Annotated in this window: 94 protein-coding genes and 3 pseudogenes (2 of these 97 only partly in view); 53 read left to right on the top strand and 44 right to left on the bottom strand. The window is 70.8% G+C overall.

Translation table 11 applies throughout. From position 1 onward, the window contains the following. From ACTWPT_RS07640 to ACTWPT_RS07615, 6 genes and pseudogenes are all read left to right on the top strand, one after another. Positions 1-153, top strand: the 3' portion of a protein-coding gene (locus ACTWPT_RS07640) for an alpha/beta fold hydrolase (RefSeq protein WP_443176534.1). It extends 558 nt beyond the left edge of the window; only the last 153 of its 711 coding nucleotides appear in the window; its start codon lies off the left edge, out of view; the stop codon is at positions 151-153. Then, positions 138-236: pseudogene (locus ACTWPT_RS07635) on the top strand (VOC family protein); the annotation flags it as partial. The gene ACTWPT_RS07640 and the pseudogene ACTWPT_RS07635, both read left to right, overlap by 16 nt. A 46-nt stretch (positions 237-282) precedes the next feature. Then, positions 283-981 (top strand): hypothetical protein, encoded by a 699-nt coding sequence (locus ACTWPT_RS07630; RefSeq protein ID WP_443176533.1) that lies wholly within the window; start codon positions 283-285, stop codon positions 979-981. Positions 982-1322: 341 nt separating this feature from the next. Next, positions 1323-1682 carry a hypothetical protein gene (locus ACTWPT_RS07625; protein ID WP_443176532.1) on the top strand — a complete coding sequence of 120 codons (360 nt, stop codon included), beginning with the start codon at positions 1323-1325 and terminating at the stop codon, positions 1680-1682. Next, on the top strand, positions 1670-2011 hold the full coding sequence (locus tag ACTWPT_RS07620; protein ID WP_443176531.1) for a hypothetical protein: 342 nt from the start codon (positions 1670-1672) through the stop codon (positions 2009-2011). The genes ACTWPT_RS07625 and ACTWPT_RS07620 overlap by 13 nt, the downstream gene beginning before the upstream one ends. A gap of 80 nt (positions 2012-2091) precedes the next feature. Next, positions 2092-2697: a cadmium resistance transporter gene (locus ACTWPT_RS07615; protein ID WP_443176530.1), complete on the top strand. Its 606-nt coding sequence runs from the start codon at positions 2092-2094 to the stop codon at positions 2695-2697. Between the two features lie 27 nt (positions 2698-2724). Here the strand turns inward: ACTWPT_RS07615 and ACTWPT_RS07610 are convergent, their stop codons facing one another. After that, positions 2725-3153 carry a MarR family winged helix-turn-helix transcriptional regulator gene (locus ACTWPT_RS07610; RefSeq protein WP_443176529.1) on the bottom strand — a complete coding sequence of 143 codons (429 nt, stop codon included), beginning with the start codon at positions 3151-3153 and terminating at the stop codon, positions 2725-2727. 55 nt (positions 3154-3208) lie between these two features. On the opposite strand from ACTWPT_RS07610, the gene ACTWPT_RS07605 reads away from it, so the two are divergent. Next, complete coding sequence (locus ACTWPT_RS07605) at positions 3209-3541, top strand: antibiotic biosynthesis monooxygenase family protein (RefSeq protein WP_443176528.1); 333 nt, start codon at positions 3209-3211, stop codon at positions 3539-3541. A gap of 271 nt (positions 3542-3812) precedes the next feature. Here ACTWPT_RS07605 and ACTWPT_RS07600 read toward each other — a convergent pair whose 3' ends face one another. Further along, positions 3813-4358 carry a GNAT family N-acetyltransferase gene (locus ACTWPT_RS07600; RefSeq protein ID WP_443176527.1) on the bottom strand — a complete coding sequence of 182 codons (546 nt, stop codon included), beginning with the start codon at positions 4356-4358 and terminating at the stop codon, positions 3813-3815. 121 nt (positions 4359-4479) lie between these two features. Between ACTWPT_RS07600 and ACTWPT_RS07595 the strand changes: the two genes are divergently transcribed. The 4 genes from ACTWPT_RS07595 (at position 4480) to ACTWPT_RS07580 (ending at position 8189) form a co-directional block, all read left to right on the top strand. Beyond that, positions 4480-6099, top strand: coding sequence for a hypothetical protein (locus ACTWPT_RS07595; RefSeq protein ID WP_443176526.1), 1620 nt, complete (start codon positions 4480-4482; stop codon positions 6097-6099). Positions 6100-6372: 273 nt separating this feature from the next. After that, positions 6373-7599 (top strand): hypothetical protein, encoded by a 1227-nt coding sequence (locus tag ACTWPT_RS07590; RefSeq protein ID WP_443176525.1) that lies wholly within the window; start codon positions 6373-6375, stop codon positions 7597-7599. A gap of 8 nt (positions 7600-7607) precedes the next feature. Next, positions 7608-7832 (top strand): hypothetical protein, encoded by a 225-nt coding sequence (locus tag ACTWPT_RS07585; RefSeq protein WP_443176524.1) that lies wholly within the window; start codon positions 7608-7610, stop codon positions 7830-7832. A 171-nt stretch (positions 7833-8003) separates the two neighbouring features. Continuing rightward, positions 8004-8189 carry a hypothetical protein gene (locus ACTWPT_RS07580; protein ID WP_443176523.1) on the top strand — a complete coding sequence of 62 codons (186 nt, stop codon included), beginning with the start codon at positions 8004-8006 and terminating at the stop codon, positions 8187-8189. On the opposite strand, the gene ACTWPT_RS07575 is transcribed toward ACTWPT_RS07580, so the two are convergent. Beyond that, the gene (locus ACTWPT_RS07575; RefSeq protein ID WP_443176522.1) at positions 8177-8836 is read right to left on the bottom strand and encodes a DUF998 domain-containing protein; all 660 of its coding nucleotides are present in this window, start codon (positions 8834-8836) and stop codon (positions 8177-8179) included. The two genes, ACTWPT_RS07580 and ACTWPT_RS07575, sit on opposite strands and share 13 nt — an antisense overlap. A 136-nt stretch (positions 8837-8972) precedes the next feature. Between ACTWPT_RS07575 and ACTWPT_RS07570 the strand changes: the two genes are divergently transcribed. Then, on the top strand, positions 8973-9497 hold the full coding sequence (locus ACTWPT_RS07570; RefSeq protein ID WP_443176521.1) for an RNA polymerase sigma factor: 525 nt from the start codon (positions 8973-8975) through the stop codon (positions 9495-9497). After that, positions 9494-9979 carry a hypothetical protein gene (locus ACTWPT_RS07565; protein WP_443176520.1) on the top strand — a complete coding sequence of 162 codons (486 nt, stop codon included), beginning with the start codon at positions 9494-9496 and terminating at the stop codon, positions 9977-9979. The genes ACTWPT_RS07570 and ACTWPT_RS07565 overlap by 4 nt, the downstream gene beginning before the upstream one ends. A gap of 189 nt (positions 9980-10168) precedes the next feature. On the opposite strand, the gene ACTWPT_RS07560 is transcribed toward ACTWPT_RS07565, so the two are convergent. Together ACTWPT_RS07560 and ACTWPT_RS07555 are read right to left on the bottom strand one after the other, a co-directional pair. Next, positions 10169-11935, bottom strand: coding sequence for an ABC transporter ATP-binding protein (locus tag ACTWPT_RS07560; RefSeq protein WP_443176519.1), 1767 nt, complete (start codon positions 11933-11935; stop codon positions 10169-10171). After that, the gene (locus tag ACTWPT_RS07555) at positions 11932-13614 is read right to left on the bottom strand and encodes an ABC transporter ATP-binding protein (RefSeq protein ID WP_443176518.1); all 1683 of its coding nucleotides are present in this window, start codon (positions 13612-13614) and stop codon (positions 11932-11934) included. Before ACTWPT_RS07555 ends, ACTWPT_RS07560 begins: the two co-directional genes overlap by 4 nt. 167 nt (positions 13615-13781) lie before the next feature. Here ACTWPT_RS07555 and ACTWPT_RS07550 point away from each other — a divergent pair, with 167 nt between their 5' ends. Beyond that, positions 13782-16589, top strand: a complete 2808-nt coding sequence (locus ACTWPT_RS07550) for a SpoIIE family protein phosphatase (RefSeq protein ID WP_443176517.1) — start codon at positions 13782-13784, stop codon at positions 16587-16589. A 488-nt stretch (positions 16590-17077) separates the two neighbouring features. Here ACTWPT_RS07550 and ACTWPT_RS07545 read toward each other — a convergent pair whose 3' ends face one another. After that, positions 17078-18100 carry a BtrH N-terminal domain-containing protein gene (locus tag ACTWPT_RS07545; RefSeq protein WP_443176516.1) on the bottom strand — a complete coding sequence of 341 codons (1023 nt, stop codon included), beginning with the start codon at positions 18098-18100 and terminating at the stop codon, positions 17078-17080. Positions 18101-18508: 408 nt separating this feature from the next. Here ACTWPT_RS07545 and ACTWPT_RS07540 point away from each other — a divergent pair, with 408 nt between their 5' ends. Continuing rightward, positions 18509-20680 (top strand): DUF6055 domain-containing protein, encoded by a 2172-nt coding sequence (locus ACTWPT_RS07540; protein ID WP_443176515.1) that lies wholly within the window; start codon positions 18509-18511, stop codon positions 20678-20680. Here ACTWPT_RS07540 and ACTWPT_RS07535 read toward each other — a convergent pair. From ACTWPT_RS07535 to ACTWPT_RS07510, 6 genes are all read right to left on the bottom strand, one after another. Next, positions 20677-20802 (bottom strand): hypothetical protein, encoded by a 126-nt coding sequence (locus tag ACTWPT_RS07535; protein WP_443176514.1) that lies wholly within the window; start codon positions 20800-20802, stop codon positions 20677-20679. The genes ACTWPT_RS07540 and ACTWPT_RS07535 overlap by 4 nt on opposite strands. A 183-nt stretch (positions 20803-20985) precedes the next feature. Beyond that, positions 20986-21738, bottom strand: a complete 753-nt coding sequence (locus ACTWPT_RS07530; protein ID WP_443176513.1) for a hypothetical protein — start codon at positions 21736-21738, stop codon at positions 20986-20988. Between the two features lie 448 nt (positions 21739-22186). Beyond that, positions 22187-22975, bottom strand: a complete 789-nt coding sequence (locus ACTWPT_RS07525) for a hypothetical protein (protein ID WP_443176512.1) — start codon at positions 22973-22975, stop codon at positions 22187-22189. A gap of 84 nt (positions 22976-23059) precedes the next feature. Continuing rightward, a complete protein-coding gene (locus ACTWPT_RS07520; protein ID WP_443176511.1) occupies positions 23060-23500 on the bottom strand; it encodes an anthrone oxygenase family protein in 441 nt (146 codons plus the stop codon). 85 nt (positions 23501-23585) lie between these two features. After that, a complete protein-coding gene (locus ACTWPT_RS07515) occupies positions 23586-24074 on the bottom strand; it encodes a PPOX class F420-dependent oxidoreductase (RefSeq protein ID WP_443176510.1) in 489 nt (162 codons plus the stop codon). Between the two features lie 135 nt (positions 24075-24209). Continuing rightward, entirely contained in the window at positions 24210-25325 is a 1116-nt protein-coding gene (locus tag ACTWPT_RS07510; RefSeq protein WP_443176509.1) for a hypothetical protein, read from the bottom strand. Between the two features lie 378 nt (positions 25326-25703). On the opposite strand from ACTWPT_RS07510, the gene ACTWPT_RS07505 reads away from it, so the two are divergent. The 3 genes from ACTWPT_RS07505 to ACTWPT_RS07495 all read left to right on the top strand — a co-directional run bounded on the left by ACTWPT_RS07505 (position 25704) and on the right by ACTWPT_RS07495 (position 26823). Next, entirely contained in the window at positions 25704-26258 is a 555-nt protein-coding gene (locus tag ACTWPT_RS07505; protein WP_443176508.1) for a YceI family protein, read from the top strand. Between the two features lie 148 nt (positions 26259-26406). Next, positions 26407-26547: a hypothetical protein gene (locus tag ACTWPT_RS07500; RefSeq protein ID WP_443176507.1), complete on the top strand. Its 141-nt coding sequence runs from the start codon at positions 26407-26409 to the stop codon at positions 26545-26547. 84 nt (positions 26548-26631) lie between these two features. Continuing rightward, complete coding sequence (locus ACTWPT_RS07495; protein ID WP_443176506.1) at positions 26632-26823, top strand: hypothetical protein; 192 nt, start codon at positions 26632-26634, stop codon at positions 26821-26823. A 30-nt stretch (positions 26824-26853) separates the two neighbouring features. Here ACTWPT_RS07495 and ACTWPT_RS07490 read toward each other — a convergent pair whose 3' ends face one another. After that, entirely contained in the window at positions 26854-27579 is a 726-nt protein-coding gene (locus ACTWPT_RS07490) for a phytanoyl-CoA dioxygenase family protein (RefSeq protein ID WP_443176505.1), read from the bottom strand. A gap of 120 nt (positions 27580-27699) precedes the next feature. Beyond that, positions 27700-27930, bottom strand: coding sequence for a hypothetical protein (locus tag ACTWPT_RS07485; protein ID WP_443176504.1), 231 nt, complete (start codon positions 27928-27930; stop codon positions 27700-27702). Between ACTWPT_RS07485 and ACTWPT_RS07480 the strand changes: the two genes are divergently transcribed. The 3 genes from ACTWPT_RS07480 to ACTWPT_RS07470 all read left to right on the top strand — a co-directional run bounded on the left by ACTWPT_RS07480 (position 27916) and on the right by ACTWPT_RS07470 (position 32116). After that, positions 27916-28083 carry a hypothetical protein gene (locus ACTWPT_RS07480; RefSeq protein ID WP_443176503.1) on the top strand — a complete coding sequence of 56 codons (168 nt, stop codon included), beginning with the start codon at positions 27916-27918 and terminating at the stop codon, positions 28081-28083. The two genes, ACTWPT_RS07485 and ACTWPT_RS07480, sit on opposite strands and share 15 nt — an antisense overlap. 45 nt (positions 28084-28128) lie before the next feature. Then, complete coding sequence (locus tag ACTWPT_RS07475) at positions 28129-29403, top strand: hypothetical protein (RefSeq protein WP_443176502.1); 1275 nt, start codon at positions 28129-28131, stop codon at positions 29401-29403. A 109-nt stretch (positions 29404-29512) separates the two neighbouring features. Next, complete coding sequence (locus ACTWPT_RS07470) at positions 29513-32116, top strand: caspase family protein (RefSeq protein ID WP_443176501.1); 2604 nt, start codon at positions 29513-29515, stop codon at positions 32114-32116. 40 nt (positions 32117-32156) lie between these two features. Here ACTWPT_RS07470 and ACTWPT_RS07465 read toward each other — a convergent pair whose 3' ends face one another. After that, complete coding sequence (locus ACTWPT_RS07465; RefSeq protein WP_443176500.1) at positions 32157-33395, bottom strand: MFS transporter; 1239 nt, start codon at positions 33393-33395, stop codon at positions 32157-32159. Between the two features lie 247 nt (positions 33396-33642). Between ACTWPT_RS07465 and ACTWPT_RS07460 the strand changes: the two genes are divergently transcribed. From ACTWPT_RS07460 to ACTWPT_RS07435, 6 genes are all read left to right on the top strand, one after another. After that, entirely contained in the window at positions 33643-36138 is a 2496-nt protein-coding gene (locus tag ACTWPT_RS07460; RefSeq protein WP_443176499.1) for a polysaccharide lyase family 8 super-sandwich domain-containing protein, read from the top strand. 90 nt (positions 36139-36228) lie between these two features. Continuing rightward, positions 36229-37548, top strand: a complete 1320-nt coding sequence (locus ACTWPT_RS07455; RefSeq protein ID WP_443176498.1) for a serine/threonine protein kinase — start codon at positions 36229-36231, stop codon at positions 37546-37548. 158 nt (positions 37549-37706) lie between these two features. Then, complete coding sequence (locus ACTWPT_RS07450; protein WP_443176497.1) at positions 37707-38528, top strand: SDR family NAD(P)-dependent oxidoreductase; 822 nt, start codon at positions 37707-37709, stop codon at positions 38526-38528. 166 nt (positions 38529-38694) lie between these two features. Beyond that, on the top strand, positions 38695-39759 hold the full coding sequence (locus ACTWPT_RS07445) for a hypothetical protein (protein ID WP_443176496.1): 1065 nt from the start codon (positions 38695-38697) through the stop codon (positions 39757-39759). 95 nt (positions 39760-39854) lie between these two features. Further along, entirely contained in the window at positions 39855-40160 is a 306-nt protein-coding gene (locus tag ACTWPT_RS07440; protein WP_443176495.1) for a hypothetical protein, read from the top strand. Between the two features lie 174 nt (positions 40161-40334). After that, complete coding sequence (locus tag ACTWPT_RS07435; protein ID WP_443176494.1) at positions 40335-40745, top strand: VOC family protein; 411 nt, start codon at positions 40335-40337, stop codon at positions 40743-40745. 85 nt (positions 40746-40830) lie between these two features. On the opposite strand, the gene ACTWPT_RS07430 is transcribed toward ACTWPT_RS07435, so the two are convergent. After that, complete coding sequence (locus ACTWPT_RS07430) at positions 40831-41337, bottom strand: carboxymuconolactone decarboxylase family protein (RefSeq protein ID WP_443176493.1); 507 nt, start codon at positions 41335-41337, stop codon at positions 40831-40833. A gap of 91 nt (positions 41338-41428) precedes the next feature. Continuing rightward, positions 41429-41830 carry a hypothetical protein gene (locus ACTWPT_RS07425; RefSeq protein ID WP_443176492.1) on the bottom strand — a complete coding sequence of 134 codons (402 nt, stop codon included), beginning with the start codon at positions 41828-41830 and terminating at the stop codon, positions 41429-41431. A gap of 174 nt (positions 41831-42004) precedes the next feature. On the opposite strand from ACTWPT_RS07425, the gene sigJ reads away from it, so the two are divergent. From sigJ to ACTWPT_RS07400, 5 genes are all read left to right on the top strand, one after another. Continuing rightward, on the top strand, positions 42005-42949 hold the full coding sequence (gene sigJ, locus ACTWPT_RS07420) for an RNA polymerase sigma factor SigJ (protein WP_443176491.1): 945 nt from the start codon (positions 42005-42007) through the stop codon (positions 42947-42949). Between the two features lie 179 nt (positions 42950-43128). Further along, positions 43129-44247 (top strand): GDSL-type esterase/lipase family protein, encoded by a 1119-nt coding sequence (locus ACTWPT_RS07415; RefSeq protein ID WP_443176490.1) that lies wholly within the window; start codon positions 43129-43131, stop codon positions 44245-44247. 99 nt (positions 44248-44346) lie between these two features. After that, a complete protein-coding gene (locus ACTWPT_RS07410) occupies positions 44347-45165 on the top strand; it encodes a phosphotransferase family protein (RefSeq protein ID WP_443176489.1) in 819 nt (272 codons plus the stop codon). A gap of 209 nt (positions 45166-45374) precedes the next feature. Then, positions 45375-46556 carry an alpha/beta hydrolase family protein gene (locus tag ACTWPT_RS07405; protein ID WP_443176488.1) on the top strand — a complete coding sequence of 394 codons (1182 nt, stop codon included), beginning with the start codon at positions 45375-45377 and terminating at the stop codon, positions 46554-46556. A gap of 141 nt (positions 46557-46697) precedes the next feature. Beyond that, the gene (locus tag ACTWPT_RS07400) at positions 46698-47147 is read left to right on the top strand and encodes a group II truncated hemoglobin (protein WP_443176487.1); all 450 of its coding nucleotides are present in this window, start codon (positions 46698-46700) and stop codon (positions 47145-47147) included. Positions 47148-47167: 20 nt separating this feature from the next. On the opposite strand, the gene ACTWPT_RS07395 is transcribed toward ACTWPT_RS07400, so the two are convergent. After that, positions 47168-47845 (bottom strand): zf-HC2 domain-containing protein, encoded by a 678-nt coding sequence (locus tag ACTWPT_RS07395; protein WP_443176486.1) that lies wholly within the window; start codon positions 47843-47845, stop codon positions 47168-47170. Then, the gene (locus ACTWPT_RS07390; RefSeq protein ID WP_443176485.1) at positions 47838-48341 is read right to left on the bottom strand and encodes an RNA polymerase sigma factor; all 504 of its coding nucleotides are present in this window, start codon (positions 48339-48341) and stop codon (positions 47838-47840) included. The genes ACTWPT_RS07395 and ACTWPT_RS07390 overlap by 8 nt, the downstream gene beginning before the upstream one ends. Before the next feature lie 114 nt (positions 48342-48455). On the opposite strand from ACTWPT_RS07390, the gene ACTWPT_RS07385 reads away from it, so the two are divergent. Both ACTWPT_RS07385 and ACTWPT_RS07380 read left to right on the top strand, forming a co-directional pair. Next, positions 48456-48860 (top strand): Ig-like domain-containing protein, encoded by a 405-nt coding sequence (locus ACTWPT_RS07385; RefSeq protein ID WP_443176484.1) that lies wholly within the window; start codon positions 48456-48458, stop codon positions 48858-48860. After that, entirely contained in the window at positions 48850-49683 is an 834-nt protein-coding gene (locus ACTWPT_RS07380) for a cytochrome b/b6 domain-containing protein (protein ID WP_443176483.1), read from the top strand. Before ACTWPT_RS07385 ends, ACTWPT_RS07380 begins: the two co-directional genes overlap by 11 nt. A 9-nt stretch (positions 49684-49692) precedes the next feature. Here ACTWPT_RS07380 and ACTWPT_RS07375 read toward each other — a convergent pair whose 3' ends face one another. After that, positions 49693-50382 carry a multicopper oxidase domain-containing protein gene (locus ACTWPT_RS07375; RefSeq protein WP_443176482.1) on the bottom strand — a complete coding sequence of 230 codons (690 nt, stop codon included), beginning with the start codon at positions 50380-50382 and terminating at the stop codon, positions 49693-49695. Continuing rightward, positions 50379-50954, bottom strand: a complete 576-nt coding sequence (locus ACTWPT_RS07370; RefSeq protein WP_443176481.1) for a hypothetical protein — start codon at positions 50952-50954, stop codon at positions 50379-50381. The genes ACTWPT_RS07375 and ACTWPT_RS07370 overlap by 4 nt, the downstream gene beginning before the upstream one ends. Positions 50955-51163: 209 nt before the next feature. On the opposite strand from ACTWPT_RS07370, the gene rpmG reads away from it, so the two are divergent. Together rpmG and ACTWPT_RS07360 are read left to right on the top strand one after the other, a co-directional pair. Further along, positions 51164-51328, top strand: coding sequence for a 50S ribosomal protein L33 (rpmG, locus tag ACTWPT_RS07365; protein ID WP_443176480.1), 165 nt, complete (start codon positions 51164-51166; stop codon positions 51326-51328). 160 nt (positions 51329-51488) lie between these two features. Beyond that, positions 51489-54440, top strand: coding sequence for a BTAD domain-containing putative transcriptional regulator (locus tag ACTWPT_RS07360; RefSeq protein WP_443176479.1), 2952 nt, complete (start codon positions 51489-51491; stop codon positions 54438-54440). 16 nt (positions 54441-54456) lie between these two features. Here the strand turns inward: ACTWPT_RS07360 and ACTWPT_RS07355 are convergent, their stop codons facing one another. Together ACTWPT_RS07355 and ACTWPT_RS07350 are read right to left on the bottom strand one after the other, a co-directional pair. Next, positions 54457-55386, bottom strand: a complete 930-nt coding sequence (locus ACTWPT_RS07355; RefSeq protein WP_443176478.1) for a hypothetical protein — start codon at positions 55384-55386, stop codon at positions 54457-54459. A gap of 46 nt (positions 55387-55432) precedes the next feature. Then, positions 55433-56473 carry a helix-turn-helix domain-containing protein gene (locus ACTWPT_RS07350; RefSeq protein WP_443176477.1) on the bottom strand — a complete coding sequence of 347 codons (1041 nt, stop codon included), beginning with the start codon at positions 56471-56473 and terminating at the stop codon, positions 55433-55435. 70 nt (positions 56474-56543) lie between these two features. Between ACTWPT_RS07350 and ACTWPT_RS07345 the strand changes: the two genes are divergently transcribed. Beyond that, positions 56544-57557: a saccharopine dehydrogenase family protein gene (locus ACTWPT_RS07345; protein ID WP_443176476.1), complete on the top strand. Its 1014-nt coding sequence runs from the start codon at positions 56544-56546 to the stop codon at positions 57555-57557. Positions 57558-57760: 203 nt separating this feature from the next. Here ACTWPT_RS07345 and ACTWPT_RS07340 read toward each other — a convergent pair whose 3' ends face one another. Beyond that, positions 57761-59050, bottom strand: a complete 1290-nt coding sequence (locus tag ACTWPT_RS07340) for an MFS transporter (RefSeq protein WP_443176475.1) — start codon at positions 59048-59050, stop codon at positions 57761-57763. Positions 59051-59182: 132 nt separating this feature from the next. Further along, on the bottom strand, positions 59183-60097 hold the full coding sequence (locus tag ACTWPT_RS07335; protein WP_443176474.1) for a hypothetical protein: 915 nt from the start codon (positions 60095-60097) through the stop codon (positions 59183-59185). A 367-nt stretch (positions 60098-60464) separates the two neighbouring features. Here ACTWPT_RS07335 and ACTWPT_RS07330 point away from each other — a divergent pair, with 367 nt between their 5' ends. Beyond that, the gene (locus tag ACTWPT_RS07330; protein ID WP_443176473.1) at positions 60465-60809 is read left to right on the top strand and encodes a dihydrofolate reductase family protein; all 345 of its coding nucleotides are present in this window, start codon (positions 60465-60467) and stop codon (positions 60807-60809) included. 155 nt (positions 60810-60964) lie between these two features. Here ACTWPT_RS07330 and rbsD read toward each other — a convergent pair whose 3' ends face one another. From rbsD to ACTWPT_RS07275, 11 genes are all read right to left on the bottom strand, one after another. Further along, positions 60965-61354 carry a D-ribose pyranase gene (gene rbsD / locus ACTWPT_RS07325; protein ID WP_443176472.1) on the bottom strand — a complete coding sequence of 130 codons (390 nt, stop codon included), beginning with the start codon at positions 61352-61354 and terminating at the stop codon, positions 60965-60967. Then, positions 61351-62271 (bottom strand): ribokinase, encoded by a 921-nt coding sequence (locus ACTWPT_RS07320; protein WP_443176471.1) that lies wholly within the window; start codon positions 62269-62271, stop codon positions 61351-61353. Before ACTWPT_RS07320 ends, rbsD begins: the two co-directional genes overlap by 4 nt. Continuing rightward, positions 62268-63221 carry a D-ribose ABC transporter substrate-binding protein gene (locus ACTWPT_RS07315; RefSeq protein ID WP_443176470.1) on the bottom strand — a complete coding sequence of 318 codons (954 nt, stop codon included), beginning with the start codon at positions 63219-63221 and terminating at the stop codon, positions 62268-62270. The genes ACTWPT_RS07320 and ACTWPT_RS07315 overlap by 4 nt, the downstream gene beginning before the upstream one ends. A 40-nt stretch (positions 63222-63261) precedes the next feature. Further along, complete coding sequence (locus ACTWPT_RS07310; RefSeq protein WP_443176469.1) at positions 63262-64230, bottom strand: ABC transporter permease; 969 nt, start codon at positions 64228-64230, stop codon at positions 63262-63264. Next, positions 64214-65722, bottom strand: a complete 1509-nt coding sequence (locus tag ACTWPT_RS07305; protein ID WP_443176468.1) for a sugar ABC transporter ATP-binding protein — start codon at positions 65720-65722, stop codon at positions 64214-64216. The genes ACTWPT_RS07310 and ACTWPT_RS07305 overlap by 17 nt, the downstream gene beginning before the upstream one ends. After that, positions 65719-66735 (bottom strand): LacI family DNA-binding transcriptional regulator, encoded by a 1017-nt coding sequence (locus tag ACTWPT_RS07300; protein WP_443176467.1) that lies wholly within the window; start codon positions 66733-66735, stop codon positions 65719-65721. Before ACTWPT_RS07300 ends, ACTWPT_RS07305 begins: the two co-directional genes overlap by 4 nt. Before the next feature lie 597 nt (positions 66736-67332). Then, the gene (locus ACTWPT_RS07295; RefSeq protein WP_443176466.1) at positions 67333-68460 is read right to left on the bottom strand and encodes a winged helix DNA-binding domain-containing protein; all 1128 of its coding nucleotides are present in this window, start codon (positions 68458-68460) and stop codon (positions 67333-67335) included. A 34-nt stretch (positions 68461-68494) separates the two neighbouring features. After that, positions 68495-68887, bottom strand: a complete 393-nt coding sequence (locus ACTWPT_RS07290) for a RidA family protein (protein ID WP_443176465.1) — start codon at positions 68885-68887, stop codon at positions 68495-68497. Next, positions 68884-69465 (bottom strand): CGNR zinc finger domain-containing protein, encoded by a 582-nt coding sequence (locus tag ACTWPT_RS07285; RefSeq protein WP_443176464.1) that lies wholly within the window; start codon positions 69463-69465, stop codon positions 68884-68886. Before ACTWPT_RS07285 ends, ACTWPT_RS07290 begins: the two co-directional genes overlap by 4 nt. A 343-nt stretch (positions 69466-69808) precedes the next feature. Then, positions 69809-70714 carry an RDD family protein gene (locus ACTWPT_RS07280; RefSeq protein ID WP_443176463.1) on the bottom strand — a complete coding sequence of 302 codons (906 nt, stop codon included), beginning with the start codon at positions 70712-70714 and terminating at the stop codon, positions 69809-69811. 470 nt (positions 70715-71184) lie between these two features. Continuing rightward, positions 71185-72174, bottom strand: coding sequence for a vWA domain-containing protein (locus ACTWPT_RS07275; RefSeq protein ID WP_443176462.1), 990 nt, complete (start codon positions 72172-72174; stop codon positions 71185-71187). Between the two features lie 357 nt (positions 72175-72531). Here ACTWPT_RS07275 and ACTWPT_RS07270 point away from each other — a divergent pair, with 357 nt between their 5' ends. Next, complete coding sequence (locus tag ACTWPT_RS07270; protein ID WP_443176461.1) at positions 72532-73788, top strand: MFS transporter; 1257 nt, start codon at positions 72532-72534, stop codon at positions 73786-73788. A 316-nt stretch (positions 73789-74104) separates the two neighbouring features. On the opposite strand, the gene ACTWPT_RS07265 is transcribed toward ACTWPT_RS07270, so the two are convergent. After that, a complete protein-coding gene (locus tag ACTWPT_RS07265) occupies positions 74105-75106 on the bottom strand; it encodes a class I SAM-dependent methyltransferase (RefSeq protein ID WP_443176460.1) in 1002 nt (333 codons plus the stop codon). Positions 75107-75235: 129 nt separating this feature from the next. On the opposite strand from ACTWPT_RS07265, the gene ACTWPT_RS07260 reads away from it, so the two are divergent. The 3 genes and pseudogenes from ACTWPT_RS07260 (at position 75236) to ACTWPT_RS07250 (ending at position 79324) form a co-directional block, all read left to right on the top strand. Continuing rightward, positions 75236-76051: a HalD/BesD family halogenase gene (locus ACTWPT_RS07260; RefSeq protein WP_443176459.1), complete on the top strand. Its 816-nt coding sequence runs from the start codon at positions 75236-75238 to the stop codon at positions 76049-76051. A 144-nt stretch (positions 76052-76195) separates the two neighbouring features. Next, positions 76196-76453 (top strand): annotated as a pseudogene (locus ACTWPT_RS07255) (AfsR/SARP family transcriptional regulator); the annotation flags it as partial. 24 nt (positions 76454-76477) lie between these two features. Beyond that, positions 76478-79324 (top strand): BTAD domain-containing putative transcriptional regulator, encoded by a 2847-nt coding sequence (locus tag ACTWPT_RS07250; protein WP_443176660.1) that lies wholly within the window; start codon positions 76478-76480, stop codon positions 79322-79324. On the opposite strand, the gene ACTWPT_RS07245 is transcribed toward ACTWPT_RS07250, so the two are convergent. Beyond that, positions 79314-80756, bottom strand: coding sequence for a cation:proton antiporter (locus tag ACTWPT_RS07245; RefSeq protein WP_443176458.1), 1443 nt, complete (start codon positions 80754-80756; stop codon positions 79314-79316). The genes ACTWPT_RS07250 and ACTWPT_RS07245 overlap by 11 nt on opposite strands. Positions 80757-80788: 32 nt before the next feature. Then, positions 80789-80953, bottom strand: coding sequence for a hypothetical protein (locus ACTWPT_RS07240; protein ID WP_443176457.1), 165 nt, complete (start codon positions 80951-80953; stop codon positions 80789-80791). Between the two features lie 141 nt (positions 80954-81094). On the opposite strand from ACTWPT_RS07240, the gene ACTWPT_RS07235 reads away from it, so the two are divergent. Genes ACTWPT_RS07235 through ACTWPT_RS07190 form a run of 10 tightly spaced genes read left to right on the top strand, consistent with a single transcriptional unit; the run spans position 81095 to position 107561 of the window. Continuing rightward, positions 81095-82135 (top strand): ornithine cyclodeaminase family protein, encoded by a 1041-nt coding sequence (locus ACTWPT_RS07235; protein ID WP_443176456.1) that lies wholly within the window; start codon positions 81095-81097, stop codon positions 82133-82135. A gap of 38 nt (positions 82136-82173) precedes the next feature. Next, positions 82174-82404 carry an MbtH family protein gene (locus tag ACTWPT_RS07230; RefSeq protein WP_443176455.1) on the top strand — a complete coding sequence of 77 codons (231 nt, stop codon included), beginning with the start codon at positions 82174-82176 and terminating at the stop codon, positions 82402-82404. A gap of 13 nt (positions 82405-82417) precedes the next feature. Further along, positions 82418-83350, top strand: coding sequence for an ornithine carbamoyltransferase (locus ACTWPT_RS07225; RefSeq protein WP_443176454.1), 933 nt, complete (start codon positions 82418-82420; stop codon positions 83348-83350). Further along, complete coding sequence (locus ACTWPT_RS07220) at positions 83347-84639, top strand: MFS transporter (RefSeq protein ID WP_443176453.1); 1293 nt, start codon at positions 83347-83349, stop codon at positions 84637-84639. The genes ACTWPT_RS07225 and ACTWPT_RS07220 overlap by 4 nt, the downstream gene beginning before the upstream one ends. Before the next feature lie 5 nt (positions 84640-84644). Beyond that, a complete protein-coding gene (locus ACTWPT_RS07215; protein ID WP_443176452.1) occupies positions 84645-96176 on the top strand; it encodes an amino acid adenylation domain-containing protein in 11532 nt (3843 codons plus the stop codon). Then, complete coding sequence (locus tag ACTWPT_RS07210) at positions 96173-103639, top strand: amino acid adenylation domain-containing protein (RefSeq protein ID WP_443176451.1); 7467 nt, start codon at positions 96173-96175, stop codon at positions 103637-103639. Before ACTWPT_RS07215 ends, ACTWPT_RS07210 begins: the two co-directional genes overlap by 4 nt. After that, positions 103636-104706, top strand: coding sequence for a pyridoxal-phosphate dependent enzyme (locus ACTWPT_RS07205; protein WP_443176450.1), 1071 nt, complete (start codon positions 103636-103638; stop codon positions 104704-104706). Before ACTWPT_RS07210 ends, ACTWPT_RS07205 begins: the two co-directional genes overlap by 4 nt. Next, positions 104703-105509 carry a 4'-phosphopantetheinyl transferase family protein gene (locus tag ACTWPT_RS07200; RefSeq protein WP_443176449.1) on the top strand — a complete coding sequence of 269 codons (807 nt, stop codon included), beginning with the start codon at positions 104703-104705 and terminating at the stop codon, positions 105507-105509. Before ACTWPT_RS07205 ends, ACTWPT_RS07200 begins: the two co-directional genes overlap by 4 nt. Further along, positions 105506-107041: a tryptophan halogenase family protein gene (locus ACTWPT_RS07195; RefSeq protein WP_443176448.1), complete on the top strand. Its 1536-nt coding sequence runs from the start codon at positions 105506-105508 to the stop codon at positions 107039-107041. Before ACTWPT_RS07200 ends, ACTWPT_RS07195 begins: the two co-directional genes overlap by 4 nt. Before the next feature lie 13 nt (positions 107042-107054). Further along, complete coding sequence (locus tag ACTWPT_RS07190) at positions 107055-107561, top strand: flavin reductase family protein (protein WP_443176447.1); 507 nt, start codon at positions 107055-107057, stop codon at positions 107559-107561. Between the two features lie 41 nt (positions 107562-107602). Here ACTWPT_RS07190 and ACTWPT_RS07185 read toward each other — a convergent pair whose 3' ends face one another. The 5 genes and pseudogenes from ACTWPT_RS07185 to ACTWPT_RS07165 all read right to left on the bottom strand — a co-directional run bounded on the left by ACTWPT_RS07185 (position 107603) and on the right by ACTWPT_RS07165 (position 112462). Then, positions 107603-108142 (bottom strand): DUF1990 family protein, encoded by a 540-nt coding sequence (locus tag ACTWPT_RS07185; protein WP_443176446.1) that lies wholly within the window; start codon positions 108140-108142, stop codon positions 107603-107605. A gap of 14 nt (positions 108143-108156) precedes the next feature. Continuing rightward, positions 108157-108303, bottom strand: a pseudogene (locus tag ACTWPT_RS07180) (Tn3 family transposase); the annotation flags it as partial. A gap of 4 nt (positions 108304-108307) precedes the next feature. Continuing rightward, positions 108308-109381, bottom strand: coding sequence for a saccharopine dehydrogenase NADP-binding domain-containing protein (locus ACTWPT_RS07175; protein WP_443176445.1), 1074 nt, complete (start codon positions 109379-109381; stop codon positions 108308-108310). Beyond that, positions 109378-111321: a condensation domain-containing protein gene (locus tag ACTWPT_RS07170; RefSeq protein WP_443176444.1), complete on the bottom strand. Its 1944-nt coding sequence runs from the start codon at positions 111319-111321 to the stop codon at positions 109378-109380. The genes ACTWPT_RS07175 and ACTWPT_RS07170 overlap by 4 nt, the downstream gene beginning before the upstream one ends. Before the next feature lie 22 nt (positions 111322-111343). Continuing rightward, on the bottom strand, positions 111344-112462 hold the full coding sequence (locus ACTWPT_RS07165) for a class I SAM-dependent methyltransferase (protein ID WP_443176443.1): 1119 nt from the start codon (positions 112460-112462) through the stop codon (positions 111344-111346). 115 nt (positions 112463-112577) lie between these two features. Here ACTWPT_RS07165 and ACTWPT_RS07160 point away from each other — a divergent pair, with 115 nt between their 5' ends. Further along, positions 112578-115343 carry the 5' portion of a non-ribosomal peptide synthetase gene (locus ACTWPT_RS07160; protein ID WP_443176442.1) on the top strand. Its footprint extends 1215 nt past the window's final position, so only the first 2766 of its 3981 coding nucleotides appear in the window; it begins with the start codon at positions 112578-112580; the stop codon falls past the right edge of the window.

Genomic DNA, 115343 nt, shown 5'->3' with positions numbered 1-115343 from the left:
CACGCCAGGCGGATCGCCGCCGCCGTCCCCGGCGCGGAGCTGCGCCTGGTGCCCGACGCCGGCCACCTGTGGAACCTCGAGCACCCGGGGCTGTTCTCCCGCACCCTCACGGACTTCGCTGCCGGTCTCCGTTGCCGCTGCATATCGACGTGAACCCCACCGATCGTGACCAGGATGAAGAGCTCGAGCGCCTGCTGGCTGTCGGCGCCAAGCCCGCCGACGTCCCCTTGACGGGTTCGTCCTTTACGGGGATATGGCCGAGTGGTGGGTTAGATTAACCCTGTGGGCGGGAGAGCCGGGCGTGCGGAGTGGGAAGCAGTTGCCGCCGAGCTTCGTGCCCATCGGCGAAAGGGCCTGGGCCAGCTGCTCACCGAGGACACCGTGCGGTTCGCCTCGGCGCGGGCGTTAGTGGATGCGGGCGTTGATCCGGCCGCGCTTCGTGTTGAATCGCCGCATCCCGTGCTCAAGGGCTCGCGCATCGACCTGGTGGCCGATGGTCACCCGCCTGTGCTCGTCGAGTTCAAGTTCCCACGAGAGCCGAACGAACAGAACGCGGCATGGACGATGGCGTTGGGGGAGGTGCTCAAGGACTTCTACCGGCTCGCCGCGTTCCCAGGGGCGGCGGAGCGCCTCTTCGTGTACGTGGAGACGGCACGGCTGCGCCGTTACATGGCCGGTGCCGCGCAGCGGTACGGCATGGCCATCGACACTGAGCAGGTCGTCCTGTGCCCTGCCGATGCGGCGCGGCTGCCGACGACAGCGGCTCAGATCATCGGTGCCGAGCTGGTTGCCCACCACGTCCAAGCGCGGCGAGCCTCCCTTCTCGATGTGGATGACGGTTTGAGGTTGGCGGTGTATGTGGTGGACCCGCTGGGCGTGCCACCTGATCCGGCCGTTGGACGCCTTGCCGCCGATGACACTCCTGAAGATTCGGCGTCCGTCGCCGTGCAACCGATGGTGAGGCGTCGCCGCGGGTGGTGAAGGAGGCGGGCAGCGTACCCGTGCGGTTCCCGACCGCGGCGGCGGCGGTGCCGGCGATGACGAGGTTCACGGCGCGGCCGATCAATTCCGTCCGGGGCCGCCTTGCGCATATAGGGCAAGCGCATCCGGCGCATCAGCTTGTCCAGCTCCTCGGTCGCGCTTGCCCAGTCCTCGGCCTCGGCTGGCGCAAAGTCCTGTCACTCTGACGAGAGCACGTCGAGAAGTACGCGTGGCAAGATCGGGATGACGTGGCGCCCGTTGGAGGAGATCGACAATGTCGATGGACCCAGGCGCCACCTTCAACGATCGCGCCGGCGTGAAAACGTTCCGCCAGGAGGAGGATGACAGTGGCACGAGTACTAGTGGTTGGTCTCGATCCCGCCAAGATCGAGGGCTGGGACCCGGAGCCGGTCCAGGCGGCGATGGCACGCGGTCAGGCCGGTTTCGACGATCACGATATCGAGGCCGACTGGTGCCTGGTGGCACTCGACGAGAACCCCGAAGGAACGATCGTGGAGGCGCTGACCCGCAAAGACTACGTCTGCGTGGTGATCGGGGGCGGCATCCGCAAGCACGAGCCGTTGCTCGAACTCTTCGAGAAGGTGGTCAACCTGGTCCGGCAGCACGCGCCCGACGCAGCCATCGCCTTCAACAGCAGCCCCGAGGACTGCGCCGACGCAGCTCTGCGGTGGCTGCGCTAGACCAGCAGGTCAGGTGCCTTGGCCAGGGCTTCTTCCTCCAGCAGGATGTCGAGCTGGGCGACACCCACGGCATCGAGATCATCGGCCGGGAACGGAAGCTGATGGCCGAGCCCAGTACCGACATCAAGTCTCGCTACTACGGTGACGACGGCAGCACCCTCGACTACACCTATGAACTCGAGGGCGACACCCTCACTATCTGGGCGGGTGAACGGGGGTCCCCCGCCTACTACCAGGGCACCTTCAGCCCCGACGGCCGCAGCCTCATCGGAGCCTGGGTCTACCCGGGCGGGGGCGGCTACGACTCCAACGCCGAACGCGTCGAATAGGACTGTTACGGGCGGCACCCTCGGCCATCGTGGTGGGCAGGGCGGGAAGGCGCTTCGTCGGTCGGGTAAGTTCGCGGGCCGTGGGCGGGATTTCAGGAACCATCGGGGCGGCGGCCGGAATGTTCGCCGGTACCAACATCGACGACATCATCGTGCTGACGGTGCTGTTCCTGTCCTGGCGGGCGAGCGCAAGACCGCGGCCGTGGCAGATCTGGGCCGGGCAGTACGCCGGGATCGCAGTTCTGGTGCTGGTGTCGGTCGTTGCGGCACTCGGGTTGGCGATCGTTCCCGACGACTGGGTCGGCCTCCTGGGGGTGGTCCCCTTCGCGCTCGGCGTCAAGGTGCTGGTCTCAGCCTTGCGGGCTCGCGGCGACGGCGGGGATGCCTCTCCGGTGGTCGCGTCCGGGATGGCGTCGGTCGCCGGGGTGACGATCGCCAACGGCGCCGACAACATCTCGGTCTACACCCCGGTGTTCCGCGCCATCGGCACTGGACCCACCCTGGTCACCATCGCCGTGTTCGCCATCGGCGTCGCGGTATGGTGCGTGGCCGCCTCGTGGCTCGGCTCCCACAAGAAGATCATCGACGTGATCGAACGGTACGGCCACTGGCTCGTGCCCGCCGTCTTCATGACCATCGGCAGCCTCATCGTCATTGAGTCCGGGGTCCTCACCAAGATCTTCTGATCCTGCGCCGCCTGGTGTGTGCAGGTGTCACGTCAGGTTTCGGGTGCAGGCGGTGAGGAGGGAGGCCAGCTTGTGTACGTCGCTGGGGGGAAGCCCGGTGATCATGCGTTCCTCTACGTCGAGCACGATGGTGTCGGCTTGATCGAGGAGGGTCTGGCCGGCCTCGGTGAGGGTGATCGGTAGGGCGCGGCCTGTGGTCGGTCGGGCGGCGACGGAGGCTAGCCCGGCCGCGGTGAGTCCGCTGAGCACGTCCCGTAGCGACTGGCGGGTGACGAAGGTACGGCGGGCGAGTTCGGCGGCCGGGGCCCCGGGAGCGTCGGCCAGCGCCCGCAGCACCGCGTATTGGGACATGGAGAGGCCCAGCTCCCGCAGGCGTTCCTCGCAGGAGCGGCGGAAGGCTTGGTCTGCCTGCTTGATCAGGTAACCGATGCGCCGGCTCACGCCCTCTTGACTCATGACAGGAACCTTACACATAATCGACTGTGTAAGGAACCTGACATATGGAGCAGCCATGACCGCCACGACCACCATCACCGCCGGCGCCCCGATCGCTACGCTGATCAACGTTTTCACCGTCCAGGCCGACCGCCAGCAGCGGCTGGTCGATCTGCTGGTGCGCGCCACCGAGGAGGTGATGCAGCATCAGCCCGGATTCATCGCCGCCAACATCCACGCCAGCACCGACGGCACCCGCGTGGTCAACTACGCGCAGTGGCAGTCCGCGGACGCTTTCCATGCCATGCTCGACAACCCCGCCGCCCAGGTGCACATGCGCCAGGCTTCCGCCATCGTCGACCAGGTCGACCCCCACCTGCACACCGTCGAATCAGTGCACCACCGCTGACCGGCTGCCCGGCTCCGGGCCTGAGCGCGTCACCAAGCGGCCTGAGCGCGTCACTAGGAGCAGACCGCCGTCACTCCGCTCACGTCATGGGCGCCTCGTGGCGCCCGATCAACGTGATCGGCCCTGACGGCACCGCCCCGCACTGGTCGGTCGAGCCGGCGGGCTGAGACCGTTCGTGTCGAGCCGGACCGGCGGCGTGCACCTAACGTCCACTCAGATTCCGCTGTGGTCGGCCGTACGCTGGCCGCCTTGGGCCGTCTTGGCCGCGACGTCAGGTACGTGAGGCGGTGATGGCGGTCCACTCGGCGCGGGTCATGGCGTACATGCGGGCGGGCCGGCCGTACCGGTCGGTGACCTCGTCGGTGTGGCTCATGCCGAGCTTTTCCATGATCCGTCCGGACCGTACGTTGTCGCTGTTGAAGGTGGCGATCAGGGACGACGCACGCGCCTGTGTGAAGGCCTCGTCACGCACCGCCGTCGCGGCCTCGGTCGCGATGCCGCGGCCCCAGGCGTGCGGCTCTATCCACCAGCCGATCTCCAGCACTGGCGCGGCGAGCCCGGGGGCCTGCCCGTCGGAGAGGGAGACCAGGCCGAGGAACGCGCCGCCGGCTCGCTCGGTGATGGCTCGCAATCCGTACTCGCGATGCTTCAACTGCTCGATGGCGAGGTCGTGGCGCTGGAGAGCGTAGTCTCGGCTCCACAGGCCGCTGCCGATGAACTTCATGACCCGCTCGTCACTGGACAGCCGGACGAGGTCCTCCTTGAACCGTTGCTCCCAGGGGAGCAGCGCCAGGCGGGGAGTGAGCAGCTCTCGCACAGTGCCGGAGCCTACCGGTTCGTGTGGACGGCTCCCGGTCCGCATGGCTCCGGGTTGATGACATCGTCGATCGACGCAAACATACCGCGGACATACCGCGTGTCCCTAGGGTCAGCTGTTCATGAAGGCCGACGGCGACCGGTGGTCGCGCAGGGATGTGCTCCGGCTCGGCAGCGCCGGGGCGATGGCGGCGGTGGGCATGGGGGCGCTGGCTCCCGACGAAGCCATGGCGGCCGAGACAGGCGCCGGATGGCACTCCCGACTGGTCTATCCGGGCTCTGACGGCAGGCTCGTCTATCGGGTCGACAGCGCGGGCAACCGCATACCCGACTTCAGCTGGGCGGGCTACCGCAACGGGGAGGTGGCGCTGCCGAACGTTGACGTGGTGCTGGAGATCGGGCCGGTCAGCGGTGACAACACGACGCATATCCAGCAGGCCCTGGACAAGGTGGCGTCGCGCCCGCTCAACGAGGCTGGCTTTCGCGGCGCGCTGCGGCTCAAGCCGGGGACCTACCCGGTGTCGGGGACGCTGCATCTGAGGCACAGCGGTGTTGTGCTGCGCGGCTCAGGGAAATGGGGCGATCCTGCCGTGGACACCGTGATCATCGGGACTGGCTCCGGTTCTGTGGAGACAGTCATCAAGGTGGGCGGGGGCGTCGCCAACTGGAACAGTCAGAAGCCGGGCACCAGGACCGACATCGTGACGGGTCTGGTGCGCGTCGGCAGCCGCAGTTTTCAAGTGGCCGACGCGTCCAACCTCAGGGTGGGCGACAATTTGATCATTACCCACCCGCACACCGCGGCGTGGGGTGCGGCCATCGATGGCGGCGGTACCCTCAAGGGCGGCCAGGGCGAACCGTGGCCCGTGGGCTCGCGGCCGATCATCTACAGCCGTTACATCCAGGCGATCGACGGCAACATGATCAGGGTCTGCGCACCGGTGTTCAACCACCTCGACCGTGCGTTGAGCCAGTCGTACGCGCACGTGTGGACCCAGGCGGGCCTGATCAGAAACGTGGGTGTGGAGAACCTTCGCGTCACCATGGGGTCGCCACCCGCGGAGGACGAGAACCACCAGATGTCCTGCGTGATCCTCGACGGCGTGGAGGACGCCTGGGTCAAGGACTGCCAGTTGCTGCAGTTCAGTTACTCCGGGGTGCTTTGCAGGCGGGCCACACGCGTCACCGTCCAGTCGGTACGGGCAAGTCACCCGCGATCGAAACTGGTGGGAGAGCGCAGGTACAACTTCCAGGCCGCGCTGCTGTCCCAGCAGGTGCTCTTCCGTGATCTGTGGTCGGAGCAGGCACGCCACGCGTTCGTGTCCAACGGCGCCACCACGACCTCCGGATGCGTGTGGGCGGACGGCTACAACAAGAACGGGTACACAGAAAGCGGCGGCCACCAACGCTGGACCCACGGGCTGCTGTTCGACAACATCAAGGAGATCGACACCCTCAGTGACAAGGCGTGGGTGCTGAACCTGCACAACAGGGGCCACATCTCCAATCACGGTTGGTCGTCGGCGCACAGTGTCCTGTGGAACTGCACGGTCGACAGTGGCCGACGCGCCTGCGTCCAGCGTCCCCCCACCGCGCAGAACTACGCCATCGGCACCAAGGGCGGTGCTTCCGGCGTGAACTGGTGGTCCAACATCCCCACCGGCCACATCGAGGGAACCAATAGCACGGGTCTACAGCCCGCCAGCCTGTACGCCGCCCAATTAGCGGACCGCCTCGGTTAGTGCCTCAGCGCCAACGGTGTAGTGGTGAATTCGCCGCAGAAGGACGAGTTCTTCGTGAGCACCGCCGTGTGCGGCCCGATCCCGGCGCCATGAGGTCCTGGTCGAGGTCCTCTTCGGCGACCGCATTCTCGAATTCACCTACCGAGGTACGACCACCGGCGGCGGCATCATCGGTAGCCCCGGCTGCCTGGCCCCAGCCTTCGAGTCCTCCGTCGCGCAGTCAGCCGTCGTGCGGCTGGCCAAGACCTTCGTCTCCGACCTCAAGTAGCTGTGATGCGAACTCCCCTCATCCTCCTGCTCGCGACCACACTGGCCGCCTGCACCGTCACTCCCCCGGCGGCGGCCCCCACCCCCACCGCGGCGACCGTCAGCCCGACCCCCACTCCCGTCATCCCCGACCAGCTTCGCCCCATCACCGGGGCCCAGGTCTGCGCGGCCGTCCCCAAGACACTCCGGGTGTCCCTGGTCTCCGGCGACACGCTCAGCGACGAGATCGACTGGAGCAACAATGTCGCGAGCGCCACCCAGGTCTGGGGGAATTGCGAATGGTACTCTGGCGCCTCTCGCTCGCTGCGCGTAACCGTCCAGGCCTACGGCACTGTCACCCAGACCGCGACCGACCACGCCAAGCAGGAGTTCGACAAGAGCAAGGCGGAGGACGCGAAACTGGCCGAGAAGCCGGACGTCCTCGGCTGGACATACACCACTCCCGTGGCAGCGGATCACGGCGACGCCGCGTACAGCCTGACGGGGACCACGATCGGCCAGTCCGACCGGTCCGGCTCTCGCTACGTCCATATGCACATCCGGCAGGGGCCCTGGCTGATCTCGATCAGATACCGAGGCGAAGAGCGCAACGACAAATTACCCTCCGAAGCCGAGCTTCGCCGCGGCGCGAACCAGGTCGCCGAGGTCTTCACCGCGGAAATGGCCAAGGATCCCAGCACCGTTGTCCCCAGTGACAGCGGCTTGTGCGGGGCCATCTCCGCCGCCGACGTCACCTCGGCCTTCTTCCCCTCCGTCGCGGAAGTGGGTAGCAGCGGCGACGCTGACGACACCACCTGCACCTGGCAAATCCGCGACAGGGTCTGGCAGACAGCCGAGGTCGTGCAGACAGTCGGCTACTGCGGCCTCGGAGTCATCCAACTTGAGGACATGGCCCCTCGCTGCGGAGATCTGCGCATCTACGTCGACAACCTCGGAGACCGCGACCACCGGAATCGTAAGACCCTGTTCGACAACGAGGCCGAAGCCTACGCCAAGAGCGCGCCCGTCAAGCACCTCACCGGCCTCGGGGACCGAGCGTTCGCCGTCGCCGACCGAGTCCACGTCCTGGCTGGCGAGTACCTCATCCAGTTCACCTACGACGGCACGAACACCGGCGGCGGCATCCGCGACGCCCCCGGCTATAAGGAGCCGGACCTCGACGAGGCCGCCCTCCGTAAGTCCCTCATCCGGATTGCCACGATCTTCGTGTCCGGCTTGTCCGCCCACGAATGAGGTATCCGATGCCACGCCCACAGCTCTTCGCCCCACTCGCCGAGCGGACCCATCGCGGTGTTGAGCGTGTGGCCGAAGTCGGTGAGCAAGTGCTCCATCGCCCATGCTGCATCATCGACAACGCGGGTGGCTTCCACGGGTGGGTGGCTGTGGAGGCGTCGCTCAACCAGACGTCACCGAGCCAGGGCACCTCGGCCGATGGCATCGGGGTCTTCGAGCTCAGCGAGTTCTGACCTTCATCGGTTTGGGCGCGGGCCTGCTGACATCGCATGAGGTGTGACTGTCGGCCGGCAGCGGTTTTGTGACACAGGTGGCCGGATGCTGAAACGGCGTGACAGGGCGGGGCGTGGCGAGCCGCGGTCGCCGTCTATCTGATCGCGCTCGTCACGCCGTTCATCCAGGTGATGGCGAGCTACCCGCTTCATGTGGTGAGGTGCGGTGGGCTGCCCGTTGTCGCGACGGACTTCGCCGCGGCGATGAGCTATCAAGTCCCTGGCGGCTCCAACTACTCGGTGACGCCGCTGGATGGGTCGTTCTTCTGTACGGAGGCGGAGGCCACGGCTGCCGGCTACCACCGCTACGACTTCTGACTGCCCGCGGTTTCCCGGCGCAGCCGTACCGCCAGGAGTGAAGCCCACCCCCAGCCAACCAAGGCCAGGAGGCGAAGCAGGAGGCTCAGGGGTTGTGGGTTCTCGCCGCGCTCTGACAGCACGCCGGAAAGCACATAGATCGTGAGCAGCGCCACCCCGGTGACGGCGCAGGAGACCGCCCATCGCCGCTCGCCCAGTGCGGCGAACCGCCGGGTGAACACGAAGCAGGCCGCGATCAGCGAGATCAACACGATGAAGAAGCCGGCGCCGTGCAGCACGTGGCTCACGCTGACGTCGGTGGGCACTCCGGTCGGCGCCCCCTGTGGATAGCCCCAGCCGGGGGAGGTGCGGAAGAGCCCCGCGGTGATCAGGCCGGTTCCGAAGGCGCCGATCAGCAGCGGTCCCCACGTCCTGCCGCGGCCGGGATGTAGCACGCGCCGCATCCCGACTGCGGACGCGACATACAGCAGTCCGGTGATGACGAAATTGGCGATCTGGATCCATCCCAGGTCGCCCAGGCTCAGCAGGCTGAGCGGCTGCCGCCGGGGGTCGAAGCCGGGACGCGTGTAGTCCTGGATCAGAACCAGAACGATGAACAGCGGGCCGGCGACAGCACCGCATGCCAGTAAGGCTCTCGTCAGTCGCATCCTCCACCTACCTCCTTAGCATCGCTAAGGCCATGGTGTCTTAGCACTGCTAAGCTGTCAATCGACGGCCCAGGCGCCGGACACCGTGAACCTCATCGGCTTCTCGCCCGACTGTGCAGGGTGACGGGAGGACGAGATGACCGATGAGCTGCTGGTGGTACGCGCCCAACTGGGTGAGCGGGCGGCGGTGGCCGAGCTGGTGGCACGCTGGCGGGCGCCGTTGTGGACGTACGTACGGCGCATGCTGGATGCCGAGCGGGCCGACGACGTGACCCAGGAGGTCTGGCTGGCCGTGGTCCGTGGGCTGCCCCGGCTGCGGGAGCCCGGCCGGTTCGCGCCCTGGCTGTTCACGATCGCCCGCCGATCGGTGACCGACCGCCTGCGCAGCGAGTACACCAGGGAAGAGGAAGGGCTCGCGCAGGGCGACGTGGCCGTCGACGACCCGGTCGAGGCCCTGGTGGAACGCGCCGAGCTGGTGAGCGCCCTGTCGGCGCTGCCGGTGCTGGAGCGGGAGATCCTCGTCCTGTTCTACCTGGAGGACCTGTCGGTGGAGGACTGCGCGCAGATCTGCCGGGTCCCCGTCGGCACGGTCAAGTCCCGGCTCAACCGAGCCCGTCGGTTCTTGCGTGAGCATCTGGAGGAGAAGGGGTATCGGCCATGACCGAGGAAGAGCCGCGCCTGTCGGCGGAAGAGATGATCGAGCGGCTGGAGCCGTCGCTGTCGCTGCGGAGACGGATTCGGGCGGTGGCGGCGCTGGTGGCCGGGCTGGCCGGCACGGTGTTCGTGTCGGCGCTGTGGTGGAGCGAGCCTGGGCCGCTGCCTGGCCGTACCCATCTGGCGTTCGCGCTGTTCACCGTCTTCTGCCTGGCGTGGGCCGGCTACGGGGGGTGGCTGCTGACGCGGCGGGTGCCGCTGTTCGCCACCGACCGGGTGATCGCGGGCTGGATCGGCCTGGTGGCCTCCACCGTCACGACCGCGGTCCTGGCCGTTGTCGCCGAGCAGCGGGGCGCCGGGCTGGAGCTTGCGCTGGGGGTCGGGGGGCTGTTCGTTGCGGTGGCGCTGGTGCTGGTCGTACGGGCCCATGCCCGGCGCGCTGCGCTGCTGCGCCGCCTGCGCGAACTGACTGGCCAAGAGGAGGCGTGAACGGGCGGCCTACGCCACACCAAGTGGCAAGGCGCAAGCGTCGGCCTTCTTCGAGCGTGGGGCCAAGGGCTACTCTCCTACGGCCGCGGGGGCGCTCGAGGGCATGGAGTTGCACGCGAGCGCCTGGCCGAACCCGGACCTCTTACGCTCCACCACGCGTAGCGACCAAGGATCGCCGGCCTCGATTCGTCAGAAGTAATGAGAAGAACCCGCCCGGTCCCCCTGCCATGACCGCCACAGCGCCGCGTACGTCCCCTCGGCCGCCACCAGCTCCTCATGCCCGCCGAGCTCCACCACCCGCCCCTCCTCCATGACGGCAACCCGATCCGCATCACGAGCCGTCTGCAGCCGATGCGCGATGGCGATCACCGTCCGCCCTTCCAGAACGGCGGCCATCGCCCGCTCCGTGTGCCGCGCCGTCCGCGGATCCAGCAGCGCCGTCGCCTCGTCCAGCACCAACGTGTGCGGATCGGCCAGCACCACCCGCGCGAGGGCCAGCTGCTGAGCCTGGGCCCCGTCCACCCGGTACCCCGTGGCCCCCACCTCCGTGTCGAGTCCGTCCGGCAACGCGTCGACCCACTCCAACGCCCCTACGGCGGCGAGCGCCGCCCGCAGGTCGTCGTCGCCGGCCGAGGGAGCCGCGATCAGCAGGTTGTCGCGTAGCGTGCCGAGGAACACATGGTGCTCCTGGCTGACGAGGACGATCCGCCGCCGCAGTTCCGCGGGGTCCACGTCACTGATCGGGACGCGGCCCACTGTCACCGACCCGGTCCGCGGCTGGTCGATGCCCGCAAGCAGCCGGCCCAGCGTCGTCTTCCCGGCGCCCGACGCCCCGACGATCGCGAGCCGCTCCCCGGGCCGCACCACCAGGTCGACCCCGTGCAGCACATCACCGCCGCCGCCTTCGTAGGCGTACCGCACCCCCGCCACCTCGATCAGGTCGCCGTCAGGCTCCCGGCGATCTCCTGAAGAGGCCGCCGACGGCACGAGTACGAGCCCTTCGACCCGGGCGAAGGAGGCGCCGCTGCTCTGTAGTTGCTCGATCCGCAGCAGGACGGTGTCCAGCGGCTGGTAGAGCTGCCGCAGGTACAGCGCCGCGGCGACCACCGCGCCCAGGCTCATCAGCCCCTGCTCGTGCAGCACCGCCCCGACCAGCAGCACGCCCACCACGGGGATGCTGTACGAGACGTCCACGATCGGAAAGAGCACGCTACGCAGGAACAACGTCCGCAGCCGGGTGCGCCGGCACGTGGCGATCGCGTCCTGGCAGACTGCGATCCGCCGCTCCTGCAGCCCAAGCGCCTCCACCGTGCGAGCCCCCACGGCGGTGGCCGCCAGCTGCTCGGCGAGCGCCGAGTTGGCCTCCCCTTCAGCCAGGTACGCGGTCAGCGCCCGCCGCAGATACCACCGGACCGCGAACCAGATTCCCAGCAGCCCCACCACCCCGACCACGCCGAGCAGCGGGTCGAGCACGAAGACCGCCCCCATGATGAACAACGCCTGCACCCCGGCGATCAGCACGTCGGGTCCGGCGTCGCGCACGGTCGTGCCGACCATCGCGACGTCGGTGGTGCCGCGGGTGGTCAGGTCGCCCGTGCCGGCCCGCTCGATCACCGAGGCCGGTACGGCGAGCGCCCGGTCGGCGACCTCCTCCCGAACGCGCGCTAGCGTCCGCTCCCCGAACCGATGCCCGACATAGCTGGCATATCGCGCGAGAAGGAGCTGGACCAGCGCGAAGACCAGGATCCCGAACGCCAGCCGATCCACCGCACCGACCGCACCACCGGCCTTGACCACATCGATGATGCGGCCCAGCAACCACGGCCCGACCAGCCCCGCCCCGGCGGCCAGCGCATTGAGGGCGATCATGGCGGCGAAGGCCCGGCCGTCCCGCCGGATCAGCCGCAGCATGGCGCGGCGTACCTGGGACGGCTCGGCCACCGGCAGGGCCCTCATGAGGCCGCCATCCCGCGCGACACCAGGAGCCGGTAGCCAGGCTGCTCGGCCAGGAGGTCCTGATGGCTGCCGGTCGCCGCGACGACCCCGTCCTCCAGGTAGTAGACGGTGTCCGCCTGGTCGAGCACGAGCGGCGACGTGCTGGTGACGACCGTGGTACGCCCCGAGCGCGCGGCACGCAGCCGGCCCGCGATCGCCGCCTCCGTGTGCGCGTCCACCGCCGAGGTGGGCTCGACGGCCAGCAGGGTTTCCGGATCGGCCAGCAGCGCCCGCGCCAGGCGTACCCGCTGCCGCTGGCCGCCCGACAGGTTGCGGGCCTGCGGATCGATGGCCGAGTCGAGTCCGTCCGGCAGCCCACGCACGATGTCCTGGGCCACGGCCGCGTGCAGGGCCCGCTCGATGGCCTCGTCGTCCGGATCGCCCCTGCCGGAGACGACGTCGCGCAGCGTGCCGGCGAACAGGTCCGCCTCGTTGTCGGCGACCAGGATCCGCTCGCGTACCCGTGTCAGATCGATCTCGTCGAGGCGGATCCCGTCCCACGTCGCGGCCGCCTCGGCGAACCGGCCGAGGCGGTCGACCACCGCCGCCGATTCCGCCGGCCGGGAGCTGACGAGCGCGGTCAGCTTTCCTGGCGCGATCTCGACTCCGGACTCCGGATCGCGCAGCGTCGCCGCTCCCGATGGCGCGCCGACGTCCCCACGGGGCACCGGCGTCAGGGAGAGGAACTGGACGACGCGGCGGGCGGCGACGAGTCCGCGGCTGAGATCGAACCCGCCCTCGATGAAGAACGAGACCGGCACCACCAGCACGGCCGTGTACCCGTAGACCGCCACCAGCTCGCCCACCGTGAGGTCGCCCTGGGCGGTCATCCGCGCCGCCAGCCACGTCACGGCCCCGATGAACAGGGTGGGCAGTCCGACGCCGAGTGCCTGGATCCAGCTCGTCACCGCCCCGACCCGATAGCCCTCCACCTGGAGTTCCTGGGAGCCGCGCCGGTAGCGCTCGGCGTACAAGTCCTTGCCGCCGAGGCCGTTGAGCACGCGCAGCCCTCCGGCGATGTCCACGAAGCGGGCGGCGAGCGCGCTCTGCCGCGTCCGGTACGTCGTCTCGGCCGTGCGGAGCCGCCCCAGCAGCGGCCCGGCCAGCACCACGAGCAGCGGTACGCCGGCCAGCACCACCACGGCGAGCAGCGGCGAGACGGTCAGCAGGAGCACGGCCACGACGATGTACGCCAGGACGGCGCCGACACCCGGGCCGGTGATGGTCAGCGTCTGGGCGATCACGGTGACGTCGGCGAACCCGATCGTGACGACTTCACCTGCCGTGACCTTACGCGACAGAGCGGCGCCGAGGCGGGTCGCCTGTAAGACCACGGCCTCGACGGTGGTGAAGGCGGCGTGCATGCGCACCCTGGTCATCGTGCGGTGCCGCATGATGCCGAGCCAGGCGTTCACCACCCCCACGCCTAACAGCGCGGCCGCCCACCCCGCCAGCGTGGGCCAGCGCCCGGGCGTCAGCCCGTCGTCGATGGCGCGTGACAGCAGATATGGCGGCAACGTCAGCCCCACCATCCACGTGCTCCCCAGCACTGCCCCGGCGACGGCCCGGCCACGCTGGATGCGGACCAGCCACCACAGATACCGTCCTGCGCTACGAAAGTCCGGTTTGCCCGCTTCCATGATCCGCAGTCTAGTGATCGGCCCTCCGGCTCTCGCGGACAGGGTGGTGTCCCCACCTGGTGATTGACAACTGTTCGCTACTATGAGAAAGGGGCTGATGTTTCGCACGTGTCATCATCGGCGCGAGCACCGCAATCCATCTGTCACGACGCACAGGGGGCGAAGGGATGGCGATAGACGACGCCTTCGCCGCCGTGTCGGAAGAGGAACGGCTGCGGATTCTCGCCGCCGCGTGCGCCGGCCTCAGCGACATGGAAGTCCTGCAGTACGCGCTGGACCAAGCGGTCGCCGACCTGCACGCGCTGAGCGGCATGGTGCATTGGCGCGGTTCCACGAGCAGCCAGGAACTGCGCCTGATGGTCGCCTCCGGGCTGCCTCCGACGGACCTGTCGACGCGTGGGGACATCCGCTACGCGATCTCCCGCGCGCTGGACGACAGGGTGCTGACGTTCACACCCGTCACGCTCGTTACCGGCGGAGCCCACACCGTGATGCTGACGGCGGTCCCGCTGGGCGGCACCTCCGACAGCTCGCTCGGCGTCCTGTCCGTGCTGACCGATGGGCCGGTCCAACCGCCGAGCGAGCGGAGGGCGTTCCTCCAAGCGCTGGCCTCCTGGGTGGCCGCCCGATGCGGCACCCCTGAGCCGGGCACAGGCTCGGCCCGCATGCGGCAGGCCGGCCCCCTCGAGCAGTCGATGCTGGCGGTCAAGGTCGGATCCTGGGAGTGGGACATCCGAACGGGCGAGCTGCACTGGGACGACCCCGCGCTGAGGGTGATGGGCATCGACCGCGGCACCACACCGCACACCATCGACTCGTGGGCGAACCTCGTGGACCCGCAGGACCTGCCCAGGGTGCTGGCCGCGATTGAGGAGGCCGTTCGCAGCAAGAGCCTGTACGAGATCGGCTACCGCGCCCGCCGGCCCGGCGGCACCACCGGCTGGATGCACTCGCGCGGCCGCCTGATCCTGGACGACGACGGCGAGCCGGTGCGCATGATCGGCACGATCTGGGACGCGTCCGAGAACCATCTCGCCCAGGAGTCGGCCGCCCGCGCGCTGCAGTACATGAGCGACGCCTTCCTCATGGTGGACGGCGAATGGCGGATCCTCTTCGCCAATCTCGACGCCGAACGCCTCCTGGGATCCACCGACCTGCACGGCCAGGGGTTGTGGCACCTGCCCGCAGGCGACCTGCCCGACCTCCGGGCCCGCTGCCTGCAAGCCGCCGCCGACCGCATGCCCGCCAGCTTCGACATGCAGTGGCCGACCGACCAGCGGTGGTACCACGTACGGCTGGTGCCGGTGCCGGACGGCCTGACGCTCTACTTCGCCGACGTCACCGAGAAGCGCATCCGCGACGCGGAACGTGCGGCCGCCGAGCGCGCCACCGCCGAGCGGGCCGCCTGGACTCAGGAGCTGACCCGTACGCTCGGCGAGGCAGTGAGCGCCCAAGACGTGGTGCGGGTCATCACCGAGCGGGTCCTGCCGTCCTTCGCCGCCACAGGACTGCTGATCGTCACGGTGGAGCACGATCGCCTGCACATCGTCGGATCCGTCGGCCATCCTCCCGGCTTTCTCCGCCGGATCGAGCAGCACACGTTCGCCGACCCTTCCGTCCTCACCGACGTGCTCCAGACCGGTGTGCCGGCCTTCATCGAAAGTCGTGACCAGTGTATGGAGACCGACCTTCTCGAGGCCGACTCGGGCATGAATGCCTGGGCGCTGCTCCCGCTCCTGGTTCCCGGGCACCCCGGCGGCTGCTGCGTGATCTCCTTCGAGCGCCCGCACCGGTTCACCGGCGAGGAGCCCACGCTGCTCACCGCGCTGAGCGGGCTGATCGCCCAGGCCCTGGCCAGGGCCCGCATGTACGACGTGGAGCATGCGCGCGCCGAGGAACTGCAGCGTCTGCTTGTCCCACACGACCTGCCGTCGCTGCCCGGCATCACGGTGGCGGTCCGCTACCTGGCGGCCGGCGGCCCGGAGATCGGCGGAGCCTGGTACGACGTCATCCCCCTGTCCGCGGAGCGGGTGGCCCTCGTCATCGGCGACGTCAAAGGGCACGGCGTGCCCCAAGCCGCCACCATCGGACGCCTGCGTACGGCCGCGCGTACCCTCGCGGGCCTCGAGCTGCCGCCAGACGATCTCCTCGCCCACCTCAACGACCTCGCTAAAGAGCTCGGCGACCCTCTCCACGTCACCTGCCTGTACGCCGTGTACGACCCCACCAGCGGCGACTGCGCCCTGGTCAGCGCCGGGCATCCACCGCCCGCCGTCGTCCACCCCGACGGCACCGTCGAGGTCCTGGACATCTCGCCCGACCCGCGGCTCGGCACCGCGGAGCCGCCCTTCCGCACGGTCGAGCTGCGCCTGCCCAAGGGCGCGCTCTTCGTGCTCTACACCGACGATCTGATCGAGTCCACGACCCGGAACATGGGCGACGGCATGGCCCAGCTCACCAGGCTCCTGACCGGTGCCCTTCCTCGGTCCCGCAGCGACCTGGATCGCCTGTGCGACGCCGTCATCCGCGGCCTGCGGCCCGTACGGCAACCGGCCAGCGACGGCGCCGCCCTGCTCATCGCCTGCACCGACCGGCTGGCACCCGAGGACGTCGGCTCCTGGTCCTTGCCCGAGAATCCGATCGCGGCCGGCCAGGCCCGCGAGCATGTGCGGGAGCAACTCGCCGGCTGGCACCTGGACGACCTGGTGCCGACCACCGAACTGGTGGCCAGCGAACTGGTCGCCAACGTCATCCGCCACGCCAAGGGACCGATCCGGCTCCGCCTGCTCCGCAGCCGCACCCTCGTGTGCGAGGTCTCCGACGGCAGCCAGACCACACCCAGGATCCGCCGTGCCGCCGAGACCGACGAAGGCGGTCGTGGGCTGCAACTCGTCGCCGCCGTCTCCCAGCGCTGGGGGACCCGCTTCACCGCCGACGGCAAATGCATCTGGGCCGAACAGGCCCTGCCTGCCTAGCTTGGCTCAGAGGGCGATGGACCGAGGTCGCGGACGGCCGTGGCGAAGTCTCGGATCAGGCTGGTCTCGGTGGCGGTGCGCCAGATGAGCGCCCAGTGGGCCAGGGGAGCGTCGCGGATGGCACGTAGATGTGGTCGGGCCGGGCGTAGTAGCGGATGGAGTGGGCGAAACATGGTGAGACGGCCTCGCCGTTCGCGATGAGGGAATCATTTCGGCGGAGGTGGCGACGATGGGTCCGACCTGGATCAGGCGTCCGCGGGGCGCGGACGGTGCGGTCGAGGCCGGGCGGCCGAACGCGGACTGCCCGCCGGAACTGCAGGCGGTGGCAGGCAGGGCGAGGACGGCGAGCACGACGAGTAACGGACGGATGGTCATGACAGGTCTCCGGGGGTGTGATTGCCCCGAAGTACGCGGTCGCCGTTTGCCCGGGTTCAGCCCTCGGTCTGAGCGATAACGAGAAGGTTGGCTACGCGGGCCGGCGAACGTAGTCAGACCTGCCGCAACGCCTCCACGCCGCTCTCCTCGAGGCGTACCGCCTCCGTTACCACCTCGGCCAGCTCGGTGAACGGCTGTCCGTCGGCGGCGGCCGAGGCCACCCGCGACCACTGCTCGCCTGCCTCCCGGTAGACGGCTGCGGCCTCGGCGTGCCCGGTCTCGGCCAGGAAGTCGGCGTAGAGCGGCCGGGTGGCGCCGGGCGTGGTGTACTCGACCTCCAGGCAGTCCCGCAGCCGGTCGAGCGCCGGGCCGGGATTGTCCCCGAACCGGCGGGTCCAGCCCTGCTTGCCGGTGGTGTCGGCGAGCTGCGCGGCCAGCTTGCGCATGCCCGACAGCCCGAAGTTGACGTCGAAGTTGTTGCCCAGGACGGGACCGGTCAGCTTGGCGGCGGTGTCCCTGATCGCGCCGGCCACGTCGGGCTCCCCGCTCGCCTGCCCCGTGATCTCGATGAGCTGGTGCTTGGACTTCTTGATCTCCGACCAGGCCGCCATGAAGTCGGCCAGCGGCAGCTCGCCCGGCTCGTCGTCGTGCACGTGCACGGTGTCGCCGATGATGCCGGTCACCGCGACGTCGACCGGGTCGGGGAACGGCAGGTCCGGCCGCCAGGGCAGCTGGAACCGGCCGACCTGGCAGATCGGCTGCCGCCCGGCGTCGAGCGCGGCGCGCAGGTGGCGTTCGGCGACCTTGGGGGAGCCGGTCTGGCGGCTCTCGTACGGGATGCCGGCCCGATCCAGGGCGCGCGAGATCATCGGCTCGGGGTGCGCCTGGGCCACGATCGTGAGCATCGGGGCGTAGCCGGCGTACTCGAAGACGAAGTACATGAACCCGATGCCGCCGCCGAGCCCCAGCAGCATGGCCTCGGAGTAGCCGCCGCCCAGCACACGCCACAGCAGCGCCGACTCGTGGTGGTGACGCTCGGCGCGGGCGGTGACGTGGCGGTGGGCGGTGGTGTAGGACTCGCCGGTCTTGGCCATGCGCTCGCGTACGCGGCGCTTGAGGTGCTTGTGATCGGTCATGATCGCTCCCGAGGCGGTCCCGCGCGAAGGACCCACGCTCCGGCTGCGCGACCCGCCGTCCGAGGAGAACCGACACGATCGAAGGTCTCGCCCCGAGGACATCGATCCCCTCTGCCTTCGCAGCGCCGCGCGGCGTGGGCACGCGGTCAGAAGGTCAGGCGCAGGACGGCGCCGCCTTCACGTTACCGTACGGGCGGGCCCGCCGGTCGTGTGTAACTTTCACTCCCCTTCGGCCGCCCTGCACAGCTCGCGCAGCTGATCATTGACGGGCGGCACGTCCGGCCTTGACAGCCTCTGTCGGCGTCCCGACACTCGGAGCCGCTTCGATATGTGACATACCGCAGGGGTCGACGCCCGAATGTTAGCGCTAACCATGGCCTGGCCTTCCACAGTTCCGGAGGTTCTGCAGTGAGACGATTGCGGGCGGCGATGGTCGCCCTTGTCATGCTCCTCAGCACGTTATTCCTCGCCCCGCCGCCGGCGTCGGCGACCGGCGCGCTGCTGGCCAAGACGGTCTACATCCCGTCCCGCTGGCAGAGCACGGGCGAGGTGCCCTGGGTGCCGGAGCGCACGAAGGAGTCGGCCAACTTCATCCTCCTGTGGGGTGACCGGTCGGGCACCGACCCACGGAACGCGCCCACGCAGTACCGCTTCGACCCCGACAACATCCTCAGCCAGCTGGAGAGCCTCTACACCTTCTACGTGAACACCATGAAGTTCACGCCGGAGACCGGCCTCCTGGCCCAGCACAAGATCATCGTCATCATCACGAGGACCTGGTCGAACGCCCCCCTCGACGCGTGGGCGACAGGCGGCTCAACCGACGGCAGGGTCGGCGTCATCAACATCGCCCCCGGAGCCGCCCAGCCCGGATCCTGGGGCCTGGCCCACGAGCTGGCCCACGTGTTCCAGAACTACACCTTCCTCGGCCGGTCCGGTTACGGGTTCACGCACCCGAGCGCCGGCACGTTCTGGGAAGCGAGCGCCGAGTTCATGGCGATGCAGGTCTACCCGAAGACGGCCGCGGGCGACCTCACGAGATTCATCCGCACGGAGAACCTCGCCTACAGCAGCAGCCGTCACCACTACGGCGCATGGATGCTCGCGCAGTACATCAAGGACCGCGACGGCCTCGCCATGTTCAACCGCATGTGGAACGAGGCCAGGAACACCGAGCACCCGCTGGAGACCTACCGCCGTATCGCCGGCATCGACCAGGCCGAGCTCAACCGGCGCCTCGGCGAGTACGCCCAGCGCAACGTGACCTGGGACTACTCCAACCGGGCGGACTTCATGCCGTTCATCAACAGCCTCTATCCGTTCGTCACCGCCTACAACGGCGTGGCGGTGGAGGCGGTCAACGCGTCGGCCGGGCACTTCCGCATCTCCGACGCCATCGCGCCCTCCGACTACGGCTACAACAAGATCCGCCTCGTGCCGAGCAGCGACGGCGCGCTCATCCGGATGCGCTTCCGCGGCCACGTCAACTCCACCGCGCAGTCGGGCTGGTCGTACGGGTTCGTCGCGGTCAGGAACGGCGTCCCGCGCTACGGGCCCGTCCACAGCTCTTCCAACGGCGAGGTGACCTTCCAGACCCAGCCGGGTGAGCGGGACGTCTACCTCGTGGTGCTCGGCGCCCCGGGGACCGTGCACAAGTACGCCTTCCTCGACGGCTACCCGAAGAACTACCGCTACCCGTACCAGTTCCGCCTGCAGGGCGCCACGCCGTGGGGCTTCGAGCCGGGCCACGTGAAGCCGCCCGCGCCGGGCAACGGCCACTGGCACTCCAACGGCGGCGGCTGGGTGGACAACCGGGCCATCGTGGCCTCCACCGCCTACGTCGGCCCCCGAGCCGCCGTGTACGGCAACAGCACGGTCAGCGGCAACGCCCGCATCGAGGACCTGGCGTGGGTGAACAGCGGCGCCACCGTCGGCGGCAGCGCCGTGGTCAAGAACAGCGCCCTGGTCCAGGGTGGGGCCAACCTCAGCGGCAGCGTGGTCATCGGCGGTGACGCCGAGCCCGCCACGGCCTGCGGCTCTGGGACGTACCTGATGTTCAACCCGGACCGCCGCTGCGACGGCGGCGCCGGCGAGACGGACGTGAACCCGCCGCACCCGATCTTCAGCGACAACGACCTGGCCTTCGGCACCGGGGGCGGCGACCCCACGCCCACGCCGGTCAACCTGGCTGCGAACGCCACGCCCTCGGCCTCGTACACCTCGCCCTGGGAGACCGTCGCGGCGATCAACGACGGCGCCGTGCCCAGCCCGCGCTGGGGCACCTGGCCCGAGACGGGGACCCAATGGGCCGAGCTGACCTGGTCGTCAACGCAGACGATCAAGTCGGCGGAGGTCTACTTCTTCGACGATGGGGGAGGGGTGCGGGTCCCCGCCTCGTGGAAGCTGCAGTACTGGAACGGCAGCACGTACGTGGACGTGGCCAACCCGAGCGGATACCCGATCGCGGCCGGGACCTACAACCCGGTCACGTTCAGCGCGGTCAGCACCACCCGCCTCCGGGTGGTGCTGCAGAGCGGCCAGGCTTCGGTCGGGCTGCTGGAAGTACGCGCGTTCGGCTAGGCGAACCGGAGGCCCGCAGGGCTCATGATCGCGGTGGCGAGGCTCTGGACGAAACGCATGATCAGAGCTTCGAGGAGCATCAGGGCGGCCTTGGCGAGCAGCGAGGCCAGGAACTCGGACAACTCTCTACCTCACGGGGAGTGTGAAACTTCTACTTAAGGCATATTTCGGTAGAAAGGTGTCCATACGGGTATGATCAATATATCTATTCGGTGAACACTGGATGACCATCGCGCGCCCGGGCCGTGCAGGACTGATCGCGGCGCGGGCGCGTCACATGCACGCGCGGCCGTGTGCGTGGCTCGTTACCCCTTGCCGGCGGTGGCGCTCGAAGCCGACGCGGTCTTGCTCGCGGCTGTCTTGCGCCCACCGGTGGTGCCGGCCTTGCTCCCGCCGGTCGTGGTCGTCTTGCGCCCACCAGTCGTGGCGGTCTTGCGGGTGGTGCTTGGCTTCTGCTCGCCGGTGGTGGCGGTCTTGCGGGTGGTGCTTGGCTTCTGCTCGCCGGTGGTGGCGGTCTTGCGGGTGGTGCTTGGCTTCTGCTCGCCGGTGGTGGCGGTCTTGCGGGTGGTGCTCGGCTTCCGCTCGCCGGTGGTGGCGGTCTTGCCGCCGCCCGTGGTGGCCGCCTTGCCCCGTGAGGGTGTCGTCCCTCGCGTCGAGGCGGTGGCCCGCGTGCTCGGCGCCGGCTGGGCGGCCGGTGTCTGACGCGGCCGGGCGGACGGCTGCTGGCCCCGCCGCCGCTGCGCGATGATCGTTCCGGCCCCGATGGCGGCCGCGACAGGCCACTCGACGATCCCGAAGGCCGCCAGCGCGCCGAGCGCGCCGTAGTAGGCGATCTTCTCGGGCGCCGGAAGGAACGTGCGGGCGATGTCGACGTAGTGGCCGAGCTCCTGCCTGCTGACGCGTGGCATCGGCATGTGCGGCATCGCCATGCGTGGCATCTCGACGTGCGGCATCCGGAGTTCCGGCGGGCGGACCTCGACGCTGAGCATCGGCAGGTCCAGCGTGAGCAGCTGGGGCGCCTTACCGTTGGCGCGTGCTCGCGTCTGGGTGGCGTTCATAATCCCTCCTGCACGATGTAGACCTTCCTGTCCTCCTATCCGCCGACTGTCCCCTTATTCGGGATTAGAGAGATTTGGTGGTTTCTGTACCTTGGGAGCGATGCGCGTACCAGCGGTGTGCTCCTGGACATCGCTCTCTCGAATTGAATGAATCTCGCAGCATCACGTCGCCGTGATCCCGGGCGACGGTATCGGCCTCGAGGTGACCCCGGCGGCCCTGGAGGTGGCGCAGGCGGTGGGCCGGCGTCACGGCTTCGGCTTCCGCTTCACCGAATACGACTGGTCATGCGAACGTACGAACCGCGGCTTCACGGCATCGTGCACACGATGCCCTTCTGGGACGAGTTGGTCAGGGAACGCGCGGCCGACCATCCGGACGTGCACTGGGACCAGGAGCACATCGACGCGCTCTGCGCCGGCACCGCCCGCGATGAGCGCCGCCCGCGCCTCAGCCGCGGGAGCTCAGTGACCAGCCGTTGGCGACCGGAGAGAAGGCCACGTTGTGAATCGGCCAGCCGTCCGCGGCGAACTTCTTCATCTGACGGAAGCACTCGTCGTCGATGTTGCGGGCGTAGAACGCGTTCCCGGCGACGACCGCCCATCCGCCCGTGTAGGGGAAGGCGACCCGCGTGATGCGGCGTCCGCCCCGCGACATGGTACGCATCCGCTGGTAGCACTCTTCGTCGATGTTGCGGGCGTAGAAGCCGTTCGTGGCGACCACGACCCAGCGGTTGCCGCCCCCGGGCGGGAAGGCGACGTGCACGACCTGCTGGCCGGCCTTGTAGTACGCGAGCATCCGCTGGTAGCACTCGTCGGGGATGTTGCGCGCGAAGAACGTCTTGTCACCGGTGATCACCCAGCGGTTGCCCCCTTCGGGCGGGAACGCGACACAGTGGATCTTGTTTCCGGCGGCGAGCAGCTGCTTGAGCTTGGCGAAGCACTCGTCTGGGATGTTCCGCGCGAAATAGCCGCCATTCTGCGTCGTGATGACCCAGCCGTTGGACGGGGTGAACGAGAACGAGGTGATGCCACGGGCGGCGGCCATGCCCATCCGCCTGTGGGCCTCATCCGGGATGCGGCGGTTGAAGTAGCGGCTGGCCGCGGCCGCCTCCGCCGTACCGGTGAGTCCCAAGGTGGCCAGGCCCGCGGCGCCGGTCAGGGCGAAAAACCCTCTCCGGCCCAGCGGGCCGGCTGCGGAGGTACCAGATCCTGGTGAGGTAGCGAACAGTGCGCGCAAGGTGTCTCCCTGTAGTAGATCAGATACGGGAGCTAGTTTGGCCGAATCTGCGCGAGAAATCTAAGATTTTGGCTGATTTGGACGCTAAAGGCCGTTTGTCAGGCCGATACCGACCAGGACGAGACTGACGAAGGACGCCACGGCTCGCAGCTTGTTCCAGGCCGTCCACCTGCGCGAGTAGTCCTTCCACGCCATCGTGCCGGCGTCGAGCGCGTTGTTCATCGGCACGTTGATCGCCATCGTGATCAGGAACGAGCCGACGAAGTTCACCGCGGCCCCCGCGAAGAACCACAGAGCGGCCGGAGCGCCCGCGAGGAGCCCGGCCGCCAGCGCCGCGAGCGGTGCGCCGAGGAAGGGGATGTAGAGCCACGGGTTGAGGATCTTCCGATTGATGCTCCGCATCGCCTCCTCGCCCTGGGCGGGTGCGATGGCGTTAAGGCCTGGTATCACGGACATGGAGAAGGTGTAGAAGAGGCCGGCGATGGCGGCGTGTAAGACGAGGGTGACCAGAGCGAGTATCAACATGCTCACATGGTGACGCCCATTGGGTGAGACGGTCCATGCCCAGCCCACTCACCCGCATAAGCAGGCGTCTACCAGGATCGTGGTCTCAGCCCCTGTCCCCGTCTCCGTCCCCGGACACCAAACGCGCCGGGAAGCCGCCGGTCGCGATCGGACCCCAGCGGTCGATGTGGATGCGGATCAGCGACTTGTCCTGGCGCCGCATGGCGTCGCGGTATTCATCCCAATCCGGGTGCTCACCGGCGATACAGCGGTAGTACTCGACGAGCGCGTCAAGTGCCTCCGGCATGTCGAGCACCTCCGCGTGCCCGTCCACCTGGACGTACGGGCCGTTCCAGTCATCGGACAACACGCAGATCGACACCCGGTCGTCCCGGCGGGCGTTGCGTGCCTTGGCACGGTCGGGATACGTGGAGACCACGATCCGGCCGCCGTCGTCGACTCCGCAGGAGACCGGCGACAGCTGCGGCCGCCCGTCCGTACGGGTGGTCGACAGCAGGCCATGGTGCCTGAGACGGAGGAACTCGAGCAGTTCGGGCAGTTCGACGCGGCGCGCGGTCGCGATGTTGGGAGCCATCTGGTGTGCCTCTCGGTCATATCAGGTCAGCTCACGACCTTATCGAGCGAGACGCCGCTCACCTGCCGTGGCCGCGCTGCCGTGGCGGCCCTGCCGTCGCCGGTGCTGTCGCGGCCGCCTGAGCATCCCGGAGCGCTAGAGCAGATGGTCGCGGCGAGCCGCCGCCGCCTGCCGGACGTCGGCGAGGAACGCCTGGGTGTGGCGATGTTGTGCCGGATCGCCGTCCGGCTCTCGACCGCTGAAGGCGTCCGCATATTGCGTGTACAGCACCCAGCAACTGTGGATTCCCGACAGGAGGCTTTCGAGGAGGTCGAGGGCCGGGCGGGTGGGATTGATTGGACTGATCGGCAGATAGACCGAGTCGAGGCTGAGGTGGAGTTCGGGATGGTTCTGGTGGGCCCTGGCGATGAGGTCTTCGGCTGCGGAAATGCGCTGCTTGGCCTCGGCCACGCCACGGAAGTGGCCCTCTGCGACATGCAGGGCGCTGCGGATCATCGGCATGACCACTTGCCAGGGCGAGGAGCCTGCGTTCATCGCTCCGACGATTTCGACGAGGCTGTCCTGGGCGAGGGCTTTGATGCGGTCGACCTCGGTGATGATCTGTGCCGGGTGGAGGCGGGTCTGGCCGGCGGTGGTGATGGCGGCGGCGTGGAGCCAGTGAGCGGCGGCGATGGCGGCGGCTGTGGGCTCGATCTGCGTGAACAGCTCCTCGGCGCCGAAGGGATGCCGGTGGAGGATGATGTCGGCCTGGGCGACCTGGAGCGGTGAGGCGTCCTCGCGGCTGAGGACGACGGCCTGCTGGGCCCGTGCCCGCAGGTTGCCCAGTTCGGCCTGTTCGATGGCGGTCAGCTCGGCGGTGACCTCGGTGATGATGCGTGCCGTTGTACAGGGCGCGTTGAGCGCGTGCAGGCCGCGGCCGACGCGATGGGCGATCTCTTCGACCCGGGTGGACGGGGGGATGCCGTTGACAGGCCGATGGTGCCTGGCCAGAGCTGGTACGACGGCGGTGAAGGCATCACGTTCTTGCTGGCGGTGCCAGCCGATGCTGTTGGGCCCATGCTGGTCGGCGGCACTGGCCGGGTGGGTGTAGCAGCGCCAGCAGGCCTGCGACAGCTCGGTCAGGCAGGTGGCCAGGCGGAGCGAGTCCGGTCCTGGGGGGAGCTCGGCCACGGTGGTGGCGACGTCGCCGATGCCGGTGCTCCAAGAGGCGATGAGCGCGTTGCGGCCTTGGTCGACGGCGTACCGGGTCACGCGGGCTCCTTATGTAAAGAGACGGGGGAGCGTGATGCCCATGCTCAGGATGCTTGATCCGCCGTGATTCCGGAGGGTGTTTTAAGGTCTTGCGAGTCGCTGATCTGCGGGTTTGTCGGGAAATGCACCAAAACTTTTTGCCAGAAGAGCGACGTGAGTCGATCGCGTGCGCCCGTAGCCACGAGCATGTTCCCGGACACGGGGGCCGCTTGCGCCAACGTGGACTCTCGTTCGGTGGCCGTGTCCGATTGGAGCACGACGGGCTGCGAGGCGAGGCGTTCGCAGAATCAGGTGGCCGGGCACCACCGGACGACTTCTCTGAGGGTCCGCCGCCACCCGCCGGCGACCTCTCCGATCCGTGGTGGTTAGCCTGGAAAGGTGAGCATTACCGCTGGTAGCTACACGTTGGGACCCGACTCTGGCCGGCTCCTCGTCAAGACGACCCGTACCGGGCTGGGCGCGAAGGCCGGCCATGACCTCACTCTCGAGGTCACCCGCTGGCGCGGCGACGCCACGATCGACACCACCGCCCCGGCCCACTCGTCATTGGCCGTCGAGGTCGACGCCGAATCGATCGAAGTCCGCGAAGGAACCGGCGGCGTCAAGCCGCTGACGAGGTCCGATCGCGGCGACATCGAGAGAACCATCCGGGAGAAGATCCTGCACACCGATCGCCACCCGACGATCACGTTCCGGATGACCCGGGTCGAGGGGACCGAGGAGTCGTTCCGCCTCGAGGGCGACCTCACCCTCGTCGGTGTCGCACGGCCCGTGATGGTGCAGGGGTCGGTGACCGAGGGGCGCGTACACGGCTCGGCGGTCATCGAGCAGTCCCGATGGGGGATCAAGCCGTACTCGGCGTTTTTCGGCGCACTCAAACTCAGCGACGACGTCCAGGTGGAGTTCGACCTCGGCCTCGTAGCGAAGCAGTGACCGAGGGTCTTCCCGAGGTCGCGCCGCTCATCGGCCCGCCATCCGCAGGGGCGGCCTCACCTTTCTCCAAGAGCCCTAGGGTGACGGTACGCTGGACCCACCCCCTGTGAACTGCGCAAACGCTTGCTGATCCCCGAAGGAAGCCCCCGTGAGCGATCACGTCCACGTCCGCGTCAACAACGGCTTGGCCGTCACCGAAGACGGAGAGCTCGTCGAGGAGTACGCCTGCCGGTGCGGCGCCACCTGGACACGCGTCCATCGGGTCGACGAGGGCCGTTCGGAACACTGAACGCACACCGGAGACGGGCAGGCCTACTTCTGCCATCTCGAGACCTGTCGAACGACCGCATCCACTTCCGACCACCGCCGGTTGATGGGTGCCAACCGGCGCTCGGTGGACGCGCTCAACGCGCGGCTGCAGCACGGCTGGGTGGTCAACCAGGGAATCTCGGGCAACCGGCTGCTGGTGGACGAGGTCGGCGAGCATGCCCTGGCGCGCCTGGAGCGGCACGCGGGGGCCCGCGCCATGGCGGAGGCGGTGGACCTCGCCGAGTTGGTGCTGTGACGCCGGGCTCGGTGCTTTACGTGCCGGCGATCACGCCAGTACGGCGCGCGCCAGGGCGTTGCCTTCCCCCGGCGCCACCGGCGCGGTCAGGAACACCGGCCCCTGGGCCATGAAACGCGGCCGCGTCCCGCGGTGCTCGTCGGCCGCGTGCACGGTCAGCGGGTGCACGAGGTAGATGTCACCCGGCTGCCCGGTCGCGTACGCGATCGGCCGGTCCTTCGAGGCCGCATCCAGCAGCGGGCCGGCCTCGAACGGGTCGAGCGCCCGCTCGCCCAGCGCCCGCTCGGCGTCACGATGTGAGCCCACCCTGATGCGGGTCGGCGCGTCGTCGTCGCCCACGTCCGACAGCAATGTGAGCAACAACATCGTCTCCGGCCGCCCCGACACGGCCCATGAGCCGTCGGGCCTGGCCACGGAGGCGTCGATGTGCCAGCCTCGATCGTCGACCGGCGCCACGCCGGGGAAGCGGATCGGCATGTTGCCCAGGGACCCACGCGGCACCCACCCGCCGGGTCCGGCCACTTCATCCAGCGCCTGATGGAGCCGCGGGCTGCGCACGAGCTCCCCGAAGGGGCCCTGGCCGGTCAGGTCGGCAGCCCACACCACGGGCTGCAGCCAGCCGGACGGTTGGTCGGGCGACAGGCCGATCTGCTGCCACACCAGCGCCCTGGCAGCGTCCCCGACCTCGCGCGGCACGGCCGCCTCCAGCTTGGCGAACCCTTCGGCAACAAACCGGTCGATGTCCACGATGCTCATACGAGCCACCGTAGCGACGCGGTCCACCGGTTTTCCGTGCGCCGAGAGAAACCTCATCCCCGTGGAACTAGGTCCGCCCGGCGTGGGAAAAAAACCAGATTAGTTTGGCGATCGATTGAACTAACCTGGCCCCCGAAAGATCAGTGCCGTTCCTGAGCTGCGGGGAGCCGTGGAGCCCGACACGTTCGACATTCCCGACCCCAGCTCGGCCGCGATCCTCTCCTGCTCATCCTGGACGAACCCACCTCGGCCCTCGACCCGCAGGCCGAGCACGAGCTCTTCGAGAACTTCACCGCCCAGGCCCGCGCGGCGGCCGCCGCGCACGGAGCGGTGACCGTGCTCGTATCGCACCGCTTCTCCACCGTGCACATGGCCGACCACATCGTCGTCATCGACGACGGGCGTATCGTCGAGCAGGGCAGCCACACCGACCTGCTGACCGCAGGCGGATCCTATGCCCGGCTCTACACCGCCCAGGCCAACGCGTACGCGCGACGGACTTGATGTGCCTCCTGCGCATCGGAGCGGGGTGATGACAGGATGCCTCGCATGCGGTGGAATGCGAGGTTTTCCGGCCGGGCGGTCTCAGGGCTGGCGGTCTTAGGCCTGGCGGCGGCCCTCCTGGCGGCCGGATGCTCGCCCGTGACCGGCTCCGGCGCAGCGGACCCGGCGCCGAGGCCGCAGGCGAAAGCGTCCCCCGGCTCGGGGAAGACCTCGCCGGGACGCCGCTGCCACCTCGATCCGAACTCCACCCTGCCGCCCACCCCGCCGCCGCTTCCATCCGGGGATGGGGCGCGCCTCGTGCACTACAACACCTACCCCTACAGGGACCGCTTCCTTGGCGCGGCCGCGCTGCGCGACGGCACGGTCTACGCCGTCGGGGACCGCCAATTCCCCAGGCAGGACAATCCTTGCGGCCCGATCCGCCAGCTGTCGTACGCGCTGCAGTGGGACGGCGTGCGCTGGCAGGAGCTGCCGGAACTCGATCAGGTGGTGGAACCGCAGGAGGTCGCAGCCTCCGGCGACGGGGGCCTATGGGTGTTCGGCCACTGCCCCGCGACCGTGGCGAGCAGCGACCCCGACGGCTGCGCGGCCCGCTGGGACGGCACGTCGTGGATGCTGTCCGTGCTCGACAGTGCCCAAGTGAAGGGGGCCGCGGTGTTCGGGCGTGACGATGTCTGGGCGGCCACGTACGACGCGCTGCATCACTGGAACGGTGAGCGCTGGCAGGCCCAGCGCTCACCCTTCGGCGTCCGCGCCCTGGAGGGGACCGCGTCGGGCCAGATGTGGATCGCGGGAGCCAAGGACGGGCGGGTGACCCTGGCCCGAGGGAGCGATCGCCGCTGGAGCCTGCTCCCTCACCCGCCGATCCCTCGCCTGTACGGGGCCAAGCAGGGGGAGACGATGGTGCTCGACCTCGCGGTGGGCGAGCAGGGCGAGGTGTGGGTGCTGGGCTCGATGTACTGGGTCTGCGGGGAAGAGGAGACCATGTGCACCCGGCCGGTGCTGATGAGGTGGGGTGGCGGCCGGTGGCTGGTCAACGTCATGCCCGAACGCTTCACCGTCGGCGGGAGCATCGTCTCCGACGGCGCGGGTGGCATCTGGACCACCGTCTCCCGCGGCCTGGGCCGCTTCACCGGCGGGAAGTGGAAGACGTACCCGATCACCAAGGGGCCGGTCGGTGGCGGGACTCGCCAGGCGTCCCGGGTCGGCGTCGGTGTGGGCGGTCGGCGAGGACCACACCGAGGCCGAGGAGATGCCGTTCACCAACGGCATGATCTGGCGCCTGGACGCGGAACCGGAGTAGCCGGGAGGGGACGGTAAGCGACTGCGGGTAGCGGCAAGGTGATCGTTGGCGATACCGGTACAGGGGTTTGAGCCCCTGGCCGCCAGGTGCCGTCCTCGCGGTGTCCTACCTTTCCGGAGGCAGCTCATGATGAGCGAGACGGTGCGGCTGCAGCTACGAGTGATCGACCTCGCCGCGGATCCCCAGGAGCTGGACGAGGCCACCGCCAGACTCAGGGACGAGCTGCTCGACCTGGACGTGGTCGTGAGCGGCGCCGAGGCGGGGGAGGCCCCTGAAGGCACCAGGGCGGTTCTGTCGTTCACGCTCGGCGGCCTGGTGATCGCTTTTGCCGGCACGGAGCTGCTGGCCGCGATCGTGAACGCCGTGACCGCCTGGCTCAATCGCCATCAGCACCGTTCGGTCAAACTGGACATCGACGGCGACGCACTCGAGCTGACCGGCATTCGGTCCGAGGAACAACGCCGGCTCACCGACGTATGGTTACGCCGCCGCAGGCAACAGGACTCACCCGCGCAGGTGGGGCGCCGTCTCGCGCTGATCGTGGCCGGCGACGAGTACCGCGATCCGGGGCTGCGGCGGTTGCGGGCGCCCGCACTGGACGCCGAGGCCCTCGCCAGGGTGCTGGGCGACGAGGCCATCGGCGGCTTCGACGTACGCACGATGCTCAACGAGCCCACCGCCGTCGTCAACGAGGCCGTGGAGGAGTTCTTCGCCGACCGCCACCCCGACGACCTGCTGCTGCTGCACTTCTCCGGCCACGGGGTCAAGAACGACAACGGCGAACTGTACTTCGCCACGCCCAGCACCAAGCTCAACAGGCTCGGCGCCACTGCGGTGTCCGCGGAGTTCGTCAACCGGCAGATGGGGCGCAGCCGCTGCCGGCGCATCGTCCTGCTGCTCGACTGCTGCTACGCGGGCGCCTTCGCGCGTGGCGCGCTGCCAAGGGCCGGGACGGACGTCCACGTCGAGGATCAGTTCGGTGGCCGCGGGCGGGTCGTCATCACGGCCTCCAACGCCCTGCAGTACGCCTTCGACGGGACCGACCTCGCCGACGCTCAGGAGTCGACCTCGCCTTCGGTGTTCACCAGAGCGCTGGTGGAAGGGCTCGAGACCGGCGAGGCCGACCAGGACCAGGACGGCTATGTAGGCATCCACGAGTTGTACGACTTCGTCTACGACAAGGTACGGGCCGTCACGCCCAACCAGACGCCGGGCAAGTGGACGTTCGATGTGCAGGGTGACCTGATCATCGCGCGGCGCGGCCGGCCTGTGGATCGGCCCGCGTCGCTGCCGGCGGAACTTCAGGAGGCCATCGACCACCCGATCGCCAAGATCAGGGAGGGTGCGATCGGCGAGCTGGAGCGGTTACGGGACAGCCGCCACGCCGGGCTCGCGCTCGCGGCGCGGCTGGCACTCGAGGAGCTGGCCCACGACGACAGCCGGTCCGTCTCGGCAGCAGCGGCACGCGCCCTCGGCCTCCCTGCCGCGCCGCCCACGCCACCCTCCTCGGCGCCGTCCTCGCCACCCTCCTCCGCGCCGTCCTCGAAGGCGGCATCCTCTCGCGCCCCATCCCCCGAGGTCCGTGCCTCGACGGCCGCGACCCTTTCCGCGCCGGACCTCTCGTCCGCCGTCGCGCCCGAGGATGTCGACCATGCAACCGCTGCGGACGGCGACCGTCGCACGTCCGCCGACGTCGGCCGCGCCGCACCCGCGGATGTCGGCCGGGCCGCGCCCTCGGACGTCAGCAGCGCCGCACCCGCGGATGTCGGCCGCGCCGCACCCGCGGACGTCAGCAGCACCGCACCGGCGGACGTCGGCCGCGCCGGGTCGGCGGACAGGGCCTCTGGCACGTCGAGCAGGCCTGCGTGGCTGGTCCTCACATTGCGTGGGTTGGCGCTGCTGTCAGGACTGTTGCTGATATTCGGCCCGGGTTACGCCTTCGAGTTGCTCCACAGGTTCGGCAGAGCGCCGGTCGCTGACTACATCCTCTGGCTGTGGTTCCTGATCGCAGCGGCATTCGGAGTCGGCCTGCTGCCGGAAGGCCGTTGGCGCGCCGTGAGCCTCGGCGTGTCCGCCGGTCTGGTTGCGCTGCACCTCGGCGTGTTCGCTCACGACGGGGGCATCAGCACGGCCGGCATGGTCTTGCTCGGGATGATCCTCCTGGTCGTGTTCACGGAGACGGTCTTGGCCCAATCCGGCCGAGGCTGGTCGAAAGCCGCCGGAGCCGTCGGCGGGGCGGTCGTGCTCGCCATGATCTTCGTCAACGAGCAGTTCACCCACGACCTGGGGGACGATCCCGGTGAGGAAACCCCTTGGCTGGTGGTGTTCTCGGCCGTCGTCGTCCTGCTCGGGTTCTTCGTGACGCGCGTGGTTCAGCGCTGGCGAGCGGGCGAGGCGCGGCCGCCGATGGTACTGGGCGCGGCGGCCACGATCCTGGTCGTTGCGGACGTGTGCGGCGTCTACCTGTGGGAGGGCGGCTCGAGCTACCCGCAGATTCCTGTTTACGTGCCCGCCCTCCTGATGCTGCTGTTCATGACCGCACAGGCGCTCCAGGAAAGGCCGCAGCCGGAGCTGCTGGCGGCGGTCCAGCTCACCGTCATAGCGGGACTGGGGCACAACCTGGCAATGGTCAATACCTCGCCGGTGTTCGTGGCGATGCTTCTCGTCGCCGCGGCGTGCTCCGGAACAGCGGTCTACCTGTCTGGCAGACGGGCGCGGTCAACGCTCTGAGAGCCGCTGTTTCAGGCCGCTCGGCGGACCTGACCGGAGGTCATGCGCGCTCAGGGTGGCGCTGTCGGACGGGCGTGACGAGCGCGACCAGAGCCAGCACCAGGCAGGACGCTCCGGCGAAGACGAAAACCGCCGTCGCGCCGTAGCGCGCGGCGGCCCAGCCGAGGGCGCCCGCGCCCACCGGCCCGAGTGAGAAGTGGATCGTCCAGAAGGCCGACGTCACCCGGCCCAGCAGGTGAGCGGGTGTCACCTGCTGCCGCAGCGACATGGAGCAGATGCCCGCCAGACTGACGCACGCCAGATAGAGGGCCATGATGGCGGCCACACCCCACACCGAGCCGGCGAGCCCGAGGCCGAGAATGGCCAGCCCCGACACGACCTGCGCCCCGATCCACAGCGGCCCGAACCCGAGGATCCGCCGCATCCGGGCCACCAGCATCGAGCCGACCATCGTGCCCGCCGCCCCGACTCCCAGCACCACGCCGACCACGGAATCCGCCTGGCCGAGGTCGTGCTTCAGCCGGTAGATCACGATGTCCGTCAACCCGAGCGTCATGAAGATGAAGAACGACAGCAGAACGGTCAGGGTCCGCAGCACCGGCTGCCGGAACAGGAACTCCGCCCCGGCCAGCAGCTCCCGCCACGGCCGTCCCTTGGGGGCGGGCTCGACGGCCTCGACGGCGTACCGGGAGGCGCGGGTCAGCAGGACGCCGGCCGCGGACAGCCCGAAGCTGGCGGCGTTAATGGCGATCGCGGCGGTCGGGCCCAAATGGCCGCTTACCACCCCGGCGAGGGTGGGGCCGAGGATGCCCGCCGCGGCGGCCGTGGCGTACAGCATGCCGTTGGCCTCGGTGACCCGCTGCTCGCCGGCCAGGCCGCGGACCGCGGCGACGTACGTGACCTGGAAGACCATGCCCACGGCCGCGGCCATCGGCAGCACCGCGTACAGGAGCCAGACGTGCTGACCGAACACCCAGACCACCGGGATCGTCACGTACAGGACGAGCCGGATGATGTCGCAGGCGATGAGCAGCCGACGCCGGTCGAACCGGTCGGCGAGCACCCCCGCGAACACCCCGGCCGCCACCGCCGCCGCCCCGGACACGCCGGTGAGCAGGCCCATCTGGGCGACGGAGCCGGTGACGTTCAGGACGAGGAGGGGCACCGCGATGAGCGCGAACGAGTCGCCCGCCACGGACAGCGTCTGCGCGCACCAGAAGATCAGGAAGTCACGGTCCCGCCACAACGAGCCGGTCGCCGGCCGCGTGTCAGTCTCCATCCGTCATGGCCCGCACGGGACGGTGCGGGACGGCCTGGGATGATCGGTGCACGCCGATCCGGGGCAGCTCACGCAGGGAAGACTATCCCTCCAGGTCTGCGCCACGCCGCCCAATTTCCGCCGGCCCGGCCCGGCACGCGTCCGCTCGTCCGCACTCCCACCCTGCAAGTCCTGGGCTGACAAAAGTAGATCATGTAGGGTAAGCCCGGCCTACCCTCGCAACGGCCTGGAGCTCGTCGTGCCGCATATGTCTCGTCGCCAGGTTCTTTCCCTGCTCCCCGCCGCCGGCCTGCTCGCCGTGACCTCCCCCTCGCGTGCCGCGGCCGGGATTGATCACACGCGGCTGCTCGCCAACACCGTGGCGATCTTCGCGGGCACCCCGGACGTCAATGCCCGCCCCGAGGTCGCCGGCAAGCTCGCGGCGATTGTCAGGACCGCCAGACAGCGGCTCACCGCCATGGACCAGGCGGCCGACGGCGAGTTGTTCGCCGGCCTGAAGCTCGGCACCGACGACGTCAATCTGCGACTGGCGTACCAATACCTGTACGAGATCGCGCTGGCGACCCGCACCCCGAGCGGGGAGCTCAACGACGACATCACTGCCCAGCGGCGGGTCGCCGACGGCCTGCAGTGGTTGCACGAGCGCTACTTCGGCGACCAGTCGAAGGGCTACTACGGCAACTGGCACAACTGGGAGATCGGCATCCCCACGCACGTGAGCAGGACGCTGGCCCTGCTGGCCGAACGGGTGCGGGAGGAACACCCCGACCTGGCGACGACGTACATCGCCTCGATGGACGCGTACCTGCGCAACGGCAAGAACGGCGACGTCGACCTCGACTCCCGCTTCCACACCGGGGCGAACCTGGCCGACATCACCGGCAACCGGATCCTCCAGGGCGCCCTCACCGGCGACGACGCCCGCGTCGGCAAGGCCATCTCCGACCAGGCCACCGTCTTCGCCACGATCGACCCCTACAACCTCCAGCACGGGGTCACCGACGGCTACTACCGCGACGGCTCGTTCATCCAGCACCACTCGGTCGCCTACACCGGCTCCTACGGTAGGGCCCTGCTGACCCGCGTCGTGCAGACCCTCAAGACACTCGAGGGCGCGACCAGCGGCGGCGCCTCCGATCTGCCCGGCGTGGTGTACCGCTGGATCGCCGACGGCTTCGCCCCGCTGATCTTCGAGGGGTGGATGATGGAGATCGTCAAGGGGCGGGCGGTCTCGCGCACCACCACCGGCTACGCCGACGTCGGGGTGATCGTGGAGGCCATCGCAGACCTGGCCGACCACGTCGAGGGCGCGGGCGCTCTCGCCCTGAAGAAGTACGTCAAGTTCCTGCCGGCCGCCGACCCGGCCGCCTTCGTCTCCCCGGTCAGCATCGCCCGCTACACGGCCATCCGCACCGACTCCGCGATCCCGGCCGCCGACCTGAATCCGCCCGAGCGCTCGCTGGCGTACAACGCCATGGACAGGACCGTCCACCGGCGCCCCGGCTACGCCTTCGCCCTGGCGCGCAGTTCGGATCGCATCAGCAAGTACGAGTACATGAACGGCGAGAACCTCATGCCCTGGTTCCAGGGCGACGGTGCGTACTACCTCTACCTCGCGGGCGAGGACCAGCGTGAGGTCTTCGGCGTCGACTACTACACGGCCGTCTCGCCGTACCGGCTGGCCGGGATCACCGCGCCGGTGGAGGAGCGGCGGACGGTGCCCGAGTTGTACGGCCGGTTCTGGTACGAGAACCCGGGTCATCCGCTGAACTTCACCTCCTCCTCGGAGTCCCAGAACACCTACGTGTACTTCCCCCGCGCCGGGAACGCCTTCTCCGGCGGCGCGACGCTCGGCGCGTACGGCGCGGCCGGCATGGTTCAGTCCGACGACGCCGCCTACACCGCCAAACAGGCGGGCATCCTGCCCGACGACTTCGTCGCCTACCGCAACGCCCGCGCGACCAAGTCCTGGTTCATGCTCGACGAGGAGATCGTGGTGCTGGCCGCGGGCGTCTCCGGTCAGGGCGGCCGTGCGGCGGTGACCACCGTGGACAGCCGCATCGCCGCTCCCGGCGACACGGTCGTGCTCACCGGCGCGGGCTGGGACGGCGGGGCCTGGCAGGCGGGCGACACCACGCCGCCGCGCTGGCTCCACTACGCCAACGGCACCCGCCGTACCGCGATCGGCTACGCCTTCCTCACCAGGCAGCCTGTCACTGCCGGGGTGGAGACGGTGACCCGTAGCCGCAGAGTCGTGCGCACGGCCAACCCCGACACCAGCGTGACCAAGAACGTCTTCACCGCCTCGATCACCCACCCCGCCACCGGCGACGAACCCGCCCTCGCCTACGCCCTGGTCCCGAACGCCACCGAGACCCGCCTGCGCGGCTATGCGGACGGCCCGCTGGTCGTCGTGGCCAACAACCGGCACGTGCAAGCGATCAAGCACAAGACGTTGGGGATCGTCGCCGCCAACGTCTTCGCCGACGGCCCGCGCCACGCCGAGCGTCTGCTCATCGACGGCCCCGCCTCGGTCATCGTCCGGTCCGGCGAGCGTACGGTCGTCGCCCTGTCCGACCCCACCATGAAACGCGACCGCGTCGCCGTCGTCGTGTCCGGCCGGCCTCTCAGGCTCGAGGCGGCCGACGAGGGGGTGACGGTACGGCCCGTGCCGGGCGGCACTCTCATCCAGGCGACCACCCGCCACGCCCACGGCCGCACCTTCACCGCCACCCTTCGCTGAACCGGCCCTGATGCCCTTGCGCGCGCGTGGCCAGCTCTGCCGGGCGCACTCTTCACGCGAGGGGCTTACGTCGTTATGGTCGGAATCCATATGGACGGGGTGCAAGCGTTAACGGAGGCGGATCCAGCGCAGCTGGGTGAGTACGCGCTCGTCGGTGTGCTCGGCCGGGGGAGGCGGTCGGTCGTCTACCTGGGCCGCTCGGCGAGCGCTCATGTGGCGATCAAGTTACTGTCCGCGGGTGACGCCGAGACGCAGCGCGCGGTGGCCGCGGCGCAGCAGGTCACGGAGCCGTCCTGCGCGCGGGTGCTGACAGCCGGGATGTACGGTGACCGGCTCTACGTGGTGAGCGAATACGTGCACGGCGTATCCCTGGCGGAGTGGATCCGCCGGGAGGGCCCACGTGACGCCGGTCAGCTGCACTGGCTGGCGACCAGCACGATGGCCGCGCTGGCGGCGATGCACCGGGCGGGCATCGCACACCTGGACTTCAAGCCCGCCAACGTGCTGCTCGGCCCTGACGGGCCGAAGGTGATCGAGTTCGGCTTCGCGCGGCTGCAGGAGCCGGCGGCCGAGCCCGCCCACCTGTCGCCGGAGCAGGTGGCAGGTCATCCGGCGGGACCGGCGTCCGACCTGTTCTCCTGGGCCGTGACGATGATCTACGCCGCGACCGGGGTGCCTGCTTTCGGTGAAGACGGCGTTCCGGCCGTGTCCCATCGGGTGCTGCACACCCCGGCGGACCTGTCGCGGCTGCCCCAGTCACTCCAGCCCATCGTGGACCGGTGCCTGGCCAAGCAGCCTCAATACCGGCCGACCGCGCAGGAGGTGCTGGCGTTCCTGCACGGAGCCGGGCAGGGCGGGCCGACCTTGGTGCAGGCGCCTGCTCACGCCCTCCCGCCTGCCCAGCCGGCCCCGTCGAAGAGCTCGACCGGCTTGGTGGTCGGGCTGATCGCCGGGATCGTGATCTTGCTTGCGGCGATCGCCGCCGTTGTGGTGTTCGTGGTCAACCGGCAGCAACAGGAGCCGGTCGCGGTCGCCAGCCCCAGCGCCATCGTGGAGACTCCGGCACCCAAGCGCGCCTCGGTGGCCGGCCGGTGGGCCGGCACCTACGTGTGCGACCAAGGCAAGACCGCGCTTGAGCTCACGATCAAAGAGACGTCGTCGGGTGAGCTCGAGGCCGTTTTCGCCTTCGAGGCCGACCCCAGCAATCCCGGCGTGCCTGCCGGCTCCTTCGCCATGAGCGGCCGCGTGACCGGGCGGGTCCTGCAGTTGAAGGGCAAGCGCTGGATCGACCGGCCGGGCCAGTACGTGATGGTCGACCTTCGCGCGACCCTGACCGAGGATCGGCCCTCCGCCATCAAGGGGACCATCCTGGGCGGGGCCTGCACCACCTTTACGGTCAAGCGGTCCTGACGGGCGCCGTCTTTCGATCGGCGGTGGTGTCTTCGACAACCCGCTGAGCCACCTCGCGAGACGAGACGGTACGTTCCGTCTTGACATGAGGATGATACGTCTCCATACTCTGTTGATACGAGACGGACCGTATCGTCTTAAATCAATGAGGAGTCTGTATGACGACTGCCCGAGTATGGTTCATCACCGGCGCGTCTAGGGGCCTGGGCAGGGCCTTCGCCGAGGCGGCGCTCGCCGCCGGAGACCGCGTCGTGGCCGCCGCGCGCGACCTCGACCCTCTCGACGACCTGGCCGCCGCTCACCCGGACAGCCTCGTACGGCTGACGCTGGACGTCTCCGACCGCGAGGCCGTGCGGAAAGTGGTGGACCGGGCGGCAGCGGCGTTCGGCCGGCTGGACGTCGTGGTCAACAACGCGGGCGGGATGCTGCTCGGCATGGTGGAGGAGGCTACAGAGGAGCAGATCCGCGCCCAGTTCGACGTCAACTTCTTCGGCGCGGTCTGGGTGGCCCAGGCCGTGGTGCCGTACCTGAGAGCGCAGGGATCCGGTCACATCCTGCAGGTCACCTCGATGGGGTCCGGCGGCGGGTTCGCGTCCGTCGGGTTCTACTCGGCGAGCAAGGCGGCGCTCGACTCGGTGAGCCAGGCGCTGGCGATGGAGGTCGCGCCGTTCGGGATCAAGGTGACGATCGTGCAGCCCGGCGGGTACGGCACGGACCTGTTCACGCGGGGCACCACGATGACGGAGCCGCGCCCGGAGTACGAGCCGCTGCGCGCCCAGCTGGCCGAGATGTGGGGCGAGGACGCCGGTCCCGACCCGAGTACCGCGGCCCCGGTGATCACGGAGTTGGTCGGCCTGGCGGAGCCGCCGCTGCGGCTGATCGTCGGGGGCGCCTCATACGACATGGTCCAGCAGATGGACCAGGCCCGCACGGAGGAGTACCGGGCCTGGGAGCACCTCAGCCGGAAGGCTCCGGGCTGACCTGCGTGGTGGCGGCGGCCACCAGCAGCCCGGGAGGCGTACAACGCGGCGATGTCGGCCACCTTCGGCGGCGCCGCCGACCGGGGCTTCGACGCCGCATCGGTGATCTTGTCGTTGGGTGACCGCGCCGACGCGAGCAACAAGCCCACAGGGCTAGGGTCTCGGCGTGAGAGAAGAGATCGCTCAGGTGCTCGGTGACCCCGACGCCACAGTGGAATCGTTGACGCACAATGCGCTGAACGGCGTGACCGCAGGGATATGGCGGGTTCGAACCGAGGACCGCTCCGCCATACTCAAGGTGCTGACCAGGCGGAAGAACGGTCACGAGGGATGGGAATCCTCCTCAGACCCGCTGCACTGGAACTATTGGCGCAGGGAAGCCGATGTCTACGCCGATGACCTGCCGGCGCTGTGGTCCGGCACCGGCGTGCGCGCCCCTCGGCTGCTGAAGCTGATGGAACGGGAAGACGGCGACCTGGCGCTGTGGCTCGAGGACGTGACCGGATCACCGGCCACGTCCTGGGAGATTGATCGACACGGCCTTCTCGGCTACCAGGTGGGCATGGCCCAGGGCCGCGCCGGGCATGTGGGTCGGCCCTGGACGAGCCGGTCGTTCCTGCGGGACTACATCGACTCCAAGCGCGTGCCGTACGAGCTGCTGGAGGACGACGACACTTGGCGGCATCCCCTGATCCGCGAGAACTTCCCGCCCGGCCTGCGCGCCGAGCTGCTGCGGCTGCACCGCGATCGGGAGCGGTTTCTGACGGTCATGGAGTCGCTGCCCCGCGCACTGTGCCACCTCGACTTGTGGCCAAGCAACGCGATCGATGCGGACGGCCACAGCATGCTCCTCGACTGGGCGTTCGCCGGTGACGGCGCATTGGGCGAGGACATCGGCAATTACATTCCCGACAGCGTCTTCGACCTCTACCTGCCGGCGGCACGGCTGCCTGACCTGGACACGGCCGTGTTCGGCGGCTACCTCGACGGACTGCGCGAGGCCGGCTGGCGTGGAGACGAGCGCCAGGTACGGCTCGCCGTCTGCGCCTCTGCGGTCAAGTACGACTGGCTGGTGCCACGGATGCTGCAGCACGTCGACCGGCAGCCCCGGGCGTACGGTGGCCAGGCGTCCGTCGACGCGGCCCGGCTCTTTCGTGAGCGCGGCGCCGCCATGATGTTCCTGGCCGCGTGGGCCGACGAAGCCCGCCGGTTGTCGGACGGGGTGAACTGAATCCGGGCCTGACGGTGTGGAGTCCAGCCGAGAACTCGAATCCCGGCTTCGTGTGAAACCGCATCCTCTCGCTGTACCTGAAGCAGCAGGCCGTCATGCCGCCCGAACTCGAGGCGGCCATCTTCCGCGCGATGGCGAAGATCCCTGGGGTGGAGATCGAGCAGGGCGTCACGGACGCGACCGGGCGTACCGGGGTCGGCCTGTTCCGTGCCACCACCGGTGAAGAAGGGCAGCGCCGCCACCTCATTCTCGACCCTCGCACCTACCGGGTCATGGCCGATCAATTGACCTGGCTGCGCGACGAGGTGATCGACGGAGAGGTGGCGTACAGGAAGGGCGCGGTCTTCGCCGATGTGTGGCTCGCGTCCGGCATCGTGGACAAGCCCGGCGACGTCTCCTAGGGATGTGTGGCCGCGGGCTGCCATGAGGCGGCGTGGTGCGCCTCTGCTCGCTCCCCGGCGATGGGCGGGACGGTCACCGGCACGCCGCCGGGCGGCGAGTGTGACGGAGCAGGTGACCAGACCTATCAGGAATCGAGAAGCGCCGGTCAGCGAGCTGCAGCTAGCGTGACCATCATGGACATCACCATTCACACCACCTCCCTCCCGCACGACGACCCGGACGCCTCCCTGGCCTTCTACCGCGACATCCTCGGCTTCGAGGTCCGCAGCGACGTCGGAAGCGGCAAGATGCGCTGGATCACGGTCGGCCCCGTCGGCCAGCCCGGCACGTCCATCCTGCTGGCGCCGCCGGCCGCCGACCCCGGCATCACCGACGACGAGCGCCGCACCATCGCCGAGATGATGGCCAAGGGCACCTATGGCTGGATCGTGCTGGCCACCCCCGACCTCAACGGCATCTTCGAGATGGTGCAGGCCAGCGACGCCGAGATCGTCCAGGAGCCGACCGAGCAGCCGTACGGGGTGCGCGACTGCGCCTTCCGCGACCCCGCGGGCAACCTGATCCGCATTCAGGAAGTGCGCTGAGCCACCCCTTCCTAGCCACCGCCGTGGGCGGTGTGGGGGTCCACCAGTGAGCGTGAGGCACGGTCGCCGTGTCCTCATCGTGGCGTTACCTGCTGTAATTCTTCCCGGGGGCCTTACCGGGGATCGGCTTGCCGATGAGCGCGACGGGGATGAAGAAGCAGATCTGGCTGATCGCCAGGGTGAGCGTCCACAGCGCCTTGTCGTCGTAGTGGGCGGATGCCTTGGCATACAACTCTTCGGGGACGCGCTCCCCGGACGGGTTCGGGGTGAGGACGGCCTCCACGAGCTCCAGTGCGACCCGTTCGGCGTCGGTGAAGTAGGGGGCGTCCTGCCATGACGCCACGGCGGTGACGCGCTCCTCTGTCTCCCCGGCCTTGCGGAGGAGGCCGGTTTGCCGGACGGTGTGGTACGTGCTGGCGACGATCTGCCCGGCGCGCAGTTGCACCAGGTTGATGGTGGTCTGCGGAATCGAGCCGTTCCGGGTGGCCTTGGACATGGCTCCGGCGATTTGTGCAAGCTCGGGAAAGAACTGGGTGGGGTCGGGCAGACGCGACTGGAGGTTGTCCTGCTTGGTCGTCGTGGGCGTGGACATGGCGAGGTCTTCCCTTCTCGATCTCAGCGGTGGTTTGAGGTTTGCGACCCGGTGGGTTGGTGTCGCGGGAGGTGAGGCGCCGCGCCAACCGTCATGCCGCGGCGGCCACGTGAGTGCGGCGGCTGGTCCAGATCCAGACGAGCTGTAGGACGCTCATGCCGAACATCAGGACGCCCAATGGGACGTGCAGGGTCTTCACGTGGGCGATGCCGAGCGCTATCTGCGCCAGCGTGAGCCCGAAGAACCCGACCGCGTACAGGATGGGCCTGGGCGAGCCGCCGCCCGGCCGCCACACCAAGATCGCCACGACCAGGTGCGCCAGCGTCACGATGAACAGTCCGTACGCCCCAGCACTATGCAGAGCCCCACCCCCGGGTGAGGACAACAACAGTCCGGCGGTGATCCCCTGGACGAGGACGGCTACGGTTTGCAAGGTGATCGCGACGCGCAAGAACATGAGGTTGCCCTGCTTGGTCGTCGTGGGCGTGAACATGGCGAGGTCTTCCCTTCTCGAGTCTCAGTGGTGGTTTGAGGCGTGCGACCTGGTGCCTCAGTAGTCCGACGACACAACCGCTGGAAATGTCAGGCGACGCCCCAACCTCACAATTCGGTGCGATGTCTCGTCGAACTGGTGAGGGCAGATACGGCCAAGGAAAGTCGGGACACCATGACCACCCAATCCGAGCCAGGACACGGCCGGCCCGATCCGAGCCTGAGCGCGATCATGAGCGAGCGCCGTCAGCTGATCAATCTCGCCTACCGGCTCCTCGGCTCCGTGGCCGAGGCCGAGGATGTCGTACAAGAGACCTACACCCGCTGGTACGCCATGTCCCGGCAGCAGCAGGAAGCCATCGAGTCCCCCGGCGGCTGGCTGACGACGGTCGCCAGCCGCATCTGCCTCGATCTGCTCGGCTCGGCACGGGCCCGGCGCGAGCGGTACGTGGGCGAATGGATCCCGGAGCCGCTGCCCGATCGTACGGAGTGGATCAACGGGCGGTCGGCCGGCACCACGGCCGACCCGGCCGACCGGGTCACCCTCGACGAGTCGGTCACCATGGCCTTCCTCGTCGTGCTCGAATCGATGACCCCCGCCGAGCGTGTCGCGTTCATCCTGCACGAGGTCTTCCGCTACTCCTTCGCCGAAGTGGCCGAGATCGTCGGCCGTACCCCCGCGGCATGTCGCCAGCTGGCCTCCTCGGCCCGCCGTCGCATTCGCGCGGCGCAGGCTCCCGCGGCTCCGGCGGCCCGGCAGGCCGGCCTCGTCAGGGACTTCAAGCAGGCCTGGGAGGCCAAGGACATCGACGCCCTCGTCGGACTCCTCGACCCCGGCGCAACGATGATCGCCGATGGCGGCGGCCTGGTCAGCGCCGTGCTGCGCCCGATCGAAGGAGGCGAGCAGATCGCCCGCTACATGCTCGATATCGCCGGCAGGGCACCCAACCTGACGATCCTGGAGCGTACGGTCAACGGTCAGCCCGGCCTGGTGGCCCAGCACAACGGCGTCACCGTGACGGTGGCGGCGTTCGACGTGGCAGGTGACCGGATCAAGCACATCTGGGCAGTGCGCAACCCCGACAAGCTCCGGCCGTGGACGGTGGGGCCGCAACACTAGGCCCAACCCGGCCCGCTTGGAGCACGGCCCCGCCGTCACGCGGTGTCCTGATCCATTACCCGGAAAGACTCATTGTGTTATGCGCTGCTGTCGTTGATCATATAGGCAGATCGTGATGCCTTCAGGACAGTTTGTCCCAGCATGTGAGATCACGGCTGGGTCGGCTGAAGGGAGAGATCGTGCGCTCGTTACGTGTGATCACGGTGCTGTCCGCACTGGTGATGGCTGTGGTGACGCCCGGAGCCGCCGCCGCTGCGTCCCTGACTTCTCCGGACCGCGATACCGGTGTCCTGACCCGCGTGCACACCGCCGGTCGAGTCGTGGGCGACAAGGACTCCGTCAAATACAGCTGGCCCGGTGTCTACTTTGAGGGCAAGTTCCGCGGCCATGGAGTCGGGATCGTGCTCAACGACGCCGCCGCCGACTACGACGTCCAGATAGACGGTACGACCGTCGCCACCCTGGTGACCCCGGGGCAGACCACGCATTGGGTCGCCGGACTCAGAAGGGGCGTGCACAGCGTCCGGGTCGTCAAGCGCTCGGAGAGTCCGTGGGCGACGAGTGAGTTCGGTGGGTTCGTCGCCGTACCGTATGGGGCGATCCTCGCCGGGCGCACGGCGCGGCACCGGCAGATCGAGTTCATCGGCGACTCCTTCACCGCGGGCTATGGCAACACGTCCACCACACGCGAATGCACCGGCGACGAGGTCAACCGGACCACGAACGCCGACCTCAGCTTCGGCGCCGTCACCGCGCGCCGCCTGAACGCCGACTACCAGCTCAACGCCTTCTCCGGCCGTGGCATGGTGCGCAACTACAACGGCGTCGAGCCCCAGACCAATTACCGCACCTACTATGACCGTGCGCTGCTGAGCGTCGAGGGTGACATATGGAGGAACCCCGGCACCTGGCAGCCGGAACTCGTGGTGATCGGCCTGGGTATCAACGACTTCTCGACAGCCATCAACCCCGGGGAACAGTGGACGCCCGAGACCCTCGTCGCCGCCTACCGCACCGCCTACCACGCCTTCCTCGACAAGCTCCGGAATCAGTACGGCCGCGACACGATTCTCGTGGTCAGTGCCACGCACATGTCCAACACCACCGTGTTCGCCGAGACCGCCGGGCAGATCGTCCAGGAGCGCAACAGTCAGGGCGACGACCGAGTCCGCTTCTGGTACTACCCCGAGACCGGCTTGGACTACGGCGGCTGCCACTGGCACCCATCGCTCCGTGACCACCAGCTCATCGCCGACCGACTCGGCGCTTTCATCGCCACCCTTCCGCTGCGCTGGTGACCGATCCGCCTCGCTTTCGACTCGTCCGGACCGAACTGCAAGCCGCACCTTGCTTCTGATCGAGCAGGTGGCGATCATGCAGCGCATGCACAGGAGGGCATGCCGGTGGTGGGGCAATTCGGCGGCCGACGCAAGATCGGAGAGCGCATGGGCAAGCACACGATCGAAGTCCGATCCGATGTCGTGATCAAGCAATATCGGTCGTCGAACCATGGCCAGCCTGAGCGGGAATGGCGCGCATTGGAGCTGCTCGACGAGTACGCACCCGGACTTTCGCCCGCGCCGGTGACCGCCGATCTGGAAGCCGATCCGCCGACCGTGGTCATGTCTCGGCTTGGCGGCGCCGCCGTGGAGGGACCGATCAAGGGGCAACTGGCGGACGCACTGGCCGAGGCCGTCACGAGGGTCCAACAGGCGATCCCTCAGCATGTGCTGGGTCAGGTGCCCGCTCGTGCCGGACATCCGGTCGAACTCCTCGAACAGGTTCGATCGTGGTGGGCGACGGCGCCGCTTTCTGATGAGGATGCCGCGGTCGCTGAAACCCTTCGCAAGGCTGGGAACTGGGTGGAGCAGCCCATGTTGGAGGAGCTGCTGGCACAGCCGGGCACTCCGGTGTTCGGCACCGGTGACGGGAACCTGTCCAACTATCTCTGGGATGGAACCGCCATCCGTGTCATTGACTTCGAGTACTCCGGCCGCAGCGACCGTGCATTCGAACTCGCCGAGGTCGTCGAGCACATATCCGTTTGGCGCAACGACACCTCCGGCATGACCGCGGTGCTGGAGAGATTCGAGCTGACCGCTGACGAGGCCGCCAGGCTCACGGAGTGCCGCCGCCTTCTCGCGTTGTATTGGCTGTTGCGGACCCGTGGAGAGACCAAGTCGGCTCAGGCGGAGCGAATGCTGGCGTTGCTATAGACCGGGCCGGCTTCTGTGGCCGTCCATCGCGTTTTGTTGCCCTCGACATGCCGGCTGCATCGAGCAGGGGCCGGACGCTCCGCATGATGCCGATCTGGTGCCCTGTCTCGTGACGTGTGGGCGCCGTTTGCCCCCTTACGAAAGTAAAGGGGGCAAACGGGTCTTTTGGGAGTGTTGGGCGCACTGGCGCTCTTCTTACGCTCCTGCCCATGACAAGATCTCGCCGTGGCACCGCGGCCGTCTTCATCACCGTGACACTGTCTCTGTGGGGTGCCACGACATCGTTTCCTGCTTCCGCGGAGGGCTCTGCCCAGGCCCTCTCGATCCCCAGCCCCACCGGGAAGTACGCGGTCGGGCGCGACACCCTGCATCTCATCGACAAGAAGCGCCGCGACCCGTGGGTGCCCACAGCAGGCGGACGAGAGCTGATGGTGTCGATGTACTACCCTGCCGAAACCGGTGGCAGCGCCGCCCCGTACATGACCGCCGATGAGGCCGGGCTCCTGCTCAAGGGCTTGAAGCTCGATGCCCTGTACAAGGCCGAGCGACTCTCCGGTGTCCGCGTGAACGCGCGCCTTGGCGCCCGCCCCATCGGCGGAGAACATCCCTTGGTCGTGCTCTCGCCGGGCTTCACGCTCAACCGCGCCACCTTGACGACGCTCGCCGAGGAGCTGGCCTCGAAGGGCTACGTCGTCGCACTCGTGGATCACGCCTACGAGTCGTTCGGCACCACCTTCCCCGGCGGCCGCACCCTGACCTGCATCGCCTGCGACACGATCGAGAAGGCCCCATCCGACGAGGCGGGGAGGAAACTGCTGGCCATGGCCGCAGCCGGCCGAGGAGACGACATCGCCTTCGTGGTCGACGCACTGACGCACACTGCTGGACATCCGTCCAGCTGGAAGCGCTGGAAGATGATCGACTCCAAGCGGATCGGGGCCGCCGGCCACTCTCTGGGCGGCAACGCCGCCGCGAGCGTCATGGCCGCCGACCGTCGCGTCCGCGCCGGTGTGAACATGGACGGCACGTTCTTCGCCGCCATCCCGAAGTCCGGCCTCGGCAAGCGGCCCTTCCTCATGCTCGGCACCAAGGCTCAGCACTCGCCTGACTCCACCGACACGACCTGGCCACAGGCCTGGCAGCGTCTGGACGGCTGGAAGCGTTGGCTGACAGTCGCCGACTCCGGTCACTTCACCTTCATCGACCTGCCGATCCTCGGCGGGCAGCTTGGAGTCACCGACCCCTCCGCTCCACTCTCAGGAAAACGATCAGGCGAGATCACCACGGCCTACGTCGGCGCCTTCTTCGACCAGCACCTACGCGGCGAGCGCCAGCCGCTCCTGAACGGTCCGTCCACCGCCGATCCCGAGGTGACCTTCCAAAACCCCTGAGAGCCGACCGGGACCAGGGCACGTTTCCGCAGGTCATTCTCCTGCTCATCGGCATCGAGCGAGCAACCGCCGCTATCCGCCCCGTCACCATGTCCCTTGGCGGGTCTATGGTCTTTGCGCCGCCCCTGGCATTCTCGGAACATGCAGAGCGTGTACGAGGCTGCGGGCGGCAGCAAGGGCCTGCTCCGCCTGGCCGAAGCGTGGCATGCCAGGGTGATGGCCGACGACGTGGTCAGCCACGCGTTCAGCCATGGATTCCATCCTCAGCACAGCGAGCGACTCGCCGCGTACTGGGCCGAGGCCCTCGGCGGACCGACCACCTACTCCGACTCCTATGGAGACGAGACATCGGTCGTGCGGATCCACAGCGGCAACGGCCCGCACGAGGAAATGGACCGTCGGGCGATCGCCTGCTTCGACCAGGCCCTGGAGGATGTGGGGGTGAGCGCGGCCGAGCCGCTGCGGCAGGTGTTGTACGACTACTTCGCCTGGGCCACCACGACGACGATGTCGCGCTACCACGAGTCTGCCGACGATGTCCCCGAGGGCCTCAAGATCCCCCGATGGTCATGGGACGGACTACAGCCCTGAGCGGGGTGATGTCGGGGTTCTCATCGAGCGAATACGGCGACGACGTCGGGTGCCCCCGGCCTTTGGAGCACGATCCGGTCGATCCTTGAGATCGGTATCGACACGGTGGTGCCCCACGTCGCCTGTCCGTCGGAGAGCTTGACCTGGCCGAGGTCGGTCCAGGCGCCGTCCTTGCCGACCAGCTCGGCCTCGTACGAGCCGGAGTTCCCGGCCGCCTCGACGGTGAGGAAGATCCAACTCGGGGACCCTTCGTAGGCGAACGCGTGCCCGACCCGCCGCTCGCCGGCGTAGAGCACGGCGGCGGAGAGGTAGCGTCCGTCGGCGACGGCGAGCGTCTGCCGGTAGTTCGTGGCCAGCTCGCGGTCCGGTCCAGTGGCCAGCCACACGCTCCCGCCCACCAGCGCGGCGACGATCGCCGCCGTGAGCAGGTGCAGGACGAAGGGCCGCCATCGTGAGCGTGTGCGGGTCTTGGTGATGCGGGCGAGCACGGCGGATTCGAAGGCGGCGGGTGGCTCCTCGGCGGGGGCGAGTGTGGTGAGCGCGTCCACCAGCCGGGTGGCGTCCTCGAGTTCCCTGCGGCAGGTGGGACAGCCTGAGAGGTGGCGCAGCGCATCGGCGCGCTCGTCGCCCGCGAGGGCGCCGGCGGCGAGTTCGGGGATCGCCTCGCGGATGGCCTCGCAGTCCGGCCGCTCAGTCATCGTTCACCTCCAGCTGCTCGCGGAGCCTGGCCATCCCTCTGCGCAGGCGGGTCTTGGCGGTGCCCAGCGGTATCCCTTCGACCTGCGCGACCTCCTTGCCCGTCAGTCCATAGAACACGGTGAGCGCGATGGCCCTGGCCTGCTCCAGTGGCAACCCGCGCAGCGCCTGCCGGACGAACTCCTCGTCCCGTGGCGGCTCGTCGGCGGGCTCTGTGGCGAGCAGCCGCGTCAGCATCGCCTGCGGATCGATGGGCAGCTCGCGACGGAGCCGCAGCGCGTCGATGGCGAGGTTGCGCGTGATGGTGAGAAGCCACGTCGGTACGGCGCCACGCCTGGCATCGTAGGCGGCCGCGTGCCGCCACGCCCGCACGAACGTCTCCTGCGCCACCTCCTCGGCCAGCGCCGCCTCGCCCACGATGGTCTTGGCCAGGCCGAACACCCTGGCCTGGTAGCGACGCACCAGCGCGGTGGCGGCTTGCGCGTCGCCCGAGGCCATGCCGGCTAGGAGCGATTCATCCGAAAGTGCCCACAGTCGGTACTACGGGGACGATCATCGTTCTGGCTTCATCCGGTATGAATCCCGGCGCGCCCCGTCTGCCGTACAACCGGTATGAGAAAAATCCTCATCGCTCTCGCCACGAGCGCACTGCTCGCCGGATGCAGCATGGCCGGCGCGGCAGGCGCCGGCGCGCCGTCCGTGACCATCACCGGCCCGGCGAACAACGCCGACGTCGCCGGGACGTTCTCGCTGGAGTTCACCACCAGCGAGGAGATCGGACCTCCCGAGTCCGGCAAGCACCACGTGCACGTGTTCACCGACGGGAAAACCGATGACTACACCGTCGTCACCGCCTCGCCGTTCGAGATCGCCGGGCTGCCTGCGGGCGAGCACACGGTGGGGGTCACCCTGCAGAACGCCGACCACTCGCCCGCCGGCGCCTCGGCCGAGATCACGGTGAACGTCACCGAGGGCCAGCCCTCTCAGCCGACGCAGAACCCCGGCGATGGCTACTAGCGAGCGCTACAACCGCCGGACCAGATGGTTCCACGCGGGCGTATACCTGGCCACGCTCGCGCTGCTGGGCATCGGATGGTGGCTGCTGTCCGGCAGGGAAGGCGACCCGAGCCCGCTCGCGCGATTCACCCGCCTGCCCGACACCGTCCTGCACACCTGGCTCGGCTGGGCGCTCGCGGCGTTCGTCCTGGCCGGGTTGGTGCTCGGGCGTCGCGCGGTCCGGACGTTCGTGGCCGAATCGGTGCGCTTCCGTCGCGGTGACCTGGGATGGTTCGTACGCTGGCCCGCCGCGCTCTTCACCGGCCGGTTCGGCCACCACGAGGGGCACTTCGATCCCGGCCAGCGCCTGCTCAACCTGGCGCTGACAGCGAGCCTGCTCGCCCTGATCGGCAGCGGCGCCGGGATGGCGCTGCTGCACGGCGGGCCGGTGTTCGCGGTGCTGGTCAGGATCCATGTGTGGGCGACGTACCTGGCCACGCTGCTGATCGCCGGGCACGTACTGATCGCGGCGGGCCTGCTGCCCGGATACCGGGGCGTCTGGCGCGGCATGCACCTGGGCGGCCGCCTCGACCGGACGGTGGCCTTCCGGCTCTGGCCGGGGTGGGCCGTCCGGCACGACCCGACCGCGCTCGGCGCGTACGTGCTGGACGCCCTCGGCCCGGTCGAGAACGCCGCCGTCGAGGCGCACCTGAGGGCGTGCGCGGACTGCCGTGCCGAGGTGGCCCAGCTCCGCCGGACGGTACACCGGCTCCCCACGCATCCGCCCGAGAAGCTGCAGGACCTTGCCATAGCGCCCCAGGCGGACCAAGAAACCCGTCCGTAAGGCGTACGCTCAGTAGATGATCTGCCAGGGGCGCATGATCTCGTTGTCCTCGTGTTCCAGCATGTGGCAGTGCTGGATGTAGGTGGCGGGGAGCGATGTCCGCGTGCCTCGGATGCCATCGATGGGCGGGGGGACGTCGAATCGCAGGACGATCCGGGTGACCATCCCGGGAGGGGCGACGATGGTGTCCTTCCAGCCTTCCTCCTCGGCTGCCGGAGCTGTCACGGGGCCCGTGAGGTAGCGGGTGAGCGCAGGTCTGGTCGCGGGTGGGCGTCCCTGTGTGATCCAGCTCCGGTAGGCCGCCAGGTAGGCCTTGGCGTCGAATCGCTGCCGGTTCAAGAGCTGGAACTGGACGAGATGCACGTGCATGGGGTGGCCGTCGCCCGAGGTGTTGATGTACTCCCAGATCTCGGTGGTGCCCACCTGGGGGAAATCCTCGATCGGGTCTTCGAATAGCCGTTGGTTGATGGCCAGGTGGGTGGACTTGTGGTGGGCGTCGCGGTTGGCGGTGACGACGAACTGGCGGCGGGGCAGGCGGGAGGTCGGCCGCAGGAGCGAGATCGGCCGCAGCGACAGCCGGTCCGGCGGCGCGCTCGGGTCGGGACCGGACAGTGCCTTGCTGACCTGGAGCTGCATGATCTCGGGCATGGGGACGTTCTTGCCGCCCTGCGGGAAGGGCGTGGCGGCGTCGTTCATCATCGTGATCCGCGTACCCCGTGGTGCGCCGGTGAGGTCGAGTTCGGGTTCCATTTGGGGTGGTACGGCGTCGGGCCTTTGTCGGGGTAGGACAGGGCGCCGCCGGGCGTGAGGTTGCGGTCCTGCAGGATCAGCGGCACCTCGAAGGCACCCGATGGCAGGGGGAGCCTCTCTTCGAAGGAGTCGCGGATCAGGTAGAGGCCGGCCAGCCCGGCGTAGATGTTCAGCCTGGTGAGGGCCATCGCGTGGTCGTGGTACCACAACATGGTGGCCGGCTGCCGGCTGGTGTAGGCGTAGACGGCCTCGTTGGGGCGGGCTCCGTCAAGGGTGGCGAACGCGGGGCCGTGCCGCCCGTCCGGGGTGAACCACGCCTCGGGATGGCCGTCGAACTGCGGCGCGTCGAAGGCGCCGTGCAGATGGGGGACCGCCCACACGTTGCGCCCGGTGGGGAAGTCCTGCGGCATGCGGCCGCCGGGCGGATCGGGCGGGTCGCCGGGAACGTTGCGCCACAAGGTGACGTCGACCGCCGACTGCAGCAGGTGGGTGGTGGGCAGGTGGTTGCGGTAGCGGACCACCACCGGACGGTCCCGACGCGCCACCAATGTCGGCCCCAGGTAGCCCAGCCCGACCGGCCCGTATAACCGTTAGTAATTGCCGGGATTCCCTCCGATATAAGCAAGTAACGGAGTTCCCGCATGTCTCTCCGGCAGGAGGCTTCCGCCGGAGTGGAATGAAAACGGTTGTTGCCGTGTTGTGCGGGCCGTTGTCATGAAAGGAGGCGGAGTTGAGCAGGAGCGAGCTTCGTCCGTTGATCAGGATGCGGTCCACCGCCGGTACCGGCTACACACTGGTGACCAGGAAGAACCGTCGCAACGACCCCGATCGGCTGGTGCTGCGCAAGTACGACCCGATCGTTCGCAGGCACGTCGAGTTCAGGGAGGAACGTTGAACAAGGGCATCCACCCCGGCCGGACGGTCCGGTAGGAGAAGCGCCGCTGCCCGGCCGATTAGCCCCCTATGATGCTGGTTTTGAGCAGCCGACGGCTTGTACGGGGAACGGGAGGCCGCTTCCCCAATCGTGGGGAACGACAGCCCGGCGGGGGAGAAGAGTGACGACGACGTCATGGGAGCGGCCGACCGGGGGCTCCTCATCCGGCCTGGAGATGAACGGTGCCGGCCTGCGGTTCTCGGTGCTGGGACCGGTACGCGCCTGGCGGGACGGCGCCGAGGTGGACGTCGGCTCGCCCCAGCAACGGCTGGTCCTGGCGGTGCTGATTCTGGCCGAGGGCAGGATGGTGAGCCACGACCACCTGCTCGACGCGCTCTGGGGCGAAGACCGGCCGCGTACTGCCATGAGCACCGTACGCACGTACATCTCGCGCCTGCGGACCGCCCTCGGCGCGGGGGCGATCGTCTCGGTCGGCAACGGATACGCGCTGCGCGCAGGAGTGTGCGACGTCGCCGAGCTGGAGGAGTTGACTCGGGACCGGAGGTACGGCGAGGCCCTGGCGCTGTGGCAGGGTGAGCCGCTCTCCGGGCTGGAGAGCGACTACGTCGAAGCCCGGCGTACACACCTCGCGGAGCGGCGGCTCGCCCTGCTTGAGCGCAGGCTCGGTGAGGACATCGAGGAGGGGAGGCACGCCGAGGTCGTCGCCGAGCTCGCCGCACTCTGCGCGGAGCATCCGACCAGGGAACGGCTGTGCGGCCTGCTCATGCTGGCGTTGTATCGCTCCGGCAGGCAGTCCGAGGCGATCGGAGTCTTCACTGACACCCGGCAGCTGCTGGCCGAGGAACTGGGCATCGACCCTTCCCCGGAGCTGACGCAGCTCCACCGAAGGATCATCACGGCCGACCCGGGCCTCGACGCGAAAGGCGCGAAAGGCGCGCAACCGGATGAGAATCCGGTCACGACCGGGACGCAGGTGCCGCGGCAACTCCCCGCCGACACGGCCGACTTCACCGGCAGGGAAGCGGACATCGAGCAGATGACGCGGGCGTTGCGCTCGGGGAACACCTCGGCGCTCGTCGTCTCGGCCGTGGCGGGCGCGGGTGGCATGGGCAAGACCACCCTGGCCGTCCACGTGGCGCACCGGCTCGTCACCGCGTTCCCCGACGGCCAGCTCTTCGTGGACCTCCAGGGCACAGGGCCGCGGCCTCTGGCACCGGAGGTCGTGCTGGGCTCGTTCCTGCGTTCCCTGGGAGTGGACGTCGCGACGGTCTCCGAGGATCTGAGCGAGCGAGCGGCCGTGTACCGCTCGGTGCTGGCGGACCGGCGGGTGCTCGTGCTGCTGGACAACGCGGCGAGTGTGGCGCAAGTGCGGCCGCTGCTGCCGGGTGCCGCCGGGTGCGCGGTGCTCGTGACCAGCCAGGCGAAGCTGGGCGGGCTCTCCGGCGCACGGCACCTCGACCTGGAGGTGATGGATCCGGACGAGGCGCTGGCGCTGCTGGTCAAGGTGGTGGGAGAGCCGCGGGTGGCCGCGGAGCGCGAGGCGGCGTCCGATCTGATGCGGGCGTGCGGGTACCTGCCTCTGGCGATCAGGATCGTGGCCTCGCGGCTGGCGGCGCGGCCCGGCTGGAGCCTGGCCAGGATGCGTGACCGGATGGCCGACGAGCGACGCCGGCTGGCCGAGCTGCGTGTGGACGACCTCGCCGTGGAGGCGACGTTCGCCCTCGGGTACGACCAGCTCGACGAGGCGCACGCGTGGGCGTTCCGGCTGCTGGCGGTTCCGGGTGCGCGTGATCTGCCGTCCGGGGCGGCGGCGGCCGTACTCGACATGGACGAGTCCGACGCGGAGGAGCTCTGCGAGGCCCTGGTGGACGTGAGCATGATGGAGTCGCCTTCTCCGGGCCGCTACCGCCACCACGACCTGCTCAAGCTCTTCGCGCGGTCCCGCCTGAAGGACGAGGAGGAACGGCGCTCGGCCCTCGGCCGGCTGCTCGACTTCTACCTCGCCACGATGGCGGAGGCCTTCCGCGTGATGCACACGGGTGACCGGCTGCTCGACTTCGTCGAGACGACCCGTGCCGGGCTGTCGTTCGCGAGGACCGACGCCGCGCGCGAGTGGGTCGAGACAGAGGAGCACGTGATGCTCGCCTGCGTTTACCAGACCGCTGTGACGCCGGGCGGCGCGCTGTTCGAAGCGGCGTTGTTGCTCGACATGGTCTCCGACGTGCTCGGCTTCGAGTCGAATGTGGCCGACTACCAGCAGGTGGCCGGCAAGCTCGTCGAGGCGGCCGTCGCTCGTGGGGAGCGGAAGACGGAGGCGTTGGCACGGCGTATCAGGGGTGACATCCTGTGCAGCCGCGCCCCGTCCGAGGCGGCGATCGAGGACGGCATCGCCGCGCGGGATCTCAGCCTCGCCGACGGCGGTCTGGTGACGTACGCGGACGCCGTCAACCTGCTCGCCATAATCGCCCACGAGAGGCGGTCGTACGACGAGGCGATCGCGATGTACGGCGAGGCGATCAGAGTCTGGCGCACCCTCGGCAACCGCGCATCCGAGGCTTCCGTGCTGGGTAACCTGTCGCTCGTGCTGGGGGAGGTCGGCCGGGTCGAGGAGGCGGTGGCGGGCGCCGAACAGGCGGTCCGCATCACCTCCGAGCTGGGGGGCGGCAGAGCCGACCCGCACACCGTCTACCAATTGGCCGTCGTGCTGCGGCAAAGCGGTCGTCCAGTGGAGGCGCTCGTGCGATTCGCGGAGGTGCTGAAGGAGTTCCGGCGGCTCAAGCAACCCGTCTGGGAGGCGTGGACCCTGTTCAGGATGGCCGAGACCCACCTCGGGTCGGGCCGCCCCGAACGCGCCGTCGACTACGCCGAGGAGTCGTTGGCCGTCCTGGCGGGGAGGGAGCAGGACTGGACTCGATCCCGGAGTCTCATCGTGCTCGGCCGGGCGCTCGGCGAGCTCGGCCGGCATGGCCGGGCGCGGGACTGCCTGGCGGAGGCGCTCGAGGTCTGCGAGCGGAGAGGCCTCGCCGAGGCGGACGACGTACGCGCCCTGCTGGCTTTGGACGCGGAACCTGAGCATTCGGTGGACGAAGCCCGGGCCACACCGTGCCGCTGAGGCCCCCACGACATGGCTACGAGTTGCCCTCGGCGAGGCTGCCGCAGGTGAAGCCCGGCTCCCGTTCAGGGTCGAGCTGGATGTCGCTGAGGTTGGTGGTCTCCATGGGCCGGCGGAAGGTTTCGAGCTTGTCGCAGTCGTAGAAGACGTACGTGCCGTCGCTCTCACCGAGCAACATCATCCAGCGTCCGTCGTAGAGCGGCTTGTCGTCCTCGGCGTTCTTGATGATGGTCCACTGGTCCTGGAAGCCGACATAGCCGAGCAGATCGTTGGCCTGCCCGGTCTCCTGGACCTCGACCGCGCCCTGGGCCATCGCCAGGATCAGCAGGAAGCCCACGCCGACGCCGGTGAGGCCGCCGACCAGGATCTTCGTCCCGGCGCGGCCGACCGGTTTGCGACGCAGCAGCCGGAACGGGATGAGGAACGTCAGCACGCCCAGCCCGACGGCGGTGACGACCATGACGGCGATGTCGAGGTCGCCGAGGATATCGAACAGTCCCCAGTAGGTCGCGCCGGACCACAGGGCGGCGATCAGGGCGGAGATCCAGGGCCGCCGCCGGAGGGCCTGGACCAGCCTGCCGAGAGCGCCGCGGGTCAGCTTGTCGGCCACCCAGCAGAATCCGACGATGAGGCCGAGCGCCGGGATGCCGATCAGGAGCATCAGGATCAGGGTGCCCATGAGCCGGCCGAGAAGGACGGACTGGTCGATTCCCGCCTGTTGCGGACTGATGCCGAAGATGCCGTACATCTCTTCGACACCGAGGTAGAGCACCGCGTAGAGCGCCACACCGATCGGGATGATGACGGACCCGATGCGCTCGAGCAGCCCGAGAACGCCGCCGTCGCTCTCTACTTCCGGAGAGGCGGCGCTTTCGGAATGCGAGGTGTCACTCTCGGAGTGCCCGGGTATATACGGATGTTCTAGCGAAATCTCGTGTCTGGACATGGCGTACAAAGGTAGGACCTGCCCGCCAACAGATCGTTGACGAAAGCTAAACGCCCGTCATGCTGCCGTGGTCGCGACCGAGATGGGGTCGTAGGGGGAGACCAGCACGCCCGTGTCCGCTTCCCCTTTGGCTCTCCGCGCCGGCGCCACGAAAGGTGCGCCGGTAGGTGTCGGGCGGGACGCCGACGGCTCGGTTGAAATGTCTGCGCAGGGTGGCCGCGGTCCCCATGCCCGTACGCGCCGCGATCTGCTCGATGCCGGCGTCGGTGGTCTCGAGGAGCTCCTGCGCGCGCCGGATCCGCTGGTGGTGCAGCCAGCGCAGCGGAGTGACCCCGACGGCGGCGTTGAAGTGGCGGGCGAGGTTGCGGGTGCTCATGCCCGCCCGGTCGGCGAGGTCCTGGACGGTCAGCGGCTCATGCAGCCGGTCGAGCGCCCATTCCTGCAGAGCGGCGAGCTGGTTGCCCACACCGTCCCCCGGTGACAGCGGAGCGCCGACGAACTGGGCCTGGCCGCCGGCGCGATGCGGCGCCACGACGAGGCGGCGCGCCAGCTCGTTGGCGACCGCCGCGCCATAGTCGTTCCTCACGACATGCAGGGACAGGTCGAGGGCGGCCCCCTTGCCCGCCGAGGTCAACACCGATCCCTCATCGACGTAGAGCACATCCGGTTCGACCTTGACCGCGGGGAAACGTTCCGCGAGGCGGTCGGCGTGCAGCCAGTGCGTGGTGGCACGCCGGCCGTCCAGGAGCCCGGCGGCGGCGATCACGAACGCCCCCGTGCACAGCGACATGATGCGGGCGCCGCGGTCGTGCGCCGCGCGAAGTGCCCCCAGCAGCTCGGGAGGCGGGTCGGACTCAACGTCGTCGCACGCCGGGACGACCACCGTGTCCGCGCTCGCCAGGACATCGAGCCCATGGGACGAGTCGAGGCGCAGCCAATCGCCCAGCAGGGTCCGGGGCGGCCCGCAGACGCGGAAGTCGTACCAGGGATCGGCGAGGTCGGAACGGTCGACTCCGAAGACCTCACCGGCCACCGCGGCCTCGAACAGCAGCGCGCCCTCGTACAGTGCCAGCACCACCGACGTCATGTCCGAAACTATACGCATATCGTCGCTTCGGACACTCGTGCCGCCGGGCCGAGGCGGCCAGGATCGAACCATGAACAGCAGGAACACGACGGTGGCCGTCTACGGCGCGTACGGCCACACCGCGAGATTCGTGATCGACGAACTCGAGCGGCGCGGCTTCGGGCTGATCCTCTCCGGACGCGATGAGGAACGCCTTCTGGCCCTCGGAAACGATCACTCGGGCGCGCAGATCAGGCCCGCGTCGGCCGACGACCCCGAATCGCTCCACCGCGCGCTGTCGGGCGCCGCGGCGGTCATCAACTGCGCCGGGCCGTTCGCGCACACCGCGGTGCCCGTGCTCGACGCCGCAGTGCGCGCAGGGGCGCATTACCTGGACGTCTCGGCGGAGCAGGTCGTCTCCCTCGCCATCTTCGAGCGCGCGGCGGACGCGGGCACGGTCGTGGTCCCGTCCATGGCGTTCTTCGGCGGGCTCGGCGACCTGCTGGCGACCTCAGCGGCCGACGGCTGGACGGATGCGGACGCCGTCGAGATCGGGATAGCCCTCGACAGCTGGCATCCGACCGAGGGCACCCGGCTGACGGGACAGATCAACGTGCCCCGGCACCTGATCTACACCGGAGGCACGTTCGTCCCGCCCCCACAGCCGCCCCGGACCCTCAAATGGGAGTTCCCGTCGCCGACCGGCACGCTGGAGGTCAGCGAACTGGCCACCACCGACTCGGTCGCGATCTCGCGCCACCTGAGCACGCCCGAGATCCGCGTCCACATGTCCCAGCAGCCGCTTCGCGACGTCCGGGACCCCGGCACCCCGGCGCCGGTGGCCGCGGACGACAGCGGACGTTCGTCACAGACCTTCCTCGTGGACGCCGTCGTGCGCAGGGGCGAGGAGCAGCGCCGCGCGACCGTGTCCGGGAGGGACATCTACGCCGTCACCGCACCCCTGGTGGTGGAGGCGACGTCGCGGATCCTCGACGGCCGGATCACCCGAACGGGCGCGGCGGCCCCAGGCGAGCTGTTCGACGCGCAGGACTTCCTGCGGGCCCTGGCCCCCGAGCCCCTCACGCTCCTGTGGGACGGCAGGTAGAGCTCGTCGGTCAGGGTGTTGACGTAGATGCGGCTGCGACTGCAGGCTCGCCGCTGGCAGGTAGCGCTCGTCGCCCCCGCGCCGGGGGTCAGGAAGGCGCGGATGGTGTCGGCCGAACCGCCGACTCTTCGAACACCTCGGCGCCGAGCACATCGAGCTGGAGACCATTCAGGTCCTCCGGGCCGGGAAGCCACACACCTGCGCTATCGCGTCCGCCGATGACCTTGGCTGTCGATGGGCTGGTTGAGCACGTGCAGGCCGCCGGCAAAGTGTGTGCTCACCGCGATCGCGGCCATGACACCGGCGAAGACGAGAATCGCCGTCGCCGGGCCGAAAGCCGAAGCCAGGAACCCGGCACCGAGCACGCCGAGCCACCGGATCGACTCCGCCCCGAAGTTGATCGCGCTCGTCACCCGGCCCATCAGCGCGTCAGGGATCGTGCGCGCCTCGTAGGTGGACAAGACGACGTTGACCGGCGCGAAAAAGAACATCATCAGCGCGAGGAGTGCGCCGACCATCCACGCGGCCGGCACGAACGCGATCCCGGCGACCACCACAGCCATCGTCCAAGACAAGACGATGACGAGCAGCCGTCCTGGCGCCCGCTTCGCGATCCGGCCCGAGAGGAACGCCCCCGCAAGCCCGCCGACCGCCCCCAACGAACTCACGGAGCCGACCAGCGTGGCACTGCCGCCTCGGCTGTCGATCAACACGATGACGAGGAGGAACAACCCGGCGCTGCAGGCGTTGGCAAGCGCCGCCCACGCCGTCAGAAATCGCAGGTACGCGTTGCCGCGGATGAACCGGAGCCCGGCACCGATGCTCGCGACGATCGACTCGCGGGGCCGGCGTTCGTCGAGATCTGGGCCAAGCGGACGCCGGATGAGCAGCACCCCGAGCGCACTGGCCAGGAACGACAGGACATCGCCGAAGAACGGCACCCACCGCGCGACGCCGAACAGGAAGCCGCCCGCGGTCGGCCCGACCAGCCTGATCGCCATGCTCCGGCCCTGCAACTGGGCGAAGGCCGTCGGCAACTGCTCCGCCGGGACGACCCGACGCAGCGTGGCAAACCCCGCTCCTTCGGCCAAACCGCCAGCCAAACCTCGGACAAGCCCGACCGCGGCGATGTGGACGACGTTGACGTGGCCCGTCACGACCGCGACCACGACCGTGGTCACTGCGACCGCCTGCACGAGTGCGCCCGCGACCAGGATCGTCCGGCGTGAGAACCGGTCCGCGAGCGCCCCGCCGATCAGCCTGGTGACCAGGCCACCGATGCTGACCGCGGCCCCGGCCGCTCCTGCCTCCGCCGCCGATCCCGTCACCGCGAGAATCAGCAGTGGATAAGCGACGACTGATAGCGCATTGCCGAGTTCCGAGACGGTCTCACCGATCCACCAGCCGGTGTAGTCGCGATTGCGGAACAGCAGCCGGTTCCGCCGTTCCGGCTCGTCGGAGATCGCTCCGGCCGTATCTTCGCTGGCTGACACATACGGATCCTAGGCACACGTAGAGCGTCGGCGCGGCGGGCGGTCTGGCATGTCTCGTGCCTGACCGCTGCGACACCGCTGCAGCGCGGGTGCTGGGGCTCGCACCCCCGTCGCTGAGCCCGCAGACGACCGCTACCCGACCTCGCCGAGGTCGAAGGCGACGTCAGCGAGCCGAACCGTCCGCACCTCCGGGTCGTCGAGGAGCTTGCGCAGGTCGGCGAGCTTCCAGCGGTCGACGACGAGCCCGTACACGACACCCTCCTCGGCCGCTCCCATGAGCCACCCGTAATCCAACTCGAATGCGCCGAGGTCGTCCCCCTCGTCAAGCAGCCCGACCCACCTGCGGAACTCCGCCAGCGCTGCATCGGGCTCGGTCTCGCACTGATAGGTGAGATCCGCCTGGATGTTGTCCTCGGTCATCCCGCGGTTCCAGACCACTGCGTTCAACGAGGCCGGTTCACTGGAGTCGTCGTAGTAGGACGGGGAGTAGATGTAGGAGACGTCGGCCCCGCCGCAGATCCTGTGCCTCCGGTTGAAGGCGACGAGCCGCTCGGTGGTCATCGAGCGCGCGAACTCCACGACCGCGACGGCGTCGAGCGTCTGGGGAAGCCCATCGATGGTCTTCCGGGCCTCTTCCGTCAGCACCTCGTCGATGCCGGGGTCCACGTCTACAAAACCGATCGCGTCGGCCAGGCTGCCAGACGGCCCGTCGAGGGAGGGTGCCCGGACGGTGCCGAACAGGTTTTCCACGATTTCGTATTCCGTCTCGCCCTCGCTGGGACGGGCCCGGCGCGGCTCCCCCCGCAGCGTGTAGCTCTTCTTCAGCAGCCACCTGCCATCGCCATAACCGTGTGGCAGGCGCTTGTCCGGGTTCGCGATGCGGGCGGCCGTGCCGTACACGCGGGCCATCCGCTCGTCGTCGAAGTCGATGAACAACCACAGAACCCGGTCGACCGCGCTCAAGGCCAGGAATAGCGCCGCGGTGACGGCCAGGACCTTGACAAGAGACCTCGCCACGTACGCCCAGTCGGGCTCCCTCGCGTTCATCACCGCGCACTCCTACGATCTAGATCAAATCGGGTACGGCGCACCATAGCCGCGCGGAACCGGCATGGACAGGGAGATCAGGCGGGGACTCGGCATGACGGGGCGGCCGGGCCGATGAGTCTAGTGAGGCCGCATTGTCTGTACACGCGACAGACCGGCGGCGAAGGTGAGGGAGCTGGCATGCGGATCAGCAGCATGCCGGCGGGAGTCACCGTCCACGGCTGAGCAGACGTACCCAGAGGGGAGAAGCAGACGGCCGGCTCCCGCCAGCGCCGATTTTCTCCGCGACAGCTGGTCGGCCGTCGGCGCGACCATCATCGGGCGTCGTCTGTTCGACCTCACCGACGGCTGGCGCGGCGAACCCGCCGTGGGCGACCATGTCTTCGTCCTCACCCACCGTTCCCCTGGCGACTGGCCGAGCCGCTACCCCGATGCCCCGTTCCACTTCGTCACCGGCGGCCTGGAAGAAGCCGTGTCCCGCGCCAAGCAGGCGGCCGGCGGCCGCAACGTCTCCCTCACCGCAGGCGATCTCGCCGGCCAGGGGATCTCCGCCGGGCTGGTGGATCAGATCGACATGTACGTCGTTCCGGTCCTGTTCGGCGATGGGATCCGGTTCTTCGGAGAGCACAAGGTCCCCAACACCATGATGGAGAACCCGCGCATCGTGGAAAGCGACCGGGTCACCCATATCAGCTATGACGTACGCACATAATGATCGTCCTCGACGCGTTCGACCAGATCGACCAGCTGCATCAGGACGGCGGACCAGGCTGGGTGCCCCGGCTGATGCGCTCGTTCGGACGCCCGATCCACGCCCTACTGTTCCCATCGCCGTGACAAGCGATAGTCCGTACCCGCTGTCCCCAGTCAGAACGCCACGCCGCAGCGCAGGATGACGTTGGCGTACGGCCGCGCCTCACCGGTGCGGACCACCAGCTTGCTGGCGGCGGATATCTGCTTGAGCCGTTCGTGTGGCACGTACGCCAGCTCTGGCAGCCGCTCGCCGAGCAGTGCGTGGCAGGCGGGGTTGGCCGCGCGGACCTCTTCGGCTGCCGTGGCGCCCTCGACGACGATCTCGGCGAGGATGCCGTCGAGCACGTCGGCGAACGACGGGATGCCCGCGACGAACGCCAGGTCCACCACTGGTACGCCCGCCGGCAGCGGCATGCCGCTGTCGCAGATGAGCAGCTCGTCGGTGTGCCCGAGCCCTGCCAGGGCGCCCGCCAGGGCCGCGTTGATGACGCCGCCGCGCTTCACAGGCCCTCCACCTCCGCCATCGTCGGGTACGAATCCTGCGCCCCCGGCCTGCGCACGGCCGCGGCTCCCACCCTGGCGGCGAACGCCGCGGCTTTCGTGAGCGGCTCGCCCACGGCCAGCCGCCAGGCCAGCGCTCCGGTGAACGCGTCGCCGGCCCCCGTGGTGTCCACGGCCGCCACCCGGGGACTGGGCACCGCGTGGACGGCGCCGTCCTCGGCCACCACGGCCCCGTCGGTGCCCAGGGTGATGACGACCGAGCGGGGGCCGAGTGCCAGGAGACCCTTGGCCTGCCGGTCCGGCTCGCCGGGGACGCCGAGCAGCAGGGCCGCCTCGTGCTCGTTGACGACCAGCGGATCGCACAGCGCCAGCAGCTCATCCGGCACCGGAGCGGCCGGCGACAGGTTGAGCACCGCGCGGCGGGCCAACCGGGCCGCGGCCAGCACCGCCGGAAGCGGGATCTCCAACTGCAGGGACACGACCGGAGCCGACCGCAGCAGCGGCGCCGCCTCCAGCACGTCGCCTTCCGTGAGGCGGGCGTTGGCGCCGGGGGCGACGATGATGCTGTTGTCGCCCTGCGGCCCGACGGCGATCATGGCGATGCCGCTGGCGGCCGGCGTGTCGTGCAGGTGACCGAGGTCCACGCCGTCACGTTCCAGCGACTCGCGCAGCAGCCGCCCGTGCTCGTCGGCGCCGACCCGGCCGAGCAGCGCCACTCGCGCGCCGAGCCGGGCGGCGGCCACGGCCTGGTTGGCGCCCTTGCCTCCGGGGTGGACGGTCAGTTCCGAGCCGAGCACGGTCTCGCCCGGCGCGGGATGCCGTTCGACCCGGACGACGAGGTCGGCGTTGGCCGACCCCACCACCACGACATCGAACGGGTGGCGGGGCGGGCCGTCGCCGTGTTCACCCACGGTGCTCATGCCCCGGTGAACTCGGACAGGTTGTCCTTGGTGGCGACCTTCACCGGCACGTTGAGGGTGGCCTCCAGCTTCTCGCCCTTGGCGGCCTTGACGGCGTTCTGCACGGACTGCTGGCCGAGCAGGCCCGGCTGCTGGGCGATGCTGGCCGCCAGCGTGCCGGCCTCGATCGCCTTCAGCCCGTCGGGGGTGCCGTCGAAGCCGACGACCTTGACCTCCTTGCCGGCCTTGGCGCCGAGCGCTTTGATCGCGCCGAGCGCCATCTCGTCGTTCTCGGCGAACACGCCGGTGACGCCGGGGTGCGACTGCAGCAGGTTCGTCATGACGTCCAGGCCCTTGGTGCGGTCGAAGTCGGCCGGCTGCTGGGCGACGACCTTGATGTTGGGGAACGCCTTGATGCCCTCGGTGAAACCCTGGCCGCGGTCGCGCGAGGCCGAGGTGCCGGCCACACCCTGGAGAATGACGACCTCGCCCTTCTCGCCGATCTCCTTGGCGAGCTGCTCTGCAGCCAGCTTGCCGCCGGCCACGTTGTCGGAGGCGACGGTCTGGGCGACCGTGCCACCGTTGACGCCGCGGTCCACGGCGATCACGGGGATGCTGGAACGTTCCGCGATCTTGACTGCCGGCGCGGCGGCGTCGGAGTCGACCGGGTTGATGATGATCGCCTTCATGCTCTGGCTGGTGAAGTTCTGCACCTGGTTGACCTGCTGGGAGGCGTCGTTCTGCGCATCGGTGACGGTCAGCGTGACGCCCAGCTTCTTGGCCTCGGCCTCGGCGCCCTCGCGCAGCTGCACGAAGTAGGGGTTGTTCAGGGTGGAGATCGACATGCCGATCTTGACGTCGCCGCCGGACGCGGTTGCCGACGAGCCGGAGGAGGACGTGCCGGACGAGCCGCAGGCGGTCAGGCCGAGGGTCAGTGCGGCGCCTGCCGCGATGAGGGCGTGGATGCGCATGGGTGGTACCTCACTATTTCTTACTGGGTTTGCGGTGATGTCAGCGGCCGCTTCGGCGGCGCAGCGTGTCGAGCAGGACGGCCAGGGCGATCACCACGCCGATGACCACCTGTTGCCAGAAGGCCGAGACCGACAGCAGGTTCAACCCGTTGCGCAGCACGGCCAGGATGAGTGCGCCGACCAGCGTGCCGAGCGCCCTGCCCTTACCGCCCGACAGGCTCGCCCCGCCGATGACCACGGCGGCGATCGCGTCCAGCTCGTAGCCGGAGGCGGCCTGCGGCTGGGCCGAGGCGAGCCGGCTGGCCAGGACGATGCCGGCCACCGCGGCGAACGCGCCGGACAGGGCGTAGGTGACGAGCTTCTGCCTGCTGACGGCGATGCCGGACAGCCGGGCGGCCTCTTCGTTGCCGCCGATGGCGTACATCGCCCGGCCGGCGTAGGTGCGGTTGAGCACGACGGCGGTGATCACGCCCATGAGCGCCATCACCAGCACGGGGACCGGCAGGTAACCGCCGACGGTGTCGCCGAGGTGGGAGACCGCCTCCGGCATCTCGATGGGGCTGCCCTGGGAGACCACCAGGGCCAGCCCGCGCGCCACGCCCAGCATGGCCAGCGTGGCGATGAACGGCGGCAGCTTGCCGTACGCGATGAGCGCGGCGTTGACCAGCCCGCACCCGATGCCGACGGCGAGCGCGACCAGCGTGGCCAGCGGCCAGGGCAGCCCGGTGTCGGCGGCCGTCCAGGCCAGCACGATCGCCGACAAGGCGGCCACGGCGCCGACGGACAGGTCGATCCCGCCGGTGATGATGACGAACGTCGAGCCGAACGCGAGAATCGCGGTGACCGCCGCCTGGACGCCCACGTTCAGCAGGTTCGTCACGGTCAGAAAGTCGCCGGACAGCAACGACAGCGCCACGACGAGCACGACGAGCGCCGCGAGCGAGCCGTTCTCGGCCAGCAGGCTCCTGGCCGCCGGCCGTCCGGCCAGCACGTTAGTGGACACGGGCATCCTCCACCTCGGTGACGGCCAGCGCCATCACGGAGTCCTGGGTCGCCTCGGCGGCCTCCAGTTCGCCGACGAGCCTGCCTCTGGCCATGACGAGGATGCGGTCGCTCATCCCGAGGATCTCGGGTAGATCACTGGAGATCATGAGGACTGCGTGGCCGGAGGCGGTGAGCGAATTGATCAACTGGTAGATCTCGACCTTGGCGCCGACGTCGATGCCGCGCGTTGGCTCGTCGAGAATGAGCACGTGAGCGTCGGCGAGCAGCCACTTGCCGATCACGATCTTCTGCTGGTTGCCGCCCGACAGGGTGCGCACCTCCTGGCCGAGGTGGCTCATCCGCACGCCGAGCTGGGCGGCCACCCTTGCGGCGGCCTCGCGTTGCCCGGCCCGGTCGACGAATCCGCCGCGGGTGGCGCTGCGCAGGGTGACCAGGCCCAGGTTCTCGGCGATGTCGGCGGCCAGGACGAGTCCCTGGCCCTTGCGGTCCTCGGGGACCAGGCCGAGCCCGGCCTCCATGGCGGCGCGCACGTCGCCGGCGGGCAGTCGCCGGCCGCGTACCAGCACCTCGCCCGAGTCGTGGGCGTCGGCGCCGAACACCGCCCGGGCCACCTCGGTGCGGCCCGCGCCGACCAGCCCGGCCAGACCGACGACCTCGCCGGCGCGTACCTCGAACGACACTCCGGAGAACGCGCCGGCCCGGCTCAGGTCGCGCACCTGCAGCAGCGGCTCGCCGGCGGCGGCGACCTGGCGCGGGTACTGCTGGTCGATGGGCCGGCCCACCATGAGCCGGATCAGCTCCTCCTCGGGCGTGCCGGCCGGCATCTGTGCCACGGAGCGGCCGTCGCGCAGCACGGTCACCCGGTCGCCGATCTGCGCGATCTCCTCCAGGTGGTGGGTGATGAACACCACCGCGACGCCCCGCTCGCGCAGCTGCCCGACCAGGCCGAACAGGTGCCGCACCTCGCTGGTAGTGAGCACGGCGGTGGGCTCGTCCATGATGAGGACGCGGGCGTTCAACGCGAGGGCCTTGGCGATCTCGACCATCTGCATCTGCGCGATGCCCAGGTCCGCGACGCGGGTGCGCGGGTCGACGTCGATGCCCACCAGGTCGAGCATGCCGCGGGCCTGCTCGTGCATGCGCCGCGTGTCGACGAACCCGAAGCGGCGAGGCGGCCGGCCCAGGGAGAGGTTCTCGCCCACGGTCAGCTGGGGGACCAGGTTGAACTCCTGGTAGATCGTGGCGATGCCGAGCCGCTGGGCGTCGGCTGCGTTCCGGACGGCGACCGGCTCGCCGTCGACGAGGATGCGTCCGCTGTCGGGCTGGTAAGCGCCGGACAACATCTTGATGAGCGTGCTCTTGCCGGCGCCGTTCTCGCCGAGCAGGACGTGTACTTCGCCCTCGCGCAGGTCGAAGTCGACGCCGTCGAGTGCCACCACGCCGGGGAACCTCTTGCCGAGCCCCTCCACGCGCAGGATCTCCCGTGCCTGGCTCACGAGCCGTCCTCCTTCCGTGTGCCTGTCTCTCCGCACGACTCGCGCACCACGAGCGTCGCGGGCAGCACCACCGACTCGGTCGCCCGGCCGTGCAGCTCGTCGAGGATCAACCGGACCGCGCGCCGGCCCAGCTCGGCGGTGGGCTGGCTGATCGCGGTGATGCGTGGATGGATGTGGTTGAACCACGGCACGTCGTCGAACGAGGCCAACGCGACGTCGCCGGGGATGTCCAGGCCGCGCTCGCGGACCTCGTCGAGTGCGCCCAGGGCCATGAGGTTGTCGCCCAGGAAGATCGCCTGCGGTGGTTCGGCCAAGTCGAGCAGTTCGGAGGTGATCCGCTGGCCGCTGCCGGCGCGGAAGTCGCCGACGCGCACGTACTCCTCGGGAACCTCCAGGCCGTGCTCGGCCGCCGCCCGTAGGAAGGCCTCCGTTCGCTCGCGACCGGTGGACAGGGTGCTCGGCCCGGAGACGAACGCGATCCGCCGGTGCCCAAGGGCGCGCAGATGGGCGACCAGCTCGGCGATGGCGGTGCTGCCGTCGGTCCGCACCGACGGCACCTCCACGCCACTGAGCGTCCGGTCGAGGAAGACCAGCGGCCGCTCTCCAAGACTGACCTCCTCCACCAGGGGTGTCACCTCGGCGGTAGGGCAGATCAGCAGCCCGTCGACCCGCCGTTCCAGCAGGGTGCGCACGTAGTGGTCCTGCTGGTCGGGGCGCTCGTCGGCGTTGCCGATGATCACGGTGTAGCCGGCCTCGCGGGCCTCGTCCTCCACGGCCCGCGCCAGCTCGGCGAAGAACGGGTTGAGGATGTCGCCGATGATCAGCCCGAGTGTCCTGGTGGCCTCGGTACGCAGCGACCGGGCGACGGCGTTGGGCCGGTAGTTCAGCGCGGCCATCGCATCGTGGACCCGGTTGCGCGTCTCCTCGGTGACGGAGGGGCTGTCGTTGAGCACCCGGGAGACGGTCGCTACGGAGACGCCCGCCTGCGCGGCGACATCTTTGATGCGAGCCACCTGACCTCCATGTAATCGGTTACATGAGGGTATGTAATCGGTTACATGAATGTGAACCGGCAGACAGGGTGATTCAGGTCACACTTTGCACCAGACGGTGATCGCAGCTCGCGTTCGATCGCCGCGGGTGCGGAAGCGGCCCGCGCCCGCGCCGAACCGGCGCTTCAGGACCCGGTGATCCCCGAGGGCGGCTCGTCCAAGCGGCGCATGAGACCACCGCCAGGAAAATATCCGCCCGGCCTGCGGGTACATCTCTGCAGTTGGGTTTCTTCGGCTGCGTGTCGTGTTCGGTGGCGCGCCGATCGTCTTATGCATGAGGGCAGATAGCCCAGGCTGCGAAGGAGGTGGAGGGCGCCGTGCCGGATGAGGACAAGAAGCGAGCAGCGCACCGAGACCTGGTGGATCGCGTCCTGAACGGGGAGGGCCGGGCAGCTGCGGAGCAGCGCCTGCCAGGTGCCATCGGCCGATCAGCGGGGTGCCGCTTGGTCGTCGTTCCTGCGAGCGTTCACCATCGTGAGTCCGTGAGTTGGACGTCGTGGAGTCGAGGTTGCCGCAGACTCCGTGCGACGGTCTGGCGCAGCCGCCCCGCCTCGCTCGCTATACCTCGACCACCGATGTCGTGAGGCGTTCGCCGAGCACGTTCTCCAGTACATCCGTCTCGGCCTCGATCGCGTCCCGGGCGATTGGACCGGACTCTGCGAAGAGTTCGACGGACAGTGAGGATCTGTCGATCTTCCAGGTGCCCACGATCCGACCCCGGGAGACGACGATCGGGGCGATCCAGCCTGCGGCGCGGCTGACCCAGCGTCGACGTGCCGTCGCGAGGATCCGGTGATCGTTGGTGCCCGGCCCGAGCACGTACTGGTCGAACCCGGGCAGGAGGCGGACCTGATTGGTCGGCGTCGCCGTGGTCAGGGTGTCCAGATCGTCGGTTCGCGCGTACAGCGTTTCGTTCTCAACTCGCACCGGGGTGAGAACGCCGTCCTCGGCCAGCTCCGTGAACCAGCGCCGCGTCAGCAGTTTGCGCAATGCTCCGCGGATGAGCCACTGGTTGAACGCGGCGGGGTCGGCGGGGCCGTGCGCCGCGAGGTAGGCGGGGACCGCCGCCCGTGCCGCGTCGTCCGGTTCGGGCAGGCCCTTCCAGGTGGGAAGCCAGGTCGTGGGCGAGGTGAACGTGACCCGGTTGCCCTGTGAGATTCCGTTGCACAGCAGCCCCTGCCAGGCCAGCGGCTTGAGCAGGGCACCCCATCCGGAGGTGAGTTGGTCCGCGAGCGACCGGTCCCCCGTCCGTTCGGCGATCTCCTGCGCGAGCTCCTCGCGCGTCAGTTCGGCGTCCTTCAGCACCGCGGAGACAGCGTCGGCGATCGCCTCCATCTGCGCGGCGGTGGCGAACTCCCGTTGCCAGCTCGGCGTCAGCCAGGTCCGGGCGGACGCGAGCAACGAGAGATAGGCGGGTGCGTCCTCGGACCGCAGGAGGTGCAGCGTGCCGCGCATGGCCCAGGTCTTGACCAACGAGCGGTCGGACAGCGCGCCTGCCACGTTCGCCTCGCACTCGGCCCGGCGGACGGCGAGGGCGAGTTCAGCAGACGAGGCGACCTGGGCCTGGACGCCGGCGAGACGCCCCACGATCTGGACGGGATCGACATTCCCTGGCCGGTCGAGGAAGTGCCGATCCATCCGCCAGGACAGAACCTGGTCCCAGGTCAGCTCCACCGTGGGCGACATCAGCAGCCTCCGTCGTTCTCTCGAGGGTTCTCGTTCAGTACGTGGGCAGTACGGCAATGGCGTCGATCTCGACGAGTGCCTCTGGTCGGGCGAGCCCGGCGACGCGGACCACCGTGATCGCGGTCGGGTGCTGGCCCCAGACCTGCGCGGATGCGGCGAAGGCTGCATTCAGGTCGCCGTCGGCCGACAGGTAAATGTTCAGCTTCGCGACCTGCTGCTGCCCGACCCCGGACTCGTTGAGTACCGCGATCACGTTGCGCATCGCTTGTGCGGACTGCTCGGCGAGGCCCCCGGTGATCGCGCCGGTGCTGTCGGTGCCGTTCTGGCCGCCGACGTAGAGGGTGCGACCGGGCTCGGTCACCGTGCCCTGGGAGAAGAACGGCGTGTTGTGCAGCGCGGGCGGGTTGACGTGAGTGATCGTGCTCATGGTGTGTGCTCCTTGCGATGGGATCGGTGGGTACGCACCTTGGTGCGGTTGCCGCAGCGCTGCATCGAACACCAGCGTCGGGCGTTGGGCCGGGAACTGTCGTAGAAGATCAGCGCGCAGTCGTCGGCGCCGCAATGCCGGATCCGCTCCGGGCCGGCGGAGAAGACGCGGACGCCGTCGCGGGCGATGGTCGCCAGAGCGCGCGGGACCGTCGGCATGGGCGCGGGTTCGGTGCCACCGGCAAGCACCGGCGCGAGGTCTGCCGCTGCTGCCGCATGGTTGATCAAGTCGATCGCCTCCGGGTCCGGTGCCGCGTCATCGGCGAGCGCGGTGGCGATGCGCGTGATGGCCGTACGCAGCTCGCACGCTGCGCGGAACTGCGCGGAGGTCGCCGGGCCGGCCAGTTCTCCGAATCGTTCGGTGAGCCACGCGGTGAGGTCTCCTGGCTGGTGCAGCCGCTCCCACTCCGGCCGCCCGTACCCGTAGTCCCCGGTGTAGCCGAAGTCCAGCGCCAACGAACCGGAGTCGAAGAACCACCGGGTCCCGGCGTAGTCGACAAACCACTGACCTGTCGTCATGTAACCACTATAACTAGTTACACCCGGGAGCACAACAGAACCCGGAGGATGGAGATCAACCGCCCAGCGCCGCCCGGCTCGGGCCGAGGATGGCCTACCGGCTTCGACGCCGGACGCTATAAGGGCAGGAACGTGACGAAACGGGCGATCAACCGGCTGAAGAACAGACACCACGGCCTTCTATGCCTCGGCGGCGACCGCGGCCCTGGCCCCGGCGCTCGCGATGACAATGAGATCGTTCACCGCGAGTCGGTCCACTCGGCCTTCGTGATCGTGACGGAGTTCGACACGGCCCCTGGCTCGAAGCCCTTCTGGTAAGCGCTCGGCTTGACGCCTGAGCGTCTTACAGCAGGTCGTGGACGACCCGGGTGCCAGCGAGGCGGTCGCCCAGGGTGCGAGCTGCCGGGTCGGGCACCGCCCACAGCCCGTCCACCAGCAGCACGGCCAGCCCGAACTGTGGCACGCAGACGAGGGCGGGGAACACGAGCGCGCGGACCGCGGCCCTACGCCAGCCCGGCCAGTGGCCGGTCTCGGCGGAGACAACGCGGATGCGCATGAGCCGCTTGCCGAATGTCCGTCCCGTCAGAACGTAAAGGAACGCGGCCACGGCGACAAGCAGCGATGCCGGTTCGTTGACCCTGAACCAGTTCAGGAGGCCGTAGTCCAAGCTGCTGAGCCTCCCCTGGAAGAGGCCCAGGAAGGCAATGAAGATCAAGTAATCGACGCCGAATGCCGTCGCCCGGCGGCCGGCGAACCCACTCGGCCAGGTGTCCCTCGCGGTCCGGGTGGCCAGGAGCACCAGCAGCGCGGAGAGCAAGAGGGTCGACTGCGCAGGCCCGTAGGTGCTCAGCACGGTGGCGAACCACTCGCCGCTGAGTACGGGGATCATCGAGCACCCGTCCTCATACATGTACGAAGGACTGGCCGGTCCGACGATTGCGAGGAGGACGAGCAGGCCGGCCACGCGGCGGCCCACGATGGCCCCGTTCCCGGTAGTGGCCGACATCAGGAACCCCGTGAGGACGAGGATCGAGGGCACGCCCCACAGGACGGCCAGGCCCGCGATGTCGTAGGCGTCCCCAAGGAGCGCCGACGCCGGTTTGGCGAGGTCGAAGCCGCCTCCGTCAAAGGACCCCACACAGCCGAGGACGACATAGGAGGACCCGTACTCGACCTGCCAGGCGTCCCAGGTCGGATACGCGGCGGCGGCCAGGGCGGCCGCCCAAGCGAGCTGGGCTAATCGCGACAAGATGATCTCCGTTTTTCGCGACACCCTAGCGGCATGGGACGGCCCGCCATATTGCCTGGCTCCAACGCTGGCTGGTCCCATCGCACGGCGACGACGGCGGTCTCGTCGACGAGTGAGACGCAGGTGCATCCCCATCACGCGCAACGGCGCGGCGTTGGAGGGGTTCCATGTGGTTGCGCTTCCTCTCGTTGAGGGGAAGCTAGAACATCAGATCGTTGACGCCTGTCCGCAGGTCAAGGCATCGGGAACGGGGACACAGGGATCGTCCTTGGCATCGTCGAACAAGCACATGCATGCCCTGGACGACACGGTGACCACATCGCTGTCCGTACCGGGCGGTGGGCCGCCCCGCGATTGGGGTTGAAGCTCTGAATGCTGGGGTTGGGTGTAGGGGTGGAGGCGGCGCCAATCAGGCGATCCTGAACATCGTCAACCAACGAGCCGGGTTGGGCGATGAACCATGCAAGTGGTCACCTGGACAGGGGCTTCAGCTCATCGGTGACCAGCTTGACCACCAGATCGTCCAGGGCCAGCACGGCATACTCCGAGACGTGGTGCTCGGTCTTGTCACCTGGCGAGACGCCGTCGGCGCCGTAGGTGAGGAAGGTGAAGCGGCCCAGGGTGAGCTGGGCGAGTTGGCGGTAGATGTACTCGCCCTGGGCGTCGAGGCCCGATGACGCGATCGGCTCGATCTTGATGCCGCGTTCGGCTGCCCTGCGGGCCTCGGTCAGATAGTCCGGTCCGTCGTAGTCGAGGTGCGGCGGCGCATCAGCGATGAGGAAGACCAGCTTAACGGCGTCCTCACGCCAGGCCGGCTTGGCCAGCGCCTCGGCGAGCCCTGCGTTCAAGTCCTCGGGGGTGTCACCGCCGCCTGAGGCCCCCACCTCGGCGAGCTGCTGTCGGAACGTTCCCACGTCGGCGGTGAAGTCAGTGGTCCTGGTGACGTAGTCGTCGCCCCTGTCGCGGTAGAGCGTCATGCCGAGCTCCAGCTCGGGCTCGGCCGACAGCTTGGCGATGCGTGAGGCGACCGAGTCGACGCTGGCGGTCAGGCGGCCGATCTCGTCACCCATCGACCCGGTGGTGTCGATGAGGAACAGCACCTGCAGCTTGGCCCGGCCCTCCGGCCTGGTGACGGGCAGCTTGACCTTGGGCGCGTCGCCGGTGGCCGCGGCGGTGGCTCCGCCGTAGGAGACGGTGATCCGGCCGTCGCCGAAGATCAGCGCGCGTCCGTCGGCGTAGGTGCGTGCCGTCTGATCTCCAGCCTGCACGGCGGCGCCGAATAGCGGCCGGCCGCCCCGATCCGTCACGGTCACGATCCTGCGCTTGCTGACATCGGCGACGGGCACCTGCTGGCCGTCGGCGGCGAACTTCTTCTGGTAGTCCAGGTAGGCGGAGAAGGCGGCGTTGTCGTCGACGCTGCCCGCACGTAAACCCGGCTGCGCCTGGGCTTCGGATTTCACATCGGGCGCAGCAGCCTTGCTCGTACCTCCTCCGCCGCAGGCGGTCAGGATTAGGGCGGACAACGGCAGGGCGGCGAGAAGTACACGGTGACGTGTCATGACTTTTCCGACGGAAGGATTGGTGAGGGCGTTCGGCCTCGGATCACACAGTGACCGTGCCGTGCCCGATATGTGATCTCCCGGCCGTGCGTGTTCCGATCGCTCATCAGCTGTCGATCGCATGGCGACACGGCGTAATTGCTCGTTCTCCCAATCGACGTGCAAGGACGTCGCGTGGTCGGCGACTGCCGGCGCGTCGACGAGCGCGACGGGCGGTCCGCGATCGGGTCGGCTGGTGCCCCGGTGGATGATGCTCGGGTGAGAATTCAGGCGAACGGCAGCCGGCGAATGCCTGTCGGGCTCGTCGCGCTGACCCTCGGCAGCTTCGGGATCGGCCTGACCGAGTTCGTGATCGCGGGCCTGCTTCCGCAGGTGAGCCGGAGCCTGGCCGTGTCCGAAGCCGCGGCGGGGTGGTTAATCTCCGGATACGCGCTGAGCGTCGCGGTCGGCGCGATCGTGGTGACCGCCGCCACTGGCACACTGTCCCGCAAGCCTGTCCTCATCGGGTTAGCGGCGCTGTTCGTCGTCGGCAATCTCCTATCCGCTGTCGCACCCAGCTATCCGGTGATGCTGCTCGGACGCGTCGTCGCCGCCCTGTGCCACGGTTCGTTCTTCGGCATCGGCTCGCTCGTCGCACGGCGAATGGTTCCGGCGGAGCGGGCGTCGAGGGCGGTGGCGGTGATGTTCGCCGGCTTGACACTCGCGAACGTCCTGGGCGTGCCGTTCGGTGCCCTGGTCGGCGAACGCTGGGGCTGGCGCGCCACGTTCTGGGCGATCACCGCGATCGGTGTGATCGCCATGATCGCCATCGCGGCGCTGGTGCCGGGCTGGGCCGGCGCGGTGGACCGCGCGCATCCCTCGACGGCTTCCGGCCTGAACGGGCTGCGTGTCCAGCTACGCGCGTTCCGCTCCTTGCAGGTCTGGCTGACACTGGCGGCCACCGCACTCGGTTACGGCGGGATGTTCGGCGCGTTCAGCTACATCGCCTACACCTTCACCCGGATCACCGGCTTCTCCAGCGCCGACGTCGCCTGGCTGCTCGTCGTGTACGGCAGCGGCCTGGTGATCGGGAACCTGGCCGGCGGGCGGGCCGCAGACGTTAACCGGGACCGCACGCTGATCGTCTCCCTGGCCGGCCTCGCCGTTACGCTCACCGCGTTCGGGCTGCTGGCCGGCAGTCCCGTCGCATCGGTGGTCCTGGTCTTCCTGCTGGGCTTGTTCGGGTTCGCCGGCGTCCCCGGCATGATCACCCGCGTCACCGATTACGCGAACGGGGTCCCGCTCGCTGCCAGCGCCAACGTGTCGGCCTCCAACGTCGGGAACGCGCTGGGGGCCTGGCTCGGCGGCCTGGCCATCAGCGCCGGCCTCGGCTACACCGCTCCGCTGTACGTCGGTGCCGCCATCGTCCTGGCCGGACTCGCTGTGATGACGATCAGCGCGCGACGAACACTGGGCGAGGCTTCGGACACCGGGGACGTCCGGCTCTCCCCGGACAGGACGCCCACGGGCTCATGAGGAACCCAACCGTGGTGGTGGACAACCCCCAGGAGCTCCGCTGTCATCCAGGGGCCGCGTGATTCCAAGAACGAGAGCCAGAAGCCGCTGTTTCAAATCACCGTTTCGGTGCTCATAGAACGGAGCAAGGGCCGTTCGGGGTTCGTGCACCCTTCTATGAGCATCTGGTTCGTTCCAATGGTAATTAGATCTGGCGTGGGCTTTCTTTGTGGTTTACGAGATTGGTCATCCCGTTCCGGGCGCCTGCGTGCTGAGTTTGTGCTGACCCTGGGGCGCGGTGGTGTGACCGCTCGATCTCCGCTCGAGTGGTTCGCGGTCAACCGCGCCCCTGGACGCCCTCACCTTCCGAGGACGTGACGCCGGGCCGGTGCTGCCAGACGAATTCCAGCCACGGCGGGGCCACTCCCGTGAAGTGCGCCCAACTGCCCGGTTCCGCACCGGGGTAGTCACCTCGGACCTCAGAAAGGAGCGTCAGCATGAAGCCTTCCCGGATCAGGCTGTTGACTATCCGGCTCAGTGTCTGCCTGTACTCCCTGGGTTCGCGGATACGGCGGTCGGCCGGCGTACTGCCGTAGACCCAGTCCTGGTCGGGATAACAGGTCGCGGCCTCGTCCGTGTAGGGGTGCTTCAGCGTGTAGCCCTCCCCATTCCACGAGTCGTGAGTGAGCCCGGAGAAGAACGGGTTGGCGCACATCAGGTAGTAATGGCCGCCTTCGTCGACGACTCTCGCGACCTCACGGAAAACGATCCGAGAGTCCGGGACGAAGGTCAGCGAGTACGGATGCCAGACCAGATCGAAGGAGGAGTCGTCGAGGGCCGACAGGTCCCGCATGTCTCCTTGGATCGTGCGGATGCCGACGCTGTAGTGCTCAGCGGCCAAGCGGTCCCGCTCCAACTGCCCGGACGAGATGTCGAGAACCGTCACGTCGGCGCCGAGCAGAGCGAAGGCCGCAGACTGCTGTCCGCCTCCTCCCGCCAGGCAGAGCACCCTTTGGCCCGCCAGGTCGCCGGGGATGCCCAGCCTCTCCAGACCGAGATAGGCCTGAGCCTTCTCCGCGTCCAGGTCGAGCATAGGACGGGTGAACAACGCGTCCGCCTCCACAAGGGCTTCCCAGCGTTCCTCGTTGTAGTGGTACACCTCGTCCTGCACAGCGAAGACCCTATCTCGCTTTTCGACCGGCGGCCCCGTCACGCGGCGGGCCCGGCGTACGGCGACGGCGAGGCCGCAGAGGACGACGGCGACCAGCGCGACCAGCGCCCACGGGATGGTCCAGGCGCTCGCCGTGGTCTCGACGGCGGTGAGCGGGGCGGTTCGCACCGGCCTTACCGGCGCGATGCCGGGGCGAAAGGGCGGCGATAGCCGGCCGGGCAAGGCTCGGTCCGAGCTCCGAACCTGACGCCACCGCCGTACGCGCATCAGCGTTCGCCGCGACGACAAGGAGAGAACATGCAGACTTTGACCCCCGAGAGCGCCGCGACCACCCTGCTCGAGGCCGGCAACCGGCCGCCGTCGACCGTACGGGACGACGTGGTCGAGGAGCTGGACACGCTGCTGTCCAAGCACCTGGCCACCCGCGCGGACGCGGTGGAGAAGGCCGCGGTGCAGTACTCGCGCGAACACTACGCGCGGATGACCGGGCTGCTGCCCGATGAGCTGGTACGCCGCCTCCAGGAGGAGACGACCATGCTGACGGCGGCCAACACCCGCCGCATCGACATCCGCGTGGCCGTGACCGGCAACACGCCGCGGCGGCTCGGCAGCCTGCCGAACTCGCTGTTCGCCTCGCACAGCACGCTGTTCACCGCGCTTTACCACGTGCCGGCGTTCCGCGGGCTGCTCCGCGACATCGCCGGGGCCCCGGTGTTCGACTGCACCTACCCTGACGAGCAGATCACCGGCACCCACCAGACCCAGGTGGGCGACACGCACGGCTGGCACTGGGGCGACCACGAGTTCGCCTGGATCTTCATCTCCCAGGCGCCCGCCCCCGAGCACGGCGGCCTGCTCCAGTGCGTGCCGCACACGCCGTGGAACAAGCAGGACCCGGCAGTGAACCGGTGTCTGACGCAGGGCCAGATCCGTACCTACCATCACGAGAGCGGCGAGTCGTACTTCTTCAAGACCGACACCACCCTGCACCGCACGATGCCGATCCAGACGGACGGCATCACCCGCTCGATCGTGAACCTCACCTACTCCGGCGTCTCCGACCTGCTGACCGAGAAGACCTACGAGACCACCGACGCCGTCTACCTCGACTGACCATCCAACCGCCGCCCGGCCCGGGCGGGAGGCTCGCCGCCTCCCGCCCGGGCCGTCGCCGTTTCGGCAGCCCATGTCCGCAGACATACTGACGAATGTGCGATATATACGAGGGAGGTCCAATACCGGGGTATAGGGGGACCCATGCACATTCGGATCCTGGGGCCATTAGAGGTGCTGGCAGAAGGACGCCGAATACCACTCACGGGGGCACGTCCGCAGGTCATTCTGGCGATGCTCGCCCTGGAGCCGAACCGGGTCATCTCCGTGGACCGCCTCCTCGACGCCATCTGGGACGATGATCCGCCGAGCACGGCCAGGGCACAGATCCACATTTGCGTCTCGGGACTCCGCCGGACATTTTCCGCATCGGGGCTGACCGACGTCATCAGTACCAGACCCCCGGGCTATATCTTGAATATCCCGGTGGAAAATATTGACGCCCATCAGTTCGAAGAATTCGTCGCGAAGTCGTATTCGCTGGTGGAAGCCGGAAAACCTCAAGAGGCGGTGACCGCGCTGCAGTCCGCGCTCGGCCTCTGGTACGGCACCGCGCTCGATGGCCTTCAGGGCCGGATCATCCGCGGCAGCGCGCTGCAGCTCCAGGAGCGCCACCTGGCCGCCATCGAGGAGCGGCTGCGCCTGGAACTGTCGCTCGGCCACCACGCCAATCTCGTCGGCGACCTCACCGTCCTGATCCGCGACCACCCGCTCAGAGAACGCCTCTACGCCCACCTGATGGTCGCCCTCTACCGGTCCGGACGGCAGGCCGAGGCGCTGGAGACGTACCGCATGGCCCGCGCGACGCTGGTCGAGGAGCTGGGCATCGAACCCGGCGACGAGCTGCGCCGGCTGGAGCAGGCCATCCTGCGCGGCGACGGCGACATCGGCGACGAGGCGTTCGCCGAGCAGCCGCCCGCCGCGCCCCGCGACACGCCCATGGCGGCCGTCCAGGTCATCCCGCGCCAGCTGCCCGCCGCGATCGGCGACTTCACCGGGCGCACCGGCGCGTTCGCCGGCATCGTGGAGGCCCTGACCGGCCCGGACGGCGGCGAGGCGTCGGGCGCCGTGCCGACCGTCGTCATCAGCGGCCGGGGCGGCGTCGGCAAGACCACCCTGGCCGTGCAGGTGGCCCACGACGTGCGGGAGCACTTCCCCGACGGGCAGCTCTTCGCCAATCTGCGCGGCGGCAGCGGCCGGCCCGCGTCAGCGCTGGAGATTCTGGAACGCTTCCTGCGCGGCCTGGGCGTGGACGGCTCCGCCATCCCCGAGACCATCGACGAGCGGGCCGAAATGTACCGCAGCCGGCTCGGCGAGCGGCGCACTCTGGTGCTGCTCGACGACGTGATGAGCGAGTCGCAGGTGACGCCGCTGCTGCCGGGCAGCTCCGGCTGCGCCGTAGTGGTCACCAGCCGCACCCGGCTGACCGGCCTGCCCGGCGCCCACCGCATCGAGCTGGGCGTCCTGGAGAGCGGCCGGGCCGTCACCCTGCTGGAACGCATCCTTGGCGAGCAACGCGTCCGGGACGAGCCCGAGCAGGCCGCCGCCCTCGCCGAGCTGTGCGGGCACCTGCCGCTGGCCGTCCGCATCGCCGGGGCCAAACTCGCCTCCCGTCCGCACTGGCAGCTGCGCCGGCTCGCCGACCGGCTGCGCGACGAGAACCGCCGTCTCGACGAGCTGGAGCACGGAGACCTCGGCATCCGGGCCAGCATCGAGGTCAGCTACCAGGGCCTGCCCGACCCGGCCAAGCGCCTGCTGCGCCTGCTGTCGCTGTTGGAGACCCCGGACTTCCCCGGCTGGGTGGGCGCCTGCCTGCTCGAGGAGGATCCGGCCGAGGCAGAGGACCTGCTGGAGACGCTGGTCGACGCCCAGCTCGTGGACGCCGGCGCCGGCCCGGCCAAGAGCGCGCCCCGCTACCGCTTCCACGACCTCATCAGGACGTTCGCCCGCGACCGGGCGCTGGCCGAGGACAGCGCCGCCGACCGCACCGCCAGTCTGCGCCGCGCCCTGTCGGCCTGGCTCGCGCTGGCCAAGGAGACGCACCGCCGCGAGTACGGCGGTGACTACACCATCCTGCACAGCGGCGAGGCCCGCTGGTCGCCGCCGCCCGTGCTGCTCGAACGGCTCTCGCCACACCCGATGAACTGGCTGGACGGCGAGCGCACCGCGCTGGTCGCGGGCGTCCGGCAGGCCGCGCAGCTCGGGTTCGACGAGCTCTGCTGGGACCTGGCGCTGGCCGCCGAGACGCTGTTCGAGGCCAGGAGCTACTTCGACGACTGGCGCTCCACCACCGAGCTGGCGCTCGGCGTGGTCCGCAGGAAGGCCAACCCGCGCGGCGTGGCCGCCATGCTGTACTCCCTGGGCAGCCTGCGCATCTTCCAGCTCGAGCCGGACGCCGCCCTGGAGGCGCTCGAACCCGCGCTGCGGCTGTTCAAGGAGCAGAACGAGCCCCACGGGTGGGCGCTGGTGCTGCGCAATCTCGCCTTCGTCGACTCGCTGCGCGGCGACACCAAGCAGGCCATCCGCCGGTACGGCGAGGCGCTGGAGGTCTTCCAACTGGTCGGAGACCGCACCAGCGAGGCCCACGTGCTGAGCAACCTGGCCCGAGCCCTGCTCGAGAGCGGCGAGTACGCCGAGGCGGAGACGTACCTGGAGCGGGCCTTGAAGATCGCTGGGGACGTGGGCAGCCGTCGCTCGGAGGCGCAGGTGCTCTACCGGCTCGGCGAGAGCGCCCTGCGGCAGGACCAGGTCGACCGGGCCGGCCGGTCGTTCACGCGGGCGCTGCGCATCGTCAGGGACGGCGCCGACCACATCGGCGAGGCGTACATGCTGTACGGGCTCGGCCAGGTCTACGTCCGCGAGGGCCGCCACGACCAGGCGCACATGATCCTGGAGCAGTCGCTGGCCCTGGCCGTGCGGGTGGGTGATCGGCTGGTCGAGGGCCGGGTCCGGCACGAGCTGGGCGAGCTGGCGCTGGCCCGCGGCAGGTTCGGGGAGGCGGCCGCACGGCTGGGTCAGGCGGTGGAGATCTTCCGGGGCATGCGCCTGCCGCCGTTCGAGGCTCGGGCGCTGGTCGGGCTGGCCGAGGCGAGCGACGGGCTGGCCTCGGCCGAGGGGGCGCACGCGGCTGAGGAGGCCGCCCGCGCCGCCTGGGCGCTGCTGGCCGGCCTGGACTCGGTCGAGGCCGGCGGCCTGCGTGACCGGCTGGCGCTGCGCCAGCCGGCCGCGATCCCCGGCACACCCGTCGAGGCGCCGCCGCGCGTCACGGGTTGAGCAGCGGCCGGTCAGCGGGCGCCGGTCCGGAGCCGCTCCTGAGGCGGCGGAGCAGGTCGAGGCTGGGCGCCGTCATCACGGTGGAGACCAGCGTCATGAACACCAGCATGGTGAACACGGTCGGGCTGATCACGCCCATGGACATCCCGATGTTCAGCACCACCAGCTCGGTCAGCCCCCGGCAGTTCATCAGCACGCCCAGCGACAGCGAGTCGCGCCAGCCGATGCCCGAGACCCGGGCGGCAGTCGTCGAGCCGCCAGTCTTGGCCAGCACCGCGACCGCGGTGATGAGCAGGCACCACGCCCACAGCTGCCCGTCGGCGCCGAGCAGCCCGAATTCGGTGTGCAGGCCGGTGTAGACGAAGAACAACGGCAGCAGCAGCGTCACCGTGAGACCGTGCAGCTGCCCGGCGGCCCGCTGCACCGGCAGGGACCCACGCGGCATGATCGCGCCGAACAGGAAGGCACCAAAGATCGAGTGGATCCCGATCGCGTCGGTGGCCAGCGCCGAAAGCATCACGCCGGCCAGCGCCACCGGCAGCACGGCCGCCTCGGGTAGCAGGCCGCCGGGGCCGAGCAGCCGGCGCATCAGCGGCCGGGCCCCGAACGCCATCACCGCGAAGAAGCCCACCGACAGAGCCGCCGTGACCAGCGCGACGTCCGCGGCGGCGCTGCGGGTGACCGCTACCACGGCGGCCAGCACGCACCAGGCCGTGACGTCGTCCACGGCCGCGCAGGTAAGCGACATCGCGCCGACCGGCGTGCGGGTCAGGCCCCGGTCGGACAGGATCCTGGCCAGGACCGGGAACGCGGTGATGCTCATCGAGATGCCGAAGAACAGCGTGAACGCCAGCTGCCCGACCCCGCCGGACCCGAGCGCCGGGTACAGCGCGAGCGCCAGCAGCACCCCGCACAGGAACGGCACCACGATGCTGACGTGGCTGATCACCGCGGCGGCATAGCTGCGCTGCCGGACCAGGCCGAGGTCGAGCTCGTAGCCGACGAGGAACATGAAGAAGATCAGGCCGACCTGCGACAGGGTGGACAGCGTCGCGACCAGGCCGGGCGGGAACAGGGTGGCGTACCCGGCGGGCCACAGGGCGCCCAGTACGGACGGGCCGAGCAGCACACCGGCGATGATCTCACCGATGACGGGGGGCTGCGCGAGCCGCCGGAACAGGCGGCCGCACAGGTGGCAGGCGGCCAGGATCACCGGCACGGCGATCAGCAGCCTGGGGAAGACGTCGGGGACGCTGGCGGCGGCCGGCCCGCCGGACGGCCGCCCCGGGGAGGAGAGGCCGTGCCGGAGGGTGAGCCAGACGAGGGCGACGGGCACCACGACCAGCGCCAGGTAGATGGCGATCATCCGCAGTGATCGCGGACGGACGATCGGGGAGGTTAGCTCCGGCCTGTCGTCGAGTCGCACGGACATGTCGGCTCCGATGAGTGACGATGTGCGGGGAATCAGCTGGGGTCGCCGTCCGAGCCCCAGTGGGTGTTTTCATCGTCGGGGCCGTCGACGGCGACCACGTGGACGGCCGGCGCGGTGTGCGTCCCTGCGGCGATCGCGACGGCCGGCAGCGCGAGGGAGGCAGCGATGATGGCGGGGGTGATCAGCTGCTTGAGCATGACGCCTGCTTTCGTGGTTCGGAGATCTGCTCTGCGCCGCAGTCAATCGGCGTCGGCTTTCGTCGCACTATGTCTTCGCTAAATCCGCCCGCTTAGCGTCGCGAAGCCCGCCCGATAGGCGCCCTTCGCACGCTTACCGGCGTGAACAACGACGCGACCGCACTCTGGTACCTCACCGAGGAAGACACCAGGTGGGCCTGCCAGCGCCTCGACCCCGTCAAGATCGTGCGGGAGGCCCTCGTCCTGCAGGCCGAGGGGAGGACCACCCTGCCGGCCGAGGCCTACCTCGGCTGGACCAGCCCCTCCGGCGCGGCCGCCCGCAGCCTGAACATGCCGGGCTACGTCGGCGGCCCGTTTGAGATGGCCGGTACGAAGATCATCAACGGCTGCCTGGACAACCCCGAACGCGGGCTGCCCCGCGCCAGCGGCCTGACCATGCTCTTCGACCGCCAGACCGCGCGCATCCGCTGCGTCATGGCCTCCGCCCACATCAGCGCCCTCAGGACCGCGGGCGTGACCGTGGCCAGCGCCCAGGCGCTGCTGCCGCAGAAGGTCATCACCGTCGGCGTCATCGGCGCCGGCGCCATCGCCCGCGCGCACATCGAGCTGCTGGCCCGGTCCCTGCCCGGTACCGCCGCCATCGTGCTGCACGACCGGGACCCGTGCCGGGCCGCCGCCCTCGCGGGCGAGGTGGAGGCCCTGCTGCGCGCGCACGGCATCCGCATCTCCCTGGCCGACACGGCCCGCGAGGCCGTGCTCGGCGCCGACCTGGTCATCCCCGCCACCACGACCACCAAGGGCTACATCGCCTACGACTGGCTCAGCATGGGCTGCGTCGTGGTGAACGTCTCCCTCGACGACGTCCTGCCCGACGTGGTGGTCGAGGCAGGCACCCTGCTGGTCGACGACTGGGCCCTGGTCCGCGACGACGAGCACCGCCTGCTCGGCCGCATGTACCGGGACGGGCGCGTGGCCGGCCCCGGCGAGCACGCGGGCGCCGGCGTCCGCCGCGTCGACGCCGAGCTGGGCGAGGTGTTCGCCGGCCGGCACCCGGGCCGCTACCACCCCGACGACGTCATCCTGGTCAACCCCTTCGGCCTGGCGATCGAGGACATCGCGCTGGCCACCGAGGTGTACCGGATCGCGATGCGCGAGGGCCGCGGCATCGCCCTGCCCCGCTGACCCACCCCCAACCCGACAGAACCGATGGGAGCACGATCATGAGCAATGACGAGATCGACGGCCGCACGTACCGCGTTGTGCTGAACGACGAGGAACAGTACTCGATCTGGCCCGCCGGCAAGGAGCTGCCCGCCGGCTGGTACGCCGAGGGCGTCGAGGGCACCCGCGACGTGTGCCTGGCCCACATCGGCCAGGTGTGGACCGACATGCGCCCCAAGAGCCTGCGCGAGCGCATGGCGGCGGCTGCCGCCGGCGACGCGGTCGCGTGAGGAGGCCGCCGCCATGTCCGCCAGGCACCTGATCTCCATGGCCGGCCTCGACTCCGGCGACGTGCGCCGGATCGTCGAGCGCGGCGCGTGGTACGGCTCCGGGCACCACCGCTGCGACCGGCCGCTGGCCGGCCGCACGGTCGGCGTCTACTTCCGCCGCACCTCCACCAGGACCCGCACCGCCTTCTCCCGCGCCGCGCAGCTGCTCGGCGCCGACATCATCGCTTACGGCCCCGCCGACCTGCAGGAGAACACCGGCGAGTCGGTGGCCGACACCACCCGCGTGCTGTCCGGCATGCTCGACGCCCTGGTCGCCAGGACCGCCGGCAGCGACTCGGAGATGCGCGCGTTCGCCGCCCAGGACCGGATGGCCGTGATCAACGCCATGAGCGCCGGCGAGCACCCCACCCAGGCGCTCGCCGACCTGGCCACCATCCACCGCCGCTTCGGCAGCGTGGACGGGCTGCGGCTGACGTACATCGGTGAGGGCAACAACACCGCCGCCGCGCTCGCCCTAGCGCTCGCCCACTACGACGCCGTCGAGCTGCACCTACGCACCCCGCCGGGCTACGGCGTGGACCCCGCGGTGCTGGCGGCGGCCCGGCGCGGCATCGAGGCCCGCGGCGGTTTCCTCGCCGTCGAGCACGACATGACCACGCCGATGAAGCCGTGCGACATCGTCTACACCACCCGCTGGCAGACCACCGGCACCACCAAGCCCGATCCTGACTGGCGCACCGTGTTCGCGCCGTTCCGGGTGACGGCCGAGGTGATGGCCGCCCACCCGCAGGGGATCTTCATGCACGATCTGCCCGCCCACCGCGGCGAGGAGGTCGACGCCGAGGTGCTCGACGGGCCCGACAGCATCGCGTTCGAGCAGGCCGAGGGGAAGCTGGCCGGCGCGCTGGCGGCGCTCGAATGGTGTCTGCTGGGACCGGACCGGTGAGCGCCGCCCCGTTGCGCGGCAACCGCTCCTACCGGCTGCTCTGGATCGGCGGCGCCGCCTCCGCGCTCGGCTCGCACGCCTCGGCCATCGCCATGCCGCTGCTCGTGCTGGCCCTCGGCGGCTCCGCCACCGAAGCGGGCGTCGTCGGGTTCGCCGCCGGGCTGCCGTACCTGCTGGCGCAGCTGCCCGCCGGCGTCCTGGTGGACCGGCTCGATCGGCGGGCCGTGATGATCTTCTGCGACGTGGGCCGGTTCCTGGCGCTGGGCAGCGTCGTGCTCGCGCTCGCCGCCGGCCGACCGCCCCTGGCCCAGCTCGTCGCGGTGGCGTTCGTCGAAGGCGTGCTCACCGTCGGCCACCAGCTCGCCGAGCAGGCCGCTGTCCGGCACGTCGTGACCGAGGAGCAGCTGCCCGAGGCGCTGTCGGCCAACGAGGCCCGGGTCCGCGGCGCGCTGCTGCTCGGCCAGCCCGTCGGCGGCGCGCTGTTCGGGCTCGCGCGGTGGCTGCCGTTCGCGTTCGACCTGGTCACGTACCTGGTCTCGATCGCGACGTCGCTGGCGTTGCGCGGCAACTTCCGCGCCGCCCCCGCCGGACCGCCCGCGGGGTCGCCGGAGGGGGCGCCCGCGCCGAACCCGCTGGCCGAGCTGCGTGCCGGGATCGCCTGGCTGTGGCAGCAGCCGTTCCTGCGCTCGGCCGTGCTCGCCATCGCCGCCAGCAACCTGCTCTTCCAGAGCCTCAGCCTGATCGTCATCGTGGCCGCCACCGGCGACGGGGCCTCACCCGGCGCGATCGGGCTGCTGTTCTTCGGCGCGGGCGTCGGGGGCGTCGCCGGCTCCCTCGCCGCCTCCAAGATCACCCGTCTGCTGTCCATGAAAGCCGTCGTCATCGGCGCGAACTGGCTGTGGGCCGCCCTCATGCCACTCATCGCCGTCGTCGACGGGCCGCTCGCGCTCGGGCTGGCGTTCGGCGTGCTGTGCTTCGTCGGGCCCGTGTGGAACGTCGCCGTCGCCGCTTACCAGCTGCGGATCACGCCGGAGCACCTGCTCGGCCGGGTCGGCAGCGCCATAGGGACGCTCGCCTTCGGCGTGCTGCCCCTGGGGTCGCTGCTGGCCGGATGGCTGCTCGACGGCATCGGCGTCACCGGCGCCGCGCTCACCCTCGCGGGCGTCATGGCCGCCGTCGCGGCCGTCGTCACCCTCACCCCCGCCATTCGCCGGGCCCCCGACCTGGACTCCGGCCCGGAACCCGTTCCCGACCGCTCGCTGCAGCCGAGCGCTGACCTCGAGAGGTAAGACATATGCAACCCCGACGTTTCGTCGCCCTGCCCGAGCTGGTGCAGGCGCAGGCACGGCGCACGCCCGGCGCGGTCGCCCTGCAGCATGAGGGCACGCTGCTCGACTACACCACCCTGGACCTGCGGGTCTCCCGCATGACCGCCCGGTTGCGCGCCGCCGGGGTCGGGCGCGGCGACTTCGTCGGGGTCCTGCTGGAGCGGGGCGCAGACCTGGTCGTGGCGCTGCTGGCGGTGCACCGGGCGGGGGCGGCGTACGTGCCGTTCGACCCGTCGCACCCGTCGGCCCGGATCAGCCGGATCGCCGCCGACGCGGGGTTGCGGCTGCTGGTGACCACTCGCGCGCACGAGAACCTGGGGCTGCCGTCCCTCTACACCGACGACCCCATGGTCGACGCCGCCCTCCACGTCGCGGATCGCGACGTGGAGGCGGTCGCCCTCGACCCGCAGGACATCGCCTACCTGCTCTACACCTCCGGCTCCACCGGCGAGCCCAAGGGCGTCCTGGTCACGCACGGCGCCGTCGCCGACCTCATGGCCTCGATGCTGACGTGGCCAGGACTGACCGCGTCCGACGTGCTGCCCGCCGTCACCACCGCGTGCTTCGACATCTCCGTGGCTGAGCTGTTCCTGCCGCTCGTCGCGGGCGCGCGGGTGGTGATCGGCAGTGCCGAGCAGGCCCGCGACCCGCGGTTGCTCGGCGAGCTGCTGGACGCCGTCGGGGCCACCCACCTGCAGGCCACGCCGACGAGCTGGCGGATGCTGCTGGACTCCGGCTGGCGGCCGCCGCCCGGGTTCACCGCCTGGTCCGGCGGCGAGAAGCTGGACGCCGACTTGGCCGACCGGCTGCGGGAGTCGTGCGCGGCCGTCTGGAACTTGTACGGCCCCACGGAGACCACCGTCTACTCGGCCGGCGGCCGCATGCCCGTCGGCCCCGCGGACCTGCCGCACGACTTCGCCGCCTTCGCCGCGACGAGCCTGCACGTGCTGGACGACGACCTGGATCCGGCCGATGAGGGAGAGCTGTACATCGGCGGCGACGGGCTGGCTCGCGGTTACCTCGGGCGGCCTGCGCTGACCGCGGAGCGGTTCGTGCCCGACCCGCACGTGCCCGGAGCGCGGCTGTACCGGTCGGGCGACGTGGCCCGGCGCACTGCCGACGGGCGGCTGGAGATCCTCGGCCGGACCGACCACCAGGTGAAGATCCGCGGGCATCGGGTCGAGCCGGGCGAGATCGAGGCCGCCCTGCGGGCCCACCCCGGGGTCCGGGCGTGCGCCGTGCACCCGTTCGGGACGCCGGCCCGGCTGGCCGCGTACGTGGTGGGCCGGTCCGGGCAGGCTCCGCCGGCCGACGAGCTGCGGACGCACCTGGCGGCGATGCTGCCCGCGTACCTGATCCCGGCCGCGTTCGTCGCTCTGCCCGAGCTGCCCGTGTCGGCAAGCGGGAAGGTGGACCGGGCCGCCCTGCCCGCGCCCGGCGCAGACCGGGGCGCGCCGCCGTACGCCCCGCCGGTCACCGCGACCGAGAAGCTGGTCGCCGCGACCTGGCAGGACGTCCTCGGTGTCGAGCGGGTAGGGCGGGACGACGGGTTCCTGGCGCGTGGCGGGGACTCGCTGGCCGCCGCCAAGGCGATCGTCCGCGCCTCCCGGCACGCGGGGGTGCGGGTGCCGCTGCGCGCCCTGTTCGAGGCGGGCACGGTCCGCGCGTTCGCCGCCTGGCTTGACGAGGCCGCGGCCGCCGCCGCACTCGCTCCCGCCCCCATCGGCGCCGTCCCGGAGTCCGGCGGCGGGGTCGCCGAGAAGGGTGTCGCAGGGCGGTGGGCGCCCGTGCCGGCTGGGGAGCGGGCGCCGCTGTCGTCCTCGCAGCTGCGGCTGTGGCTGCTGGACCAGATGGGTGACGGCGGCGACGCCTACCACGTGCCGCTGGTGCTCCGCCTGACCGGCCGCCTCGACCACGACGCCCTGGTGGCCGCCGTGCGCCGGCTCGCAGAGCGCCACGAGTCGCTGCGCTCCCGCTACGCCTGGGACGGCGGCGAGCCCGTCCAGGAGGTCATGTCCGCCGAGGCCGTCACCGTCACGGTCGCCCGGCTCCCCGCCGGCCGCGACGCCGAAACCGAGACCCGCGCATGGCTACGGCGGCTGGTGAGTGCCGGCTTCGACCTCGAACACGCCGCCCCCTGCCGTGTCGGCCTGCTCCAGATCACCCCGGACGAGCACCTGCTCGCCCTGGTCGCCCACCACATCGCGATCGACGGCTGGTCGCTGGAGGTGCTCCAGCGGGACCTGGCCGACCTCTACAAGACCATGTCGGCGGGCGCCGAACCCGGTCCCGCGGCCCCTGCCGCCCGCTACGCCGACCACGTGGTCCGGCAGCGCGACCGGGCCGACGACGCAGCCCACCTGGCGTACTGGCGCGACCGGCTGGCCGGGCTGGCGCCGCTCGACCTGCCTGCCGACCGGCCCCGCCCGCCCGTGTGGTCCGCGGCGGGCGCGGCGCTGCGGTTCGAGGTGGCCGCCCCGCTGCGCGCCGCCGTCACCAAGCTGGCCGCCCGGCACGGCGCCACTCCGTTCATGGCGCTGCTGGCCGCCTTTCAGGTGCTCCTCGGCCGGTACGCCGGCACCGGCGACGTCGCCGTGGGCACGGTGCTCGCCGGGCGGCCCGGGCCGGAGTTCGACGAGGTCGTCGGCCTGTTCGTGAACACCGTGGTGATGCGGGCCGACCTGTCCGGCCGCCCGGCGTTCGCCGAGCTGCTCGCCCGCACCCGACGTGACCTGCTGCACGCACACGAGCACCAGGACCTGCCGTTCGAGCGCCTCGTCCAGGAGCTCGAACCCCGCCGCGACCCGTCTCGAAACCCGCTCTTCCAAGTGATGTTCGCGTTCCAAAACCCCGACGGCGACGACCCCGACTGGGGCGGCGGCCTGCGGGTGCGCCGCGAGCCGCGGCCCGCAGGCGGCTCCACCACGTTCGACCTGACGCTCTCGGTCAGCGACGGCGCGGACGGTGGCTGGTCCGGCTACCTGGAGTACAGCACCGCGCTGTTCGACGAGGCGACCGCCGCCCGGCTGGCCGCCCACTACCGCACCCTGCTCGCCTCTGCCGCCGCCGACCCGTCGGCGCCCGTGGCCGAGCTGCCGGTGTTCGACGGCGCCGCCGCCGTCGAGGGGCCGGCCGGCGTGCCCGCCCCCGGCGCCCTGCCGGACCTGGTGGATGCCCGCTCGCCCGGCGACCCCGCCGTCACCTGTGGCGCCGAGCGGATGACGTACGGCGAGCTGGCCGCGGCGAGTGACCGGCTGGCCCGCCACCTCGTCGCGGCCGGCGCGGCGCCCGGCGACCTGGTCGCGGTGCGGTTGCCCCGCGGCGTGCCGCTGTTGGTGTCGATCCTGGCCGTGGCCAAGGCCGGCGGCCACTACCTGGCCGTGGACCCGGACCACCCGCGCGAGCGGGTCGCCGCGATGCTCGCCGACGCTCGCCCCCGTCTGCTCGTCACCGCCGGGCTGCTGGACGGGGTGCGGCTGAACGACGTGCGGGTGGACGGGGTGCCGGTGGTGCGGCTGGACGACGAGGCCGGCGCCATCGCCGCCCGCCCCGCCGGCCGACCGGCCGTGCCCGTGACGCCCGCCGACCCGCTCGCCCTCGTCTACACCTCCGGCTCCACCGGCACCCCCAAGGGCGTCGTCCTCACCCACGCCAACGTGCTCAGCGCCGTCACCGGCCGCCGCGCCTACGCCGAGCCGCCGCGCCGGCTGCTGCTGCCTGTGTCGCCGACGTTCGACGTGTTCCTGTCCTTCGCGGCCTGGACCCTCTGCTCCGGCGGCGAGCTGGTGCTGCCGCCGCCCGGCCCCCGCGCCGACCTGGACGAGCTGGCCCGCCTGGCCCGCGAGCACCGACCCAGCCACCTGGTCGGCGGCCCGCACCTGGTCAGGGCGCTGCTCGAACACGACTCCGCCGCCCTCGCCGCGATCTCCACGGTCGTCACCGGCGGCGAGTCCTGCCCGGTCGCACTGCTCGACGAGCTGGCCCGCCGCGCCCCAGGCCTGACGCTGGTCAACGAGTACGGCCCCACCGAGGCGTCCTGGGGCAGCTACTTCGACACCGCCGCCGGCCCGGTGCCGGTGGGCCGGGCCGCGCTGCCCATCGGCGCGCCCCCGGCCGGCTACCGCATCCACCTGTGGGACGACGGCGGCTCCCCGGTGCCCCTCGGCGCGGCTGGCGAGATCGTCATCGGCGGCCCCGGCGTCGCCCAGGGCTACCACGGGCGGCCCGCGCTGACCGCCGCGAGGTTCGTGCCCGACCCGTCCGGGCCGCCGGGCGCCCGCGCCTACCGCACCGGCGACCACGCCCGCCTCGACTCCGGCGGGCAACTGCAGTTCCTCGGCCGCGCCGACGGCCAGGTGAAGATCCGCGGCCACCGCGTCGAGCTGGGCGAGATCGAGGCCGTGCTGTCCGGCCACCCGGACGTCGCCCAGGCCGCCGCCCGCCTCGACGCGGCCGGCCGGCTGGCCGGGTACCTGGTGCCGGTCCCCGGCCGGGCTGCGCCCGACGCCGCCCGGCTGCGCGCCTACCTCGCAGAACGGCTGCCCGAGCACATGATCCCGGCCGGGTACGTGCCGGTGCCCGAGCTGCCCGTCACCCCGCACGGCAAGGTGGACCGCGCCGCGCTGCCCGAGCCCGGCGACGGCGCCCTCGCGCCCGCCAGGACCGGCACGCCGCCGCGCACGCCGATCGAGGAGCTGGTCGCGGAGGTGTTCGCGGCCGTGCTCGGGCTGCCCGGGTGCTGCGCCGAGGACTCCTTCTTCGACCTGGACGGCAACTCCCTGACCGCCGCCCGGGCCGTCGCCAAGGTCCGCGCCCGGCTGCCCGTCACCGTGGGGGTGCGGGACCTGTTCGCGGCGCCGACCGTGGCCGGGTTCGCCGAGCTGCTCGGAGCCCGGATGTTCGAGGCGCTGACCGCGCGGGGGGCCGAGGCCGCGGAGCCGCCCGCCGCCGATCCCGCCGCCTCTGATGTCCCCGCCATCAGGCGTCAGGACGCCCCGCTGTCGTACGCGCAGGAACGGCTGTGGCTGCTCGACCGGATGTTTCCGGGCGGCGCCGACTACGTGGCTCCGGTCGCGTGGCGGCTGCGCGGCCGGCTCGACCCCGCCGCGCTACGCCATGCCCTCGACGGGCTGGTCGCCCGGCACGACGTGCTCCGCACCCGGTACGAGCTGCGCGACGGCGAGCCGCGCCAGGTCGTCGACCCGGTGACGGCGCTGCCCCTGACCCGCCACGACCTGACCCGCCCCGGCCCATCCTCCTGCGACACCGCTCCCCACGACCCGGGCGGCGGCCGGCGGCTGGAGGCGTTGCTCGCCGAAGAGGCCGCGCGCGGGTTCGACCTGGCCAGGGACTGGCCGCTGCGGGCCACGCTGGTGCGGCTCGGCCCCGACGACCACGTGCTGCTGCTCACGGTCCACCACATTGCCTGCGACGCCTGGTCGCTCACCCTGATCGCCGACGAGCTGGACACCCGCTACCGGGCCGCCGCCGCCGGACGCGCGCCGGACCTGCCGCCGCTGTCCGCCCAGTACGCCGACCACGCCGCCGGCCAGCGCGGGCAGCCCGACGACGCCGAGGCGCTGCGGTACTGGCGCGACCGGCTGGCCGGGCTGCGCGACCTCCCCATGCCCGCCGACCGGCCCCGCCCGCCGGTGCGCGACCGTCGCGGCCGCACCCTCGGCTTCCGCCTCCCCGGCGACCTGGCCGGCCGGGTCAGGGCGCTGGCCCGCGAGCGTGGCGCCACCCCGTACATGGTGCTGCTGGCCGCGTTCCACCTGCTGCTGGGCCGCTACTGCGGGCAGGACGACACCGTCGTCGGCACGCCCGTCGCCCGGCGCGACACGCCGCACGAGGAGACCATGATCGGGTTCTTCGTCGACACGGTCGTGCTGCGCGGCGACCTGGCCGGCGCGCGGGCGTTCGGCGAACTGCTCGACCGGGTCCGCGACGACGTGCTCGGCGCGTTCGCCTACCAGGCGCTGCCGTTCGAGCGGCTGGTGCAGGAGCTCGCCCCCGAGCGCGACGCGTCACGCAACCCGCTCTTCCAGGTGATGTTCTCCTACCAGAACGCCCGCGCGGCCACTCCGCGGCTCGGCGCCCTGGACGTCTCCGAGGTGCCCGTCGCGCCGCGGACCGCGAAGTTCGACCTGACCCTGGAGATCGCCGAGGGCCGCGACGGGAGCCTGACCGGAAGCCTCGAGTACGCGACCGGGCTGTTCGACCGGGCCACCATCGAGGCGTTCGCCGAGCGGTACGTGTCCGTGCTCGGCCAGGTCCTCGACGACTCCGGCCGGCCGTTGGACGCCGTCGACCTCCTCACCCAGGCCGAACGCCACGACCTGATCATCGGCTGGAACGCCACCGCCGCCGACCGGCCCGGCCTGCCGCTGCACGGCCTCTTCGAGCGGCAGGCGGCGGCCACGCCCGGCGCGACCGCCCTGATCGACGGGACGCGCACGGTCACCTACGCTGAGCTGGACGCTGCGGCCGGTGCCCTGGCTGGGCGGTTGCGAGCCGCCGGGATCGGAGCGGAGAGCCTCGTCGCGGTCGCGCTGCCGCGTGGTGCGGCGCTGGTGGTGACGCTGCTGGGGGTGCTGAAGGCGGGGGCGGCGTACGTGCCGCTGGACCCCGGGCACCCGGCGGAACGGCTGGCCGCGGTGCTGCGCGAGTCGCGGGCGGCGGCGATCGTCACGGACAGCGACCTCGCCGCACGGCTCGCCACCCTGCCACAGCTGGTCATCCCGCCGCCGACCCTGCGCGCCCGGCCCGTCCCCGATGCCCCGCCCGCTCTTGACCCTGCGCCCGGCGCGCCCCAGGTCGATCTCGATGCGCCCGCATACGCGATCTTCACGTCCGGTTCGACCGGGACGCCCAAGGGCGTGGTCATCACCCATCGCGGCATCGTCAACCGCGTCCTGTGGACCGTCCGCCGGCACGCGCTGACCGCGGCCGACCGGGTCCTGCAGAAGACCACGATCGCATTCGACGCGGCCGGCTGGGAGATCTTCGCCCCGCTGGCCGTCGGCGGCACCGTCGTGCTCGCCTCCCCGGGCGCCGAACGCGACCCCGCGCTGATCGTCGCCGACGCCGCCGCCCACGGCGTGACCGTGCTCCAGGCCGTCCCGTCGATGCTTGGCCTGCTGGCCGAGGAGCCCGCCCTGTCCGGCTGCGCGGCCCTGCGACTGGTGTTCTCCGCCGGCGAGCCGCTGACCGCCGACCTGTGCGCGCGGCTGGTCGCCCGGGTGCCCGCCGAACTGCACAACACGTACGGGCCGACGGAGTGCTCCATCGACGTGACCGCCTGGGCGTACCGGCCGGGCGTCACCACGGGCGGCCACCTGTCCGGCAAGGGGACCGTGCCCATCGGCAGCCCGATCGACAATACGGCGATCCGCGTCCTCGACGCGGAGTTCCGGCCGGTGCCGGTCGGCGTGCCCGGCGAGCTGTGCGTCGCCGGGGACGGCCTGGCCCGCGGCTACCTGCACAACCCCGCCCAGACGGCCGCCCGGTTCGTGCCCGACCCGTACGGCCCGCCGGGCGGCCGCGTGTACCGCACCGGCGACCTGGCCCGCTGGCGGGCCGACGGCGCGATCGACTTCCTCGGCCGCCTCGACCACCAGGTCAAGGTACGTGGCGTGCGCGTCGAGCCGGGCGAGGTCGAGGCCGTCCTGGCCGCCCACCCCGACGTGACCGCCGCGGCCGTCACCGCCGGGGCCGACAGGCACGGCGACACCCGCCTCATCGCGTATGTGCTGCCGGCCAGCCGCGCCGACCTATCCGTGGACAAGCTCCGGCTGCACCTGTTGGACCGGCTGCCCGAGCCGATGGTGCCCGACGCCGTCGTGGTCCTGGACCGCTTCCCGTACACGCCGAGCGGCAAGCTGGACCGGGCCGCGCTGCCCGCGCCGGACACCGCGCTGTTCGTCCCGCGCGGCGGCGAGTACGTGGCGCCGCGCGACCCGGCCGAGGAGGTGATCGCCTCGGTGTTCGCCGACGTGCTCGGGGTGGAGCGGGTCGGCGTGCACGACAGCTTCTTCGCCGCCGGGGGCAACTCGATGCTCGCCATGCGGGCGGTGTCGCGGCTGCGGGAGACGTTCCCGGTGCCGGTGACGATGGGGACGCTGCTGGACGCGCGGACGGTGGCCGAGCTGGCCAGGCGGCTGTCGGCCGCTCAGCCCGAGCCGCCCGGCCCGCCCGGCCCGACCCCCGCCGCCGCACCGCCGCCCGGCGGCACCACCGGCCCCGTGGAGATCGCCGCGGACGCGACCGCCGGGCCCGCCGCCGGCATCGCCGGGACAGTCAGCGAGCCCGCGCCCCTGTCCGCCGCGCAGCGCCGCATGTGGCTGATGTATGCGATGGACCCCGCCGGCACCGAGTACCTGGCCCCGATCGCGCTCCGCCTGCGCGGCGCGCTCGACGAGGCCGCCCTGCTGGCCGCCGTCGAGTCCGTACGCGACCGGCACGCCGTCCTGCGCACCCGGTATGAGGCCGCGGACGGCGAGACCCGCCAGGTCGTCGACCCGCCCGCCCCGCTCAAGCCGTACCGCGTGGATCTGTCCGGCCGCCCGGACCCCGAGCGGCAGGCTGCGGAGCTGGTCGAGCGGTGGGCCGCCCGGCCGTTCGACCTGGCCGCGGAGGCCCCGCTGCGGGTGGCGCTGGCCAGGGTCGGCGCCGACGACCACGTGCTGCTGCTGCTCACCCACCACATCGCCTGCGACGGCCGTTCCCTCGACGTCATCGCCCGCGAGCTCGGCGACGCCTACAACGCGTTGCGCGCCGGCGAGCGGCCGGACCTCGAGCCGCTGCCCGTCCAGTACGCCGACTTCGCCACCTGGGAGAACGGCCCCGAGGCCAGCCAGGCCCGCCGCCGGCGGCTGGCCAGATGGCGAGCGGAGCTGGCCGGCGTGCCCGCGCTCGACCTGCCGCTGGACCGCCCCCGGCCGCCGGTGCGCGACCCGCGTGGCGCCGTGCACGCCTTCCGGATCCCGGCTGACGTCGCCCGCCGCGTCCTCGACCTCGGCCGCGAACGGGCCGCCACCCCGTTCATGACCTGGCTGGCGGCATTCCAGGCGCTGCTCGGCCGCTACACCGGCCGCACGTCGTTCCTGGTCGGCGCGCCCGTCGCCGGCCGGGACCTGCGCGCCGTCGAGAACCTCGTCGGCTGCTTCGTCAACACCATGCTCACTCGCGCTGACCTGTCCGGCGAGCCGGACTTCGGCACCCTCGTCGACCGGGCTCGCGAAGGCGTGCTGGCCGCCCTCGACCACCGCGACGTGCCGCTGGAGGATCTCGTGGACGCGCTCGGCGTCGAACGGGACCTGTCCCGGGTGCCGCTGCTCGACGCGATGCTGGCCGTCGAGGACACGGCGCTGACGCCGTACCGGCTGGACGGGCTGGCCGTCGGGCCGTTCCCGGTGGCGCGGCGGGCGGCGATGTGCGACCTGACGCTGACCCTCGGCGAGGGGCGCGACGGGGAGTGGACGGCGGAGTTCGAGTACGCGGCCGCGCTGTTCGAGCCCGGCACCGTGGCCCGGCTGGCCGAGCACTTCCTGCTGCTGCTCGGCGCTTGCGCCGCCGACCCGGCCGCCCGGCCGTCGAACGTGCGGCTGGTGGACGTGGACGAGCCGGACGAGCCGTTCGCCACCCCGCTGGTGGCCGCCGCGGTCGCCGCCTGGGCTCGCCGCACGCCCGGCGCCGTCGCCCTCACTGAGGCGGGCGGCGACGGCGGGACCTACACCTACGCCGAGCTGGACCGGCTGTCGGGACACCTGGCCGCGCGGCTGGTGGCGGCGGGGGTGCGGCCGGGGGAGTGCGTGGCGTCGTGCCTGCCGCGCGGGTCGCTGGTGGCGGTATCGCTGCTCGGCATCCTGCGGGCCGGCGGCGTGTACGTGCCCGTGGACGCCGACTCGCCGCCGGAACGGCTCGCCGCGCTGCTGGCCGACATCGCCCCGGCCGCCCTCGTGACGGACGGCTCCGAGCCCGTGACCGGCCCCGTTCCGGTCGTTGCGGGGGACGCCGAGCCCGTGACCGGCCCGTCCGTGCCGGTCGTGGCGGGGGGCGCCCCGCCCGATGTGACCCTGCCCGAGCTGGACCCGGGCGATCTGGCGTACATGATCTTCACGTCCGGCTCCACCGGCCGCCCCAAGGGCGTGCAGGTCGAGCACGGTTCGTACGCCCAGCACTGCGTCGTCCAGGCCCGCGCCTACGGCCTCGCCCCCGGGGACGCCTTCGCCCTGATGGCGTCCGTGACCTTCGACGCCTCGCTGGACCAGATCGCCGCGACCCTGATGACCGGCGCGACCGTCGTGGTCGCCGACCCCCGCGCCACCCTGCCCGGCGACCTGGCCGACCAGCTCACCCGCAGCCGCGTCACCGTCCTCGACGTCACCCCCGCCTACTACCGCGAGCTGGTCGCCGCGCTGCGCCCCGGCGACGGCCGGCTGGCCGGGCTGCGGCTGATGAGCGTGGGCGGCGACGCCGTCACCTACGCCGACGCGGCGATGTGGGCCGCGACCGGACTGCCCGCCGGCTTCCACACCGGGTACGGGCCCACCGAGGCCACCATCGCCACCACCGCCCACACCGTCACCGACCTCGGCGAGGCCCCCGACGCGCTCGTCCCGCTCGGCCGGCCCCTGCCAGGCACCGGCGCGTACGTCCTGGACGCGAACCTGTCGGCCGTCCCGCACGGCGTCGTCGGCGAGTTGTACATCGGCGGCAGCCGGGTCGCCCGCGGCTACCACCGCGCGCCCGCCCTGACCGCCGCCCGCTTCCTGCCCGACCCATACGCGCCGCTGCCCGGGGCCCGCATGTACGCGTCCGGCGACCTGGTGCGCCGCCGCGCCGACGGGATCATCGAGTTCGTCGGTCGCGCGGACCGGCAGACCAAGATCCGTGGCTTCCGGGTCGAGCCCGGCGAGATCGAGGCCGTCCTGGCCACCTGCCCGGGACTGCGCACCGGCGTCATCGAAGCCAGACGCTCCCCGCTCGGCGACCTGCGACTCGTCGGCTACGTCGTCGCCGAACCCGGCGTCACCCCCGCCGACCTGGCCGCCCACCTCCGCGAACGGCTGCCCGACTACATGGTGCCCGCCGCCTGGGTGGAGCTGCCCGCCCTGCCGCACACCCCGAACGGCAAGGCCGACAGAAAGGCCCTGCCCGACCCCGACTGGAGCCGCCCCCAGCCCGCGAGCCGGTACACACCGCCGCGGACCGAGATGGAGGAGTACGTCGCCGGCGTGTGGGCCGAGGTCCTCGGCCTGGAACGGGTCGGGCGCGACGACGACTTCTTCGTCCTGGGCGGCAACTCGCTGCTCGCCTCGCGGGTGCTGCTGCGCCTGCGCGAGGCGTTCGACCTGCCCTTGTCCCTGCGTCAGATCTTCGAGGCGCGCACCATGGCCGCGCTCGGCGAGCTCCTGGAGAACGCCATCACGGAGGAGATCTCCCACTGGACGCAGGAGCAGACGATGTCCCTGCTCTCCGAAGGAGACCAAGCATGACAACCACGACGCCGCCGGACACCGGGCACCTGGTGCGCCGCTACCTCGACCGGAGCCGGCGCTCCAGGCCCGCGCCCATCGTCGCCCGCACCGATCGCGACCGCCCGCCGCCGCTGTCGGCCGGCCAACGCCGCCTCTGGCTGCTCGACCGGATCCGCCCCGGCGGCACCGAGTACCTGGTCCCGGTGGCACTGCGGCTGCGCGGCCCGCTGGACGCCGCCCGGCTGCGCGCAGCGCTCGACGGCCTGGCCGCCCGCCACGAAATCCTGCGCACCCGGTACGCGGAGTCCGGCGGCGAGCCGTACCAGCTGGTCGACCCGCCCGGCCCGGTGCCGCTGACCAGTGTGGACCTGTCGACGGAGCGGGAGCTGCGGGTGCGCGGCATCGTCGCCGCGGGCGCCCGACGCCCGCGCGCCGCCCTGGACACGCTGCTCGCACAGGAGGGCGAACGGGCCTTCGACCTGGCCGCCGAGTGGCCGCTGCGCGCCACGCTGTTCGCGCTGCCCGGCAGCGAGCACGTGCTGCTGCTGACCGGCCACCACATCGCCGTGGACGGCGTCACCATGGACGTGCTGGTCGATGAGCTGTGCGAGGAGTACGCCGGCGGCGTCCCGGCCGCGTCCGCCTTGCAGTACGCCGACTACACCGACTGGCAGCGGTCGTTCCTGGCCGGTCCGGCCGCCGCCCGCCAGCTCGGCTACTGGAAGCAGCGGCTGGCCGGCGTCGCCCCGCTGGAGCTGCCCGCCGACCGCACCCGCCCCGCCGAGTGGGACGCGGCCGGCGATGTCGTCACCTTCGACGTGCCCGCCGCCGAGGCCGCCGCCGCGCTTGCCGAGGGGGCGCGCCGCTCGGCGACGCCGTTCATGACGCTGCTCGCCGCTTTCTGGGCAGTCCTCGGCCGGTACGCGGGCACGGACGACGTCGCCGTCGGCACCCCTGTCGCCGGCCGGAGCAGGATCGAGTTCGAGCGGCTGCCCGGCTACTTCGCCAACACGCTCGTGCTGCGCGGCGACCTGTCCGGCGAGCCGTCGTTCGGCGATCTGGTCGGCCAGGCGCTGACCGCCGTCACCGACGCCTACGACCACCAGGACGTGCCCTTCGAGCGGATCGTCGAGGAACTGCGCCCCGGCCGCGACTTGGCCGTCAACCCGCTGTTCCAGGCCCTGCTCACCTACCGCGAGGACACGACCGCCGCCCGCGCCGCCGGGCCGTTGACGGTCATCGAGGAGCCGGTCGGCTGGTCGCCCGCCCGCGTGGACGTCGCCCTCGACATCACCCTGCGGCCCGACGGGTCGCTGCGGGGGGCGCTGGTCTATCCGACGGCGCTGTTCACCCGCAGCACCGTCGAAGGGCTGGCCGGTCATCTGGTCACGTTCCTGCGCCGGGCCGGCCGCACCCCCGGCGTGCCCGTCCGCGAGATCGGCCTCACCTCCACGGCCGAACGCGAACGCCTGCTGACCGGCTGGAACGCCACCACCGTGTACCGGCCCGCGCACTGCCTGCCCGACAGGTTCGCCGCCCGCGCCGCCCGAGATCCCGACGCCGTCGCCCTCGTCACCCCCGCAGGGACCATGACGTACGGCGAGCTCGACGCCGCCGCCAACCGGCTCGCCAGGTTGCTGCGCTCGCGCGGCGCTGGGCCCGAGAGCCGGGTCGCCATCTGCCTCGACCGCTCGGCCGACCTGGTCACCGCGCTCCTCGCCACCGTCAAGGCGGGGGCCGCGTACGTGCCGATCGACCCCGAGTACCCGCGCGACCGGATCGCCTACCTGGTCGCCGACTCGGCTGCCCACGTGGTGCTGACCAGCGCCGCGCACGCCCACCTGTGCCCGCCGGACGCCGTCGTCCTCGACGGGCTCGACCTGGGGGCGTTCCCGACGACGCCGCCGCCGGTGCCGCGCGACCCCGACGGCGCCGCGTACGTCATCTACACCTCCGGCTCGACCGGGCGGCCCAAGGGCGTCGTCGTCTCCCACCGGGCCATCGCCAACCGGCTCGACTGGATGCAGGACGCCTACCGGCTGACCCCGGCCGACGCTGTGCTGCAGAAGACGCCGTTCGGGTTCGACGTGTCGGTGTGGGAGTTCTTCTGGCCGCTGGCCGAAGGCGCCCGGCTGGTCGTCGCCGCGCCCGGCGGGCACCGCGACGGGGCGTACCTGCGCGACCTGATCGTCGACGAACAAGTGACCGTCTGCCACTTCGTGCCTTCCATGATGCGGTCGTTCCTGGACGTGCCCGGCATCGGGGCGTGCACCTCGCTGCGGGACGTCATGTGCAGCGGCGAGGCGCTGCCCGCCGACCTGGCCGGCCGCTTCCACGACCTGCTCGGCGCCCGCCTGCACAACCTGTACGGGCCCACCGAGGCGGCCGTGGACGTCACCGCCTGGACGTGCCGGCCCGGGTGGGCCGAGGCGCGGGTGCCGATCGGCGGGCCCATCGACAACATCGCCGTGCACGTCCTGGACGAGGCGATGCAGCCGGCGCCGGTCGGCGTGCCGGGGGAGCTGCACATCGGCGGGGTCGGGCTGGCGCGGGGGTACCTGGGCCGGCCGGAGCTGACGGCCGAGCGGTTCGTGCCGAACCCGTACGGGGCGGGGCGACTCTACCGGACCGGGGACGTCGTGCGGCGGCGGGCCGACGGGACGCTCGACTACCTGGGGCGGCGGGATCACCAGGTGAAGATCCGGGGGCACCGGATCGAGCCGGGGGAGGTCGAGTCGGTGCTGCTGGAGCATCCGGGGGTGAGGGCGGCGGCGGTGATCGTCCGCGAGGAGCGGCTCGTGGCGTACGTGGCCGGTGGCGCGGGGTTGGACGGTCGGGAGGTGCGGGGGTGGCTGGCCGGGAGGTTGCCCGCCTACCTGGTGCCGGCCTTCGTGGTGACGCTGGACGCGCTGCCCGTGTCCGCGCACGGCAAGCTCGATCGCGACGCCCTTCCCGCGCCTCGGGCCGCCGAGGCGGACGACGCCTTCGTGGCGCCCCGCGACCCGGCCGAGCGGGCCGCCGCCGACGCCTGGGCCGCCGCGCTCGACCTGCCCGCCGTCGGCGTCCACGGGAACTTCTTCGAGCTGGGCGGCGACTCCATCCGGGCGCTGCGGGCCATCGGGCTGCTGCGCGAGGCGGGATGGGAGGCGGGCGTGCAGGACGTGTTCCGGCACCAGACCCCCGCCGCCCTGGCCACGGTCATGAGCGCCGGAACGTCGGCGGAACACGTCCCCTCGGCGCCGTTCGCCCACGTCAGTCCCGCCGACCGGGCGATGCTGCCGCTGTGGGCGGTCGACGCGTATCCGCTCACCCAGGTGCAGGCCGGCATGTTGGTCGAGCTCGCCGCCGACGGCGAGCTGAGCCCGTACCACAACGTCACCTCCTACCTGGTACGCGACGATGGGCCGTTCTCGCTCCCGGCCCTGTCCACGGCCGCCGAGACGCTGGCCGACCGGCACGAGGTGCTGCGCACCTCCTTCGACCTGGCGGCGTACTCCGAGCCGATGCAGCTCGTGCACCCCGCCGCTCGCGCGCACATCACCGTCGAGGACCTCACCGCGCTGCCCCCCGACGAGCAGCGGGCCGCCGCGGACGCCGCTCTCGACCGGGAGCGGCGGCAGCCGTTCGACCTGGGGCGCGCACCCCTGTGGCGGCTGTACGCGCAGCGGCTCGACAGGCGGCGGTGGCGGCTCGGGTGGGTGGAGTGCCATCCGATCCTCGACGGCTGGAGCCACAACTCGCTGCTGACCGAGCTGCTGGAGGTGTACCGGGCGGTCCGCGACGGCCGGCCGGTGCCCGAGCCGGCGCCGTGCCCCGTCCGGTTCGCCGACGCCGTCGGGCTGGAACGGGCCGCGCTCGCCTCGGCCGAGCAACGCGACTTCTGGGAGAGCCGGGTACGTGGCTTCGAGCGCCTCCGGCTCCCCGACGCGTGGACCACGGACATCGCCGGCGCGGACGGCCCGGGGTCTTCCGCAGATGATCCGTTTCCCTACGACCTGCGGGTGCCGGTCGGTGAGCTGATGCCGGGGCTGCGGGCGCTGGCGAAGGCCGCCGGGGCGCCGCTCAAGAGCGTGTTCCTGGCCGCGCACGTACGCGTCATGAGCATGGTGACCCCGCAGCGGGCGTTTCGCACCGGGCTCGGAGTGAACGGGCGGCCCGAGGCGGCCGGCGGAGACAGGGCGCGCGGCATGTTCCTGAACGTCGTCCCGTTCGCGACCGGTACCGGCGCGGCCACCTGGCGCGGACTGGTGCGGGACGTGTTCGCGGAGGAGACAGCGCTCTGGCCGCACCGCCGCTTCCCCGCGCCGGAGATGCAGCGGCGGTGGAGCTCGGACGAACCGCTGATCGACGTGCTGTTCAACTACCTCGACTTCCACGTGCTGGACCGGGAAGCGCTCGACCTGGCCGAGACCGACGACCGCAGCGCCACCGACTTCGCCCTGGTGGTCTCCACGGAACCCGGCGCGGTGGTGCTGTCTGTCTCGCCGCGCGCCGTCCGGCCGGAGTGGGGTGAGCGGCTGGCCGCGCTGTACGCGTCGGTGCTCGCCGCGATGGCGGCCGACCCGGACGGGGACGCGCAGACCGACCTCCTCCCGCCGGCCGAACACCGCCTCGCCCTGACCGGCGGGGACGCCGCGCCGGCCCTGCCCGGGCTGTCGATCCACGAGCTCTTCGCGGCCCAGGCGGCCCGGACGCCGGACGCGATCGCCGTCGAGTTCGCGCCGGTCTCAAGCCCGCTGCCCTCCGGCCGCACGGGCCCGTCGTCCACAGCCTGTGGAGGCGAGCCGGAGCGGCTGACCTACGCGGAGCTCGACGCCGCCGCGAACCGCCTGGCGCACCAGCTCGCCAGCCGTGGCGTGCGGCCCGGGGACGTCGTCGGGATCTGCCTGGACCGCTCGCCCCGCCTCATCGTGGCCATCCTGGCCGCACTCAAGTCGGGCGGCGCATACCTTGCCCTGGACGCCACCGACCCGCCCGCCCGGCTCGCCGAACTGCTGGCCGACGCGGCACCCCGTCTCGTCATCACCTCCGCCGGCCTCGCGACCGCCATCTGCCACCCGGACACGATCCTCCTCGACGAGGCCACCGGCGGTGGCCCGGCGGGGCCACCGCTCGCGCCGGTCACGCCGGACGACCTGGCGTACCTCATCTACACCTCGGGCTCAACCGGCCGGCCCAAGGCCGTGGCCGTCCCGCACCGGGGCGTGGTCCGGCTCGTCACGGGCCAGACCTACGCCGGGTTCGGTCCCGGCGAGGTGCAGCTGTTGCACTCGCCGATCACGTTCGACGCCGCCACGTACGAGATCTGGGGCGCGCTGCTGCACGGCGGCCGGCTGGTCGTCGCGCCGCCCGGGCTGCTGGACGCCGGCGAGCTGCGCGAGGTGATCGCCCGGCACGGCGTAACCTGCACGTTCGTCACGCACGGGCTGTTCAAGCTGATGGTGGACGGCGACCTGACCGGCTTGCGCGGCCTGCGCACCCTCATCACCGGCGGCGAGGCCGTTTCCGCCGAACACCTCGAACGCGCCCGCCGCGCCCTCCCGGCCACCCGCCTGGTGAATGGTTACGGACCTACCGAAACCACCACGTACGCCACCTGTCGCCCTCTAGATCCCGGCCGGCCGGTCACCGGGCCCGTCCCCATCGGCCAGGCCATCGCCCACACCACCGTGTACGTCCTCGACCACCTCAGTCGGCCGGTCCCGCTGGGCGTGCCGGGCGAGCTGCACATCGGCGGCCCCGGCGTGGCCCGCGGCTACCTCGGCCGGCCGGCGCTCACCGCCGACCGGTTCGTCCCCGACCCCTACGGCCCCGAACCGGGCGCGCGGCTCTACCGCACCGGCGACCTTGCCCGGCTGCGGCCGGACGGCGGGTTCGACTTCCTGGGGCGGATGGATGACCAGCTCAAGATCCGCGGCCACCGCATCGAGCCGGGCGAGGTCGAGGCGGCCCTGCACCGGTATCCAGGCATCCGCATGGCCGCCGTCGCCGCCCGCGAGATCACTCCGGGCGACCGCCGGCTGGTCGGTTATGTCACGCCGGGCACCATCGACGTGTCACGGCTGCGCGCCCACCTCGGCGGGCTGCTGCCGGCGCACCTCGTGCCCGACCACTTGGTGGCGCTCGACGCGTTCCCGATGACGGCGAGCGGCAAGGTGGACCGCGCCGCTCTGCCTGCCCCCGGAGGTCACCGTCCCGACTTGCGCACCGCGTACGCACCGCCCCGGGACGGGCTGGAACGCGCGGCGGCAGAGGCGTTCGCGGCCGTGCTGGGGGTGGACGCGATCGGCAGGGAGGACGACTTCCTGCAGCTCGGCGGGCACTCGCTGGCAGCCATGCGGGCGGCGGCGCGGCTCGCGGCAGGCGCGGGCGTCCAGGTGACGGCCCGCGACATCATGCTGCACCGCACGATCGCCGCCCTCGCGGCGGCTCTCGCCTCCCTTCCCGGAACGACGGCGGCCTCGGCCTCCTCACCCGGCACGGGCACCGATCCGCAGGCCGCCTTCGGGGCCGGCGTCGGCGCGGACATGGTGCCTCCGACCGGCGCCGCAGACGTGGTGCCTCCGATCGGCGCCGCGGACGTGGTGCCTTCCACCGGGGGCGCGGACGTGATGCCGGGAGTGCCGGGCCGGGCGGCGGTGTGGTTCCGGGCGTCGGGGGAGCGGGCGCCGCTGTTCGCCGTGCATCCGGGCGGCGGCAGCGTGCACTGGTACCGCGAGCTGTCCCTGAGGCTGCCGGGGGACCGTCCGTTCGTGGCGCTCCAGCATCCCGCACTCGTGGACGAGGACGCCGCTGCCACCCCTGTTGGGCGGCTCGCCGAGGCGTACCTGACCGAGGTGCGGGCCGCGCAGCCCGCGGGGCCGTACTGGCTGTTCGGGTGGTGCGGCGGGACCGGGGCCGTGTGGGAGATGGCGGCCCGGCTGCGTGACCTGGGCGAGGAGGTCGAGCTGCTGCTGCTCGACCCGTGCCTGCCCGCCGCGGACGAGCCGCTGCACCTGCAGCTCCTCAGACGTGGTGAAGCACTCCTCGCCGCCCTGGCCACCGGCGACGACGGAGAGATGCGGGCCGAGCTGGCCGAGGTGCTGGCGGCCGTCGTGGACGACAACGACGGGCGGCCGATCACTGAGGAGGATCTGCGCGAAGACTGGGCGCCCCGGCTGCGGCTCTGGCGCGGCATGGCCGAGGCCGCCCAGCTCGACCGGCCCCGGCCCGCCGACGTGCCCGTCGAGATCATGCTCACCGACGACCTGATGGGCGACGGGCACGACGCCAAGGGCGGCCTCACGCACGAGGCGTACCTGCGCGAATGGCGCCGGCTACGCGGCGGGGACGTGCCGGTCGGCCGGTTCCGCCACGGCCACCTGGACGTGATGGCCCCGCCGCACGTGGACGAACTGGCCGCCCACATCGCGCGCTGGCTCGAGCGAGCGGATCAGACGGAACGAGCGCACCGGGTCGGCCGGACAGGGGGAGCCCGATGAGCGCGCCTTCTGCGGTCACCGTTGCCGTCTCCTCCGGGAGGACAGCCGACACGGCGCGGCGCGGGAGCGTGCAGGAGGAGCTGCGGCGGCTCGGGGCCGGTACGCCCCCCACCCCGCTCGTCTGCGTGCGCGCCGACGTGAACGGCCGCCGGGTGACCGTGCGGCTGAAGCTCGAAGGGGCCGGCACCTGGGGCTCCATCAAGGACCGCACCGCCCTCAGCCTGCTGCGTTCGGTCGCCGACCAGCTCGCCGCGCCGGGCGCCGCCCTGGTCGAGTCCACGTCCGGCAACCTCGGCGTCGCCCTCGCGTCCGCGGCCCGCGCGCTCGGGATCCCGTTCACCGCCGTGGTGGACCCCAGCCTGTCGCCCGTGCTGGCCGAACGGCTGGCCGGCCTGGGCGCCGTGTTGTCCGAGGTCACCCGTCGCGACGCCCAGGGCGGCTACCTGTCGGCCCGCCTGGACCGGGTCGCCGAGCTGCGGGCCGCCGACCCCGCCCTGGTCTGGACCGACCAGTACCACAATCCGGCCAACCCGCTGGCCCACTACCAGGGCACCGGCCCCGAGCTGCACAAGCAGGCGCCCGGGTCGACGGACGCGGTGTTCGTGGCCGTGTCCACCGGCGGCACCCTCGCTGGGCTCGGCCGGTACCTGCACGGGCGGCGGCCGAAGGTGCGGGTGATCGGGGTGGACGTGCCGGGGTCCCGGGTGTTCGGCGACCCGGCGGGCACTCGGCTGCTGACCGGTATCGGGGCGTCGCGGCCTTCGGCATTCCTGCGGCCGGGGGACTGGGACGACGTCGTCATCGTGGACGACGCCGATGCCGTCTCCCACTGCCACGCCCTGGCCGACACGACCGGGATCAGGCTCGGCGGCTCGAGCGGGGCCGTGCTCGCCGCCTGCACCCGGTATCTGGCCGAACATCCGGAGATCACCTCCCCGGTCTGCGTCTGCCCGGACTCCGGCGGCAACTACGCGCAGACGCTGTACGCGCCCGCGTGGCTGGCGGACCGCGGCGTCGAGATGACCCGGGACCTGCCCGCTACGTTCCTCCCCGGGGGGCGCACATGAGTGCCGCACCGGTCGAGGACACCCCAGGGGGCCTGACCCGCGCCACCCCACCCGTGCCCGCCGGAGCGCAGGCCTTGCGGCCCGGCGCGCCCGTCGTGAGCGTGTGGTGGGCGCGCGTCGCGGACGCCAGGGACAGCCTCGCCGCGCTGCTCGACCCCGCCGAGCGGGCCAGGTACGAGGAGTACCGGCGCCCGGCCGACCGCGCCAGGTTTCTCACCGCCGCCGCGCTGCTGCGCCTGGTCGTCGGCCGGATGCTCGGCGTGGACCCTGAGCAGGTGCCCTTGGACCGGTCGTGTGACCGGTGCGGCCGCCCGCACGGCCGGCCACGCCTGCCCGCCGGGACCGGCGCCCCTGTCCTGTCGGTCTCGCACGCCGGGGACTGCCTGGTCGTGGCCGTCGGTGTCGGCATCGAGGCGGTCGGCGTGGACGTCGAGGCGATCGACCACGCCCTCGACATCGGCGAACTCGTCGGCATCGCCCTCACCGAGCTGGAGACCCGGACCTTGGACGCGCTCGACCCGCCCAGCCGGCCGTCGGCGTTCCTGCGGCTGTGGACCAGAAAGGAAGCGGTGCTGAAAGCCCTGGGGGCCGGCCTCGACCACGCCCCCGACCAGCTGGACGTGCTCGGCACGGGAGAGCCGGTGCGCGTACGGACCGAACAGGGGGAGGCGACGCTACTGCCCCTCAACCCACCCAGCGGATACCACGCCAGCCTGGCGGTGATCCGCGGCCCGGTGCCGGTCGTCGAGTGCGACGGCACAGGCCTGCTCGCCAGCGGAACCCAGAAGGAGGACATCTTATGATCAGCACAGTAGTCATCGTCGGCGGCGGGACCGCCGGCTGGATGACGGCGACCTACCTGAAGGCCGCGTTCGGTGACCGCGTCGGCGTCACCCTGGTGGAGTCGGCCCGGGTGCCGAGCATCGGCGTCGGCGAGGCCACCTTCAGCACGGTCCGCCACTTCTTCGACTACCTCGGCCTGGACGAGACCGAGTGGATGCCGCGCTGCTCGGCGTCGTACAAGCTGGGCATCAGGTTCGAGGGCTGGCGCGCGCCCGGCCACCACTTCTACCACCCGTTCGAGCGGCTGCCGGTGGCCGACGGGTTCAACCTGGCCGAGTGGTGGCTGCGGCTGGGCGACCCCGCCGAGGGCTTCGACCGGCAGTGCTACATCACGCCGTGGCTGTGTGAGGCCCGCCGCTCGCCGCGCGCCCTCGACGGGTCGCTGTTCGCGTCCGGCCTCGACGGGCCGCTCGGCCGCTCGACGCTGGCCGAGCAGCGTGACCAGTTTCCGTACGCGTACCACTTCGACGCCGACCTGCTTGCCGTGTTCCTCGCGGAGTACGGCAGGGACCGCGGCGTCCGGCACGTCCGCGACGACGTCGTCGGGGCCGGCCAGGACGAGCGCGGCTGGCTCACCTGCGTGCGCACTCGTGAGCACGGAGAGCTGACCGGCGACCTGTTCATCGACTGCACCGGTTTCCGCGGCCTGCTGATCAACAAGACGCTCGGCGAGACGTTCACGTCGTTCCAGGACGTGCTGCCGAACAACCGGGCCGTCTCCCTACGCGTCCCCCGCCGCGACCCCGAGCGGATGAACCCCTATACCACCGCCACCGCCGCGGACGCGGGCTGGATATGGAACATCCCGTTGTTCGAGCGCGACGGCACCGGCTACGTCTACTCCGACGCCCACTGCACCCCCGACGAGGCCGAACGCGCGCTGCGCGACCTGGTCGCCCCCGGCCGAGACGACCTCGAGGCCAACCACATCGCCATCCGGGTCGGCCGCAACGAGCGCTCCTGGGTGCGTAACTGCGTGGCGATCGGCCTGTCCAGCGCCTTCGTCGAGCCGCTGGAGTCGACCGGCATCTTCTTCATCCAGCACGGCATCGAACAGTTGATCAAGTACTTCCCCGACGCCCGCTGGGACCCGGTCGCGCGCGACCGCTACAACGACGCTGTCGCCCACGCGGTGGACGGGGTCAAGGAGTTTCTCTGCCTGCACTACCGGGCCGCCGGCCGCGACGACACCCCGTACTGGAAGGAGGCCGGGACCCGGCCGGTGCCCGACGGGCTGGCCGAGCGGCTCACCGTCGCCCGGTCCATGCTGCTGGACGAGAACGCCGTCTACCCCCGCTACCACGGCTTCGAGACGTACTCGTGGAACACCATGCTCCTCGGCCTCGGCCAGATCCCCGCCGCGCCCCGGGCGGCGCTCGCCCACCTGGACCCGGCGCGGGCACACGCGGAGTTCGCCAGGGTGCGCGAGACCGCGCGGCGGCTGGTGGCGGCGCTGCCGAGCTGCCATGAGTACCTGGCCACGATCAACTGACCGGGCGACGACCGTGATCACGTTGACCGGCACCGCAGCCGGGAGTGACCTGCGGGCGCTGATGGCGTCGTTCCCGACAGGTGTCACCGTCGTCACCGCTGTGGGGCCCGACGGTGTGCCCCACGGCCTGACCTGCACCGCGATGTGCAGCGTCAGCGTCGCCCCGCCGATGCTGCTGATCTGCCTGGACACCCGCAGCGGCACCCTCGCCGCGATCGACGGCGCCGGCACCTTTGCCGTCAACCTGCTGCACGCCGGCGGGCAGCGGGTCGCCGAACTATTCGCCTCGCCGGTGCGCGACCGGTTCGCCCGCGTCGCGTGGCATCCGTCCCCGGGGGTCGGGGCGCCGCTGCTGTGGGAGGACGCGCTCGCCGTGGCGGAGTGCCGGGTGGACAGGATCGTCCCGGCCGGTGACCACCACGTCGTGTTCGGTGTGGTGGAGCGGGTGTCGGTCACGGATGAGCCTCCTCTCATGTACGGGCGGCGCCGGTTCGGCGTGTGGGCCGAGGCTCCCGGTTGACCAGGCTGCACCTGCCGCGAGTACCGCGTGATTGCGAGAGGTCAGCGCTCATCACGAAGGGCGTCGATGTAGCGGTCGGTGACCAGGTCCTGTACCTTGCGTGTCATCGGTCCGCCGAGACGGCTGAGCAGGCGGGCAGGACGCGAGAACGCGCGGATGTCGAGCCAGACCTGGTCCTCCGGGGTCCGTTCGACGACGAATGCTTCCTCGCCGCATTCGGGGTGGCCTGGAAGGGTGCCGTAGGCAAACCCACGACGGTTTGGCTCCTCCACCGCGTACACGACGCGGCACGGCGCGCTGATGCTCAGCCAACGCCACCCGATGGTCAACAGGACGACGCTACCGGGGACGGCTAGGGGGGCGGACGTGGTGACGCCGAGTCCCGCTCGGCGGTGCAGGTCCCAGCGGGACAGCGCGCGTGCAGCCCGTTCGAAGGCGACCTGACCAACTCCCACCAGTGCGCGGCGATAGACATGGTGGTAACCGGCCGGAAGCGCGTCACGCGTGGCGCCCTGTTCTTGGTAGGTCAGAGGTGCTCGCTGTAGTGCCGTGCCGCCGCGCGACGCACGCAGGATTCTCATGACTACGATTCTCCGGCGCCGAAGCGGCTGATGTGGGCGCGTAGGTAGGGGGCGATCTGGCCGAGCTGATCGGCGACGATCTGCCGGCCTTCGGCGACCAGCTTGCGCACGATGTCGGAGATGTCCAGCGCGTTGTGGAAGACGACCACTGAAGCCGTGAGGTGGTCAGACGACGGTGAGATCGTCGACCAGTGGGTCATCACGTAGGGCGGCGGCGGTGGCGTCGGGGTCCAATACTTCGGCCGCGAGGTGTACGCCGGGCGGCACGGAACCGGACAGCACCGCGCGGGTGGCCAGCGCCATCACCACCCCGCTCAGCGCATAGGAGTCCACGGCCGTGATCAGCACCCTCGTAGGACCGGGCAGGCCGTCCGGACCGGGGCGCGCGGTGAACAGCATGACGTAGAAAGCGCCGAAGTCGGCGTTGTCCTGCAGCGAGGCACGAACCACGGTGTCCGCGTGCGGCGCCAGGGCGGCGGGGCCGGTGTCGTCCGCATCGGCCCAGACGGCTGCGAGGGCCTCGGGCAGGCGGTTGGAGACGAACACGTTGTAGGAGCGCACCTCGTGGGCGCCGGTGTCCGCGGCAAGGGTCTGCGCCTCAGTGGTGAGGTACGGCCACGCGTGCACCGGCACCGGGAAGCCCGGCAGCCGCACCTGGTGCAGCGGGGTCAGCGTGTTGGGAACCACCCGGCCGTCCCGCCAGGCCGCCATCGGCACCCCGAACTTCGGTCCTCGGGTCAGCAGCGCGTCCACCGCGGACAGCGGAGTGAAGACAGCCGCGCCGCCCACGTACACGTCGAGGCGGCGCAACGGGCGTTCCTTGGCCAGCAGCCGGGGCAGCAGGCCGGAAAGGCCGGGCATGACCCCGGCGGAGAACACCGCGGTCTGGTCGCCGGCCACGTCGCCGCTGGTGAGCGCGTCCTTGGCGGCCAGTTCGCCGCCGATGTCCACGTAGTCGGCTCCGGCCGCGAAGGCGGCGCGGGCCACGGTGTCCAGCACCTGGTACGTGGGACCCGCGCAGTTGACCACGATCCGGCACCCTTCGCAGAAGGCGGCCAGCTCGGCGGGGTCGTTCAGGTCCACCCGGATCGCCTGTGCGGGAGCGGCGAGCGAGGCCGCGAGTGCGGTGGCGCTCGTCAGGTTCCTGCCGCCGACGCGCAGCGGTCCGAGATCGTAGGCCGCGATGCGCTGCGCGGCCGTGCGGCCGACCGCGCCGGTGGCGCCCAGTAGCCCGATCATCGCTGGTCACCGAGGCGGGAACGGACGGCGAGTGCCACCCCGGCCACCGTCGAGTCGGCCAGGAACTCGCGCACCGGCACGGACATGCCGACCTCCTTGGCGAGCCGAACGACCGCCCGTACCGCGAGCAGGGAGTCCCCGCCGAGACCGAAGAAGTCGGCGCCGCGGTCGAGCACGGGCACCTCCAGGAGCTCCTCGAAGACGTCGGCGACCGCCTGCTCCAGATTGTCGGACGGCGGCCCTTCTCGGTGGCGCACGGCAGGCTCGGGCAGCAGGCCGAGCCGGAGGCCGTCGGCGGAGCCGGGATCGGCGGCCCCGGGCAGGCCGGGAACCCGATCCCAGCCGCTGCCGTCGGCGAGGCCGTCGACCAGCGCCACGAATTCGGCGAACGCCGCCGCCACCCGATCGGGGTCGAACAGCTCCTCGACCAGCGAGAAGACCGCCACCATCGCCGAGCCCAGCTCGAAGCAGCGGACTTCGATCGCGACCTGCGGGGTGCGCAACTGGTGGAAGTAGTCCGCGGCGATCACCCGGCCGAGCGGCCCGGCATCCTCGGGAGGGCGTCCGCCCATGGCCGCGTCCACCCCGAGCACACTCTGAAAGACCACGGGTCCGACCGGTCGCCAGCTACCGCGCCGTCGGGCCAGTTCGCGGCCGATCTCGACGCCGGTGATCAGGTTGTGGGCGGCGTGCTCGCCGGACGTCGCCTGCACGGCGGTGGCGAGCTCGGCGAACGTGGCCTTGGGGTCGAGGTCGAGGGGGAGCAGCATGGTGGCGGCAAAGGCGCCCACGACCCGCTGGACGTCAGGGTGGAGCGGAAGTCGGTTGAGCTGCAGCGAGTTCAGCAACATCCGGCGATGCCCGGCCCAGCGGGCCAGCACCACGCCGAACGCGGTCAGCATGGCGGTCGACGGGGTGACGCCTCGTCTGGTGCACTGCTGCCTCAGCGCTGCCCAGCTCTCGGCGCTCCAGCGGTGCTCGCGGTTGCCCATGGTGACCGGCCGCACCTCCTGAGGGTCGGCGGCCAAGGGCAGCGCGGGCGGGGCGGGCAGCGTGTCGAGTCGGGACCACCACCAGTCCCGGTCGGCCTGCCACGCCTCGGTGGCGGGCAGGTCCGCCAGCGAGGTGACGTAGTCGCCGAAGTGGATCTCCAGGGGCGGCAGGGCGGCGTTCCAGTCGGCGACGAAGGTGAGCAGGTCGCGGCTGAGCACGCTGGACGACCATCCGTCGAAGGTCAGCAGGCTCAGACCCAGATGAAGCCGGCCCTCGTCGCCGGGGAGCAGCGTGAGCCGGACGTCCAGGCCGGGGCCTCGGGTGGGGTCCGGGCCGCTGGTGCTCATCTCCTGCCGTACGTCCCGCAGTACAGCGGCGATCTCCTCCGCGTCGGCCTCGCGCAGGTCGTACACGCGGATCTGGGGCACGGCGGCCGGCGCGTCGGCGGGCAGGACGTGCTGGCGGCCGTCGGAGGTGACGCGGGCCCGCAGGGTGGGCTGGTGCGCGGCGAGCCGTTCGATCGCGTCCGCGAGCGCGTCGGCGGCTTCGTCGCCGTCGACGCCGATGAGGGCGTAGTCGAGGTAGTAGTGGGCCGAGTCGTAGGACAGCTCCCAGCCGTCCTGTTGTCCGACGAAGTAGCCCTGCTGGAGGGGGAGCAGGGGGAATTCCGCGTGGGAGTCGGGGCGCGGGGTGACCGTGATCGGCAGGGCCCTGGCCGCGGGCTCGCCGGAAGCGCGCCGCTTCACGAGCTCGGCCAGCTCGCCCAGCGTGGTCTCGACCCGCACGTCCGACAGGGCGAGCGCGACGCCGAGCCGCTTGCGCACCAGGGCCGACATGCGGACCGCGAGCACCGAGTCGCCGCCCAGGCGCAGGAAGCCGACATCGTGCGGGATCTCGTCGGGCGGCAGGCCGAGCAGCTCCGACCAGATCTCGGCCAGTTCCTTCATGAGCACTCCAATCGTCAGGTGATCAGCGGGTGGCGACGAACAGACGCTGCGACAGCGCGGCCAGCGGGTCCGCGTGCCGGGGCAGGTCAACCTCGACGCGCAGGCCGCTGCTTTTCAGCGCGTCCAGCCATTCCTCGCGGCGCAGGTAGGTGCGGGTGGTGCCGGCACGGCCGTCGAGCCGCCGCGGCGGGCCGTCATCGGTGGACAGAGCGAACGGCATCGAGGTGAGCGATTGCGGGTGTTCGCGGACGGTCTCGATGAGCAGCACCCGGCCGCCGGGGGCGAGCAGCGCGGCGACCTGGTCGAGCAGGTGGCCGACGTGCGGGGCATTGTGCGCCATGGTCGCGGCGACGATCAGGTCCAGCCCTCCCGGCTGGCGCGGCAGGTCCCGGACGATGTCGAGCAGCGCGTACCGCAGAAAGCCTGCGTCGAAGCGGCGGCGTGCGGTGTCGAGGAAGAACGGCGACAGGTCGGTGAACAGGTAGAACTCGACCGGCCGGGCGGCCAGCACCGGCAGCAGGTCCGCGGTGGTGGCGCCGATGCCCCCGCCCAGCTCCAGGATGCGCAGCGGCCGGGTGGTGCGTTCGGCCAAATCCCTGAGCACCTCGCCTGCGGCGGCGTTGAGGTAGCGGTTGATCAGGTTGTCACGGTAGACGGCCTCGGCGGTGGCTGGCTCGCCGTCGGGGTAGAGCAGCGCCTGCACGCCGATCTCATCGCGCAGCAGGTCGGGCAGCAATCTCAGTGAGCGAAGCATCAGCTCGGCAAGTTCGGCGGGGTAGCCGAGCGCCACCCGCGCGGCCTCCATGCGGGTGCGGGCGGAGGCCAGCTCCGCGCGCCGTGGTCCGTGCAGGTCGTGGTAGCGGCCCGCGGCGTCCCGGCTCGCCAGGCCGGCTTCGCAGAGGGCGGCCAGCCAGTGCCCCGCGATCCAGCGGTGCCGCCGCGTCGCGCCGAGATCGTCCGCGACCGCGCCGGGCTCGTACGCCGCGCCGTCGCGCAGCCGGGTACGCAGGTGCAGGTCGGCCGCGATGCCGAGCAGGATCAGGCGGTCCAGGTCATGGACGGCTTCCGCAGCGCCGCCGATGTCGGCTCCGGCGATCGCGGCGTGGCCGGCGCGGTCCGCTCGGTCGTTCAGGGGCGACATAGGGCGAGATGCTACGAAACAACGGTAATCATTTTCAAGATCTAGACAAAGCCGCGAAAATGTGTAGGAATGAAAACCGTTTCCATTGTGTCGCCTCCGTGGAAGGGGTTCTCCCTTGGGTTCCGCCACCGTCGAAGAAGTGCTCGCCTGCCTGGCCGACGTGCTGGAACTCCGGCCCTCGGACCTGGACCCCGACGTCCCGCTCACCGCTCTGGGACTGGAGTCCTTCACCGCTGTACGCCTGCGGCGCCGCCTGCTGGAGGAGTCCGGCCTCGACCTCCCGCTGACCGCCTTCCTCGGAAACGCGACCGCGCGCACGGTCGCCACCGGGACCGTGGCGGACAACGCCGCGGACGCGGGGGAGTCCTTCCCGCTGACGCCCATTCAGGCCGCCTACCTGGTCGGCCGGGACCCGGCGTTCCCGCTGGGCGGGGTGGCCACGTACTACTACTTCGAGTACGACCGCAGGCCGCAGGACGCCCCCGAGGCCGACCTCGACCGGTTGGAGACCGCCTGGAACCGGCTCGTGCGACGGCACCCGATGCTGCGCATGGTCGTGGACTCCGACGCCCGGCAGCGCGTGCTCGACCAGGTGCCTGACTACACCATCGCCCGTACCGACCTGCGTGGCGAGAACCCGGAACGGGTCGAGCAGACGCTGGACGCATTGCGTGCGAGGTGCTCGCACCAGGTGCTCCCCGCCGACCGGTGGCCGCTGTTCGACCTGTGTGCGGCGTTGCTGCCGGACGGCCGTACCCGGTTGTTCATCGGCGTGGACGTGCTGGCCCTGGATCTCATGAGCTGGATGCGGCTGATGCGGGAGTGGGGCCGGTTCGTGGCCGACCCCGGCCTGGAGCTCCCCGCGCCGCCGCTCGGCTTCGCCGATCTCGTACGGCGCCGTCTGGATGACCCCGCCGAGCGACGGCGGCGCGAGATGGACGCCGCCTACTGGGCCCGCCGCGCGCCCGGCCTGCCGGACGGGCCGGCGCTGCCCTGGACCCGTGGCCCGGCCGACTTCAATGCGCACCGCATCACCCGGCATGCCGCCGAGCTGTCCGCCGAGGACTGGGCACAACTGCGCAAGCAGGGCGCGGCGCACGGGCTCAGCCCCACCGGCCTACTGCTGGCCGCCTTCGGCCTGGTGCTGCAGCGCTGGGGCGCCCGCGAACCCTTCTGCCTCAACACCACCCTGTTCGACCGCGACGACCTCGCCCTCGGCGACGACACCCCGGGTTTGGACAGCATCGTCGGCGACTTCACCAGCACCGTCCTCGTGGAGATCCCCACGGCGGACCCCGGACGCTGGTACGGCTTCGCCGGGTACGCCGCGACGGTCAACCGGCAGTTCTGGACCGACCTCGAGCACCGGGCCGTCTCGGGCATGGAGGCGCTGCGTACCGCGATCGAGGCGGGAGAGCGGCCCCGGGTGACCGACCCGGCCACCGGGCTGCCGGTGCCCACGCACACCGTGGTCTTCACCAGCGGCGTCGGGCTGGCGGGGCAGGGCGAAGCGCCCGCCGCCTGGCTCGGCACCGAAGTCTTCGGCGTCTCGCAGACGCCTCAGGTGATGCTGGACCACATCGTCTGGGACGAGGACGGCAGGCTCCGCATCGCGTGGGACGCCGTGGATGGGGCGCTGCCGGCCGGGTTCGTCGACGGGATGCTGGCCGCGCACGTCCGCCTGCTGCGGCGGCTGGCCACAGAGCCCGAGCTGTGGACGAATCCCGCGCTTGGCTGGGACCCGTCGTTTCTCGGTGACGAGGACGTGCCGGGCGGGGTGTTCGACGGAGCCGGTCCGCTCCTGGACGATCCGCTGCGCGCCGCCGCCGAACGGGACCGATCCGCGCCCGCCCTGCTCGATCTGGCTCGCGAGGTGACCGCGGAGGAGCTGGCCGGGCAGGCCGCGCGTACAGGACGTGCGCTGGCGGCGCTCGGTGTCGGGTCCGGGGATTTGGTGGCGGTGGCGGCGGACAAGGGCATCCGGCAGGTCACCGCACTGCTCGGGGTGCTGGCCAGTGGGGCGGGGTACGTGCCCGTCGAGCCGTCATGGCCGGCGAGCAGGGTGGCCGCGTTGTGCGAGCAGGCGTCGATCGGGCTGGCGCTGCTGGCGCCCGAGTCCGACGCCACGGTGTGGCCGGACCAGGTCACCGTCCACCGGCTGGACGACGACGGCGTTCTCCACGTTCCCGACGAGGCCGAGCCGCGGCGGCCGGAGCCGGATGACCTCGCCTACGTGATCTTCACCTCGGGCTCGACCGGGCGGCCCAAGGGCGTGGCCATCGAGCACCGGGCGGCCCGCACCACCCTGGATGACCTCGCGGAACGTTTCCCCCTCCGCGCCGACGACCGGGTGCTCGCCCTGTCGGCGTTCAGCTTCGACCTGTCGGTCTACGACATCTTCTCGATCCTCGGCTCCGGCGGCGCCGTGGTGCTGCCCGAGGCCCGCCGCCAGCGCGACCCCGGGCACTGGCTGGAACTGATGGCCCGCCGTCGCGTCACCGTGTGGAACACCGCTCCCGCGCTGCTGGAGATGCTGGTGGAGTACGCCGAGCTGGAGCCGGAGGCGGTTCGCGAGGCGATGTCCACGCTGCGGCTGGTGTTCCTGTCGGCCGACTGGATCCCGGTGACCCTGCCCGGCCGGCTGCGGGCGCTGGCCCCACACGCCGAGGTGGTGAGCCTGGGCGGGGCGACCGAGGCGTCCATCTGGTCGATCTGTTACCCCATCGGCGAGGTCGACCCGTCCTGGCCGAGCATCCCGTATGGCAGGGCGCTACGCGGCCAGTCCTTCCACATCCTCGACGAGCACGGCCGGCCCTGCCCGGTCGGCGAGCCCGGCGAGCTGCACATCGGTGGGGACGGGCTGGCCCGCGGCTACGTAGGT

Source organism: Nonomuraea sp. 3N208, assembly GCF_052245935.1.
Taxonomy (GTDB): domain Bacteria; phylum Actinomycetota; class Actinomycetes; order Streptosporangiales; family Streptosporangiaceae; genus Nonomuraea.
This window is presented reverse-complemented; position numbering and strand designations above follow the sequence as displayed.

Excerpts from the sequence above, each read along its gene's own strand:
- ACTWPT_RS07625 (WP_443176532.1), top strand. The coding sequence starts at position 1,323 with ATGACAGTGGCACGAGTACTAGTGGTTGGTCTCGATCCCGCCAAGATC.
- ACTWPT_RS07610 (WP_443176529.1), bottom strand. The coding sequence starts at position 3,153 with ATGAGTCAAGAGGGCGTGAGCCGGCGCATCGGTTACCTGATCAAGCAG.
- ACTWPT_RS07605 (WP_443176528.1), top strand. The coding sequence starts at position 3,209 with ATGACCGCCACGACCACCATCACCGCCGGCGCCCCGATCGCTACGCTG.
- ACTWPT_RS07595 (WP_443176526.1), top strand. The coding sequence starts at position 4,480 with ATGAAGGCCGACGGCGACCGGTGGTCGCGCAGGGATGTGCTCCGGCTC.
- ACTWPT_RS07590 (WP_443176525.1), top strand. The coding sequence starts at position 6,373 with ATGCGAACTCCCCTCATCCTCCTGCTCGCGACCACACTGGCCGCCTGC.
- ACTWPT_RS07585 (WP_443176524.1), top strand. The coding sequence starts at position 7,608 with ATGCCACGCCCACAGCTCTTCGCCCCACTCGCCGAGCGGACCCATCGC.
- ACTWPT_RS07580 (WP_443176523.1), top strand. The coding sequence starts at position 8,004 with ATGGCGAGCTACCCGCTTCATGTGGTGAGGTGCGGTGGGCTGCCCGTT.
- ACTWPT_RS07575 (WP_443176522.1), bottom strand. The coding sequence starts at position 8,836 with ATGCGACTGACGAGAGCCTTACTGGCATGCGGTGCTGTCGCCGGCCCG.
- ACTWPT_RS07570 (WP_443176521.1), top strand. The coding sequence starts at position 8,973 with ATGACCGATGAGCTGCTGGTGGTACGCGCCCAACTGGGTGAGCGGGCG.
- ACTWPT_RS07565 (WP_443176520.1), top strand. The coding sequence starts at position 9,494 with ATGACCGAGGAAGAGCCGCGCCTGTCGGCGGAAGAGATGATCGAGCGG.
- ACTWPT_RS07560 (WP_443176519.1), bottom strand. The coding sequence starts at position 11,935 with ATGAGGGCCCTGCCGGTGGCCGAGCCGTCCCAGGTACGCCGCGCCATG.
- ACTWPT_RS07555 (WP_443176518.1), bottom strand. The coding sequence starts at position 13,614 with ATGGAAGCGGGCAAACCGGACTTTCGTAGCGCAGGACGGTATCTGTGG.
- ACTWPT_RS07550 (WP_443176517.1), top strand. The coding sequence starts at position 13,782 with ATGGCGATAGACGACGCCTTCGCCGCCGTGTCGGAAGAGGAACGGCTG.
- ACTWPT_RS07545 (WP_443176516.1), bottom strand. The coding sequence starts at position 18,100 with ATGACCGATCACAAGCACCTCAAGCGCCGCGTACGCGAGCGCATGGCC.
- ACTWPT_RS07530 (WP_443176513.1), bottom strand. The coding sequence starts at position 21,738 with ATGAACGCCACCCAGACGCGAGCACGCGCCAACGGTAAGGCGCCCCAG.
- ACTWPT_RS07520 (WP_443176511.1), bottom strand. The coding sequence starts at position 23,500 with ATGTTGATACTCGCTCTGGTCACCCTCGTCTTACACGCCGCCATCGCC.
- ACTWPT_RS07515 (WP_443176510.1), bottom strand. The coding sequence starts at position 24,074 with ATGGCTCCCAACATCGCGACCGCGCGCCGCGTCGAACTGCCCGAACTG.
- ACTWPT_RS07495 (WP_443176506.1), top strand. The coding sequence starts at position 26,632 with ATGGGTGCCAACCGGCGCTCGGTGGACGCGCTCAACGCGCGGCTGCAG.
- ACTWPT_RS07490 (WP_443176505.1), bottom strand. The coding sequence starts at position 27,579 with ATGAGCATCGTGGACATCGACCGGTTTGTTGCCGAAGGGTTCGCCAAG.
- ACTWPT_RS07475 (WP_443176502.1), top strand. The coding sequence starts at position 28,129 with ATGCGGTGGAATGCGAGGTTTTCCGGCCGGGCGGTCTCAGGGCTGGCG.
- ACTWPT_RS07470 (WP_443176501.1), top strand. The coding sequence starts at position 29,513 with ATGATGAGCGAGACGGTGCGGCTGCAGCTACGAGTGATCGACCTCGCC.
- ACTWPT_RS07465 (WP_443176500.1), bottom strand. The coding sequence starts at position 33,395 with ATGGAGACTGACACGCGGCCGGCGACCGGCTCGTTGTGGCGGGACCGT.
- ACTWPT_RS07460 (WP_443176499.1), top strand. The coding sequence starts at position 33,643 with ATGTCTCGTCGCCAGGTTCTTTCCCTGCTCCCCGCCGCCGGCCTGCTC.
- ACTWPT_RS07455 (WP_443176498.1), top strand. The coding sequence starts at position 36,229 with ATGGACGGGGTGCAAGCGTTAACGGAGGCGGATCCAGCGCAGCTGGGT.
- ACTWPT_RS07450 (WP_443176497.1), top strand. The coding sequence starts at position 37,707 with ATGACGACTGCCCGAGTATGGTTCATCACCGGCGCGTCTAGGGGCCTG.
- ACTWPT_RS07440 (WP_443176495.1), top strand. The coding sequence starts at position 39,855 with ATGCCGCCCGAACTCGAGGCGGCCATCTTCCGCGCGATGGCGAAGATC.
- ACTWPT_RS07435 (WP_443176494.1), top strand. The coding sequence starts at position 40,335 with ATGGACATCACCATTCACACCACCTCCCTCCCGCACGACGACCCGGAC.
- ACTWPT_RS07430 (WP_443176493.1), bottom strand. The coding sequence starts at position 41,337 with ATGTCCACGCCCACGACGACCAAGCAGGACAACCTCCAGTCGCGTCTG.
- ACTWPT_RS07425 (WP_443176492.1), bottom strand. The coding sequence starts at position 41,830 with ATGTTCACGCCCACGACGACCAAGCAGGGCAACCTCATGTTCTTGCGC.
- sigJ (WP_443176491.1), top strand. The coding sequence starts at position 42,005 with ATGACCACCCAATCCGAGCCAGGACACGGCCGGCCCGATCCGAGCCTG.
- ACTWPT_RS07410 (WP_443176489.1), top strand. The coding sequence starts at position 44,347 with ATGCCGGTGGTGGGGCAATTCGGCGGCCGACGCAAGATCGGAGAGCGC.
- ACTWPT_RS07405 (WP_443176488.1), top strand. The coding sequence starts at position 45,375 with ATGACAAGATCTCGCCGTGGCACCGCGGCCGTCTTCATCACCGTGACA.
- ACTWPT_RS07400 (WP_443176487.1), top strand. The coding sequence starts at position 46,698 with ATGCAGAGCGTGTACGAGGCTGCGGGCGGCAGCAAGGGCCTGCTCCGC.
- ACTWPT_RS07395 (WP_443176486.1), bottom strand. The coding sequence starts at position 47,845 with ATGACTGAGCGGCCGGACTGCGAGGCCATCCGCGAGGCGATCCCCGAA.
- ACTWPT_RS07390 (WP_443176485.1), bottom strand. The coding sequence starts at position 48,341 with ATGGCCTCGGGCGACGCGCAAGCCGCCACCGCGCTGGTGCGTCGCTAC.
- ACTWPT_RS07385 (WP_443176484.1), top strand. The coding sequence starts at position 48,456 with ATGAGAAAAATCCTCATCGCTCTCGCCACGAGCGCACTGCTCGCCGGA.
- ACTWPT_RS07380 (WP_443176483.1), top strand. The coding sequence starts at position 48,850 with ATGGCTACTAGCGAGCGCTACAACCGCCGGACCAGATGGTTCCACGCG.
- ACTWPT_RS07375 (WP_443176482.1), bottom strand. The coding sequence starts at position 50,382 with ATGATGAACGACGCCGCCACGCCCTTCCCGCAGGGCGGCAAGAACGTC.
- ACTWPT_RS07355 (WP_443176478.1), bottom strand. The coding sequence starts at position 55,386 with ATGTCCAGACACGAGATTTCGCTAGAACATCCGTATATACCCGGGCAC.
- ACTWPT_RS07350 (WP_443176477.1), bottom strand. The coding sequence starts at position 56,473 with ATGACGTCGGTGGTGCTGGCACTGTACGAGGGCGCGCTGCTGTTCGAG.
- ACTWPT_RS07345 (WP_443176476.1), top strand. The coding sequence starts at position 56,544 with ATGAACAGCAGGAACACGACGGTGGCCGTCTACGGCGCGTACGGCCAC.
- ACTWPT_RS07335 (WP_443176474.1), bottom strand. The coding sequence starts at position 60,097 with ATGAACGCGAGGGAGCCCGACTGGGCGTACGTGGCGAGGTCTCTTGTC.
- ACTWPT_RS07320 (WP_443176471.1), bottom strand. The coding sequence starts at position 62,271 with ATGAGCACCGTGGGTGAACACGGCGACGGCCCGCCCCGCCACCCGTTC.
- ACTWPT_RS07315 (WP_443176470.1), bottom strand. The coding sequence starts at position 63,221 with ATGCGCATCCACGCCCTCATCGCGGCAGGCGCCGCACTGACCCTCGGC.
- ACTWPT_RS07310 (WP_443176469.1), bottom strand. The coding sequence starts at position 64,230 with ATGCCCGTGTCCACTAACGTGCTGGCCGGACGGCCGGCGGCCAGGAGC.
- ACTWPT_RS07295 (WP_443176466.1), bottom strand. The coding sequence starts at position 68,460 with ATGTCGCCCACGGTGGAGCTGACCTGGGACCAGGTTCTGTCCTGGCGG.
- ACTWPT_RS07290 (WP_443176465.1), bottom strand. The coding sequence starts at position 68,887 with ATGAGCACGATCACTCACGTCAACCCGCCCGCGCTGCACAACACGCCG.
- ACTWPT_RS07285 (WP_443176464.1), bottom strand. The coding sequence starts at position 69,465 with ATGACGACAGGTCAGTGGTTTGTCGACTACGCCGGGACCCGGTGGTTC.
- ACTWPT_RS07260 (WP_443176459.1), top strand. The coding sequence starts at position 75,236 with ATGCAGACTTTGACCCCCGAGAGCGCCGCGACCACCCTGCTCGAGGCC.
- ACTWPT_RS07245 (WP_443176458.1), bottom strand. The coding sequence starts at position 80,756 with ATGTCCGTGCGACTCGACGACAGGCCGGAGCTAACCTCCCCGATCGTC.
- ACTWPT_RS07240 (WP_443176457.1), bottom strand. The coding sequence starts at position 80,953 with ATGCTCAAGCAGCTGATCACCCCCGCCATCATCGCTGCCTCCCTCGCG.
- ACTWPT_RS07230 (WP_443176455.1), top strand. The coding sequence starts at position 82,174 with ATGAGCAATGACGAGATCGACGGCCGCACGTACCGCGTTGTGCTGAAC.
- ACTWPT_RS07225 (WP_443176454.1), top strand. The coding sequence starts at position 82,418 with ATGTCCGCCAGGCACCTGATCTCCATGGCCGGCCTCGACTCCGGCGAC.
- ACTWPT_RS07215 (WP_443176452.1), top strand. The coding sequence starts at position 84,645 with ATGCAACCCCGACGTTTCGTCGCCCTGCCCGAGCTGGTGCAGGCGCAG.
- ACTWPT_RS07210 (WP_443176451.1), top strand. The coding sequence starts at position 96,173 with ATGACAACCACGACGCCGCCGGACACCGGGCACCTGGTGCGCCGCTAC.
- ACTWPT_RS07205 (WP_443176450.1), top strand. The coding sequence starts at position 103,636 with ATGAGCGCGCCTTCTGCGGTCACCGTTGCCGTCTCCTCCGGGAGGACA.
- ACTWPT_RS07200 (WP_443176449.1), top strand. The coding sequence starts at position 104,703 with ATGAGTGCCGCACCGGTCGAGGACACCCCAGGGGGCCTGACCCGCGCC.
- ACTWPT_RS07195 (WP_443176448.1), top strand. The coding sequence starts at position 105,506 with ATGATCAGCACAGTAGTCATCGTCGGCGGCGGGACCGCCGGCTGGATG.
- ACTWPT_RS07185 (WP_443176446.1), bottom strand. The coding sequence starts at position 108,142 with ATGAGAATCCTGCGTGCGTCGCGCGGCGGCACGGCACTACAGCGAGCA.
- ACTWPT_RS07175 (WP_443176445.1), bottom strand. The coding sequence starts at position 109,381 with ATGATCGGGCTACTGGGCGCCACCGGCGCGGTCGGCCGCACGGCCGCG.
- ACTWPT_RS07170 (WP_443176444.1), bottom strand. The coding sequence starts at position 111,321 with ATGAAGGAACTGGCCGAGATCTGGTCGGAGCTGCTCGGCCTGCCGCCC.
- ACTWPT_RS07165 (WP_443176443.1), bottom strand. The coding sequence starts at position 112,462 with ATGTCGCCCCTGAACGACCGAGCGGACCGCGCCGGCCACGCCGCGATC.